A 115,343-nucleotide genomic window follows, 5' to 3' on the forward strand; every position below is an offset into this window, starting at 1 on the left:
TTGTAAACTTATATACTTCACAACAGTGCGTCGTTGTGTGCGGTGCATTATAGGGATTTTCAAAACCCTTGCAAGTACTTTTTGTAAAAAAAGTATTTAAATGAACAAATTTTATTCGTCATCTAATTTTCTATAACCTTTTAAACCATTCTTTCTCAAAACTTCGTTTAACTTCTTCAATAAACGCTCTTTTTCCGATTGACTTAAAAATTGACTATTTTTATTTTGCAAAGCACATACTAACTTCCAATAAAAATCTAAAGTTGCTCCACTTCCGCTTTTCTTTAATTCCACCAATGCATTTTCTGCACCAATTTCTCTTAGCATAGCAACATCAGCAATGCCAGCTTTTATTAGAGCTCTTTCGTGCTTGATTGTTAAATTGGGTAAATCCTTTAATCTATTTAGCTTTCTTAAAGTACGATCTAACTTCTGATCGCGAATTTGCTGAATAGAAAGAATAATCAACTTTCTACACAACATATTATTACGCATCACCTGCTCTGAAAGTGCGTAATATTGAGAAAGTACAAATCTCTTATTCAACTCATTTGTTGTAAATGGTTCACAACCTAATTTACTTAATTGAATAGCAAGTTCATCCTCACCACGTAGATAAAGTTTTTTATTCTGCCAAATGGCAAACATTGTCTCTTCCTTGTGAAACAAACCGTAACCTGTAAAAAGATTTTTAAAGGTTACATTTCCTACTAACTGATCTAATATAGAGCAAACATTATCTATATGCTCGTCTTTTATATTCATATAAATCTCCTATGAATAACAATTTTAAAGATGGTCAGTAGAAGTACTTCTGATTTGGTTTATATCATGAAGTTTTTAATCTGACTAAGAATAAATTTCAGATTTGTGAAGCTGATGTAAATTTGAAATTTATTTTTATGTAAACAATTGGTTTATATATAAATATACTATATTTAAAAATTTTCTTACCATTATGATGTTTTGTATATAATTCAACCTAACAATTCAATTAACAAGCTTTTATCCCCCTCTCATTTTAAGGTTTAGATCTGCTTTTTTTGGAATACAGATCCCATATTTTTCCAAATATGAATTTTTTTCTTGACCTGTACATCAATACAGATATAATCACAAAAAACTTGAACATTCAAACAGGAATTCACTTATGGCGACTAAAGAAGAAAAACAAAAAGCACTAGCTGCAGCATTAGGACAAATCGAAAAACAATTTGGTAAAGGCTCAATTATGAAGTTAGGTGATACCAAAACGTTGGATGTAGAATCTATTTCTACCGGATCACTTGGCTTAGATGTTGCACTAGGAATTGGTGGTTTACCTATGGGACGAATTGTAGAAATTTTCGGGCCTGAATCATCTGGTAAAACAACATTGACTCTTTCCGTCATTGCTCAAGCACAAAAAGCGGGAAAAACCTGTGCATTTATTGATGCAGAACACGCCCTTGATCCTATTTATGCAGCAAAACTTGGGGTGGATGTAAAAGAACTTTTTGTTTCTCAACCTGATAATGGTGAACAAGCGCTTGAAATCTGTGATGCATTAGTTCGATCTGGCGCAATTGATGTAATCATTGTAGACTCCGTTGCCGCACTGACACCAAAAGCTGAAATTGAAGGGGATATGGGTGATTCCCATATGGGGCTACAGGCTCGTTTAATGTCACAAGCTTTGCGTAAACTTACTGGCCAAATTAAAAATGCAAACTGTTTAGTTGTATTTATTAACCAAATCCGAATGAAAATAGGTGTGATGTTTGGTAACCCTGAAACCACCACTGGCGGTAATGCATTAAAATTCTATTCTTCTGTTCGCTTAGATATCCGTCGCACTGGTTCTGTAAAAGATGGCGAAAATATTATTGGAAATGAAACCCGCGTAAAAGTAGTAAAAAACAAACTAGCGGCACCATTCCGTCAAGTAGATTTCCAAATTCTTTATGGCGAAGGTATCTCAAAAGCAGGGGAATTATTAGAACTTGGTGTAAAACACAAGCTTGTAGAGAAATCAGGTGCATGGTATGCCTATAATGGAGAAAAAATTGGCCAAGGTAAAACTAACTCAATGAAATGGCTCAATGAAAATCCAGAAAAAGCTGATGAATTAGAAGCACGTTTACGCGCAGAATTAGTGGCTAATCCAGAACAAGCTTTAATGGCTGACATTGAACAATCTGAAAATAGTTCAGAATCAGAAAGTGATTTTGAATAAATCAAATCATCAACGCCAAAAGTGCGGTCATTTTTAACCGCACTTTATATCAATTCAATAAAAAATAAAGGAATCATTCCTTGTCATCCCTTGCTTTTAATTACATAGTTAATCTTCTTTCTCGCAGAGAATATAGTGAATTCGAGCTCCGCAATAAAATGCAGGAAAAGAACTTTTCGGAAGAAGAAATTGATGATGCATTATCTTTATGCCAGGCAAAAAATTGGCAAAGTGATCGTCGTTTTTCAGAAAATTATCTAAATTCACGCGTACAAAAAGGTTATGGTGTAGGAAGAATTCGACAAGAATTACTCCAATTAAAAGGTGTGTCTTCTGATATTATTGATGAAGTTTTAATGGAGTCAGAAATTGATTGGTATGAAATGGCTGAGAACTTGTTACGTAAAAAATTCCCAAATTACAACGAACAGCAAATGCCTAAAATGAAACAAAAAATTTGGCAATATATGCTATCACACGGATTTCGTAGCGATGAATTTGCTGATTTAATTGGGAAAAACCAAAGTGAATGGGATTAATTTAAAAGTTGAGAACAAATTTTATATATCCAAATGCCTAATGTTGTCATAGCTAAACATCCGAATAAATGCATAGCCAGTACACTAAATCCATTTAACCATTTATCATAAAAAAATAATTCCACAACTTCGGAAGAAAAAGAAGAAAATGTGGTTAGCGATCCTAAAAAACCGGTAATTAAAAATAACCGCCATTCAGAATTAATTTGTGGAAATTGCCAAAAAAGCCCAAGTAATACACCAATAATTAAGCAACCAAGCAAATTAGCGATTAAAGTTCCAAAAGCAAATGAGGAAAATAAAGGATTAAATAACAATCCTATAGCCCAACGCAATGACGCACCTAATATTGCACCACAACTTATGAATAATAATGCCTGCATTAATAATCTAATCCAAATTGGGTTCGCAAATAACGAGCGACTGATTCTTCTTTATTTGAGCCAATAACTTCTAACTCTAGACAAGCTTTTTTTAAACGAGCATCTGCATCTTGCATGATACATCCTTTACCAGACCAAGAAAGCATTTCTACATCATTCATTCCATCACCAAAAGCAATACAGTCTTTTAACTCATAGTCGCGTGATTCGAGTAAATGTTTTAATGCATCCCCTTTTGAAACATTCTTATTCATTACTTCCAAACAAGCTAATGCAGAATAAACAATTGTCGTTACGTCACCAAACTTATCTCGTAAATAAGTTTCTACTTCAACTAAATCCTCAGGAGTTTTACCAATAAAAAAGACTTTTTCTGTCTCACGTCCATGGTGTTTAGAGAAATCGACAACGTTATAATCAAATCCAGATTCTTTGTGGAACTGACGCATTGCAGGAATATCTTTATTAGTAAACCAACCTTCATCTTGATAGCTATTCATGCATACTTTAGAAGTATCAAATGGAGTTTTGTAAAGCTCGAGAACTAATTCTTCAGGCAAGCTGTTGCTATAAAGCAAATTACCTTGTAAATCCCGTACACGAGCACCATTTGATGTAATCATAACCGCACGTTCCGCACCAATTTTTCCAAGAATGGATGACACATCGGTATGGTTACGCCCCGTTGCTAAAATGATATCCACACCGTTTTGTTCTAATACTCTCAGCGTATCAATGGTAAGATCACCGACTAAATGTTCAGGAGTTAAAAGTGTGCCATCTAAATCAGACACCATTGCTCGAAAAGGTAAATTCATAAAAACCTCAAAAAATAATTTGCGGTTATCATATCACTAAATATACAAATTGCCCTTGTCTAAGATCAATGTATAAAAAACCGTAATAAAAATAACCGCACTTTATTAAGAATTAAGGCATTAAATCAACTGATATATTTCCTTTCATTTGACAGCAGCACGCTAAAACATAACCTTGTTTAATTTCATCTTCTGTCAGCGGTCCGTTTGAACTCACTTCATAATCCCCACTCACCACTAAAGTTTTACAAGAACCACAAATACCTTCTCTACAAGCTGCAATAATCGGTGCTTTATGTTCTTCCAAAGCAGCTAATAAGGTTTTTCCAACAGGTACAGAAAAAGTTTGAGGTACTGGATTAGTAATAGAAAGCGTCACTTGTTTACTATTATCTAACATACAATTTTCTGCTGAAGAATGAAATTGCTCTAAAAAGAAACGCTCAGATGGAATACCAAGGGATTCTGTCATCGCACGTAAATCATTCATATAACTCTCTGGGCCACAAGTCAGCACCGTATAATCAGCTATATTGGATACAAGGTCAGATAACATTTGACTATTTAAACGTCCAGCTATAAAGCCATCATCCGCATCAACAGAAGCATTAATAAATAATTTTAACTGTGGAAATTGTTCTTTCAGCAATGCCCATTCTCGTTTAAAAATAACATCTTTAGGCGAATGGACACTATAGAATACAACCACATCTACACTCGGTTTATTTTTTAATAACCAGCGCGTCATAGACATGATTGGCGTAACGCCACATCCACCAGCCACAAGCAAATATCGATCACTTACAATACGGGTACAGGTAAATTTACCCATTGGATCGGATAGCCAAATTTGATCACCTTCTTTAATTTCGGACGTAATCCAATTAGAACCAACTCCATTTTTAATACGGCGAACGGTTAAAGTAACAAAACGGCTCATTCCTGGCGTAGATGATAGCGTATAAGCTCGTACAATATTTGGTGTATTACGAATACTTACTAAAGCATACTGGCCGGGCTCATAGGGGTAAAAATCTTGTGCTATTAATTCAATTGTATAGACATCATCAGTTTCCTGATGAATAGCATGTACCTGCATTTCGTTATAACACAACGGATTCTGATTATTTGACATAGAATTTTCTCTCTGAAGATAGAAAAAAGTGCGGTGGATTTTTAAAATGTTTATAAAACGAATACTACAAATTAAAAAATCGACCGCACTTTTCTATGAAATGTTATTTAGCTAAAGCTTCTGCCATATCTTGTTCAGGCGTAGTCAAACCGCGCAAACCGAATTTTTCATTTAATAATGCCATCACATTATCATTTAAAAATGCTGGTGCAGTCGGCCCTGTATAGATATTTTTTACACCTAACGCCAATAAGGTAAGCAAAATAACAATAGCTTTTTGCTCAAACCAAGAAAGTACAAGTGTTAATGGCAATTCGTTAACGCCAATACCCAGTTTTTGTGAAAGATTTACAGCAAGCATTATCGCAGAATACGCATCATTACATTGCCCAACATCTAACAAACGAGGTAACCCATCAATAACGCCAAAATCCAATTTATTAAAACGATATTTACCACAACCTAAAGTTAAAATCGCACAATCTTCAGGTACTTGACGAGCAAAATCAGTGTAATAGCTACGTTCACCTTTGCTACCATCACAACCGCCCACTAAGAAAACATGACGTAATTTTCCACCAGCCACAAGATTAATGACTGCATCTGAAGCATCTAATAAAGTTTGACGACCAAACCCAACGGTAATTTTGTGTTCTAATTCATCATAAGGGAATCCTGCCATTTCTTGTGCTTTTGCGATAACTTGACTGAAATCACGATCTTCAATGTGCGTTACACCAGGCCAGCCCACAATACTACGGGTATAAATACGATCTGCGTAATTACCAACATTAGGATCAATAATACAGTTAGAAGTCATAATTACAGGACCAGGGAATTTAGCAAATTCTTTCTGCTGATTTTGCCAACCACTTCCATAGTTACCAACCAAATGGTTGTATTTTTTCAATTCAGGGTAACCATGCGCGGGCAACATTTCACCATGAGTGTAAATATTTATCCCTGTTCCTTCCGTTTGTTCTAAAAGTGCTTTTAAATCTTTTAAATCATGGCCAGAAATTAAAATACATTTTCCTGCTACAGGCTTCACATTTACCGTTGCTGGAACAGGATGACCAAATGCTTCTGTTTCACCCGCATCTAATAAACTCATTACTTGAAAATTCATATTACCGATGCCAAGCGCCTTTTCTAACAATTCATTTAGATCACTTGGATTCGTTCCTAGCCACGCCATAAACTCATGGAATTGACGATATACCTCATTATCAAATTTACCTAAAACATGGGCATGTTCCATATAAGCAGCCGCACCTTTTAAACCGTATAAACAAAGCATACGCACGCCATGTACTTCTTCCCCAATTAAAGTGCGGTCAGAATTTAGGGCAAAATTTGCAGCTTGTTTTGTTAAATAAGAAATCGTTTCACCTTCAAGCTGTAAATGAGCTAATGGATGGTTTATATCAATACTTGGATTTAGTGTACGGCAGCGTTTCATTAAATTATCGCGATAAGCTATGGCTTGTTGCGCATATTCAACAATACGTTGAGAATCAAAGTTTACATTAGTCAAGGTAGAGAAAAATGCCTGTGCCGTAAAAGCATCAATTTCATTATCGACAATAGCTAAATCTCTCGCTTGAATAGCCCAAGCTGATAAGCTTTGCAGAGTTGCAATAAGAAGATCTTGTAAATCAGAAGTTTCCGCAGTTTTACCGCACATTCCTTGAGAGTAACTACAACCATTACCCATCGGAGTACGCATGGTTTGTTCACATTGTACACAGTACATAATTAAGTCCTTTTGTTAGAATAGAAAGTTTCGTTATAAACCCGATAAAATCACTCAGATTTATAAAAAAAATGATAAAACCTTTTTTCTACTAGATACAAAAGGAAATTTTAATTAATTAGAACTTGTTTGATCTAGATTAAGCTAATACCAATAATGAATTGATTTTCTAGTTTAGAAAAACATAAATTCTAATAACACTAAAAACCTCGCAATAAAATTCGATATCTTTACATTACCAGCTGAAATACGATAACAAATTTCATTTTATCTCTCTTACAATACAATTGTTCGAACAACAAGCAGTATCATCGAATGATGTATGTTTATTCCCAATGGATAGTCAAAACACAAGGAGATTATTATGGCTTTCAATATGAAAAATAGACATTTACTTAGTCTTGTTCATCACACAGAACGAGAAATTAAATATCTCTTAGATCTCTCTAGAGATTTGAAACGAGCCAAATATGCAGGCACAGAACAACAAAAATTAAAAGGCAAAAATATCGCGCTCATCTTTGAAAAAACCTCCACCCGCACACGCTGTGCATTCGAAGTCGCCGCTCATGACCAAGGCGCACAAGTCACCTACATCGACCCTAACTCCTCCCAAATTGGCCACAAAGAAAGTATGAAAGATACCGCACGCGTATTAGGCAGAATGTATGATGGCATTGAATATCGTGGCTTTAAACAAAGTATCGTTCAAGAACTTGCTGATTATGCTGGTGTGCCAGTATTCAATGGTTTAACCGATGAATTCCACCCAACACAAATGCTTGCCGACGTACTTACCATGATTGAACATTGCGACAAACCATTAAGCGAAATTAGCTATGTATATATTGGGGATGCTCGCAATAACATGGGTAATTCACTTTTATTAATTGGTGCAAAATTAGGTATGGATGTGCGGATTTGTGGACCTAAAGCATTATTACCAGAAGCAAGCCTTGTTGAAATGTGCGAAAAATTTGCGAAAGAAAGTGGCGCTCGTATTACCGTAACTGAAGATATCGACAAAGCGGTGAAAGGTGTTGATTTTGTTCATACTGATGTATGGGTTTCAATGGGTGAACCATTAGAAACTTGGGGCGAACGCATTAAATTATTACTTCCTTATCAAGTCACACCTGAATTAATGAAACTCACAGGTAATCCAAAAGTGAAATTTATGCACTGCTTACCAGCCTTCCATAACAGTGAAACCAAAGTTGGCCGTCAAATTGCTGAAAAATATCCTGAATTAACGAATGGTATTGAAGTGACTGAAGACGTATTTGAATCTCCAATGAACATTGCATTTGAACAAGCAGAAAACCGTATGCACACAATTAAAGCAGTCATGGTAGCAAGTTTGGCATAAGGAGAGCGTATGAGAATAGTTATTGCATTAGGCGGTAATGCGTTATTACGACGCGGAGAGCCGCTGACAGCCGAAAATCAACGACAAAATGTTCGCATTGCTTGTGAGCAAATTGCTAAGGTTTGGCCAAATAATGAATTAGTAATTGCGCACGGTAATGGCCCACAAGTGGGTTTGCTCGCCCTACAAGGTGCTGCCTATACTGATGTACCAACCTATCCTTTAGATGTATTAGGTGCAGAATCAGTAGGAATGATTGGTTATATGATTCAACAAGAACTCGGTAATTTAGTTCCATTTGAAGTGCCATTTGCAACTTTATTATCTCAAGTAGAAGTTGATATCAACGACCCAGCTTTTAAAAATCCAACTAAACCAATTGGCCCTGTTTATACAAAAGAAGAAGCTGAACGTTTGGCAAAAGAAAAAAATTGGTCTATTGCACAAGATGGTGATAAATATCGTCGCGTTGTGCCAAGTCCATTGCCAAAACGTATTTTTGAAATCCGTCCAGTCAAATGGTTGCTTGAAAAAGGCAGTATCGTAATTTGTGCGGGTGGCGGCGGTATCCCGACCTATTATGATGAAAACCATAATTTACAAGGTGTTGAAGCCGTTATCGACAAAGATTTATGTTCAGCTTTACTTGCAGAAAATCTTGATGCGGATTTATTTATCATTGCAACTGACGTTTCCGCAACTTTCGTAGATTGGGGTAAACCAACTCAAAAAGCAATTTCTGTCGCATCACCAGAAGCCATTTCAGAACTTGGTTTCGCTGCAGGTTCCATGGGGCCGAAAGTACAAGCCGCAATCAACTTTGCGAAACAAACAGGAAAAGATGCAGTAATAGGCTCTTTATCTGATATTGTGGACATTGTGAAAGGAAAAGCTGGTACTCGTATTACGAAAAAAGCTGAAGGCATATCCTATTATGCTTAAATAATAAAAGAACTTTGAGAAATCATTCTCAAAGTAAAAAGTGCGGTCGGTTTAACCGATGTTTTTACCAACCGCACTTTAAACGTTAAACATAAGGAGCTCGCTATGGATGCGTCCAAAAAGAAGAAAACGTTTAATTTCCCATCAGCGTTTACCATTTTATTTGCAATATTAATTCTCGCTGTTGGATTGACCTGGGTTATTCCATCCGGTTCATATTCAAAATTAACATATAACTCTACCGATAATGTTTTTGTCGTCAAAGCTTACGGCGTTGATGATAAAACTTATCCCGCCACAACTGACACTCTTGATAATCTCAATATCAAAATTAAACTTTCCAATTTCACCGAAGGCGTGATCAAAAAACCAATCGCGATTCCTGGTACTTATCAACGTGTAGAACAACACCACAAAGGTATTGAAGACATTACCAAAAGTATGGTGGAAGGAACTATCGAAGCCGTTGATGTCATGGTCTTTATCTTCGTATTAGGGGGTATGATTGGTGTCATTAACCGTACTGGTTCTTTTAATGCTGGGTTGATGGCTCTCGCAAAGAAAACTAAAGGTAATGAGTTTTTTATTGTATTCAGCGTATCCGTCTTAATGGTGTTAGGCGGAACAACATGCGGTATTGAAGAAGAAGCAGTGGCATTCTATCCGATTCTGGTGCCAGTATTCTTGGCTCTGGGATATGATGCGATAGTCTGCGTAGGGGCAATATTCCTTGCTTCATCTATGGGAACTGCATTCTCTACAATTAACCCATTCTCCGTTGTTATCGCATCAAATGCAGCTGGTATTCAATTTACTGAAGGTATTGGTTTCCGTGCTCTAGGTTTAGCTTTAGGCGCAACTTGCGTAATCGCATATCTTTATTGGTACTGTAAAAAAATCAAAGCTGACCCAAGTTTTTCTTTCACTTACGACGATCGCGAAGAATTTCGCCAACGTTATATGAAAAACTTTGATCCAAATGCAACTATCGCATTCTCAGTTCGTCGCAAATTAATCTTAACGCTTTTCTGTATTGCATTCCCTATTATGATTTGGGGTGTAATGGTGGGCGGATGGTGGTTCCCTCAAATGGCTGCATCTTTCCTTGCCATTACTATCATCATTATGTTTATCAGTGGCTTGTCTGAAAAAGATATCGTGGAATCCTTCACTGAAGGTGCATCAGAATTAGTAGGCGTGTCCTTAATCATTGGTCTTGCTCGTGGCGTAAACTTAGTGCTCGAACAAGGTATGATTTCTGATACTATCCTCGATTATATGTCTAATGTGGTTAGCGGTATGCCGGGTAGCATATTTATCTTAGGTCAATTAGTCGTATTTATTTTCCTAGGTTTAATAGTGCCGTCTTCTTCAGGCTTAGCCGTACTTTCAATGCCAATTATGGCACCACTTGCTGACTCAGTGGGTATTCCACGTGATATCGTGGTTTCCGCTTATAACTGGGGACAATATGCAATGCTATTCTTAGCTCCAACAGGATTAGTATTGGTGACACTCCAAATGTTGCATATTCCATTTGATAGATGGGTTAAATTCGTGATGCCGATGATTGGATGCTTATTACTAATCGGATCTATTTTACTGGTAGTACAAGTATCCTTATATAGCGTTTAATTAGTCAAATTGCCGCCTAGATCACAGTTTTTCTAGGCGGTTTCTTTTATACTAAGTTATCTTTTTTGTTAGCATAAAAAGGATTTACTATGCTTAAAAAACGCTTTGATAATATTGATACCCGTATTCTTAAAGCATTGCAACGCAATGGTCGATTACAAAATAATGAACTTGCCAACGAAATAGGGCTTTCAAATTCAGCTTGCTTACGCCGAGTAAATCAACTGGAAGAAAGCGGCGTAATTGATAGTTATGTTGCCTTATTGAATCCCAAGAAAGTAAATTGTAATCTTATCGTTTATGCATTAGGTTCTTTCTTTGAAGAAGATCCAGAATTAAAAGAGCGGTTTATTTTTGAAGTAAAATTAATCCCACAGATCATCGAATGTCATTTTATGGCAGGAACTTTCGATTTTCTTCTGAAACTTTGTGTATCAGATTTAGAAGAATTTAACCACATTAAAACCACCTATCTTAATTCTAGGCTTGGTATTAAAACCTTAAAATCAGAAGTAACACTAAAAACGGTTAAATCAACAACTGAATTACCTTTATAAAAATCCAGCTTTTATGCTGGATTTTGTTTTTAGCTTCGACATAATAGCAATAACTTTTCATCCCTAAAAAGGATTATAAATATGAAAAACATGTTACTGCTCAGTAGCTCAAAATACAAGAACACAGGTTATCTTGAACACACCATACCTTGGTTACAAAATTTCTTGGCTGATTATCGTGGTAAAACTATTGCTTTTGTGCCTTATGCTGGGGTACGCCGCACTTTTGATGAATATGAAAAAACTGTGCAAAATGCACTTTCTGATTTAGGGATGAATATTGTTTCCGTTCATCATGGTAAACAGCATCGAGATATTATTGAACAAGCAGATGTCATCGCTATTGGCGGCGGGAATACATTTTGTTTGTTAAAACAGCTTTATGAACACAATTTGATTGATATCATTCGTGAAAAAGTAAATAACGGTACGCCTTATTTTGGTTGGAGTGCTGGGGCCAATTTACAGGCTCTGGCGATGCTGCAGCGATTGCCTTTAATAGTGCTGTCACACCACATGCTGTAGAACTCGGTTACACTCACGTGAATCTTGGTATGGCAGCAGCCATTGCAGGTGCAATCGGTCGTACAGCTTCACCAATTGCAGGCGTAACCATTGTTTGTTCAGGCCTTGCGATGGTAAGCCCAGTAGAAATGGTAAAACGTACCGCACCAGGCATGATACTTGCTGTTTTATTCTTAGCATTATTTATGTTGTAAAAATAGTAAAAAATTGACCGCACTTTATTTAAGTGCGGTCTGTTTTTATAGACTTTTAGAGGAAGAAAAAATGAACTTAGATTTAAATCAACTTGTTAAATGGCGTCGTGAATTTCATCGTTTTCCAGAAATTGGTTGGAGTGAATTTTGGACAACTTCTCGCATTGCGGATTACTTGGAAGACTTAGGTTGTTTTGAAATTTTTCTTGGCAAACAAATTATAAATCCGGACTTTGTTCGTGGACGAAAACAAGCTGTAGTAGATAAAGGTTTAGCTAATGCAAAAGCCTATGGAGCGAATGAAAAATGGCTCAAAAAAATGGAAGGGTACACTGGTTGTGTGGCATTATTTGATTCAGGCAAACCAGGAAAAACTATTGCATTACGTTTTGACATAGACTGTGTGAATGTAACGGAAACTCGCTCACTAGAGCATATTCCAAATAAAGAAGGTTTTGCCTCAATTAACGATGGATTTATGCATGCTTGTGGACATGATTCACATATTACAATAGGTTTAGGCGTTGCATTATGGATCGCTCAGAACAAAGATAAACTCACTGGAAAAATAAAAATTGTATTCCAACCAGCAGAAGAAGGTGTTCGTGGTGCAGCAGCCATTGCACAAAGTGGCATAATTGATGATGCAGATTATTTTGCTTCTTCACACATTAGTTTTTGCGCGAATACAGGCACAGTTATTGCTAATCCAAGAAATTTTCTTTCCACCACAAAAATTGATATTCGCTATAAAGGTAAACCTGCACACGCAGGTGCTGCGCCCCATTTAGGTCGTAATGCCTTATTAGCTGCAGCGCATACAGTCACTCAACTTCATGGTATTGCACGCCATGGTGAAGGCATGACAAGAATTAATGTAGGTGTGCTAAAAGCGGGTGAAGGACGAAACGTCATTCCATCTTCTGCTGAATTACAATTAGAAGTTAGGGGAGAAAATAAAGCAATTAATGAATACATGACTGAACAAGTCATGCAAATAGCCAAAGGTATCTCCATAAGTTTTGATGTCGCATATGAAACTGAAATTGTAGGTGAAGCAGTGGATATGAATAATGATATTGAACTTATAAAACTCATCGAAGAAATATCTCTTGAACAACCACAAATAAATAACGTAAATTCAGATTATGCTTTCAATGCAAGTGAAGATGCGACTATTTTAGGTAGACGTGTACAAGAACACGGGGGTAAAGCCATTTACTTTATTCTTGGTGCAGACCGCACAGCAGGTCATCATGAAGCTGAATTTGATTTCGATGAAAATCAATTGCTTACTGGAGTTAATATTTATACTTCTTTAGTACAAAGATTATTAGCTTAATTAAATAAAAATATTTTTACTCCTTTCTTTTAAGAATCCGCTATTTTTCTTAGAATAAAGGCAATATCTACCCACCTTATAAGGAAAACTCAATGATTAATAGACGTCATTTTATTCAAATCGGTGCAAGCAGTATTCTTGCATTAAGTGCAAGCCGTTTTGCGACAGCAAAAGATAAACATGATGTAGATTTACGTATTGTTGCTACTACTGACGTTCATAGTTTCTTAACAGACTTTGATTATTACAAAGACGCACCAACCGAGAAATTCGGTTTTACTCGTGCAGCAAGCCTTATTCGTCAAGCACGTGCTGAAGTAAAAAATAGCGTATTGGTTGATAACGGGGATTTAATTCAAGGTAACCCTATTGCTGATTATCAAGCTGCACAAGGCTATAAAGAGGGCAAATCTAACCCTGCGGTTGATTGCTTAAATGCTATGCACTATGAAGTAGGAACTTTAGGTAACCACGAGTTTAACTATGGTTTAGATTATTTAGCTGACTGTATCAAACAAGCTAAATTCCCAATTGTAAATGCGAACGTAGTAAAAGTCGGAACTGAAGAACCTTATTTCACACCTTATGTCATTCAAGAAAAATCAGTTGTTGATAATCAAGGTAAAACACATAAATTAAAAATTGGTTACATCGGTTTTGTGCCACCGCAAATTATGGTTTGGGATAAAGCGAACCTTCAAGGTAAAGTTGAAACCCGTGATATTGTAAAAACAGCACAAAAATATGTACCTGAAATGAAGAAAAAAGGGGCTGATATTGTCGTTGCATTAGCTCACACAGGTCCATCTGATGAACCTTATCAAGAAGGTGCTGAAAACTCAGCATTCTATCTAGCTAATGTACCACACATTGACGCCGTCATTTTTGGTCACTCACACCGTTTATTCCCAAATAAAGAATTTGCGAAATCACCAAATGCAGACATCGTAAATGGTACAGTAAAAGGTGTACCGGAAAGTATGGCTGGTTACTGGGCAAATAATATCAGTGTGGTAGATTTAGGATTAACAGAACACAAAGGCAAATGGATTGTTACCTCTGGAAAAGCGGTTCTTCGTCCAATCTATGATGCAGAAAATAAAAAAGCGCTTGCAGAAAATGACCCAGAAATTACCGCACTTTTAAAACCAGTTCACGAAGCGACACGTAAATTTGTTTCTCAGCCTATTGGTAAAGCAACAGATAATATGTACAGCTATCTTGCATTAGTACAAGATGATCCAACCATCCAAATCGTGAACCAAGCACAAAAAGCGTATGTAGAAAAAGTTGCACCAAGTGTTGCAGCAATGGCTGGCTTACCTATTTTAAGTGCGGGCGCACCATTTAAAGCAGGTGGTCGTAAAAATGACCCTACAGGCTATACCGAAGTAAATAAAGGTGAATTAACTTTCCGTAATGCGGCAGACTTATATCTCTATCCAAATACATTAGTGGTGGTTAAAGTAACAGGCGAACAATTAAAAGAATGGTTAGAATGTAGTGCTGGTATGTTTAAACAAATTGACCCTACAAGTGATAAAACACAATCATTAATAGACTGGGAAGGTTTCCGCACTTATAACTTTGATGTGATTGATGGTGTTAATTATGAATACGATCTAACTAAACCTGCTCGTTATGATGGCGAATGTAAATTAATTAACCCAGAATCACATCGTGTAGTGAACCTCACCTATCAAGGCAAACCAGTTGATCCAAAAGCAGAATTTTTAATTGCAACCAATAACTATCGTGCTTACGGTAATAAATTCCCAGGCACTGGCGATCAACATATTGTTTACGCATCACCAGATGAAAACCGTCAAATTTTAGCTGATTACATTAAAGTAACTAGTGAAAAAGAAGGTTCTGTAAACCCTAGTGCGGATAAAAACTGGCGTTTTGTGCCTATCACAGGTAACGATAAATTAGATGTCCGTTTTGAAACCTCACCAAGCGAACAAGCCGCTCAATTCATCAAAGAAAAAGCACAGTATTCAATGAAACAAGTGGGTACAGATGAAGTTGGATTTGCTGTATATCAAATTGATTTATCTAAATAATAATTAGAAAAATAAAATGCCGCCTGAATATCAAAATTTAGACGGCATTTTTTCTTCTAAAGTGCGGTCAAATTTCTGAGTATTTTTAATCTACCTTCTTTCTTTTACAAATTGCATTCGCTTTTCAATCCTTCTATTGCTTTACATTCCTCTTCATTATGTTCACTTTCGGTAACAATAGATTGTAAAAAAGCTTTAATTTCTAATAATTGAAATATTTTATTTTCTACTTGAATAAGTTGATTAAGTACTAATTGATCTGCTTGATAATGATCTTTCGTACTAAATCTAATACGATTGAGTTCCCGAATATTCTCTAAAGAGAAGCCCAACATTCGACATTTTTTAATAAAGTTTAATTGCTCTATACTCTCTTCATCATAAAATCGATAACCATTAGCCAATCGCTTAGGTGGAGGTAATACTCCTTGTTTCTCATAGTAGCGAATAGTTTCAATATTAGTATGTGTAGATTTACTTAATTCATTAATTTTCATTATTTCCTCAAGCAATTTTTTACTTTAATGAGAATGATCATTCGGCAATGAATTGTCATCGCTACTATATAAGGATTTAATAGCTTGAAAAACTGTAGAAATACCGCTTTGTAATACAAAAATACTTAAGATACCACTAGCAACTACATCAACCCACTGCCAATTTAACCACCAAGCACTTATTCCTGCAATAATAGCAACAACCGAACCAAATAAATCTACTAAAACATGCAAATATGCTGCACGAATATTCAAATTATGGCGATTACTTTTTAGCATTATAAAAGCTACTAACAAATTAATCCCAAACCCTAGTAAAGCTACACCTAACATTGGCAAAGCGGCTATTTCTATCGGAGCCTGCCAACGTGTTACAGCCTCAATAAAAATCCAAATAGCGACCCAAACTAATGAAATTCCATTGATTAAAGCTAACCATTTTTGCCATTTTAGACTTAAAAATAACCCAATCCATGCTAAAAAAATAGATAAACTATCATTTGCCATATGCCCAGCATCAGCCATCAAAGTAAGGCTGTTAAACCAATATCCCCCTAGAAATTCAACAACCATATAAAAGGTAATAATTGCAAAACTGATGCCTAATACCATTTTATTTTTAGAAATTTGACTATGAGGGCAAGATGCATGCTGCTGATATTCTTTAGGAGTATAATTTTTTACTAGAGAAACTTCTTTCATTTTATTTCCTTAACTATTTGATTTGAAAGAAGCATAAAACCTGTAGTAACTACAAAGTCAAATCATAAAACTTACATTTAATAAAATTAATTATTTAAAAAAAGCTAAATTATAGAGATTTCAATAAAAATTCATTTTTATCTGTGGATAACTCATAAATAATCTGTCATAAAACTGTTTTTACTCACTTGGTAACTTTGAGAAAAAATAAAGTTGTTAATAACTTTCCATTTTACACACAAGATTTTTAAAGAAAATGATCGCATTTTCACAAGATCTTTAGATTCTATAACACCTGTTTCCATAAGGATCGAATAAGGTTACTCACAACCGCAAAGGATCTTAATAGTAACAATAATAAGATCTTTATATATAAAAAGAGATCTTATTTACTAATACAAACGTGATCTTTCAAAGGATCAATAGATCCATTCTTTTTTTGTCAGGTGTTTTAAATTTCTGTAAAATAACGCCAATTTTTTGATCCGAATAATATAGAGATAGATATGTTTTACACTGAAACTTATGATGTGATTGTGATCGGTGGTGGTCATGCGGGTACAGAAGCCGCGCTTGCACCAGCTCGAATGGGATTAAAAACCCTTTTATTAACACATAATGTAGATACTTTAGGGCAAATGTCTTGTAACCCTGCAATTGGTGGGATCGGTAAAGGTCATTTAGTAAAAGAAGTAGATGCAATGGGCGGTTTAATGGCGCATGCTGCAGATAAAGCAGGGATTCAATTTCGTACTTTAAATAGCAGTAAAGGTCCAGCAGTGCGTGCTACTCGAGCTCAAGCTGACAGAGTTTTATATCGTCAAGCTGTTCGTACTACATTAGAAAATCAACCCAATTTAGATATTTTCCAACAAGAAGCAACAGATATTCTGATTGAGCAAGATCGAGTTACAGGCGTTAGCACAAAAATGGGATTAACTTTTCGTGCTAAATCAGCGGTATTAACTGCAGGTACTTTCTTAGCTGGTAAAATTCATATTGGTTTGGAAAATTATGAAGGTGGTCGAGCAGGGGATCCTGCTTCTGTAAATCTTTCACATCGATTAAGAGATCTTGGATTACGTGTAGATCGCCTTAAAACAGGTACACCACCACGTATTGATGCACGTACGATCAATTTTGATGTATTAGCTAAACAACATGGTGATGCTGTTTTACCCGTGTTTTCTTTTATGGGATCAGTTGAAGATCACCCTCAACAAATTCCTTGTTATATAACCCATACTAATGAACAAACTCATGAAGTAATCCGTAATAATTTGGATCGCAGTCCAATGTATACCGGTGTGATTGAAGGGATCGGGCCACGTTATTGCCCATCTATTGAAGATAAAGTAATGCGTTTTTCGGATCGTAATTCACATCAAATTTATTTGGAACCAGAAGGCTTAACCAGTAACGAAGTGTATCCAAACGGGATCTCTACCAGTTTGCCGTTTGACGTGCAAATGGGCATTGTGAATTCTATGAAAGGTTTGGAAAAAGCTCGCATCATTAAACCAGGTTATGCCATTGAATATGATTATTTTGATCCACGCGATTTAAAACCAACATTAGAAACTAAAGCTATTTCTGGTTTATTTTTTGCGGGTCAAATTAACGGTACAACAGGTTATGAAGAGGCGGCGGCACAAGGCTTATTGGCGGGGATTAACGCAGGTCTTTACGTACAAGAAAAAGAGGCATGGTATCCACGTCGTGATCAATCTTATACAGGCGTATTGGTGGATGACCTTTGTACACTTGGTACCAAAGAACCATATCGCGTATTTACTTCTCGTGCAGAATACCGTTTGTTATTACGTGAAGATAATGCGGATATTCGTTTAACGCCAATAGCCCATGAATTAGGTTTGATTGATGAGGCTCGTTGGGCACGCTTTAATCAAAAAATGGAAAATATTGAACAAGAACGCCAACGTTTACGTAGCATTTGGTTGCATCCGCGTTCTGAATATTTAGAAGAAGCGAATAAAGTGCTTGGTAGCCCACTTGTGCGTGAAGCCAGCGGTGAAGATTTATTGCGCCGTCCAGAAATGACCTACGATATTTTGACTTCTTTAACGCCATACAAACCAGCAATGGAAGATAGAGAAGCCGTAGAACAAGTGGAAATTGCTATTAAGTATCAAGGCTATATTGAGCATCAACAAGAAGAAATTGAAAAACAAAAACGTCACGAAAATACAGCTATCCCGGCTAACTTTGATTACAGCAAAGTGTCTGGTTTATCTAATGAAGTACGTGCGAAATTGGAACAGCATCGTCCAGTTTCCATTGGCCAAGCGAGCCGAATTTCAGGTGTTACCCCTGCAGCGATTTCAATTATCCTAGTGAATTTGAAAAAACAAGGCATGCTAAAACGTGGAGAATAATGTTTAGAAATGAAAAGTGCGGTTAATTTTGACCGCACTTTTTTATAGATTAATTTAAAAAATATAATTAATGGGCAAGAGCCTGTTTTACCGCCACATCCAATCCAGCTGTTGTGCGACCTAGTAATTTCTCAAGGGTTTTGTCTTCTGAGAATAATGCACCGTTTGACGCATCTACATCCCATTGAGCAATTAATCCTGCAAAGCCTTCATCTAATCCTGCTTGTACAAGTGCTGCGGCATAATCTGCTGCAGGAATATCCACGTAAGGGATATCTTTACCTGTTTGTTTGCTGATTTCTGCTGCAAGGTCAGCTAATGTCCAGCTGGTTGACCCGGCAAGCTCGTAAGTTTGATTTTCATGCCCTTTACTTAATGCAACGTTTACTGCTGCTTCAGCAAGTTCTGCACGGAGTACAGACGAAATTTTGCCGTTTTTTGCTGAACCATAGAAATCATTGTTTGCTAATGCAGCTGAGACTGATTCAGTGTAGTTTTCGGTGTACCAACTATTGCGTAAAATGGTGTAAGTAATGCCCGAAGCTTTTAATGCGGCTTCAGTTTCAACGTGCTCACCGGCAAGAGATTTCACTGTGTTGTCGTTGGTGGCACCGAGTAAGCTGGTGTAGATAATATGTTTCACGCCTGCTTTTTTCGCTGATTCAATCACGTTGTTGTGTTGTACTGCTCGCTGACCGACTTCATTACTTGAAACAAGAATTAAAGTATCTACGCCTTGTAATGCTTCTACTTGACCTTCTGTTTTTGAATAATCAAATTTGCGGGTTTCTACACCTGAAATTTTTGCAGGATTACGTACAAGCGCGATGACGTTTGCGTGTTTTGCTTTTAATAAGTCTAATGCGATTGCGCCAAATTGACCTGTTGCACCAGTAATTGCGATAGTTTTAGTTGTCATGATGTTTTCCTTCTTGTTAAGTTGAAATGATATTTGAACATTTGATTGTTCGCTTGATGTGGCGTATTATATTTCAATACTTACTTTTGAGAAGTACTTACATAAACGTAAGTTTTGGAATTTTTTTAAAAATAATTTTTAACCTGTTGATTTTTAATGAATTAAAAATGGAAAAAAATTTAAATCGTGGGAATGTTCTGGCTTCAGCTTGCCCTTCTCGCCAAATTTTGCAACATTTAACCAGTCGTTGGGGAGCATTGGTGTTGGTGAGTTTACATTCTGGTACCAAGCGTTTTAGTGAGCTTCGCCGTGCGATTGATGGTGTTAGCGAACGTATGTTGACAAAAACGCTACAAGAGTTAGAAGCAGATGGCATGTTAATTCGTAAATCCTATAATACTGTGCCACCACAAGTAGATTACACGTTAACAGAATTTGGGACAGAAGCATCTAATAAGATGTTTGAGTTGGTGGATTGGTTGGAAACAAATTTGACAGGAATTTTGGCTGCAACAAAAAAACATTAAGGAAATCTACCGCACTTTTAAGTAAAATAGCGCAATTTTCCAAAGAGATAATAAATATGAAAGCCAAATTAGTCAGTTTACTTGCGCAAGCAAATATAAAAATAAGTGATCAACAAATTCAGCAGTTGATTGATCTGGTCAATTTACTCAATAAATGGAATAAAGCTTATAATTTGACGTCAGTTCGTGATCCACAAGAAATGTTAGTTAAACATATTTTAGATAGTCTTGTTGTAAGTCCTTATTTACAGGGTGATCGTTTTATTGATGTCGGTACAGGCCCTGGCTTGCCTGGTTTACCTTTGGCAATTATTAATCCTTCCAAACAATTTGTCCTCCTTGATAGTTTAGGCAAGCGTATTAGTTTTATTCGAAATGCTATACGTGAGCTTAGACTAACTAATGCAACCCCTATTTTAAGTCGAGTAGAAGAATATCAACCTGAACAAAAATTCGACGGTGTATTAAGTCGTGCTTTTGCTTCGTTAAAAGATATGACAGATTGGTGTCATCATTTACCAAAAGAAAATGGATATTTTTATGCATTAAAAGGGATTTATCAGGAAGATGATATTAATGAATTGAATAAAAAACATACTATTCAAAAAGTGATTGAATTACATGTTCCAGAACTTGTAGGTGAACGACATTTAATCGTTTTGCGTTAAATAGTTACAATTTTGTAAAAATTTTTCTAAAAGTGTGATTTAGTTAACGTTTTTCAGTGCTTTTTAAGTTGAATCTAATTTGATCAAATGTATAATTAGAACGTTTTAAGGTTTTAAAAATGTCGAGAATTGTACAACAAGCGAAAGTTCAGTATCAAAAAGCTATTTTTATTGAAATAGTCATTATGCTGCTATTGGCTTGTTTTTTTGCTTTATGGCAAATGAAAAGTGCGCTTGATTTTTTATTCGGATTTCTTTCGGCATTAATTCCTTTCGGTGTTTTTGTGTATGTGGTTTTTTATAGAAAACAACATTTAGCCACAAAATTGACCGCACTTTATAAAGGAGAAGCAATAAAATTTGCTCTAACCATTGTTTTTATTAGTATTTCATTTAAATACTTTTCGGTTACAAATTTTATTATTTTTTTTAGTGGTTTTTTTATTGCATTAATGTTGAATAATTTAGTTCCATTTTTGCTTCGCCGAATTTGATTTTTATACTTGTACTAAGGGTTTATTATGTCTGGACAAACAACATCAGAATACATTAGCCACCATTTATCCTTTCTCAAAACAGGGGATGGATTTTGGAATGTTCATATAGATACGTTGTTCTTTTCTATTCTTGCTGCGGTTATTTTCCTATTTGTTTTTTCTCGAGTAGGGAAAAAAGCAACAACTGGCGTTCCAGGAAAAATGCAATGCTTAGTTGAAATTGTTGTGGAATGGGTTAATGGAATCGTGAAAGAAAATTTTCATGGTCCACGTAACGTAGTTGCGCCACTTGCATTAACCATTTTCTGTTGGGTATTCATCATGAATGCTATCGACTTAATTCCTGTTGATTTCTTACCTCAATTTGCAGGTTTGTTCGGTATTCATTATCTTCGTGCAGTGCCGACAGCAGATATTAGCGCAACTTTGGGTATGTCCATTTGTGTTTTCTTTTTAATTCTTTTCTACACAATAAAATCTAAAGGATTCAAAGGTTTAGTTAAAGAATATACGCTTCATCCATTCAACCATTGGGCGTTTATTCCTGTTAACTTTATTCTTGAAACCGTGACTTTATTGGCTAAACCAATTTCACTCGCATTTCGTTTGTTTGGTAACATGTATGCAGGGGAATTGATCTTTATTCTTATCGCTGTGATGTATTCCGCTAATATGGCCATTGCAGCATTAGGGATTCCGTTACATCTTGCTTGGGCTATTTTCCATATTTTGGTTATTACCTTGCAGGCTTTCATCTTTATGATGTTGACGGTTGTTTATTTAAGTATTGCTTATAACAAAGCAGATCATTAATCATTTTTTATTAACCGGCTCTAGGGCTAAAACTTAACTTCTATTGGAGAAAATTATGGAAACTGTAATTACAGCTACAATCATCGGTGCATCAATTCTTCTTGCATTTGCTGCATTAGGTACTGCAATTGGCTTTGCTATTCTAGGTGGTAAATTCTTAGAATCATCAGCTCGCCAACCAGAATTAGCATCTAGCTTACAAACTAAAATGTTTATCGTGGCTGGTCTTTTAGATGCGATTGCAATGATTGCTGTTGGTATTTCATTACTTTTCATTTTCGCAAACCCATTCATCGGTTTATTACACTAATCACCTTATTTGCTTATCAACGTAAAACAAGCATAGTAAGGAGGACGTTGTGAATTTAAATGCAACATTGATTGGTCAACTTATCGCATTCGCACTTTTCGTGTGGTTTTGCATGAAGTTTGTTTGGCCACCAATTATTAATGCGATTGAAACACGTCAAAGCCAAATTGCGAACGCTTTAGCGTCAGCTGAAGCAGCTAAAAAAGAGCAAGCAGATACGAAAAATCTTGTTGAACAAGAACTTTCAGCTGCAAAATTACAAGCTCAAGACATTTTAGATGCTGCGAATAAACGTCGCAATGAAGTATTAGACGAAGTGAAGGCAGAAGCCGAAGAACTAAAAGCAAAAATTATTGCTCAAGGTTATGCAGAAGTAGAAGCAGAACGTAAACGTGTTCAAGAAGAATTACGTCTTAAAGTGGCTTCATTGGCAGTGGCTGGTGCTGAGAAAATTGTGGGTCGTTCTATTGATGAAGCGGCAAACAATGACATTATTGATAAATTAGTTGCAGAGTTATAAGAGGCTTAGCTTATGTCAGAATTAACTACAATAGCTCGCCCTTATGCAAAAGCTGCATTCGACTTTGCCATTGAACAAAGTGCGGTCGAAAAATGGACTGAAATGTTAGGTTTTGCTGCAGCCGTAGCTGAAGATGAAACGGTAAAAGCTTACTTAGGTAGTTCTCTTTCTGCACAGAAATTAGCTGATACAGTAATTTCTATTTGTGGCGAACAATTGGATCAATATGGGCAAAATCTTATTCGGTTAATGGCTGAAAATAAGCGTTTGAGTGCTATTCCTGCGGTGTTTGAAGAATTTAAACATCACGTAGAGGAGCACCAAGCTATTGCAGAAGTTGAAGTAACATCTGCGCAACCATTGAATGCAACACAAATCGAAAAAATTGCAGCTGCAATGGAAAAAAGATTAGCTCGCAAAGTGAAATTAAATTGCAACGTGGATAGAGCACTTATTGCTGGTGTGATTATTCGTACTGAAGACTTTGTGATTGACGGAAGTAGCCGTGGGCAACTTACTCGTCTCGCAAACGAGTTGCAATTATAAGAGGAATACAAGATGCAACTAAATTCAACTGAAATTAGTGAATTGATTAAAAAACGCATCGCTCAATTCGACGTGGTCAGTGAAGCTCGTAATACAGGGACAATTGTTTCTGTAAGCGATGGTATTATTCGCATCCACGGTTTAAGCGATGTGATGCAAGGTGAAATGATCGCCTTACCAGGTAATCGTTATGCGATGGCACTTAACCTTGAACGCGATTCTGTTGGTGCTGTAGTTATGGGACCTTACGCAGATTTAGCAGAAGGTATGGAAGTTCAATGTACAGGTCGTATTCTTGAAGTACCAGTTGGTCGAGGTTTATTAGGTCGTGTAGTTAATACGCTTGGTCAACCAATCGATGGTAAAGGCGAAATTGAAAATGATGGTTTCTCACCAGTAGAAGTGATTGCGCCAGGTGTTATCGATCGTCGTTCTGTTGATCAACCTGTTCAAACAGGTTATAAAGCCGTTGACTCAATGGTGCCAATTGGCCGTGGTCAACGTGAGTTAATCATCGGTGACCGCCAAACGGGTAAAACTGCGTTAGCAATTGACGCTATTATTAACCAACGTAATTCTGGTATTAAATGTATCTATGTTGCGATTGGTCAAAAAGCTTCTACTATCGCAAACGTTGTGCGTAAATTAGAAGAACATGGTGCGCTTGCAAATACTATCGTGGTAGCCGCATCTGCATCTGAATCTGCAGCATTACAATATTTAGCGCCTTATGCTGGTTGTGCGATGGGTGAATATTTCCGTGATCGCGGTGAAGATGCGTTAATTGTTTATGATGATTTATCAAAACAAGCCGTAGCTTATCGTCAAATTTCATTATTATTACGCCGTCCACCAGGTCGTGAAGCCTATCCAGGTGATGTATTCTATTTACATTCTCGTTTACTAGAACGTGCTTCTCGTGTAAACGAAGATTACGTAGAAAAATTCACTAAAGGTGAAGTGAAAGGAAAAACTGGTTCTTTAACCGCACTTCCGATTATTGAAACCCAAGCTGGCGACGTATCTGCGTTTGTTCCAACCAACGTAATTTCTATTACCGATGGTCAGATCTTCTTAGAATCTAACTTGTTTAACTCAGGTATTCGTCCTGCGGTAAACCCAGGTATTTCGGTATCTCGTGTTGGTGGTTCAGCGCAAACTAAAGTTATTAAGAAATTAGCGGGTGGTATTCGTACCGCGCTAGCTCAATATCGTGAATTAGCAGCGTTTGCACAGTTTGCATCAGATCTTGATGATGCGACTCGTAAGCAACTTTCTCACGGTGAAAAAGTAACTGAATTATTAAAACAAAAACAATTTGCTCCATTATCTGTTGCAGAACAAGCGGTTGTATTGTTTGCTGTTGAATTTGGTTATTTGGATGACGTGGAATTATCAAAAATTGCAAGTTTTGAGACCGCACTTTTAGATTATTCTAACCGTAATCACGCTGAGTTTATGCAAGAGCTTACTAAAACCGGTAACTATAATGACGAAATCAAAGATACATTAAAAGGTATTTTAGATAGTTTTAAAGCGAATAGTGCTTGGTAGTAACGGAGAGATAAGATGGCAGGTGCAAAAGAGATAAAAACCAAAATTGCCAGTGTACAAAGTACACAAAAAATTACTAAGGCAATGGAAATGGTGGCAACCTCGAAAATGCGTAAAACGCAGGATCGTATGGCTGCATCTCGTCCGTATTCTGAAACTATCCGTAACGTTATTAGTCATGTGTCTAAAGCAAGTGTCGGTTATAAACATCCGTTCTTAGTTGAGCGTGAAGTGAAGAAAATCGGTATCTTGGTTATTTCAACAGATCGTGGTATGTGTGGTGGTTTAAATGTTAATTTATTCAAAACCACACTTAACCAAATCAAAAATTGGAAAGAACAAAATATTTCTACAGATTTGGGCTTAATAGGTTCAAAAGGGATTAGTTTTTTCCGTTCCTTTGGATTTAATATCAAAGGTCAACTTTCTGGTTTAGGCGATACGCCCGCTCTAGAAGAATTAATTGGTGTCGCAAATACAATGTTTGATGCTTATCGTAATGGTGAAATTGATGCAGTTTATATTGCATACAATAAATTTGTTAATACGATGTCGCAAAAACCTGTTGTACAACAATTAGTTCCTTTACCAGAATCTAAAGACGATCATTTAAATGAAAGACAACAGACTTGGGATTATCTTTATGAACCAGAACCAAAAGTACTATTAGATAGTCTTTTAGTTCGTTATTTAGAATCTCAAATTTATCAAGCGGTTGTAGATAATTTAGCTTCAGAACAAGCGGCTCGAATGGTAGCAATGAAAGCAGCAACTGATAATGCAGGTAATTTAATTAATGATCTGCGGTTGGTGTATAACAAAGCTCGTCAAGCAAGTATCACAAATGAATTGAATGAAATCGTAGCCGGTGCGGCAGCGATTTAAGAAAAGAGGAACGGTAATGTCAGCAGGAAAAATTGTACAAATCATCGGTGCGGTGATTGACGTTGAATTTCCACAAGATGCAGTGCCAAAAGTTTACGATGCATTAAAAGTTGAATCAGGTTTAACACTTGAGGTGCAACAACAATTAGGTGGCGGTGTGGTACGTTGTATCGCATTAGGTGCTTCTGACGGTTTAAAACGTGGTTTAAAAGTAGAAAATACGAATGATCCGATTCAAGTACCGGTAGGCACAAAAACCCTTGGTCGTATTATGAATGTATTGGGTGAACCAATTGACGAACAAGGTCCAATCGGTGAAGAAGAGCGTTGGGCTATCCACCGTTCTGCACCAAGCTATGAAGAACAATCAAACAGTACGGAATTATTAGAAACTGGTATCAAAGTTATTGACTTAATTTGTCCATTTGCTAAAGGTGGTAAAGTTGGTCTATTCGGTGGTGCGGGTGTAGGTAAAACCGTAAACATGATGGAATTAATTCGTAACATCGCGATCGAACACTCAGGTTACTCTGTATTTGCGGGTGTAGGTGAACGTACTCGTGAAGGTAACGACTTCTATCATGAAATGAAAGATTCTAACGTATTAGATAAAGTATCTTTGGTTTATGGTCAGATGAATGAGCCACCAGGTAACCGTTTACGTGTTGCGTTAACTGGTTTAACCATGGCAGAAAAATTCCGTGATGAAGGTCGTGATGTATTATTCTTCGTGGATAATATCTATCGTTATACCCTTGCTGGTACTGAAGTATCTGCGTTATTAGGTCGTATGCCATCAGCGGTAGGTTATCAACCAACCTTAGCTGAAGAAATGGGTGTGTTACAAGAACGTATTACATCAACCAAAACAGGTTCTATTACCTCTGTACAAGCGGTATATGTACCTGCGGATGACTTAACTGACCCATCTCCAGCAACAACTTTCGCACACTTAGACTCAACCGTTGTATTAAGTCGTCAAATTGCATCTTTAGGTATCTACCCTGCGGTTGACCCATTAGATTCAACTTCACGTCAGTTAGACCCACTTGTTGTTGGTCAAGAACATTATGATATTGCTCGTGGTGTACAAGGTATTTTACAACGTTATAAAGAATTGAAAGATATTATCGCAATTCTTGGTATGGACGAATTATCTGAAGAAGATAAATTAGTGGTAGCACGTGCGCGTAAAATTGAACGTTTCTTATCACAACCGTTTTTCGTTGCTGAAGTATTTAACGGTACTCCGGGTAAATATGTTCCATTAAAAGAAACCATTCGCGGCTTTAAAGGTATTTTAAGCGGTGATTACGACCATATCCCAGAACAAGCGTTCTATATGGTAGGTTCAATCGACGAAGCGCTAGAAAAAGCCAAAAATATGTAATCACTTCAAGTCATTTGAAGGAGAACAAAAATGGCGACATTTAATTTAACAATAGTAAGCGCAGAGCGAAAAATCTTTGAAGGTGAAGTAAAACAAATCCAAGCAACAGGTGTTGAGGGGGAATTAGGTATTCTCCCTGGACACACTCCATTGCTAACGGCAATTAAGCCAGGGATTGTTAAATTTACTCTTCAAGATGGAAATGAAGAAGTTATCTATGTTTCCGGTGGTTTTTTAGAGGTTCAACCAAATATTGTTACGGTGCTAGCAGATGTTGCTATCCGTGGTAGTGAATTAGATGCAGATCGTATTCGCGAAGCAAAACGTAAAGCTGAAGAGAACATTGTATCTCATGCATCAGATGTAGATCATGATTTACTGGTTGCGAAACTTTCTAAAGAGTTAGCAAAACTTCGAGCTTATGAGTTGACTGAAAAACTCTTGAAAACAAGACGATAATAAAAAAAGTATGATGAAAAATGATCTGCACCCCAAAAGTTGGATTGAACAAACTAACAATTGAGGTGCAGATTTTTTTATGGGTAAATACTACACAATCGAATTTAAATGATAGGTTCTCCAATCTATTCTGATTAAATAAAGCCTATGAAGTCATTTTACATTCAGGCCAAAGCTTGGCTGTATCAAATAGTGGCTTATTGTCAAATATTGGTTGAAAATAGCATTATTCAAAGTATGTAGAGAAAAGGGAATTGCTCGGGCAATGTTGTGATGGAAAGTTTCTTTAGGCTATTAAAAACAGAATATTTTTATGATTGGGAATTTAATAGTAGAGAGATGATAGTTGATGCAGTTAGGGATTGTTGAGATTAGTATAATTACCGACAGATTCAACTAAAATTAAAAGGACTGAGTTCGATAAAATATCGTCATCCGTCCTTGAGTAAATAGTGTAGGCTTTTAATTTTTACCGTATTTTTATTTTTTACGTTTTGCTCTTGGATGAGCTTGATCGTACACTTCCGCCAGATGTTGAAAATTTAAGTGAGTATAAATTTGAGTGGTGGAAAGATTGCTATGCCCAAGCAATTCTTGAACGGCGCGTAAATCAGAACTGGCTTCCAACATATGCGTCGCAAAAGAATGACGTAATTTGTGCGGATTAAGATGGCTATTTAAGCCTTGACGAATGCCCCAAGTTTCCAAACGTTTTTGAATCGCTCGATGAGAAATACGATTTCCAAGCTGGCTAACAAATAATGCCTCATCTTTTGGGTTAAATAATGCCCGCACTTTTAACCATTCTTGAATTGCATGCGAAGCGTAACGCCCAAACGGCACCACACGCTCTTTGTTGCCTTTCCCAATAACACGCACTTCCCGCACTCGGGTATTAATGCTGTTTAAATCTAAGCCTTGTAATTCAGATAAACGTAAACCTGAACTGTACATTAATTCCAAAATAGCACGATCACGAATATCAATTGGCTCTTTGCTATCGTTGGCAAGCAACTGTTGAACTTGCTCTCCATCCATATTTTTCGGTAAATGCTTGCCTTGTTTCGGTGCGGAAATGCCTGTGGCGGGATTCACTTTCAATTCGCCTTGTTGCACCAAAAAACTGAGAAATCTGCGCAATGCGGATAAACGCAAAGCCAAGCTTTTTTCTTTTAAGCCTTGTTTTTTGCTTTCTGCCAAAATAAAGCGCACCACGCTGGGTGTTACTTGTGCCCAAGCATGAATGTCTTGTTGCGCTAAAATTTTGATGATGGCATCAAGTTGATGTTGATAATTAGTGAGCGTGTGAGGGCTCATTTGGCGTTCAATCCGCAAATAATCCCAATAACGATTTAACGCGGTTAGCATTACAAACTCAATTCAAATAAACGTTCTTTCGGGTTCAATTTAAACCCTTCCGATTCCAACATTGAATATTGATTTTGCGCTAATTCTGCCACTAAACGATTGGATTGCGTGAAATGCACAAAGTCTTTTGCTTTAGAAATCAGCGCCGCATAAATTTCCGTTTGTTGAGCATGTTCCAACACAAAAATATCGGTGATTTGCCAATAGCGTTGTAATTGTAAAGAAGAAAGGCGAGGGAAAAGCTGCACAAAGCCAATAGCCTTTTCATTTTCATCCACCGCAATAAAAAACAGACTTTCATTAAAACGCATACGATTAGTTAAAAAAGCCAAGGTGCGTTCTGGATTCTCTGCTTGTCCATAGGCTTGGCGATAGGCTTCAAAAAGAGGAAGAAGCACGTCAATATTCCATTGTTCGGCTTTGAAAAGTTTCATAATTGGTTATTTTTTATTGGTTCCATACAGGTAATTGTAGCTTTTTAGCACAAGATAATCATCTTTCTATGAGAATTTTTTTAATTTTATGATCTTCTGCAAAGAATCGTGGTGAAATTTTGGTATAGTAAGCAAGTTAATTTTATCAACTATGGAGAAACAAAAATGGCACGTCGTCCTTTAGTGATGGGTAACTGGAAATTAAACGGTTCCAAAGCGTTCACCAAAGAATTAATCGAAGGATTAAAAGCAGAATTACATGATGTAACAGGTTGTGATGTGGCAATTGCCCCACCAGTGATGTATTTAGGTACGGCTGAAGCAGCACTTTCTGGTTGTGGTTGCAGCTGCGGCGGTAAAAGTGTGATTCAGTTAGGTGCACAAAACGTAGATATCAATGTGAAAGGTGCATTTACTGGTGATATTTCTAGTGAAATGTTAAAAGATTTTGGCGCAAAATACATCATTATCGGCCACTCTGAGCGTCGTACTTACCACAAAGAAAGCGACGAATTTGTAGCGAAGAAATTTGGTGCATTAAAAGAAGCTGGTTTAGTACCAGTATTATGTATTGGTGAAACTGAAGCTGAAAACGAAGCAGGTAAAACAGAAGAAGTATGTGCACGTCAAATTGATGCCGTCATCAACGCATTAGGCGTAGAAGCATTTAATGGTGCAGTGATCGCATACGAACCAATTTGGGCAATCGGCACTGGTAAATCAGCGACTCCAGCACAGGCACAAGCTGTTCATGCATTTATCCGTGGCCACATCGCAGCAAAATCACAAGCTGTAGCAGATCAAATGATCATTCAATACGGTGGTTCGGTAAATGATGCTAATGCAGCAGAATTATTCACTCAACCAGATATCGATGGTGCATTAGTGGGCGGTGCTTCACTTAAAGCGCCTGCGTTTGCAGTCATCGTGAAAGCAGCGGCAGCAGCGAAAAACTAATTTTTATTTAATTAGAATAATATGTATTTAAGTCGCTTTACATGTGACTTAGGTCGTCATTAGTTTTTGTAATTATCTAAGTATCATATTATATTTACCCCTAACTACAAACCGCACGTTTTACGTGCGGTTTGTTATTTTTAGAAGCAATTAGCAAGCTTGTTTGCCATAAGCATCTTGGCGAAGAATGTGACGAACACCTTCATCAAATTCTGCTAATACGCGATCTGCATCTTTCGGATCTTTACCGCGCGCATCCAAGTAGAATTTAATTTTTGGTTCAGTACCTGAAGGACGAGCAATTAAGCGTCCGCCATTTTCCAAGTTAAATACAAGGATATCGCTTTGACGATCTGTTTTAGTATGATCGATAAATTGCGCTACTTTCACGCCTGCGATTTCTGCTGGTGGATTGTTACGAAGTGCGGTCATTAATTTTCCGATTTCTGAAAGATCGCTGACTCGAATAGAGATTTGTCCACTCACATAAGCACCAAATTCTTTGGTAAATTCATCAGCATAATCTGCTAAAGTTTTGCCTTGTTTTTTCAAGTTACGCACAAGATCTAAGAACACGATTGCCGCAGAAATACCGTCTTTATCGCGTACTTTGTCGGGGTCAACTAAATAGCCCAATGCTTCTTCAAAACCAAACAATAAGCCAGATACTTTACCGATGTATTTGAAACCAGTTAAGGTTTCTTCTGATTGGAAACCGTATTTTTTTGCAATTTCAGCGAGTGCGGGAGAAGAAACAAGCGAGCAAGCCAATGTGCCTTGTTTGCCTTGATATTGTTTTGCCAAGTACCAACCTAAGAAACAGCCTACTACGTTGCCGTGTAGTGATTTCCAGTTACCTTGTGCATCAGGCACTGCAACAGCTAAACGGTCTGCATCTGGGTCATTAGCAATGATAAATTCAGCATTCTTTTCTTTTGCTACTTTAATTGCTAAATCTAACGCGCCTTTTTCTTCTGGATTTGGGAAATTCACAGTTGGGAATGTGCCATCTGGCCAAACTTGATCTGCGACTACGTGAGGTTGTGGTAAGCCTGCTTTTGCTAGCGTTTTACTTAACACTTCATAGCCAACACCGTGCATAGCGGTATAAACATAGTTAATGTCGCAAGCTGGCTCTTTAGCTAATGATGCAGTTTTTGCAATGTATGCATCTACCACTTCATCATTTAACACTACATAATTATCGCTACGTGGTAAATCTTGGATATTGCCAGCCGCAACTTTATCAATTAATGCTGCGATGTCTTTATCTGCCGGTGAAACGATTTGACCGCCACCATTTGCTTTGCCCAAATATACTTTATAGCCGTTATCTTCCGGTGGATTATGGCTTGCTGTCACCATTACACCCGCAGTGGTATCAAAATATTGGATAGCATAAGCTAAAACTGGAGTCGGTAATTTGCGTGGTAATAAATAAGCTTTTACGCCTGCACCAGCCATAATTTCAGCTGTGTCACGGGCAAATACATCAGAGTTTTTACGGCCATCGTAACCAATTACGATTGATGGTTCTTTATCGTAACCTTTTAAATATTCCGCTAAACCGCCAGCAGCTTGAGAAACTAAAACTCGGTTCATCCCCATTGAGCCAGCTTGTAAACGGCCACGTAAACCTGCCGTACCAAATTGTAAACGACCATCAAAACGCGCATGTAATTCTGCTTCTGCCGCTTTATCTCCGCCTTTTGCCGCATCTAAAAGTGCGGTTAATTCTGCACGAGTTTCTGCGTCAGGATCTTGGTTTAACCAATTTTGCGCTACATGAAAAAGAGTTGTCATAGGATCATCCTTATTCTCTTGAAATAAATAAATCGCTGCTAGACTAGCCGAAATCACCCAAAATGGGAACGGATAATTATCAAAATTTTGATCTAATTAACATTTTTTATTCACGCAATCGGTTATCTGAGCTAATTAGGAAAGCCGTTTGTTGCATAGGCATTTATTTGAAAAATTCGCTATAATACCGCCTCAATATTTACGGCAAAATTTAACCGCACTTTAAGGATTTTCAATGTCATCCCAGCCTCGTTTCGTCCATCTTCGCACGCACACAGATTTTTCGATGATTGACAGTATTGTCAAAGTGAAGCCTCTTGTGAAAGCTTGTGCTGCCAATGAAATGGTCGCAATGGGATTAACGGATTTTGCTAATTTTTGTGGTGTGGTGCGTTTTTATGGCGAAATGCTTTCTTCGGGTATGAAGCCTATTATTGGCGCTGATGTTAAAGTGAAAAATGCACTATGCGGTAATGAAATGTTTGATTTGACGCTTTTGGCAAAGAACAACGAAGGCTATAAAAACATTACATTATTGCTCTCAAAAGCCTATCAGCGCGGTTATGATGACTATCCTTATATCGATCAAAATTGGTTAATTGAACACCGAGAAGGGCTGATTATTTTATCTGGTGGCACGCAAGGCGATGTGGGTAAAAAATTGTTGAAAGAAAACGCTGCAGAAATTGAAAGTGCGGTTGCTTTTTACCAAGAATTTTTTGCTGATCATTTTTATCTTGCACTTACGCGCACTGGCAGACCTGATGAAGAACGTTATATCCAAGCAGCATTAAAATTAGCTAAAAGTCATGGATTGCCTTTGGTGGCGACGAACGATGTAATGTTTTTGAAATCTGATGATTTTGAAGCTCATGAAATTCGTGTTGCGATTCGTGATGGCTATACATTAGATGATCCTAAACGTCCAAAACGTTATACCCCACAACAATATTTCCGCAGCGAAGAGGAAATGTGCAAGTTATTCGCTGACATTCCTTCCGCTCTCGAAAATACCTTATTAATTGCGCAGCGTTGTAGTGTGACTTTGCGCCTTGGTCAATATTTCTTGCCTCAATTCCCGACTGGCGATTTAAGTACAGAAGATTTCTTGGTGCAAAAAGCTAAAGAAGGTTTGGAAGAGCGTCTAGCTTTTTTATTCCCTGATGAAAAAGTGCGGTTAGAAAAAAGATCAAAATATGATGAGCGCTTGCAAGTTGAGTTGGATGTGATTAACCAAATGGGATTCCCTGGTTATTTCTTGATCGTAATGGAATTTATTCAGTGGTCGAAAGATAACGATATTCCTGTTGGGCCGGGTCGTGGTTCTGGTGCGGGTTCATTAGTGGCTTACGCATTAAAAATCACTGATTTAGATCCGCTAGAGTTTGATTTGCTTTTTGAACGTTTTTTAAATCCAGAACGCGTGTCTATGCCCGATTTCGACGTGGATTTCTGTATGGATGGTCGAGACCGAGTAATTGAGCATGTTGCTGAAACCTATGGCCGCGGCGCGGTATCTCAAATTATCACCTTTGGTACGATGGCAGCGAAAGCTGTTATTCGTGATGTGGGGCGCGTATTAGGGCATCCGTATGGTTTCGTTGATCGTATTTCGAAATTAATTCCGCCAGATCCTGGTATGACGCTTGCGAAAGCATTTGAAGCCGAGCCACAATTACAGGTAGCCTACGACAGCGATGAAGAAGTGCAAGCGTTGATTGATATGGCGCGTAAGCTGGAAGGTGTGACGCGTAATGCAGGTAAACATGCTGGTGGCGTGGTCATTTCACCAACCTTAATTACTGATTTTGCACCACTCTATTGTGATAATGAAGGCTTACATCCTGTTACTCACTTTGATAAAAATGATGTGGAATATGCGGGGCTTGTGAAATTCGACTTTCTGGGCTTGCGTACTCTCACCATCATTAAATGGGCATTGGATATGATTAATGCTCGTATGGTGCGTGAGGGCAAGCCTCGAGTAGATATTGCATCTATTCCACTTGATGATCCTGAATCTTTTGAATTACTTAAACGTTCCGAAACTACAGCCGTGTTCCAGTTGGAATCGCGAGGAATGAAGGATTTGATTAAGCGCCTGCAACCTGACTGTTTTGAAGATATCATCGCGTTGGTGGCATTGTTCCGTCCTGGTCCGTTGCAATCAGGCATGGTGGATAACTTTATCGACCGTAAACATGGACGAGAAGAAGTATCTTATCCTGATGCGGAATATCAACATGAAAGCTTGAAACCTATTCTTGAGCCGACCTACGGTATTATTTTGTACCAAGAACAAGTGATGCAAATTGCGCAGGTGTTGGCTGGCTATACGCTGGGTGGGGCTGACTTATTGCGTCGAGCAATGGGTAAAAAGAAACCAGAAGAAATGGCAAAACAGCGCTCAGTGTTTAAAGAAGGGGCGGAGAAAAACGGTGTTGATGGCGAGCTATCTATGAAGATTTTCGACTTGGTAGAAAAATTTGCTGGCTATGGTTTTAATAAATCTCACTCCGCTGCTTATGCCTTGGTATCTTACCAAACCCTTTGGTTAAAAACTCATTTCCCTGCGGAATTTATGGCAGCGGTAATGACATCTGAAATGGATAATACGGATAAAATCGTAGGTTTATACGATGAATGTCTGCGTATGGGCTTAAAAGTAACGCCACCAGATATTAATATCGGCAAACACCATTTTAGCGTTAATGAACAAGGTGAAATTGTATATGGGATTGGCGCGATTAAAGGTGTGGGGGAAGGCCCGATTGACGCACTTGTGACGGCAAGAAATGAAGGGGGAATTTTCAAAGATTTATTCGATTTATGCGCTCGTGTAGATTTGAAAAAAATTAACCGCCGCACCTTTGAAAGCCTAATTATGTCAGGTGCCTTTGATAAATTAGGCCCACATCGCGCCGCACTTTCTAAGAATTTGGAAGACGCGCTTAGAGCTTCCGATCAGCATGCGAAAGATGAAGCAATGGGGCAAACGGATATGTTCGGCGTGCTGACAGAAACCCATGAAGAAGTGGAAAATGCTTACGCTAATACACCACCTTATACCGAAAAACAAATCCTTGATGGTGAACGAGAAACCTTGGGGCTTTATTTAAGTAGCCATCCTGTTAGCCGTTATTTGAAAGAACTTTCTCATTACACTTCAACTCGCTTAAAAGATCTTGCACCAAATCGTCGTGGACAAATTAGCACTGTGGCGGGGCTAGTTGTGGCATCGAGAATTGCGATGACGAAAAAAGGCAATCGGCTAGGTATTGCTACATTGGATGACCGTTCAGGTCGCTTAGATTTAACATTATTTGGTGAAAGCCTAGAACAATTTGGTGAGAAATTACAAAAAGATACAGTGATTGTTGCTTCTGGACAGGTTAGCTTTGATGATTTCTCTGGTGGCTTAAAAATGACGGTGCGCGAGTTAATGACCTTAGATGAAGCTCGTTCCCGTTATGTCAAATCCTTAGCTATTAGTCTTTCTGAGCATCAAATTACACCAAGTTTTATTAAACTACTTAAAGCATTACTTGAGCCGGTGAGTGGTGGAACGTTGCCGATTAATGTGTATTATCAAAGTCCGAAAGGTCGTGCGTTGTTACGTTTGGGCGTGCAATGGTCGATCATTCCAACAGATGAAATTCTGACGGAATTGGTGAATTTACTTGGCGAAAGTGCGGTGGAATTAGAGTTTGAATAATACAAAGGCGCGAAAAATATCACGCCATTTTTATAAGATTAACGTAAGAAATAACGATAAGATTTGCTTTCTGTTACATCTTCAAAAACATAATTGAGTTGGGCAAGTGCCAGTTCAAATTCTGCTTGTTCGCGTTCTTCAATTTGGAAACCAGCAAGGATATTTCCATAGTCCGCGCCGTGGGCACGATAGTGGAATAATGAAATATTCCAACGATTTTGCAAGGTTTCTAGAAATTTCAATAACGCACCTTTTTGCTCTGGGAATTCGAACGTATATAAGCGTTCGTTATCATTTGATGCGCGACCACCCATTAAATAGCGAACATGCGTTTTCGCAATATCATCATCAGACATATCCTCAACATCAAAACCATTTTTAGTGAGGTCTGCAATAATATCTGCTTTTTCTTGCTCATTTATCGTTCTTACCCCAACAAACACGCAAGCACGTTTATCATCTGCATAACGGTAACTGAATTCGGTTACAGCTCTGTTACCTAATACATAAGCAAATTTTAAGAAACTACCGGGTTGTTCATGCATGGTTACTGCTAATAAAGCTTCTCGGTTTTCACCAATTTCACAACGTTCAGATACATAACGTAATGTGTGGAAATTTAAGTTCGCGCCAGACAAAATTGCCGCCATATTTTTGCCTTCAATATGGTTTTGTTTGGCATATTTTTTCAAACCAGCTAAACCTAATGCACCTGATGGTTCTGCAACAGCACGAACGTTTTCAAACAAATCTTTCATTGCTGCGCATACTTCGTCACTATCGACCAATACCATATCATCAAGATATTGTTGGCATAGGCGGAATGTTTCGTCACCAATGCGTTTTACGGCAACACCATCCGCAAATAATCCAACATGGATTAAATCTGTTGGTTCACCTTTATCGAGAGCGGCTTTTAAGCATGCAGAATCCTTTGATTCTACACCGATGATTTTAATTTCCGGCATAAATTGCTTAAGCAACATTGCCACACCCGCAGCTAAGCCACCACCACCGACTTGTACAAACACATAATCCAAATCTGCCACTTGTTGTAGCATTTCCATCGCTAACGTGCCTTGTCCTGCGATCACTAATGGATGATCGAATGGAGGAATAAATGTCATATTTTTTTCTTTTGAAAGCTCAATAGCTTTTGCTTTGGCTTCATCGAAATTAGCACCATGCAACAACACCTCGCCACCAAAACCACGCACAGCATCCACTTTAATGCTTGGCGTGTTTTGTGGCATGACGATCAATGCTTTTAAGCCTAATTGTTTCGCTGATAATGCCACGCCTTGTGCATGGTTACCCGCAGAGGCCGCTATTACGCCTGCTGCTTTTTGTTCTGCTGAAAGGCTAGAAATCATTGCGTAAGCGCCGCGTAGTTTAAAGCTATTTACTGGTTGGCGATCTTCGCGCTTGATCCAGATATTATTGTGCAGTCGTTCAGAAAGTTTTCCCATTTTTTGTAAAGGGGTCACTTGAGCAGCTTCATATACGCGCGAACCAAGTTTAACAATGGCATTGATATAATCTGATTGAGAAGGTTGAGGATTGGTGAGTAGGTTTTTCATAGTGTTTGTTTTGATGATGAAGTGCGGTTGGTTTTTCCTTTGTTTTATCCCCCTCTTATGAAGGAGGGGGAACCGTTAAATTATTTTAATAATGTTTTATCGCGTACCGCACCTTTGTCCGCTGAGGTGGCAAAGTGACCGAATACTTTCAATGCGAAAGATACTTCACGTTCACGGTGAGCGGGCAGCCAACCTTTTTGATCTTGTTCGGCTCTGCGTGCTGCGAGTTCTTCATTACTGATTTCTAAGTTAATTGCACGATTTGGAATATCAATGTTGATAATATCGCCATCGCGTACTAAGCCGATTGCACCGCCAGAAGCAGCTTCTGGTGATGCGTGTCCAATAGATAAGCCTGATGTACCACCAGAGAAACGACCATCCGTTAATAAGGCACATTTTTTACCTAAGCCCATCGATTTTAAGTAACTGGTTGGATATAACATTTCTTGCATACCAGGTCCGCCTTTAGGCCCTTCGTAACGGATAACAACGACATGACCTTCTTTGACTTTGCCACCTAAAATGCCTGCAACTGCATCTTCTTGGCTTTCAAATACGATTGCACGGCCGGTGAATTTCCAAATAGATTCATCTACGCCAGCGGTTTTAACGATACATCCGTCTTCAGCGAGATTACCGAATAATACGGCTAAGCCACCTTCTTGTGAAATCGCATTTTCTTTATTGCGAATACAACCGTTTACACGATCATTATCGACGGTATCCCAACGGCAATCTTGTGAGAATGCTTGAGTTGTACGGATGCCTGCAGGGCCTGCACGGAAGAATTTATGTAATTCTTCATCTTGATTGCGAATAATATCGTATTGGTCTAGTTGTTCTCCCATGCTCATTCCAAGCACGGTGTGTGTATTTTTATGAATTAATCCAGCGCGATCTAATTCACCTAACAATCCCATAATACCGCCTGCACGGTGTACGTCTTCCATGTGGTATTTATTGGTGTTTGGCGCAATTTTGCTTAAACAAGGTACTTTGCGCGATAAACGGTCAATATCTTCCATTTTAAAATCTACGCCTGCTTCTTGTGCTGCCGCTAATAAGTGTAAAACAGTATTACTTGAACCACCCATTGCGATATCGAGGCTCATTGCATTTTCAAAGGCATCAAAAGTACCGATTGAACGAGGCAATACACTTTCATCATTTTGTTCATAATAGCGTTTGCAAAGCTCAACAATTTGACGACCTGCTTTTAAGAATAATTCTTTGCGGTCTGCGTGAGTCGCCAACATAGAACCATTACCAGGTAAAGATAAACCTAAGGCTTCAGTTAAGCAATTCATGGAGTTAGCGGTGAACATGCCTGAGCAAGAACCACAAGTTGGACACGCACTGCGTTCAATGGCATCAATGCGTTCATCTGACACATTTGGATCGGCTGCCTCAATCATCGCATCAACCAAATCTAAGCGGATTAATTGATCAGAAAGTTTAGTTTTACCCGCTTCCATTGGGCCGCCTGAGACAAAAATTGTCGGAATGTTTAAGCGCATTGCCGCCATTAACATTCCCGGGGTGATTTTGTCACAGTTGGAAATACATACCATCGCATCAGCACAGTGCGCATTGACCATATATTCCACGCTATCAGCGATTAAATCACGGCTTGGTAAAGAATAAAGCATTCCACCGTGACCCATTGCGATACCATCATCCACCGCAATGGTATTAAATTCTTTTGCTACACCGCCCGCTTTTTCAATTTCAGCGGCAACAAGCTGTCCCATATCTTTTAAATGCACATGCCCTGGCACAAATTGGGTGAAAGAGTTCACCACCGCAATAATCGGTTTACCAAAGTCATTTTCTTTCATTCCTGTTGCACGCCATAAGGCACGTGCGCCTGCCATATTACGACCTTGTGTACTGGTCGCTGAACGTAGTTTTGGCATAAATAATCTCTCCGAGTAAATTTTTGTTAGGGTAGCGTGCAATATTTTGCACTTAATTTTTATTTTATTTCGTTTACATCTGGCAATTTCGCCAACTGATTCACTAACAGATCTAAAGTGCGGTCAGATCTTACGGTGATTTTTAACCGCACTTGGGTTTCATTCAGTGTCATTTCCATCGTTGTAACGGTAAACCCGCGGTGACGTGCCACGCGTAAAATGCGTTCCAATACTTCTGGACGATGGCGAGCGACGAGTTCAAGTTTATATTCATTCATTAGTTCATCTCCTCTACCATATCCGCGTTACATGCACCCGGTGGCACAAGTGGCCATACACATTCATCAGGTGGAATACATACTTGTAATAAATAGGCTGTTTTGCTATTTAATAATCGGTTGAGTGCTGCATCCACATCATCGGCTGACTCAATACGTTCTGCAGGAATACCGAACGCATTAGCAAGCATCACAAAATCTGGATTGTCATCTAAAATGGTTTCACTGCGACGTTTATTCCAGAATAAATCCTGCCATTGACGAACCATACCTAAGCGTTGGTTATCCAGTAGCAAAATTTTTACTGGTAAATTACCGCGTTTGATTGAACCCAATTCTTGTATGTTCATCATGAGTGAGCCATCACCCGTAACCAAAATGACTTCATCTTGCGGGCGTGCTTTTTTTGCCCCTACTGCAGCAGGTAAGCCAAAGCCCATTGTGCCGAAACCTGCGGATGTAATGTAGTTCTCTGGCGCAAAATGCTTCATGTGTTGAGCTGACCACATTTGATGCTGACCTACATCGGTACAAATTACTGCATTATTTGGTTTTCGATTAGATAGAGTGTTGAGTAATGCCCAAGGATCAATCGGACGATTGTATTGATTTTCAATATAAGTGAAATCTAATTTTGCTTTTAAATCTTTGATTTGTTCACGCCAAGGTTCAATATCAAGCTCTTGTTTGAGAGCATTAAGTGCTTGGATTAAATCTCCTTGTAGGGCAACATCTGCACGGCGTAATTTATGGATTTCCGCTGCATCAATATCACAATGAATCACTTTAGCATGAGGCGCAAAAGTATCGAGTTTACCTGTTACACGATCGTCAAAACGAGCGCCACATACAAGTAATAAATCGCTTTCTTGCACGGCAAAATTAGCAGCTTTTGTACCATGCATACCAATCATTCCCATATACACATCATCATTTGGATCAATTGCACCTAAACCTTTTAAAGTGGAGACTGATGGCATTTGGGTCTGGGCTAAAAATTCGCGTAAGGCAGGTACAGCCTTCGCCATACCAACGCCACCACCCACATAAAGCACCGGTTTTTTAGCATTTTTTAATAATTCTTTTGCTTCAGCGAGTTTATCTGTCGAAAGTGCGGTCGGTTTTTCTAGTGTTTTAACGTAGGCTTCTACATTCGCAGGTACTTCACCGATTTGGATATCACGAGGCACATCAATAAGAACTGGTCCAGGACGTCCGCTTTGGGCAATTTCAAAGGCTTCCGCAAAAACATCGGCTAATTCATCCGCACTTTGCACGATAAAACTGTGTTTGGTACAAGCAAGGGAAAGCCCAAGAACATCCGCTTCTTGGAACGCATCTGTGCCGATTAATGGAGAGGAAACTTGACCAGTAATGGCTACAACTGGAATGGAGTCCATCATGGCATCGCCTAATCCAGTAACTAAATTGGTGGCACCAGGGCCTGATGTTGCAATACAGACGCCCACTTTTCCTGTGGAACGAGCATAACCAATCGCTGCGATGGCTGCACCTTGTTCATTACGACAAAGTAAGTGATCTAAGCCTGCGTCATAAAGGGCATCGTAGGTTGGCATGATTGCGCCACCAGGATAGCCGAAAAGAGTCGTGACATGGTGTGCTTTCAGGCACTCCATGATGAGTTGTGCGCCTGTCATTGTGTTTGTTTCCTGTTGTTTTTATTTTGGGATAAGTTCAGCATTGTAGCGAAATTTCGAGTCATTGGTAGGGTTTGGGGCGAAAAAAACGAAAAAAGTGCGGTGAAAATTGGCTTTTTTTGAATATTTATGTTCTTTTTATTAAAAAATCCGTGAATTTTTACCGCTCTTTTGGCTTATTTATTGACTGATGATTAGATTTCATTATATTGAAACTCTTTTTATTTTTTTACATAGGATAATTTATGGCGCACTCAGCCCAAAAAGCGCAGAAGCGTGAGACTTTTTCTGGTCGTCGAGCATTTATTATGGCCGCGATTGGTTCGGCCGTCGGTCTTGGTAATATTTGGCGTTTCCCTTATACCACTTATGAAAATGGTGGTGGAGCATTTATGATCCCTTACCTTATCGCATTATTAACTGCAGGGATTCCTCTTTTATTCTTAGATTATGCAATTGGTCACCGCAATCGTGGTGGCGCACCACTTTCTTATCGCCGTGTTAGCCCGCACTTTGAAGTATTTGGTTGGTGGCAAATGATGGTGAATGTCATCATCGGATTATATTACGCTGTGGTATTAGGCTGGGCGGCAAGCTACACCTATTTTTCTTTCACTGGCGCATGGGGCGATAAACCAATCGATTTCTTCATCGGTGAATTCTTAAAAATGGGCGACATTAAAAACGGTGTTAGTTTTGAATTTGTCGGTATGGTGACTGGCCCATTAATTGCGATGTGGATTGTTGCCTTAGGCGTGCTTTCTATGGGCGTTCAAAAAGGGATTGCTAAAGCATCTTCTGTATTAATGCCAGTGCTCGTTGTAATGTTTATGGCGCTTGTGATTTATTCCTTATTCTTACCCGGTGCGGCAAAAGGTTTAGATGCGTTATTCACGCCAGATTGGTCGAAACTTTCTAATCCAAGTGTGTGGATTGCGGCCTATGGGCAAATCTTCTTCTCTCTTTCTATCGGCTTTGGGATTATGGTGACTTACGCCTCTTATCTTAAAAAAGAATCCGATTTGACTGGTAGTGGCTTGGTTGTAGGTTTTGCTAACAGTAGCTTTGAAGTGTTAGCAGGTATCGGCGTATTTGCAGCATTAGGTTTTATTGCTACTGCGCAAGGTCAAGAAGTGAGCGAAGTGGCAAAAGGCGGAATTGGTTTAGCATTTTTTGCGTTCCCAACCATCATCAATAAAGCTCCATTTGGTGAAGCGCTAGGTGTATTGTTCTTTGGATCATTAACCTTTGCGGCATTAACTTCATTCATTTCTGTAATTGAAGTAATTATTTCTGCAATCCAAGATAAAATTCGTATTAGCCGTGTGAAAGTAACGTTCATCGTTGGTGTACCGATGATGCTAGTTTCTGTCATCTTATTCGGTACGACAACTGGCTTACCAATGTTAGATGTATTCGATAAATTCGTAAACTATTTCGGTATTGTTGCTGTAGCATTCGCTTCTTTAATTGCGATTGTGGCAAATGAAAAACTCGGTTTATTGGGTAATCACTTAAACGAAACGTCATCTTTCAAAGTGGGTTTCTTCTGGCGTTTATGCATTGTATTAACGAGTGGTGTTTTAGCATTCATGCTTTTCAGCGAAGGGGCAAAAGTCTTCTCTGAAGGTTACGAAGGTTATCCAAACTGGTTCGTAAACACCTTTGGTTGGGGAATGTCTATTAGCTTACTTGTCGTGGCATTTTTCCTTTCTCGCTTAAAATGGAAAAGCGAAACCAAATTAACGATTGATGAAACTAAAGGAGAATAAAATGAGTACTGGTGCAATTATTATGATGATCGTGTCTCTCGCTTTGGTATGGGGTGGATTGGTTTACGCCCTGATTCGATTACCAAAAGAAGAATAATCATAAATTTGACCGCACTTTGATCTGTCCCCCAAATTTGGACTAAATAACCAATTGATTAAGGTGTAGATTATTAACAAGCATTATTCGATATTATTTAAGGGGCTGAAGCAGATTAACATAATTGCTAATCTACTTCGGCCTCTAATATTTTTAATATTTATGTAATGTTAATTTTATGTGAAAAACTTTGTAAGCTTATATAAGATATGGTAGATAAGAATAAAAAAGCGACCTACTTTCACATAAGTCGCTTTGGGCGATAACCTAACTAAGTATGTTTAGGTCTGAAGAAAATCATCGTAAAGATTTGCCAGAAGAAGGCGAGTGCACCGAAGATGAATACTACGTCACCACCTAAACGAACCCAACGTAAGGTATCGAATAATGGTTGTTGCATAAATTCTTCACTACGTGCATACCATAAGCCTTCAGAGATACTTGCATATCCTTGAATAACACCGATAGGTAGTAAGCTTGATACGATCATGAGTACTAAACCGCCGTTTAATAACCAGAAGCCCCATTTCATTAACTTATCGTTAAATGGTGTATCTGGACGTAAATAACGAGAGATTAAGAATACGAAGCCTAATGCTAAGAAGCCATACACACCGAATAATGCAGCGTGCGCGTGAACGGCAGTCGTGTTTAAGCCTTGAACATAGTAGAGTGAAATTGGTGGATTGATTAAGAAACCAAATACACCTGCACCTAACATATTCCAGAATGCAACGGCAACGAAGCAGTAAAGAGGCCATTTTAAACGGTCCATCCAAGGTGTTTTTTGTTGCATTGCCCAGTGTTCCCAAGCTTCATGACCTAATAACACTAATGGAACCACTTCAAGTGCAGAGAATGATGCACCTACCGCGATAATTGGGGTGGTTGCACCTGCGAAGTATAGGTGGTGGAACGTACCAGGAATACCGCCGATTAAGAACAATGCCGCTTCAGTAATGGTTGCCACAGTCGCAGTACGACGTGAAACTAACCCTAAACTTACGAAGATGAATGAAAGCGCCGCTACAGAGAATACTTCGAAGAAGCCTTCTACCCATAGGTGAACTACCCACCAACGCCAGTATTCCATCACTGAAATGTGAGTGTGCTCGCCGTAGAATAGTGCTGGGCCATAGAATAAGCCAATTGCAATGACAGAAGCGAAGAATAACGCTAATAAGTTTTTGTCTCCTGGTTGTTTGAATGCGTTCACTGTACCGCGGAGCATTAAGACTAACCAGAATAAGATACCTGCGAATTTCACCGCTTGCCAGAAACGACCTAAGTCAATGAACTCATAGCCTTGGTGACCGAACATGAAGCTCCATTCTTCTGGAAGAATATGTGCAATCGCTAAATAGCTACCAGTGAATGAACCGACGACTAATACCACTAATGCCCAGAATAAAACATCCACACCCAATTTTTGGAATTTAGGATCTTTACCGCCATTGATGATTGGTGCAAGGAATAAACCGCCAGCTAAGAATGCCATTGCAATCCAGAATAATGCCGCTTGAATATGCCATGTACGCACTAATGAATAAGGGAAGTATTGAGAAATATCAATACCATAGAATTCTTGACCTTCAACGGTATAGTGAGCAACAATCGCCCCTAAGTTTACTTGTAGTAAGAATAATGCAAGCACAGTAAAGAGATATTTGCCTAATGCGCGTTGAGAGGGGGTTAGTTGTAATTTTGTAAGTGGATCGAACTCAGGTGTTGGTGGTTCTTTTTCATCTTCACGTTTTTTGAATGACCAAATCCATACTACAAAACCAATACCTGCAATGAGGAATACCACGCTCGCAATAGACCAAACCACATTTTCTGGTGTTGGCACGTTATTGATTAATGGCTCATGTGGCCAGTTGTTGGTATAACTTGCATTTGTATTTGGACGTTCTGCAGAGGCAGTCCATGCAGTCCAGAAGAAGAATTTTGTTAAGTCTTTACGCGCTTGTAAGTCTGGAAGGGTATTATCCTTCATAGCAAAGTGTTCACGAGTGACTTTAGTAGCAGGATCATCGCCGTATAAAGAAATGTAGTATTGTGCAGTTTTTTCCATTGCCGCTAAACGGGTGTTTGAAAGCACAACAGTACCGTTTTCAACTTTGCTACCACGATATTCTTTGGTTAAACGCGCTTTTAATAAAGTTTGTTGCTCATCATTTAAATCAGAGAAGTTTTTACCAAATTCTTGATTCGCTGTAATATCCAACCAGTTAGTTAATTCACGGTGAAGCCAATCTGCCGTCCAGTCAGGCGCTTGGTATGCACCGTGCCCCCAAACAGAACCCACTTGCATACCACCAGTGGTTTGCCAAGCGGTTTGACCATGTAAAATTTCATCGTGAGTAATCACTTTTTCACCTGATTCCGAAACATATTGTTGCGGAATTGGTGGTGCTTCACGATAAACTTCGAACCCATAGTAACCGAGAATGGAGAATGCTCCAATTAATACGGCGACTAATAGGTACCAGAACTTTTTATACTGTCCCATTTTATCACTCCTAGGTTATTGAAAAATTAACTTCCTATTTAAAATCATAGGTAAATATTTTACATAAAGTAAAATACCTGACTAATTATATCGGGTATTGTGGTGCTAAAATAATACCTATAATAAAGTAATTGACTAAAATAGTAGGTTATTGTGATTGAGATCATCAAAAAAGCGCAGTTAAAAAATGTTTTAACAGTTTTTCAATTCCCAAAAGTATTGCTTTTCTACTATTAAGTTTAAGTATGTAAGAAAAGGTTTAAAAATTTGAGTTTAGTGTAAGATATCAATGTTTAAGTTATTTATGCACAGTCTAAATTTATAATGATGGATTTACTTTGACTAAGTGCAGTTATTTTTTATGCCCGTGGAGTTAGAATGAAAAAATATTTCTTGTCATTATTTGCCTTACCTATTTTTTGTTTCGCTCAAGAAGAACCCATAAATCCCGCATTACTTGGATTAGGTCAGGTTTTCTTTTTTGATAAATCACTTTCACACAATAAAACACAGAGTTGTTCTACTTGCCATATGCCTGCAGCGGCTTTTGCGGATTTACGTGAAAATGATATCGATAAAATGGTTTCGCAAGGTGATGATCCGACAAAGTTTGGTAATCGCAACACACCAACGGCCATTTATGCAAAATATTCCCCAGATTTTCATTTCGATGAAAAAATTAAGGATTATGTTGGCGGCCAATTCTGGGATGGGCGAGCAAAACATTTAGCTGAGCAGGCGGGGGGGCCTCCTCTCAATCCTGTCGAAATGGGCATGAAAGACAAAGCTAGCGTGGTAAAACGTATTGCCGAAAATCAGGCAGTGAAAGACTACGTTACCAAGCATTGGGGCGAGGAAATTTGGCAAGATGATGAGAAAATTTATGTCATTATGGAACAAGCACTTGCTGCATTTCAGCAATTAGATTTGTTTGCTCAATTCAGTTCTAAATATGACCGCACTTTGGCAGGGCAAGATAAATTTACTGAGCAAGAAGCATTAGGCAAGGCGTTATTTTTTGATAAAGAAAAAACAACTTGCAGTAATTGTCATCAGCTGAATGATAAAGATCACCGTGAAGAAACTTTTACAAATTATCGTTATTTCAATCTCGGCGTGCCGAAAAATGAGGCATTGATTGCTCACAATAAATTAGGCGAGGACTGGGTGGATAATGGATTATTAGATAATCCAATGGTGAAAGGTGATATTGCTCAAAAAGGCAAATTTAAAGTGCCGACATTGCGCAATGTCGCCGTGACTGCGCCTTATATGCATAACGGTGTATTTAAAGAGCTGCGTACCGTATTATTATTTTTGGATAGCCATAACAATCCTGAGCGTAAGATAAATCCCGAAACGGGTAAACCTTGGGCGGTAGCAGAATATGCTCCAACGATAAGCCATAGCGATCTTAAAGGTAAACCGCTTACTGATGCGGAAATTGATGCGTTGGAAGCATTTTTGAAAACGTTGACTGATGCAGCCTATGATAAGGGCGGTGAGTAAGATAATTTCACTGCACTTAAAGCTAAAATTTAACTCACATTTCTATGTTACAATTTACGGCATCATGTTAAGGGGGATATATGTCAGAGAATTTGTGGCTTTTTAGCTTGTTAGCCGTCGTTATTTTGTTAATTTTATTGCTTATTCTACGCCAGCAAAAATATACACATCTTCATCAAGAATTATCGAAAACGACTCAAGATTATAATGAACTTGCTAGTAAATTTGATGAACTTACCATCATCAAAAATCAGCTAGAGCAGCAAACCATCAAAGCTCAAACAGAAAGCCAAGGTTTGTTAGTTCGACTCAATGAGCGTGATGAAAAAATCCACTATCTTACCCAAGAATTAGATGAGGAGCAGGCTCGCCATTCAGCCATCGCGGAGCAAATTACTGCATTAAAAGAACGCTTCGGGATCGCTTCTGCGCAAGCAGAAAGTTTGAATGCACAGCTTCAACATAGCCAAAGCCAGTTATCTCGTAAAGAACAGGAACAACAACATTTAACCGAAAAATTGACCGCACTTTCTCAAGAATTAACAGGATTAAAAACAACGTTAGCTGAGAAAGAAAAACATTTTTCAGAGCAACAACAGAACTTTGAACAATCTAAGCAACAGTTGGGCGTGGAATTTCAAAATCTAGCCAATCGGATTTTGGATGAAAAAAGTCGCTCATTTAGTCAATCAAATCAAACTGCTTTGGAAACGTTGCTCAAGCCTTTCCGTGAGCAAATTGAAGGTTTTCAAAAACGTGTCAATGAAATTCACTCCGAATCCGTGAAAGGTAATGCAGGATTGGAAGCTGAAATCAAAAAAGTGCTGGAAATTGGTCTGAATATGTCGCAAGAGGCGAGTAATTTAACTTCTGCCTTGAAAGGCGAAAAGAAAACGTTAGGCAACTGGGGCGAAGTGCAATTAGAACGAGCGTTGCAACTGGCTGGACTTGAAGAAAATGTGCATTATCGTGCTCAAGCACATTTTAAAGATGAACAAGGCGGACGTAATTACCCTGATTTTGTGTTGAATCTACCTGATGAAAAACACTTAATTATCGATAGCAAAATGTCGTTGGTGGCTTACGAAAGTGCGGTGAATTCTGACGATGATTTTGAACGTGAGCGTTTACTAAAAGAACATATATCCGCATTGAAAAGTCATATTAATGATCTGCATAAAAAAGATTACAGTAACCTTATTGGCATACGTAGCCCGAATTTTGTTCTCATGTTTATTGCAGTGGAACCGGCGTATATTGAGGCTTTAAAATCTGATCCTGCTTTATTTAATTACGGTTATGAACGTAATGTCATTATGGTTTCTCACACTACGTTAATGCCGATTTTACGTACCGTAGCAAACCTCTGGCGCATCGAACGAGGTAATGCTGAGGCAAAAGAAATCGCTGAAAAAGCGGGTGAAATTTATAACCAAATTTGCTTGGTCGCAGAACGTTTAAGTAAGCTCGGTAATACGCTTTCTACCGTCAGCAACCAATACAACCACACAGTCACCGCACTTGTTGGCCAACAAGGTTTAGTTGGCAAAGTAGAACGATTTAAAACCCTTTCCGCAAAAGCGAATAAAACTATGCCAGAAGTGGAGTTATTGAATAATCAGATTGATTTGGCTAGGTTGGATACGTTGAACTAAGATAATTTCAAATAATTTATTCTCCGATTGAATGTGAATTTGGTCGGAGAATTTTTTATTTTATCTAAACAAAAAATTTTGTGATTAATATCTCAAATTTGAAATTTCTCAGTTGTTTTTCTGTTTTTGTTCTTTATATTTATCTTATCGAAACGTTTCGATAAGGGTGGAAAGAGGAAATATATGAAAAAAACGATGTTATTAAATGCACAACTTTCTCGTTGTATCGCTTCCCTTGGTCACACAGAAAGTTTGACGATTTGTGATGCGGGGCTTCCTATTCCATTAAGCGTGGAACGTATAGATCTGGCCTTAACTGCGGGAGTGCCAAGTTTTTTACAAACTTTAGATACCGTGATCACTGAGATGTATGTCGAGCGAGTAGTGATTGCTGAAGAAATTAAAGAAAAAAATCCTGAAATTTTTACCGCACTTTTATCTAAACTTAGTCAAATTGAGACTAATCAAGGTAATAAGCTTCAGATAGAGTTTGTATCACATGAAACTTTTAAAAAATATACACACCAAAGCAAAGCGGTTGTTCGAAGTGGTGAGTGTTCTCCTTATGCCAATATAATTTTATATTCTGGTGTGCCATTTTGATTTAGGTGAAATTATGGAAACCTTACTTAAAATTTCTGGTATTGATAAATCTTTCCCTGGCGTGAAGGCTTTAAGTAATGCCTGTTTATCAGTTTATTCTGGTCGAGTTATGGCATTGATGGGGGAAAATGGTGCAGGTAAATCGACTTTGATGAAGGTGCTTACTGGTATTTATTCTAAAGATGCTGGCACCATTGAGTATCTCAGTAAGGAAGTGACCTTTAAAGGCCCAAAAGAATCACAAGAGGCGGGTATTAGTATTATTCACCAAGAGCTGAATTTGGTCGGCAATCTCACTATTGCTGAAAACATTTTCCTTGGTCGTGAATTTAAAACCTCGTGGGGGGCAATTAATTGGCAAAAAATGTATACAGAGGCAGATAAACTGTTAGCTCGTTTAGGTGTAAGCCATAGTAGTAAAAAATTATGCTCAGAACTTTCTATTGGTGAACAGCAGATGGTTGAGATTGCAAAAGCACTAAGTTTTGAATCTCAAGTAATCATTATGGATGAACCAACGGATGCATTAACCGATACTGAAACAGAGTCTTTATTTAATGTTATTCGTGAACTTAAAGCTGAAAATCGTGGCATTGTTTATATTTCCCATCGTTTAAAAGAAATTTTTCAGATTTGCGATGATGTAACGGTTCTGAGAGATGGGCAATTCATTGGTGAGCGTGCAGTAGCTGATATTGTCGAAGATGATTTAATTGAAATGATGGTAGGGCGTCGCTTAGATGAACAATATCCACACTTGGAGCGAAAAAAAGGTGAATGTGTGTTGAGTGTAGAGCATCTGAGTGGTAGTGGTATTTATGATGTTTCATTTACGCTTAATGCTGGCGAGATTGTGGGCGTTTCCGGTTTAATGGGCGCAGGAAGAACTGAGCTTGGAAAGTTACTTTACGGTGCATTACCAAAAACAAGCGGTAAAGTGCGGTTAAAAAATCAGGATATTGAGAATCGCAGTCCGCAAGATGGTTTAGATAATGGCATTGTGTATATATCCGAAGATCGTAAAGGTGATGGCTTGGTTTTAGGCATGTCGGTGAAAGAAAATATGTCGCTCACATCACTCGATCATTTTTCACAAAAGGGCAGTATTCGCCATCAAGCGGAAAAAATGGCAGTCGATGATTTTATTTTGATGTTTAATATTAAGACCCCTAGTCGTGATCAACAGGTAGGTTTACTGTCTGGTGGAAATCAACAAAAAGTGGCAATTGCTCGTGGATTAATGACTCGCCCAAATGTGTTGATTTTAGATGAACCTACTCGTGGTGTAGATGTTGGTGCTAAGAAGGAAATTTACCAACTTATTAACGAGTTTAAGAAGGATGGTTTGAGTATTTTGATGATTTCATCGGATATGCCAGAGGTGCTTGGTATGAGTGATCGAGTGTTGGTAATGCGTGAAGGTAAAATTAGTGCAGAATTTTCTCGTGAAGAGGCAACACAAGAAAAGTTATTAGCAGCAGCTATTGGTAAATAAGAGTAGGTAAGTATGATGAAAAATGAAACATCTAATTTTCAAATAGGAAGATTTTTGATTGAACAGCGTTCTTTTATTGCGTTGATTATTCTTATCGCAATTGTATCAGTGATTAATCCTGATTTTTTTAGCGTAGATAATATTTTGAATATTTTACGTCAAACTTCAGTTAATGCGATTATTGCAGTTGGGATGACCTTTGTTATCTTAATTGCGGGAATAGATCTTTCTGTTGGATCTGTATTGGCATTGACTGGTGCTATTGCAGCCTCAATGGTAAGTATTGAATTGCCTATTTTTTTAGTCATTCCTGTTGTTTTATTGATTGGAACACTTCTTGGTGGTGTAAGTGGTGTAATTGTTGCAAAAGGAAAAGTTCAGGCTTTTATTGCTACCTTGGTTACCATGACCTTACTGCGTGGTGTAACAATGGTTTATACAGATGGTCGTCCTATTACGACAGGTTTCTCTGATAATGCGGATATGTTTGCTGGTATTGGTACAGGCTATGTTTTAGGTATCCCAGTACCAATTTGGATTATGAGTATCGTGTTTGCGGTTGCTTGGTATATTTTAAAACACACACCAATCGGTCGCTATATTTATGCTTTAGGTGGAAATGAGGCAGCGACCCAACTTTCTGGTATTAACGTCAATAAAATCAAAGTATTTGTTTTTGCTGTCAGTGGTTTCCTTTCTGCATTAGCAGGTTTAATTGTTACTTCACGTTTATCCTCTGCACAACCGACTGCTGGAGTATCTTATGAATTGGATGCTATTGCTGCTGTTGTTGTAGGGGGAACCAGTTTGATGGGGGGAAAAGGTCGTGTAATGGGAACTCTCATCGGTGCATTAATCATTGGATTTTTAAACAATGCATTAAATTTATTAGATATTTCATCTTACTATCAAATGATAGCAAAAGCGTTGGTTATTTTGGTTGCTGTTTTAGCCGATAACTATCTTGGTACAAAAAAACTGTAACTCACTTTAAGGAGAAACTATGAAAAAACTAACCGCACTTACTTCTGCTGTATTATTAGGTTTGGCTGTTTCTGGCTCTGCTTCTGCGCAAGACACAATCGCTTTGGCAGTATCTACATTAGATAACCCGTTTTTTGTAACGTTAAAAGATGGTGCACAGAAAAAAGCGGACGAATTAGGTTATAAATTAGTCGTGCTTGATTCACAAAATGACCCAGCTAAAGAACTTGCTAATGTTGAAGATTTAACAGTGCGTGGTGCAAAAGTACTATTGATCAATCCAACTGATTCTGAAGCTGTTGGAAATGCAGTGGCGATTGCAAACCGTAATCATATTCCAGTTATTACATTAGACCGTGGTGCGGCTAAAGGAAAAGTAGTAAGCCATATCGCATCTGACAATATAGCAGGCGGAAAAATGGCTGGGGATTTCATTGCACAAAAATTAGGTGATGGAGCTAAGGTTATCCAACTTGAAGGTATTGCTGGTACATCTGCAGCGCGTGAACGAGGTGAAGGTTTTAAACAAGCCATCACTGCACATAAGTTTAATGTATTAGCTAGTCAGCCTGCGGACTTTGATCGTACAAAAGGTTTGAATGTAACGGAAAATTTACTTGCCTCAAAAGGAGATGTACAGGCTATTTTTGCTCAAAATGATGAGATGGCATTAGGTGCATTACGGGCAATTAAAGCATCTAACAAAAAAGTCCTTGTTGTGGGATTTGATGGTACAGATGATGGTGTTAAAGCGGTGAAAGGTGGAAAAATGGCTGCAACTATTGCACAACAACCTGATCTTATTGGTTCATTGGGTGTTGTTACAGCTGATAAAATCTTAAAAGGCGAAAAAGTGGAATCAAAAATTCCAGTAGATTTAAAAGTAATTAGTGAATAGTTATTGCATCACTTTGTATCTCCCCTTTGCTTATATGCAACAGATTGCATTAATGGTAGGGGGAGTCCCAGTTTCTTCAGAACCATGTCTCTTTCGATTTATAAAGACAAATTTTAATTGTTCAAGGAGTTTAACATGAACAAAAAACTCACCGTTCTTGGCAGTATTAATGCTGATCATGTGATTTCTGTTCCTTATTTTTCTAAGCCTGGCGAAACATTAACTGGTGATAATTACCAGCTTGTCTATGGTGGAAAAGGTGCAAATCAGGCGGTAGCTGCTGCTCGGTTAGGGGCAAATGTAGAGTTTATTGGCTGTGTTGGCTCCGATGTTATAGGCGAAACAATGAAAAATGCATTTTCACAAGAGGGGATTGATACGACAAATATTCATTCTATTTCTCAAGAAATGACCGGAATGGCATTTATTCAAGTAGCTCAATCAGGTGAAAATAGCATTGTATTAGCCCGTGGAGCAAACGCACATTTAGATGAAAAATTGGTGCAGCATAGTAAAGCAAAAATTGCTCAATCTAATTATTTGTTAATGCAGTTAGAAACGCCTATTTCAGGTGTGGAGCTTGCTGCAAAAATTGCTCAAGAAAATGGTGTGAAAGTCGTACTAAATCCTGCTCCTGCGAGAGATTTATCGGATACCTTATTAAGTATGATTGATATCATTACACCAAATGAAACAGAAGCTGAAATCCTTACCGGTGTACGAGTGAGTGATGAACAAAGTGCGGTGGAAGCTGCTCAAGTTTTCCATAAAAAAGGAATTGATTGTGTCATGATTACATTAGGTGAGAAAGGTGTGTTTGTTAGCCAAAATGGTGAAGCTCGTATAATTAAGGGTTTCCGTGTAAAAGCGGTAGATACAACGGCTGCTGGTGACACATTTAATGGTGGATTTGTTACAGCCTTGCTAGAAGGTCAATCCTTTGAAAATGCCGTTAGATTTGGTCAGGCTGCCGCTGCGATTAGTGTAACACGTAAAGGCGCTCAACCATCTATTCCTACTCGTCAAGAAACATTAGAATTTCTGGCTCATGTTTAAAGTGCGGTCAATTTTTTAGGTGTTTTATGGCAACAATGAAAGATATTGCTCGATTGGCGCAAGTGTCTACCTCTACTGTTTCTCATGTGATTAATGGATCTCGTTTTGTCAGTGACGAAATTCGAGAGAAAGTAATGCGTATAGTTGTTGAACTTAATTATACGCCTTCTTATATAGCTCGTAGCTTAAAGGTAAAAACGACAAAAACGATAGGGTTGCTTGTTACAGCGACTAATAATCCTTTTTTCTCTGAAGTTATGGCTGGGGTGGAGCAATATTGTCAGAAAAATCAATATAATCTTATTATTGCTACAACGGGTGGGGATGCCAAGCGTTTACACCAAAATCTACAAACCTTAATACATAAACAAGTAGATGGTGTATTACTGATGTGCGGAGATAGTCGTTTTCAAGCGGATATGGAGCTTACAGTATCTTTGCCCTTAGTTGTGATGGATTGGTGGTTTACCGAGTTAAATGCAGACAAAATTCTAGAGAACTCAGAACGTGGCGGTTATCTTGCAACAAAATCTATGGTTGATGCGGGACACCAGAAAATTGGCATTATTACGGGTAATCTCAGAAAGTCAGTTGCTAAAAATCGTTTGCAGGGATATAAGAAAGCTTTGTCTGAAGCTAATATAGTTTTAAATCCTGATTGGATTGTAGAAAGTCATTTTGATTTTGAAGGAGGGATAGTTGGGGCGCAAAAACTGCTTGCGTTATCAGATAGACCGACGGCTATTTTCTGTTGTAGCGATACTATTGCTATTGGCGCCTATCAGGCAATTCAGAATCAAGGTTTACGTATTCCGCAAGATATTTCTATCATGGGATACGATGATATTGAATTAGCTCGTTATCTTTTCCCTTCTTTATCTACAATCAGTCAACCTAAAGCTGAATTAGGTAAGCTTGCTGTTGAGACTTTATTACAACGTATACAAGAACCCAATGAAAATTACCGCACTTTAGTGTTAGAGCCGACCTGTATTTTGAGAGAATCAATTTCTTCCCCTTCAAATGTATAAATAAAATAAGAATAACTCGATTTCTTTATTGCTATTTTCAAAAAAACTGCTATTTTCTTGCGGTTTTTTTGTTTATTTAACTAACTATTTAATTTAGGAATAAAATCAAATGGAAGAAAACAAACCTGTTGATCCTTATGCGAAATATAACGAACAATCGAATATTATCGCGAAAATAATTTTTGCTAGTCGCTGGTTGCAAGTGCCGATTTATTTGGGTTTGATTGTAACGCTAGCGATCTACTCTTATAAGTTTATTAAAGGCTTGTGGGCATTGGTGATTAATGTCAATGAGATGGATTCCAACACGATTATGTTGGGTGTGTTGAATTTGATTGATGTCGTGATGATCGCAAACTTGCTTGTGATGGTGACTATCGGCGGCTATGAAATTTTTGTATCCAAATTGCGTACACGTAATCACCCCGATCAGCCTGAGTGGATGAGCCATGTAAATGCAACTGTGTTGAAAGTTAAACTTTCTATGTCTATTATCGGCATTTCATCTATCCATATGCTGCAAACCTTTGTGAACACGAGCAATACGCCAGAAAAAACGATGATGTGGCAGTTATTATTGCATTTAGGCTTTTTAGTGTCGGCAATTGCTTTGGCTTATACAGATAAAATTTTGTATAGCACAAGCCATAAAACGCATTAAAAATTCACCGCACTTTATCTAAATATAAAAACGTCGTTCATGATTGAACGACGTTTTGTTTTATGGAGATTGGGAAGTGTGGTAGGTTTTTCCTTGTTTTTTAACCCACGACAAATGGCAAGTAACCCGCACGAATCGCAAATGGAATGGATGTAATGATTACGCCTAATACCAATACGATAATTAAAGTCATATTTCCTCCCCATACTTTGTATGGCAAATTGGTGTGAGTTCGACGAGCTTTCCAAACAAGGCTAACTGGCAATACTACGGCATAGAATGCAAACATTTGACCTGCGTAGCCTAGCGCTAAAATAAAACCTTCAGGATAGAAAAGCGCAAAGACGAGTGGTGGAATGAACGTCATTAAGCCAAGTGAGATGCGCCCTGCAGAAATATTAAAAGATCGTTTTAATAAATCTTCGATACATTCCAACAATCCAAGCCCTACGCCCAAGAAAGAAGTAACCAGCGCCAAAGTTGAGAATAATTTTACCGCACCTGCGATCATGTTACTGCCAGTGATAGCAAGCGTTGCTTTTACTAAGCCATTTAAGGTGGCATCTTCTTTTAAAATTTGTAAGAACTCATTTTGTGTGAGCAAGCCGTGCGTCGACATTTGCCATAAAATATAAGCGAAAAGGGTAATTGCTGAACCCGCCAGAATAGAAATGCGTAATGCTTTTACGTTACCGCCTAAGTATTTATTTAAACTTGGAATAGAACCGTGGAAACCAAATGCCGTGAAAAAGACAGGGCTTGCAGAGATAATTAAAGCGTTATCAATTGGCGTCGCCATTAAGTTATCAAATTTGATTTCTGGCAACATTAAGCTTAACACCACGGCAAAGGCCGCAAGCATCACAAAAAATAACACACGATTAATTTTATCTACGCTATGTGTACCGATGACGATAAATGAACCGAAAATTACGGTAAATAATAAGATGCTAACTTTATCACCAAAACTTTCTGGTAATAAATCTTTTAGTAGTGAACCGCCACCGCTGATATAAGCGGCAATTAATGCGTATAAGAAAATAATTAGTACTGCCGTGGCAATAATGCGTCCTGCTTTACCAAAATATTGCTCAGCGAGTGTGCCGATGCCCGCATCACTTTCCGCAGTTTGATAGAGTTCAACGAATAAAAGAGCGCTAAAAGTTAATAATGCCCAAAGCCCTAATAATAAGACTAAAGTAAAGCCGAATCCGATACCAGCGGAAGTGAGTGGCATTGCCAACATTCCCGCGCCAATCATCGTACCGGCAACGAGAAGTGTGCTGCCTACAGTTTTGTTCATGTTTGCTTCCTTATTGTGTAATAATAAATTTACGGTGATTGTATTTTAAAATTTACAGTGTGTAAACAACAGAATACAAAATATCTTTATTATTTACCGCACTTTTCTTTTCCCTTTCTGTGTTCATCTCGTTACAATACTTAGCGAATCAACTAAGACAAAATAGGAGAGCTTATGATTTACAGTATGACCGCTTTTGCACGCCTTGAAGTGAAAAAAGATTGGGGCGATGCAGTATGGGAAATTCGTTCCGTTAACCAACGTTATTTAGAAAACTTTTTCCGTTTGCCAGAGCAATTTCGAGGATTAGAAAACACGTTACGTGAGAAACTTCGTCAAAGTCTTACTCGCGGTAAAATTGAATGTTCTTTGCGCATTGAAACAAAAAAACAAACAAATGCTGAATTGAATTTAAATAAAGAGCTTGCGAATCAAGTGATTAAGTCTTTGCAATGGATTAAAACTCAAGCTGGAGAAGGTGAAATTAATTTGACAGACGTGTTGCGTTATCCCGGTGTGGTGGAAGCGCAAGAGCAAGACTTAGATGCGATTAGTCAAGATTTATTGACGGCCTTTGATAATTTACTGACAGATTTTATTGCAATGCGTGGTCGTGAAGGCGAAAAACTTAACGATATTATTCAACAACGCTTGGATGCCATTGCTGTGGAAGCGGATAAAGTACGGTCACAAATGCCGGCAGTTTTACAATGGCAACGTGAACGTTTATTGCAACGTTTTGAAGATGCTCAAATTAATCTTGATCCGCAACGTGTGGAACAAGAAATGATTTTACTCGCTCAACGCGTTGATGTGGCGGAAGAGCTCGATCGTTTACAAATGCACGTGAAAGAAACCACTAATATTTTGAAAAAAGGTGGTGCAGTTGGCCGTAAATTAGATTTTATGATGCAAGAGTTGAATCGTGAATCGAATACGCTTGCATCTAAATCCATTAATGCGGATATCACGGCTTCTGCAGTTGAGCTGAAAGTGCTTATTGAACAAATGCGTGAGCAAATCCAGAATTTAGAATAGGAAAGTAGAATGTCTCAATTTATTTCTCTTACTCAATATCAACTGATTGAGGCACATGGTGCGGATGCAGAAAAATATTTGCAAGGGCAGTTAACGACGGATGTTGTGCGATTAGCAAGTGGAGCAACAACACTTACTGCTCACTGCGATCCAAAAGGTAAAATGAATGCAATTTACCGTTTGTTTAAAGTAAGTAGCGAACAATTCTTTTTGCTCATTAAGAAAGATCTTTTGCCAAGTGGGCTGGATGCTTTGAAAAAATATGCGGTATTTTCAAAAGTCAGTTTTGATTTACGTGATTGGCAAATCATTGGCGTGATAGGTGAAAAATGTGGAAAAATCACACCGCATTTTTCATGGGAAATTGATGGACAGCGTTCAATTTTATTGAATGAAACCGAATTGCCCGTGAATTTTAATGGCGATGAAAAAATTTGGGATGTAGCCGATATTCAAGCGGGATTGCCAAATTTAAGCCCACAAACGCAAAATGAATTTATTCCACAGGCGCTAAATTTACAGGCTATTGAGCAAGCCATTTCTTTTACTAAAGGTTGCTATATTGGACAAGAAACGGTAGCTCGTGCGAAATATCGTGGTGCGAATAAACGCGCAACGTTTGTCTTTAAAGTACAAACCCAGCAGGAAGTGGAAATTGGTAGTGAAATTGAAATGCAGATTGAATCAAATTGGCGAAAAACAGGCGCGATTACAAGTGCGGTCAATTTAGACGGTGTTTTATGGTTGCAAGTTGTGATGAATAACGACATTGATTCGGAACAACAATTTAGATTGCCGAATAGTGAAATATTGTTAGAGCGAGTGCAATTACCTTATTCGATTACTGAATAATAAAGTAAAAAAGATCAGGTATTAACCTGATCTTTTTTCTATCTAATAAAGTACTCGCGCACGAATTGTGCCATCGATTTCCTTCAATTTCGCCAGTAATGGCGATGCATCATTCGTTTCTACATCTACGACAACATAACCAATTTTCGGGTCAGTTTGTAAATATTGCGCGGCAATATTGAGGTTGGCTTCGACGAAAATTTGGTTCAGTTTATTCAATATACCAGGACGATTTTCGTGAATATGCAATAAGCGTTTTGTTCCTTCATGCTCTGGTAAAGATACTTCAGGGAAGTTGACGGAAGAAAGCGTTGAACCATTGTCTGAATATTTAACAAATTTGCCTGCTACTTCAAAACCGATATTTTCCTGTGCTTCTGCTGTTGAACCGCCGATATGTGGAGTTAAAATCACATTATCAAATTCGCGTAGCGGTGAGACAAATTCTTCATTAATTGACGCAGGTTCAATTGGGAATACATCAATGGCGGCACCGTGAATTTTCCCGTCTTTTAAGGCTTGAGCGAGCGCATCAATATCTACCACTGTGCCCCGCGCGGCATTGATCAAAATTGCACCTTGTTTTAATTGTGCGATACGCTCAGCGTTCATTAAGTTTTTGGTAGATGGTAACTCTGGAACATGTAATGAAACTACATCGCAAGAACTGAGTAATTCCTCAAGGCTACGAACCTGTTTGGCATTACCGAGCGGAAGTTTATTTTCGATATCGTAGAAATGTACATCCATACCTAATGATTCCGCAATAATACTTAATTGTGAACCAATGTGGCCGTAACCAATAATGCCCAATTTTTTACCCCGCACTTCATGAGATCCCGTCGCTGATTTATTCCAGACGCCACGATGTACTTCGGCATTAGCCTGTGGCACATTGCGCATAAGTAATAAAATCTCACCTAATACAAGTTCTGCAACGGAGCGAGTGTTTGAGAATGGGGCATTAAATACAGGGATTCCACGCGCTTTTGCTGCGTTTAAATCCACTTGGTTTGTACCAATACAGAAACATCCCACTGCGATTAATTTGGGTGCGGCCTCAATCATTTCTGCCGTTAAATGGGTGCGAGAACGCAAGCCGATAAAGTGTGCATCTTTAATGGCCTCTTTTAATTCATCACCATCTAGCGCTTTTTTATAGTAATCAATATTGGTATAGCCTGCTGCATGGAGCGTATCAAGTGCGCTTTGATGCACACCTTCAAACAATACAAATTTGATTTTTGATTTGTCTAGAGAGACTTTGTTTGTCATGTTTGCTTCCTTATGATTTTTATTATGAATTAGTCAATAATTTTTGCGCCTTCAGGCGTCCCGACGATCACAACGTCTGCGCCACGTAACGCGAATATCCCGTTAGTGACGACACCTGCAACGTTGTTTAATTCTTTTTCCATTTCGACTGGATTTAAAATAGTGAAGTTGTGCACATCTAAAATCACATTGCCGTTGTCAGTCACCACGCCTTCACGATATTCAGGCGCACCACCAAGTGCGGCTAATTTTCTGCCTACTTGTGAACGAGCCATTGGAATAACTTCAACTGGTAATGGGAAGGTTGAACCCAATACATCCACTTGTTTACTCGAATCCACAATACAAATAAATTTTTTTGCTAATGCAGCGACGATTTTTTCACAAGTGAGCGCTGCACCGCCACCTTTAATCATCATTTTTTGTGGATTGATTTCATCTGCACCATCCACATAAATATCTAAGCTCGAGACATCATTTGCATTAAATACTTCGATACCTTGTTTACGTAATAATTCTTCTGATGCTTTTGAAGCTGCAACGGCGCCTTGAATTTTATCTTTGATTGTACCCAAAGCCTCAATAAAGCAGTTCACCGTGGAGCCGCTTCCCACCCCAACAATCGTATCTGCTTTTACATATTGTAATGCGGCTTGTGCAGCGAGTCTTTTCATTTCTAATTGATTCATTTCTTTTCCTTATTTTAATAAGTAAACGATTGCATTACTTTATTACGAGAGTATTGAATAAACAAGTGTAATTTTTCAGCAATGAGAGGTTTAACGGATGAACTATGATTCCGTTAAAAATAATGCCAATAGTTCATTGAGAAATAACTTGCCATGCTCAGTGATTTGCCAAGAATCAGCGTTTTCCACAATATAGTTTTGTTGAATGGCAAAATCAATTTGATTTTTTACCGCACTTTTCGATAAACCTGTGTAATCTTCAAATTCTTGTTTGGGTACCGCTTCTAACAAACGAAAGCGATTCATAAAAAACTCAAAAGGGCGGTCAATTTCTGGCACGTTTTTTTCTTCGTAAAGATATTCGCCACGCAAATAACCTTTCGGGTGCTTGGTTTTAGAAAAGCGGGTAATTTCGCCATTAGGGAAGGTCAGTTTCCCATGTGCGCCACAGCCAATGGCTAAATAATCCCCAAACCGCCAATAATTCAAATTATGTTTACATTGAAAACCCACTTTTGAGTAAGCTGACGTTTCATATTGCTGATAGCCTGCTGCGGTTAAAAGTTGGTGACCTTGCTCAAAAATATCCCAAAGTTCATCGTCATCTGGCAATTTAGGTGGGCGGTAAGCAAACATCGTATTTGGCTCAATAGTGAGCTGGTACCAAGAAAGGTGAGGAGGAGATAGCTCAATAGCTTGGCGAAGATCATCTAAGGCTTCTTCTAATGTTTGGTTTGGCAAACCGTGCATTAAATCTAAATTGAAACTTTTTAGCCCAGAAACTTTTGCTAAATTGACCGCACTTTTTGCCTCTGCTGCATTATGAATCCGCCCAAGACGCTGTAATTTATCATCATTGAAACTTTGAATTCCCATAGAAATTCGCGTAATGCCTGCTGATACATAACCTTTAAAACGTTCAGCTTCTACCGTGCCAGGATTCGCTTCTAATGTGATTTCAATATTATCTTCAAAATCAATCTGCTTTTTTATTTCTTTTAAGAGATACGCAATGCTTTCTGCTGAGAACAAACTTGGCGTACCGCCACCAATAAAAATCGAATGGAGTTTTCGTTGTTGAATTGAATCTTTAAAGCGCTGTAAATCGGCCTGTAGATCTTGCAGAAGATGATGAATATAGTCTTGTTCTGGTATATCGCCTTTTTGTGCGTGCGAATTAAAATCACAATAAGGGCATTTTTGAACGCACCATGGAATGTGTACATAAAGGGAAAGTGGAGGAAGTTTGAGCATGCTGTTATTAACGATTTTTAAATATGAGAACAGTTAGAAAAAGTACAAATTAACGTTGTGTAAATATGAAATCTTAGCTGATGCTGTGAATATTGACAAAAAGGGCCTGTTTTCACAAGCCCTAAAACATTCAATTAATTGACCGCTCTTGTTGCCTTAGTGGTCGCTTTACGGCGGGGTGATTTTGCCGCTTTAGCTTCAACTTTGACAAACTCAATGCCTTCAGGCGGATTTTCCAAGGCAAGGCCAAGTACTTCATCAATGGTTTCTACTGCATGAATCGCAAGATTTTGTTTTACGTTTTCTGGAATTTCTTCGAGATCTTTAACGTTCTCTTTTGGAATTAATACGGTTTTAATTCCACCTCGATGTGCCGCAAGAAGTTTTTCTTTTAATCCACCGATTGGTAGTACTTTACCGCGTAAACTGATTTCACCTGTCATGGCTACATCCGCACGCACAGGATTACCTGTTAAACAAGAAACTAATGCAGTACACATTGCAATACCGGCACTCGGACCATCTTTTGGTGTCGCACCATCTGGTACGTGAATGTGAATGTCGCGTTTTTCATGGAACTCAGAATTAATACCAAGTTTATCCGCACGAGCGCGCACAACGGTCATAGCTGCTTGGATGGATTCTTTCATCACATCGCCTAATGAACCTGTGAAAGTGAGTTTTCCTTTACCGACAACGGAGGCGGTTTCAATAGTGAGTAAATCGCCACCCACTTCTGTCCAAGCTAGACCTGTCACTTCACCAATGCGATTTTGTGTGTCGGCTTTGCCAAATTCAAAGCGTTTGACACCAAGATAATCGTGCAGATTATCTGAATTTACCGTGATAGATTTAAGTTTTGGATTTACTAATAAATTTTTCACTGCTTTACGGCAGATTTTTGAAATTTCACGTTCTAATCCACGAACACCCGCTTCACGAGTGTAATAGCGAATAATATCTAAAATTACACTTTCTTCGACAGTAAGCTCGCCTTTCTTTAAACCATTACGTTCAATTTGTTTCGCTAACAAATGACGCATCGCGATATTAAGTTTTTCATCTTCTGTGTAACCAGAAAGACGAATAACTTCCATACGATCCAATAATGGACCTGGAATATTCATAGAGTTTGATGTTGCGACAAACATTACATCAGAAAGATCATAATCCACTTCTAAATAGTGATCGTTAAAGGTGGTGTTTTGCTCAGGGTCGAGTACTTCAAGCAATGCTGATGCTGGATCACCTCGCATATCGGATGCCATTTTGTCAATTTCATCAAGCAAGAATAATGGATTTTTCACCCCCACTTTTGCCATCTTTTGAATTAATTTACCTGGCAATGCACCAATATAGGTTTTACGGTGACCACGGATTTCAGCCTCATCGCGAACACCGCCTAATGCCATGCGCACATATTTACGACCAGTGGCATTGGCAATAGATTGACCAAGAGAGGTTTTACCTACGCCTGGAGGGCCGACTAAGCAAAGAATGGGTCCTTTCACTTTGTTTAAACGTGCTTGTACTGCAAGATATTCAAGAATACGTTCTTTCACTCGTTCTAAGCCATAGTGATCGGCATCTAATACTTGTTGTGCTTTTGAAATGTCTTTTTTCACTTTAGAACGTTGATGCCAAGGCACTTGGATCATCCATTCAATATAGCTACGAACAACGGTCGCTTCAGAAGACATAGCTGACATCATTTTGAGTTTTTGTAACTCACTTTCCACTTTGTCACGCACATCTGCTGGCATACCTGCCGCTTCAACCTTTTGACGAAGTTGCTCAACTTCATCAATCGTGTCTTCATTTTCGCCACTATCCATTTCTTTACGAATAGCTTTAATTTGCTCGCTTAGATAATAGTTACGTTGGCTTTTCTCCATTTGTTTTTTTACGCGGCCGCGAATGCGTTTTTCAACTTGAAGAATGTCCGCTTCTGATTCCATCATGCCAAGCAGATATTCTAGGCGGTCTTGCACGTTAGCAAGTTCCAATACGCTTTGTTTATGGCGAACACTTACCGGTAAATGAGCCGCCATTGTGTCTGATAAACGATCAGCATCACCAAGGCGATGAAGTGCATTTAATACATCTGCAGGGATTTTTTTATTTAAGTTGAGATAATTTTCGAATTCAGAAAGTACCGCTTTTTTCGCAACATCTAACTCTTTCTCATCACCATAAGTGGTTTCGATAGGGGTAATTTTTGCGGAAAAGCACTTTTCGCCATCTTCAAGGCTGTTAATTTTCGCGCGATTTTGACCTTCAACTAGCACTTTTACTGTGCCATCAGGTAATTTTAGTAATTGAATAATGTTAGCAATGGTACCCACATCAAATAAATCTTCAGGGGTTGGTTCTTCCAAATCCGCCTCTCTTTGAGATACTAAAAGAAGCTGTTTATCATCGTTCATCGCTTCTTCAAGGGCATTAATTGATTTTGCACGCCCTACAAAAAGTGGCATCACCATATAAGGGAAAACGACGACATCGCGTAATGGCAATACGGGCATCGTACGTTGGGTATTCTTCGCCATAATTTATCTCTCTTAATTCTTTCCGATAATTTGGGTAAATATTGGGGTAGGGAAAAAGGAATTCAAGGAAAAGATTATAACAAAATCTGAGTTGTAAAGTGGGTTTTAAACAAAAAAGAATTTTGGCAAATGAAGTGATAATCGCTAAAATAACTGACAATTTTATTAAATTTCACAAAATATTGAGTTATGTTCCCGAAAAATAATTTTATTTTCCCCACTTACGTTCAAATGTATCCTTACTCCAAGGATCGCCCTTTTCTCAAACAAGTGCGGGAAAAATTACGTTATTATGGCTATAAATGGCTCTATCAAAAGCAATGTAGCCAATTAGTGGATTTTCTTAATACAGAAACTCAATGGCAGCCTTTATTTACACAAGATTATTATCGTATAAATACAATTCTTACTACTTTTTGCGATAAACGCTTTTCTGCTTCAGGACGTTTAACGGCGATTACGGAGAATTTACGTTTGGCAGAAGAAAAAATGGGACGTTCGCTTTGCCAACAATTATTGGAGCAGCAAAATATCGTGTTAACACAATTAACTGATGATTTGCGTTTATCTTTAAGTATCAATCATATCGATCCCTTTGAAGGGTATTTTTCTATTAATATTCGTAATCAACATAATGAGCGAGTATATGATGCTTCTTTCACTTTTTTGAGCCCGAATAAATTGCTTATCGCCTCGATTCAAGGCCCCTCAAGTGGCAATGCTCAAGAACTTGTAAAACAGGCTACGAAAGCATTGCACGGTATGCGTCCAATGTTTCTGTTAGTCAATGCATTCAAAATGCTCACTGAAAAATGGCAATGTGAGCTAGTGGGCATTCCGCACAAAGCACAGGGAAAATATCGTCTTTCTGCGCGCAGTAAGATTTTGTTTAATTACGATGAGTTCTGGCAAGAGAATCAAGGGGAATATAGCAATAATTATTGGCAATTGCCTTTAGATATTGAACGCAAACAGTTAGAAGATATCGCAAGTAAAAAACGTTCTATGTATCGTAAACGTTATGAAATGTTAGACCAAATGGCATTGGATATTCAGCAACTTTAACGAAGAAAGTGCAATGAAAAGGGGAAAAAGACCGCTTATGTTTGAGAATTTTGTAGCTTGAATAGGAAGAGCTTTATCTAAATGCGTTGAGAAGACGCAGGCTTCAAGAGGAAGCCGAGCAACGGAAATTATCCAAATGTTAAGAACGTCTTATCCATTAAAATAGCAATTAAGCTTTGTATGATTAGTTCGTAGTATTTTCTTTTCCCAATTTCAAATTAAGCTAGATAAAGCTCTTAAAGCTGCCATTAAAAAGAAATATTCTGATTAAATAAAGCCCGTTGTGTCATTTTATATTTAAACCAAGGCTGGCACAGAACAAATTGTGGCTTATCGTCAAATAAAGGTAGAGAGGAGATAGTTGATGCAGCCTGGGTTAGTATAGTCACCGATGGATTCAACTAAAATTAAAAGGATTGAGTCTGATACAATATCGAAAACAATCCTTTAAATAACAGCCTAACTTTTGGGAGGTAGATTATTTTTTTACTGCGCTTTTGAGCTATTTTCTCAATTTAACTAACTCTACCTGATGGTTTTCACCTTTTTTTAGAATTAAATTTGCTCGCTCACGGGTTGGAAGAATGTTTTGATTGAGATTTAACCCGTTAATTTCATCCCAAATTTTACTTGCCGTCGTAATGGCCTCTTCTTTTGATAAACTTGCGTAATGTTTAAAGTAAGAATTAGGATCATTAAATGCACTTTCTCGGAATTTTAAAAAACGTTTGATGTACCATTCTTTCAGCAATTTTTCTTCTGCATCGACATAAATAGAGAAATCAACAAAATCTGACACAAAGGTTTGATTGGTTTTGTTATTGCCTGTTTGAAGAACATTTAATCCTTCTAAAATGAGAATGTCGGGTTTATCTACCACATCAAATTCATCGGGAATAATATCGTATGTTAGATGAGAGTAGATCGGTACTGTAACATTACTTTTACCTGATTTTACATCTGCTAAAAAAGCGAATGAGTTTAGGCGTGTCATAAGAAACGGGAAAACCTTTCTTTTGTAAAAGATTCTCTTGTTTAAGTTTTTCTAATGGATAAAGAAACCCGTCTGTTGTGATGAGATCAACTTTTCTTTCAGTCGGCCAATGAGAAAGTAGAGATTGTAGAATACGTGCAGAAGTACTTTTTCCCACGGCAACACTGCCAGCAATACTAATTATGTAAGGTGTTTTGACATTATTTCTGCCTAAAAAACGATGTAGTACCGTTTGGCGATGTAAATTTTCATCAATGTAATAGTTAATAAGACGAGTTAACGGTAGGTAAATCGTACTTACTTCATCTAATGAAAGGTCTTCATTAAAACCTAAAAGTGGTTTGAGATCCTGTTCTGTCAATTTTAATGGAACGGATTTACGTAATTCCGCCCATTGTTCACGATTAAAGCTTAAAAAAGGTGTTTGCTGAGTTGAAAATTCCACAATAATTTTATTTGATAGCTAAATAAACGAAGAAAAATATACTCTATAACCAGCATGTTCGCATTTATTTTTCAGTAAATTTAATAAGATTTGGTTAAAAATTCACATTTTTGCTTGTGATTTAAACGAACACGCAAAAAAAATAATTTTTTTAGAAAAAAAACTTGTCACGAAAAGTTTTTTCCATATAATACGCCTCACTTGCTTACGACACGCCGACTTAGCTCAGTAGGTAGAGCAACTGACTTGTAATCAGTAGGTCATCAGTTCGATTCCGATAGTCGGCACCATTCTTTCGTACACAAGTATTCATTTAGCGTGGAGGGGTTCCCGAGCGGCCAAAGGGGGCAGACTGTAAATCTGTTGGCTCAGCCTTCGAAGGTTCGAATCCTTCTCCCTCCACCATCTTTTAGATGAATCCTGATGGGACAGACGAATTTAGGACTTGCGGGCATCGTATAATGGCTATTACCTTAGCCTTCCAAGCTAATGATGCGGGTTCGATTCCCGCTGCCCGCTCCAAACGCTGATATAGCTCAGTTGGTAGAGCGCACCCTTGGTAAGGGTGAGGTCGGCGGTTCAAATCCGCCTATCAGCACCATCCTTCAATTCTCTTTCCTTCATTTAAAATAAAAAATTTTATTGGTTAATGTGGTTTTATTTACCCATCGATAACCGTGTCTATTTAGAGGGACTCTTTAAATGTCTAAAGAAAAATTTGAACGTACAAAACCGCACGTAAACGTGGGTACAATCGGCCACGTTGACCACGGTAAAACAACTTTAACAGCAGCAATCACAACCGTATTATCTAAACACTACGGTGGTGCAGCTCGCGCATTTGACCAAATCGATAACGCGCCAGAAGAAAAAGCACGTGGTATCACCATCAACACTTCACACGTTGAATACGATACAGCAACTCGTCACTACGCACACGTTGACTGTCCGGGACACGCCGACTATGTTAAAAACATGATTACTGGTGCGGCACAAATGGATGGTGCTATCTTAGTAGTAGCAGCAACTGATGGTCCTATGCCACAAACTCGTGAGCACATCTTATTAGGTCGCCAAGTAGGTGTACCTTACATCATCGTATTCTTAAACAAATGCGACATGGTAGATGACGAAGAGTTATTAGAATTAGTAGAAATGGAAGTTCGTGAACTTCTTTCTCAATATGACTTCCCAGGTGACGATACTCCAATCGTACGTGGTTCTGCATTACAAGCATTAAACGGCGTAGCAGAATGGGAAGAAAAAATCCTTGAGTTAGCAAACCACTTAGATACTTACATCCCAGAGCCAGAGCGTGCGATTGACCAACCGTTCCTTCTTCCAATCGAAGATGTGTTCTCAATCTCAGGTCGTGGTACAGTAGTAACTGGTCGTGTAGAACGTGGTATCATCCGTACTGGTGATGAAGTAGAAATCGTAGGTATCAAAGATACAGCGAAAACTACTGTAACGGGTGTTGAAATGTTCCGTAAATTACTTGACGAAGGTCGTGCAGGTGAAAACATCGGTGCATTATTACGTGGTACCAAACGTGAAGAAATCGAACGTGGTCAAGTATTAGCGAAACCAGGTTCAATCACGCCACACACTGACTTCGAATCAGAAGTGTACGTATTATCAAAAGAAGAAGGTGGTCGTCATACTCCGTTCTTCAAAGGTTACCGTCCACAATTCTATTTCCGTACAACTGACGTAACTGGTACTATCGAATTACCAGAAGGCGTGGAAATGGTAATGCCTGGTGATAACATCAAGATGACAGTAAGCTTAATCCACCCAATCGCGATGGACCAAGGTTTACGTTTCGCAATCCGTGAAGGTGGCCGTACAGTAGGTGCTGGCGTTGTTGCGAAAATCATCAAATAATTGATGTATTTTTGAATGTCTTAAAGACATAAAGAAGACAAGAGAAAGTGCGGGGAAAATTCTCCGCACTTTTTGTTTATTCTATATCTGATATTTCGCTTGAGTATTTACTAAATTATTTGATTTTTATAGTGATAGCTGTGGTGAATAATTCTCAGTGATTCCAACAAGTTCTTCTATTGAAATTAATTTTATCTTGCTGCTTTGAGGTAAAAGTGCGGTGAGATTTCTTGCTAAAATATCTTGTTTCAATATCATGCAATTCCCTTTACATTTTGCAAAATAATCAGGATATTTTACCGCCAATAGCACACCGTCTTGCCATAATACTACCGCATCTTTTTCTGTAATATATGAAAAATAGTCATCTAGTTCAGTTTGGGGATAATCTGATTGAGAAAATGTATAAAGCATAATATTCCTTAGAAAGTGAACAATTTTTCAGCTTGAGTAAGTTTTTCTATCAATAAAGAGCGGTCAATTTTTTCACAAGATAGGATTAGTTGCTCATTATCTAGCTTAAATTTCTGTAAAGATTCCGTGCATATAAAGCGTTGTTCTACATCATATAAATCTAATAATTTAAAGGTTCTAATGAAGTCTTTCTGTTGAATGAGTTCAGGTTGTTGATGATTAATAAGATTTAGTACACCATCATCTATAAAAAATACGCCAATGTCATCTGGATCACAAAAAGCTGTTGCGGCAAGAATTGCATCTAAGCCTTCTCGTGAAATGGATGTGCCATGTGGAGATGTGCGAAATAAAAAGGCTATTTTCATAGGGTTATTACTCGATCTGCTTTTAAACTTGCTGCCATAAATTCACCAAGGCCTGCAATTATGAATCTCTTTGCAAGATTATTGTGACCTGTACTGGCTGTTGTTAAGTTATCGACGATACCTCGTCGTTGAGATGCCGCAACACATAAATGCAAAGGAACATTGTGGGTTACGGAAAACATTTGCCAATGTTTTTGTAAATTAACTTCATCATTGGCTGGATACACTAATGCATTTCCGTTACTCACTCCATCTTGAAAGAAAAAAATCTGTGAGATTTCGTGACCTTTTTTGATTAAGGCTTCTGCAAATTGATAAGCTAAAAATGCCCCTTGCTTTCCGTAAATAGGGCTTTTGACGGCGATAACATAGCGCATTATTCTTGCTCTTGTTTGATTTGACGGATGTACAGGTAAACCGTATGTCGGGAAATATCTAAACGTTCTGCGACTAAATTAATCGCATCTTTAATATCAAAAATACCTTTTTCGTAAAGAGAAAGGACGATTTGTCGGTTTTTAGTATTATTGGCAACAGAGCGATCTGCATTGACTTCTTCTATTGTTTTTTCAATAGTCTGTGCAACCAAGTCTTCAACTGAACTCGCAAAATTAACCGAAGATGTTTCATTCGTATGCTCCGTTGGCATAAAGCATTGCAAAAATTGAGATACGGGTACATCTAAATTAATATTGATACAAAGCAAACCAATAATACGTTGAGTTTTATTACGAATGGCAATGGTGACTGATTTCATCAGTACGCTGCCTTTTGCTCGTGTAAAATAAGGCTTTGAAACACTTTCGCTTTGCATATTTCGTAGCGAACGTAAGGCAAGATCGGTGATTGGCGAACCAACTTGTCGATTAGTGTTATGTCCGTTAGCAATACAAATAGCAGAATGTTCAATATCTTCTAGAGAATGAAGCACAATTTCGCAGTGTTCGCCAATAAGAGCGCTTACACCATCAACGACCGCTTGATAGGAATTTATGATAGTGCGATCTTCGTCGGTGAACGGATATTTGTCGTTTAAAGTCATGGTGTTAGGTTAAAAGTGCGGTAAAAATTCCGCTTGTTATTTATAATAAAAAGCACGCGTTAAAGAACGCGCGCTTTTAAACTCATTAATTATTTTGCAGCTTTTGGATTGACGTCTAATACTTCTACATCAAAAATTAATGTTGAATTTGGTGGAATAGATGCGCCAGCACCTTGTTCGCCATAGCCTAATTCAGGGGCAATAACTAATTGAATTTTTCCGCCTTTTTTCACTAATTGAAGACCTTCAGTCCAGCCTTTAATTACCTGATCAAGTTGGAATTCTACAGGTTGACCACGCTCTACGGAGCTATCAAATACTTTTCCATTTGGTAATTTACCCGTGTAATGTACTTTAACGGTATCTGTTGCTTTGATTGAATCGCCTTTACCAGCATTTTCAATTTTATACATTAAACCAGATTGTGTAGTTTTTACATCTTTACCTTTAGCAAATTCAGCACGGAATTTATCACCTTCTTCTTTTGCTTGTTTAGCAATCGATTCTGCTTTTGCTTTTGATGCAGCCATTAATTTTGCTTCAATAGATTCTAAGGTTTTTTGGATTTTTTCATCTTTACGAACATCCACTTTACCTTCTAAGGCATCTTTTAAACCATCTAAAATACGCGCATTATCATATTTGATGACTTCTTTGTGTGAATCTACAAGATCTTTCATTTGACTGCCCATGAGTGTACCCACGGCATAAGATGCCGCTTTCTCATCGAATGCGCTATCCTCTGCAAAAACTTGGCCAGAAATCACCGCACTTACCATTAATGCTGCGATAGATAATTTTTGAATTTTTAACATATGAGTTAATCCTTTATAATGAATGGAATAATACGAGGAATAGATTAAATTGCTTTCTATCTATTCTCAACTTTTTTTTAGAATTTAGAGAAAATTTATGCAAATTCAACAAATGTTAGAAAATCGCATCGAGGAACTTGAAACGAAAATTGCATTTCAGGAACAGTTATTAGATGAATTAAATCACGCTTTAGTTCAACAGCAATTTGATATTGATAAAATGCAAGTCCAACTGCGTTATATGGCAAATAAATTAAAAGATTTTCAACCCTATAACATTGCAAGCCAATCTGAAGAAACGCCACCGCCCCATTATTAATTTCTGCAATAAATTCGTACAAATGAAAAGGGCGCTTAATGCGCCCTTTAAATTACATTCCCAAATAATAATCAGCTAAATACTTGCCTGTTTATGCAAAGTATTTTTCCAAATCGTCGCTACCGCCAATGTGTTTACCACCGATAAACACTTGTGGAACAGTAGTACGACCTGAAACTGCACGTACGCTCACGATTGTTGCATCGTGACCTAATACGATTTCTTCAAAGCTTAAGCCTTTATCGTGTAAAAGTTGTTTTGCTTTTGCACAGAAAGGACAGCCAGGTTTTGTGAAGATCGAAATAGACTCTTGCACTTGGTGTTGTGGCGCAAGGTATTTCAACATAGTGTCAGCATCGGATACTTTGAACGGATCGCCTGGTTCGTTTGGTTCGATAAACATTTTTTCAACTACGCCGTTTTTTACAAGCATAGAATAACGCCATGAACGTTTACCAAAACCTAAATCTTCTTTACCAACTAACATACCCATACCTTCGGTAAATTCACCATTACCATCTGGAATGAAAGTGATGTTTTCAGATTTTTCATCTTCTTTCCATGCGTTCATTACGAAAGTATCATTTACAGATACAACAAGAATATCGTCTACACCGTATTTTTTGAATACTGGTGCTAATTCGTTGTAACGCGGTAAGTGTGATGATGAGCAAGTTGGAGTGAATGCACCTGGTAACGAGAACACGATCACTGTTTTGTTATCAAATAATTCAGAGGTAGTTACATCAACCCATTTATCACCCTGACGAGTGCGGAATGTCACTTGAGGGACTTTTTTTCCTTCCATACTAGACATTGTTTTTTTCTCCTATGTGGTTGTTAATTTAAATTTTATGCGCTGTATTATAGGGAAAATTATGATATAGTCATAATCAATTAATTCTATTCTTTTAATTGAATTTTTCTATAGGGAAAATCTCATGAATATCCGTGATCTAGAATATCTTGTTGCCTTATCTGAATATAAACATTTCCGTCGTGCTGCCGATTCTTGTAATGTGAGTCAACCAACATTAAGTGGTCAAATTCGTAAATTAGAAGATGAGCTCGGTATTATCTTGTTAGAGCGCACCAGTCGTAAGGTGTTGTTTACTCAATCTGGGATGTTGTTGGTTGATCAAGCTCGTACAGTTCTTCGAGAAGTAAAATTATTGAAAGAAATGGCGAGCAATCAAGGTAAAGAAATGACCGGGCCATTACACATCGGTTTAATCCCAACACTTGGCCCTTATTTGCTCCCTTATATTGTACCAACGTTAAAAGAGGCATTCCCTGATTTAGAAGTTTTTCTTTATGAAGCGCAAACGCATCAATTATTAGAACAATTGGAAACGGGGCGTTTAGATTGTGCTATCGTTGCCACTGTTCCAGAAACTGAGGCTTTTATTGAAGTACCTATTTTCAACGAGAAAATGTTACTTGCCGTATCTGAGCATCATCCTTGGGCTCAAGAAAGTAAACTTCCAATGAACCAGTTAAATGGTCAAGAAATGTTAATGCTTGATGATGGTCATTGTTTGCGTAATCAAGCGTTAGATTATTGCTTCACTGCTGGCGCAAAAGAAAATTCCCATTTCCAAGCAACTAGTCTTGAAACTTTGCGCAATATGGTGGCAGCAAATGCAGGTATTACTTTTATGCCTGAATTGGCTGTATTGAATGAAGGTACGCGCAAAGGTGTGAAATATATTCCTTGTTATTCGCCTGAGCCATCACGCACCATTGCGTTGGTTTATCGTCCTGGTTCACCATTACGTAACCGCTATGAGCGTGTGGCAAGTGCGGTCAGCGATGAAGTTAAATCTATTCTAGGTGGGTTGAAATAATGGCTGGTGTTCGTGCTGTTCAAAAAGAAAAGACTCGTCGCGCTTTAGTGGATGCGGCATTTAATCAACTTAGCGCAGAAAAAAGTTTTTCTAATTTGAGTTTGAGAGAAGTTGCTCGCGAGGCTGGAATTGCGCCTACATCTTTCTATCGCCATTTTAGCGATATGGATGAACTCGGCTTAGAAATGGTGGATGAAGCTGGTTTGATGTTGCGCCAACTAATGCGTCAAGCGCGTAAACGTATTGATGCTGGCGGTAGCGTTATTTCAGTTTCTGTAGATACATTTTTTGAATTTATCACTAACAGTACGAACGTTTTCCGTTTGCTATTACGCGAAAGTTCAGGCACTTCTCAAGCTTTTCGTACTGCGGCAGCACGTGAAATTAAGCATTTTGTTGATGAGTTAGCAGAATATATTTCCTACAAACATCAATATTCGCAATATGTTGCTTATGTTCAAGCGGAAGGCATCGTAACAATCGTATTCACCGCAGGGGCTAATGCTTTAGATATGAGTAAAGCTGAACGTGAGCAACTTAAAGCTCGAGTGATTTTGCAGTTGAGAATGCTTGCAAAAGGCGCTGATTTTGCAGCGAATAAGGAAAGAGGTAAGTAAGATAGTTTATATCTAGCCTATTAGTTTTCTCTTTGTGCTTAGATATTCACTATCTTTTATTTTTCCGAGTTATTTCTCATACCAAATTTTATTCACATAAAGTGTAATAAAACCTGAGGGCGTTTCTACCCGCACTTCATCGTCTAATGTTTTTCCGATTAAAGCTCGAGCAACAGGAGAATCAATGGATATCCAATTTTTCGCAGGGGCAAATTCATCGCAACCGACAATACGGTATTGCTTGGTTTCACCTTCTTCATCTTCCAATTCTACCCATGCGCCGAAGAAAATTTTTCCCTCTTGCTTTGGGTTGTAATCGACAATTTGTAGCACCTCCAATCTTTTAGTTAAAAAACGTACTCGGTGATCAATTTCACGTAAACGACGTTTTCCGTAAATATATTCGGCATTTTCGCTACGATCGCCTAAAGCAGCAGCATCTGAGACTGCTTGAGTGACTTTTGGGCGTTCTTCTTTCCACAAAAACTTGAGTTCTTGGTCAAGCTCATTCCAGCCTTGACGGGTAATATAATTTGATTTTGCCATAATAAAAATAAAAGAAAGTTTTTCGAATTATATTTGAGCCAACAGCCTAAAACCAGTATTCTATCCCCGTTTTTTCTAGAATTCTTTCATAACAAAGAAGTATGACAATGTTAAATCAACAAATTAGCCAAATTATTGCGGTAGAATTAACCGTTCAACCCCAACAAATTCTTGCCGCCATTCAATTATTAGATGATGGCAACACGATTCCATTTATTGCACGTTATCGTAAAGAAGCCACAGGTGGTTTAGATGACACCCAGCTTCGTCATTTTGAAACCCGTTTAATTTATTTGCGTGAATTAGAAGATCGTCGTCAAACCATTTTGAAATCTATTGAAGAGCAAGGGAAATTGACAGATGAATTACGTGACAAAATCCATGCAACGCAAAGCAAAACCGAATTAGAAGATTTGTATTTGCCGTACAAACCAAAACGCCGTACCAAAGGCCAAATTGCCATTGAAGCGGGTCTTGAGCCATTGGCTGATTTACTTTGGAATGAGCCAAAAAATGAGCCAGAATCAACCGCACTTTCCTTTGTTGATGCTGAAAAAGGCGTAGCTGATAGCAAAGCTGCATTAGATGGTGCTCGTTATATTTTAATGGAGCGCTTTGCAGAAGATGCGGGGTTATTAGCGAAAGTCCGCGATTATTTAGCGAAAAATGCGGTTATTGTATCCAAAGTGATCGAAGGCAAAGAAACGGAAGGCGCAAAATTCCAAGATTATTTCGATCATCAAGAATTATTAAAAAATGTGCCTTCTCACCGAGCATTAGCGATGTTCCGTGGACGTAATGAGGGTATTTTACAATTAAGCTTAAATGCTGATCCTGATGCAGAAGAGGGAAGTCGCCAAAGCTATTGTGAAGAAATTATTCGTGATTATTTAGATGTACGTTTCACGGGACAGCCTGCGGATAAATGGCGTGAGCAAGTGATTGCGTGGACATGGAAAATCAAAGTTTTGTTGCATTTAGAAACGGAATTAATGGCAAGTTTACGTGAAAAAGCGGAAGAAGAGGCCATTGATGTTTTTGCCCGAAATCTGACCGCACTTTTAATGGCAGCACCCGCTGGCGCGAAAAGTACCATGGGCTTAGACCCTGGCTTGCGTACGGGGGTTAAAGTCGCGGTGGTGGATAACACAGGTAAATTATTAGATACCACCACCATTTACCCACACACAGGTCGTGAAGCTGAAGCGCAAGTGGCAATTTTCAGCTTGATCCGCGAACATAACGTAGAATTAATTGCCATTGGTAATGGTACCGCTTCTCGTGAAACCGAACGTTTTGCGAAAGAAGTGATTAAAGAAATCAAAGAAAATAAACCACAAACTGTTGTGGTGAGTGAAGCGGGCGCGTCCGTTTATTCTGCTTCTGAATTTGCGGCAAATGAATTCCCGAATTTAGATGTATCTTTACGTGGTGCAGTCTCTATCGCCCGTCGTTTACAAGATCCATTGGCAGAATTAGTGAAAATCGAACCAAAAGCCATTGGTGTAGGGCAATATCAGCACGATGTAAACCAAACCCAACTTGCGCGTAAACTCGATGCGGTAGTGGAAGACTGTGTAAACGCAGTAGGTGTGGATTTGAATACGGCATCCGCGCCATTGCTTGCTCGCGTGGCAGGGATGACGAAAACCTTAGCGCAAAACATTGTGGAATATCGTGATGAAAATGGTCGTTTTGAAAGCCGTAGCGAATTGAAAAAAGTGCCGCGTTTAGGGCCAAAAGCCTTTGAGCAGTGTGCGGGCTTTATGCGTATTGCAGACGGGAAAAATCCACTTGATGCTTCAGGTGTCCACCCAGAAGCTTATCCTGTAGTGGAAAAAATCTTGCAAGCTACCTCGCAATCTATCCAAGATTTAATGGGTAACTCTGGTGTGGTGCATCAACTTGACGCTAAACAATTTATTGATGAGCAATTTGGTTTACCGACCGTTCAAGATATTTTCAAAGAATTGGAAAAACCAGGTCGCGATCCGCGTGGTGAGTTTAAAACTGCCGTATTCGCAGAAGGCGTGGAAGAAATCACCGATTTAAAACCAGGTATGATTTTAGAAGGTACTGTCACCAATGTGACTAACTTCGGCGCATTTGTGGATATTGGTGTTCACCAAGATGGTTTAGTGCATATTTCATCATTAAGCGATAAATTCGTAGAAGATCCACATCAAGTGGTGAAAACTGGCGATATCGTGAAAGTGAAAGTATTGGAAGTGGATGTACCGCGTAAACGTATTGCCTTAACGATGCGATTAGATGAAAGTGCGGTCAAAAATGATAGCAAATCTGACCGTGCTTTATCTGCAAGAGCTCGTGGAAATACGCAGCGAGAGGCGCGTAGTTCAAGAGGTAATAATGCGATGGGCAATGCCTTTGCTGATGCGCTAAAAAATTGGAAAAAATAACAAGTTATAGGGCGAGATTATTCGCCCTTTTTTTATATCTTTCCTTTCCCGAAAAGCATCGCCAAAACGGCGATTTTTTGCTATAATCCAGCCCAATTTTTATTTACAAAAGAATGAGATAAATTATGTCAGAAACGACCAATGATAACTATGGTGCATCGAGCATTAAAGTATTAAAAGGCCTTGATGCGGTGCGTAAACGTCCTGGTATGTATATCGGTGATACTGATGACGGTACTGGTTTGCACCATATGGTATTTGAAGTGGTGGATAATGCCATTGATGAAGCCCTCGCTGGCCATTGTTCCGATATTATCGTGACAATTCATGACGATAATTCAGTATCGGTGCAAGATGATGGGCGTGGCATTCCTGTGGATATTCACCCAGAAGAAGGTGTTTCTGCAGCAGAAGTTATCATGACAGTGCTTCACGCTGGCGGTAAATTTGACGATAACTCTTATAAAGTATCGGGCGGTTTACACGGTGTGGGCGTATCAGTGGTGAATGCGCTTTCTGATAAATTACAGTTAACCATTCGTCGTCAAGGTCACGTTCATGAGCAATTCTATCATTTAGGTGAGCCACAAGCGCCATTAACAGTGATTGGCGACACAGAGGCAACGGGGACAACAGTTCGTTTCTGGCCAAGCTCAGATATTTTTGCTATCACAACCTTTGATTACAAAATCTTAGCAAAACGCTTACGTGAGCTTTCTTTCTTGAACTCAGGCGTATCTATTCGTTTAATCGATAAACGTGATGGCTCTGAAGATCATTTCCATTACGAAGGCGGTATTCAAGCATTCGTCGAATATTTGAATAAAAATAAAAACCCAATTCATCCAAAACCATTTTATTTTACAGCTGAGAAAGATGGCATCGGTGTAGAAGTCGCCTTGCAGTGGAATGATGGTGTAAATGAAAACGTATACTGTTTCACCAATAACATTCCTCAACGTGATGGCGGTACTCACTTAGCAGGTTTCCGTGGTGCTTTAACCCGTAGTTTAAATAGCTATATGGAAAACGAAGGTATGCTGAAAAAAGAAAAAGTGGCCACTTCAGGCGATGATGCGCGTGAAGGTTTAGTTGCGATTATTTCAGTTAAAGTGCCTGATCCAAAATTCTCATCGCAAACTAAAGACAAACTCGTGTCTTCAGAAGTTAAAAGTGCGGTGGAATCTGCGATGAATGAAAAAATGCAGGAATATTTATTGGAAAATCCTGCAGATGCAAAAATCATTGTAAACCAAATTATTATGGCAGCTCGTGCGCGCGAAGCAGCACGCAAAGCTCGTGAAATGACTCGCCGTAAAGGGGCATTAGATATTGCAGGTTTACCGGGTAAACTTGCAGACTGCCAAGAAAAAGATCCTGCGCTTTCTGAACTTTACTTGGTGGAGGGTGACTCTGCGGGTGGTTCTGCAAAAGTTGGTCGTGATCGTAAAACTCAAGCAATTTTGCCATTGAAAGGTAAAATCTTAAACGTAGAAAAAGCACGTTTCGACAAAATGTTGTCTTCCCAAGAAGTAGGGACATTAATTACAGCTTTGGGCTGTGGTATTGGTCGTGATGAATATAATCCAGATAAATTACGTTATCATCATATCATTATCATGACTGATGCTGATGTGGATGGTTCTCACATTCGTACGTTGCTTTTAACGTTCTTCTATCGTCAAATGCCTGAGCTGATTGAGCGTGGTTATGTTTATATTGCTCAGCCGCCACTTTACAAAGTGAAAAAAGGAAAACAAGAACGCTACATTAAAGATGCAGATGAAATGGAGCAATATGAATTAACGCTTGCTTTAGATGGCGCGGAATTACATATTAGCGCAAATGCACCAGCAATGAATGCCCTTGTATTTGAAAAATTGGTGGCAGAATATAACAGCGTACAAAAACTTATCAGTCGTTTAAGTCGCCATTATCCAACTCCAGTGTTGCAAGGATTAATTTATCAGTCGCCAATTTCTGTTGAAATGATGAAAGACGAAAGTGCGGTGGAAAATTGGGGTAAATCTTTTGTTGAACAACTGACCGCAAAAGAAACAGAAGCTCATCAATATTCGGTGCGTACACAATTTAATGCGGAACGCAAAGTGTATGAAGCGGTGATTACCGTTCGTAAACACGGTATTGATACCGATTATTTCTTGAATTTTGATTTTGTTCACGGCAATGAATATGCGAAAATTGTTTCTCTTAATAAACAACTCAATGGTTTATTAGAAGAAGGCGCTTATGTCACACGTGGTGAAAAAGTACAGTCAGTTCGTACTTTTGAACAAGCCGTTGAATGGCTGGTGAAAGAATCTCGTAAAGGCCTTGAAGTACAACGTTATAAAGGACTTGGTGAAATGAACGCAGACCAACTTTGGGAAACCACAATGGATCCAAATTCACGTCGTATGTTGAAGGTTTCTATTAAGGACGCCGTTGCAGCGGATCAACTCTTCACGACCTTAATGGGAGATGAAGTTGAGCCACGTCGTGAGTTCATTGAGCTGAATGCGTTAAGAGCAAATTTGGACGTGTAAATTTTCGTCTATTTATATTCATGACTGAAAGGGCACCAAAGTGCCCTTTCTTTGTTTATCTTGTTATTTCATATCAGGATTACTATTGGTTTTTTGAACTTAAGTGAGTAAACTAAATGCACTCATTTTCTCAACGGAGAACCTTTATGAAACCTTATCTTATCGCCCCATCAATTCTTTCTGCCGATCTCGCTCGTCTTGGTGATGATGTACAAAACGTACTTAATGCAGGCGCGGATGTTATTCATTTTGATGTTATGGATAACCATTATGTACCTAATCTCACTTTTGGGCCTGCGGTATGTCAAGCTTTACGCGATTATGGTATTACCGCACCGATTGATGTGCATTTGATGGTAAAACCGGTCGATCGCATTATTCCCGATTTTGCTAAAGCAGGTGCGAACTACATCACTTTCCACCCAGAATCTAGCGAACATATTGACCGCTCTTTACAGCTTATTCGCGATTGTGGTTGTAAATCTGGATTAGTTTTTAATCCTGCGACGCCCTTGAGCTATTTAGATTACGTTTTGGATAAAGTGGATGTGGTTTTATTAATGTCAGTAAATCCTGGATTTGGCGGACAATCTTTTATTCCAGCAACGTTGAAGAAATTACAACAGGCTCGTAAGATCATTGATGAAAGTGGTTATGACATTCGTCTTGAAGTGGATGGTGGCGTGAAGGTTGATAACATCGCAGAAATCGCTGCGGCGGGCGCAGATATGTTTGTGGCGGGTTCTGCAATTTTTGGTAAGCCAGATTATAAACAAGTTATTGACCAAATGCGTACACAGCTCGCGAGTGTGGGCGCATAACTGTCATTTTAATGAAATGCAATAGAACAGAGAAAAACAATGAATACACAATTTAAACTTATTGGCTTTGATTTAGATGGTACGTTGGTAAATAGCCTGCCTGATTTAGCGCTATCCGTAAATTCTGCCTTGGCTGAATTCGATTTACCGCAAGCACCAGAAGAATTAGTGTTAACTTGGATCGGTAATGGCGCGCCTGTATTAATTGCACGAGCGTTAGATTGGGCGCAAAAACAAACAGGAAAAGAGTTAACTGAAGAAGAGATTAAGCAGGTAACGGAGCGTTTTAATTTTTATTATGGCGAGAATTTATGTAATGTCAGTCGCCTGTATCCGAATGTAAAAGAAACATTAGAAACCTTAAAAGAAAAAGGCTATGTCCTAGCAGTTGTTACCAATAAACCCACAAGACATGTTCAACCTGTGTTGGCAGCATTTGGCATTGATCATTTATTTAGTGAAATGTTGGGTGGCCAATCTTTACCTTCCATTAAACCACATCCAGGCCCGCTTTATTATTTATGCGGAAAATTTGGTTTTGAACCACGCCAAGTGCTTTTCGTAGGTGATTCTAAAAATGATATTATCGCAGGTCACTCTGCGGGCTGTGCAGTTGTTGGTTTAACTTACGGCTACAATTACAATATCCCTATTAGTAAATCCAATCCAGATTGGGTGTTTGATGATTTTGCCCAGCTATTAACGATTCTGTAAGTTTCCTATCTAACAAAAAAGTGCGGTGAAAATTCACCGCACTTCTTTTATCAAATGAATTGTTTTTTAAAGAATATTTGAAAATTCTTCTAACATTTCTTTTGGCCATACGCTTGATTGGACTTCACCGATATGTTTTTTACGAAGTAAAAGCATTGCTAAGCGAGATTGACCGATACCACCGCCGATAGTTAATGGTAATTTTCCGTTTAATAAATCTTGGTGCCAATCCATTTTTAAACGGTCTTCATCACCCGTTAGGCTAACTTGTAAACGCAATGCACTTTCATCTACGCGAATGCCCATTGAGGAAAGTTCAAAGGCTTTACCTAATTGGTCGTTCCATACCAAAATATCGCCGTTTAAGCCTTTGTAGCCATTTTCAGATTCGGTTGTCCAGTCATCATAGTCAGGAGCACGGCCATCATGAGGTTTGCCATCTGAAAGTTTGCCGCCAATCCCGATCAAGAATACTGCGCCGTATTCTTTACAAATTGCGTTTTCACGTTCTTTACTGCTTAAATCTGGATAGCGTTTTACTAAATCTTCGCTGTGCACAAAGGTAATGTGTTTTGGAAGAATTGAAGGAATATCAAAACGTGCTTCTACGGCTAATTCTGTTAAACGAATAGCACGATAAATAGAATTTACTGTTTCTTTTAAGTATGCAAAATTACGACGACCTTCAGGAATCACTTTTTCCCAGTCCCATTGATCCACATAAACAGAGTGAGTCGGATCAAGAGAATCTTCATCTGGGCGCAATGCTTTCATATGAACAAACAAGCCTTCGCCTTCTTTAAAGTTGAAGCGAGCAAGAGTATGGCGTTTCCATTTAGCAAGAGAATGTACAACTTCAAATACCGCATTTGGAATACATTTCACATTAACTTGTACTGCCTTTTCAATGCCAGATAAGTTATCTTGCATTCCGTTACCTACTTGGCTCAAGATAGGGCCTTGTACTTCAATAATGCCAAGTTGTTCAATAAGATTTTGGGTGAAGGTATTCTTCACAAAACTGATTTCTTGTTGTTGTAAAATAAATGTCTTTTTCATTTTGATAACCCTTTTTAACAATAGGTGATATTTTTATGTATTATTTAATAAATATTACTTTTGTTTCAAGTATTTTGTTTGCTTTCTTTTTTAAATTGAATATTATCTAAATCAGAAAAGAAAAATTAAATAAAATCTAAAGGAGGCGGTTTTATGCACAATATTGACAGTTTAGATCAGCAAATCTTACGTGTACTCACCAAAGATGCGAGAACTCCCTATGCCGAAATGGCTAAAAATTTTGGTGTCAGTCCAGGAACGATTCATGTGCGAGTAGAAAAAATGCGCCAATCGGGCATTATTGAAGGCACGAAGGTGATTATTGATGAGCGTAAATTAGGTTATGACGTATGCTGTTTTATCGGCATTATTCTAAAAAGCGCAAAAGATTATGAGAAAGTGATCAAAAAGTTAGAAAGTTTTGATGAAGTAGTGGAAGCCTATTATACAACGGGTAATTACTCGATTTTCTTAAAGGTGATGACACACACAATCGCAGAATTACATTCTGTTTTGGCGACCAAGATTCAGTTAATAGATGAAATTCAATCCACTGAAACCTTGATTTCAATGCAAAATCCAATTTTGCGAGATATTAAACCTTAAGAACATAGAAAAGTGCGGTGAAATTTTTATTCAAATTTATCCTGATGTTTAAATTTCAATAAATCTCTCCGCTCTTTTTTGTTTGGGCGACGATCAGGATGGGGCATTGAAAGTGAATTGTTTTTTCTTGCCCACGCGATTTCTTCTCTTTTTTTCACGCTATTTTCGGTTTCTTGATAGAGTAATTGTGCCTCTGGCGCACCTCGGCGTTGATCGCTTAAGGCGATAATTTTTATTTCTTTTTCTTCGTTTCCCTGACGAAGTTTTAACATTGCGCCTACTTCCACAATTTTACTTACTTTCGCACGTTGATTGTTGTAATGCACTTTGCCACTTTCAATCATCGCTTTAGCAATGCTACGTGTTTTGTAGAATCGCGCAGCCCACAACCATTTGTCTAATCTGACTTCTTTTTCTTCCATTTATGAATTTCTCTTTTGCTATTTTGTGGTACAGTTTGTCCCAATCCTATCACAAAATAAAGGAAAACTTATGTTATCCGATTCATCCAAAAAATTACCTAAAATTCTTACCGCACAAGTTGTTGCTAAATCTCGTTTATTTGAAATTCAGTCTGTTGATTTAGCGTTTTCTAATGGGGAATTACGTACTTATGAGCGTTTCAAACCCGGTAATCAGCAGGCTGTTATGATGGTTCCCATTGATGGGGATGATCTTTTATTGATTCGTGAGTATTCAGTTGGCACAGAACGTTATGAATTAGGATTTCCTAAAGGCGGCGTAGATAAAGATGAAGAACCGAAAGAGGCAGCAAATCGCGAATTAAAGGAAGAGTTGGGGCTGGGAGCCAATAAAATTGATTTCTTGCGCACGGTGATTACCAATCCAAGTTATATGCGTAGCATTATGCATATTTTTGTTGCTCAGGATTTTTATCCTTGCCAGTTAGAAGGCGATGAGCCCGAACCGTTAGAAATTGTTCGCTTTCCATTGTCGAAAATTGATGAATTACTTGCAGACCCAAGTTTCAATGAAGCTAGAAATTTAACCGCACTTTATTCTTTGAAAGATTATTTAAGCCAAAAATAATGGGCTTAATTGAATATCATTCTCTTATTTTCTCTTTTTTAAAAAGAGGAAAATCATGGCTAACCAGATGAACATCACTCTGAGTTAGCCTTTTTCGCTTATCTATAAATAAAAAATCATTCAAATATTCCCCTTTTTATTAAATATTTTCTAACAAGCTCAAATTTCCCTTTAAAAAACTTGAAAAAATACTCGATTTTTGACAATGTTTAGGTGTTTTCTTTTTTTACTCAAGGAACATTTTTATGCATAACGAAAACTTAAAAGAATTAACCGTTCGAGGAATTATCCTCGGCGCATTGATTACAGTGATTTTCACTGCATCCAATGTGTATCTCGGTCTAAAAGTAGGGATGACATTCGCGTCATCTATTCCAGCGGCCGTCATTTCTATGGCGGTACTCAAATTTTTCAAAGATTCTAGTATTCTCGAAAATAACATGGTGCAAACACAAGCATCTTCAGCGGGGACACTTTCTTCTGTGATCTTCGTCTTACCAGGCTTATTAATGATGGGTTACTGGCAAGACTTCCCATTCTGGCAAACTATGCTGATTTGTGCTGCGGGTGGTACATTGGGCGTGTTATTCACCATTCCATTACGCCGTGCGATGGTGGTTAATAGTGATTTACCTTACCCTGAAGGCGTAGCTGCAGCAGAAATCTTAAAAGCAGGTAATCATGCAGATGGCGATAGCGGTGTAAAAGATATTGCTTACGGTGGTGTTTTAGCGGGATTAGTTGCATTTTTAACTAACGGTTTACGCGTGATGGCTGATGGTGCTAGCGCTTGGGTTCAAACTGGTAAAGCAGCTTTCCAATTACCAATGGGCTTCTCACTTGCCTTGCTTGGTGCAGGTTATTTAATTGGTATCGTAGGCGGTATTGCGATGTTGATCGGTGTTATTTTGACTTGGGGTGTGGCTGTGCCATATTTCACGATGTCAGGTGATATCGCGGCAGACGCAAGCTTAATTGATGCAGCAATGGTGGTTTGGAAAACGAAAGTTCGCTTTATTGGTGTAGGTACAATTGGTATTGCAGCGATTTGGACATTACTTATTTTAATGAAACCAATGATTGAAGGGATGGTACATTCTTTCCGTATGTTGAAAGGTGGACAAGCTGAATCTGAGCACCGCGTTGATATCGACCTTTCTCCAAAAACAATGATTTATATCTTAATCGCGACTGTTGTGTTAATTGTTATTTCATTACACCACTTTATCGCGGCTGCACCGATTTCACCTGAGCTTTCCATTTTATTAGTTGTAGTTTGTACTTTCTTAGCGGTATTTATCGGCTTCTTTGTGGCTGCAGCTTCTGGTTATATGGCAGGTTTAGTGGGTTCATCTTCAAGCCCAATTTCTGGTATCGGGATTATTTCTGTTATCGTGATTTCATTGGTATTGGTGTCAATCGGTAATGCATCTGGCTTATTTGAAACCGTGGATGGTCAGAAATTTTTGACCGCACTTACACTCTTTACTGCGTCAATTGTATTAACCACTGCAACGATTTCTAACGATAACTTGCAAGATTTAAAAACGGGCTTATTAGTGGATGCGACACCTTGGCGTCAACAAGTCGCATTAATTATCGGCTGCTTTGTCGGTGCGCTTGTTATCGCGCCAGTATTAGAAATCTTATATCACGCGTATGGTTTCAGCGGTGCATTACCACGTCCAGATATGGATCCTTCACAAGCCCTATCTGCACCACAAGCAACATTAATGACCACCATTTCTCAAGGTATTTTCACAAATAAATTGGAATGGACTTATATCTTAACTGGTGTCGGCTTAGGTGCGGTGTTAATTACGATTGATGCATTCTTGAAAAAAGTCAGCAACAAAGTCTTTGGCTTGCCAGTTATTGCTGTGGGGATTGGTATTTACTTACCACCATCAATTAATATGCCTGTGATTGTCGGTGCATTCTTAGCATGGATCATGACTCGTCATATTGCAAAACTTGGTAACAAAGAAGTATCAGCTAAAGCAGAACGTTTCGGTACCCTTTTCTCTGCAGGTTTAATCGTAGGTGAAAGCTTAATGGGTGTGATTTTAGCATTCATTATTGCGGCTTCTGTTACCACCGGTGGTTCTGAAGCGCCATTATCCTTAAATCTTGAAAACTGGGATGCTATTGGCGAGTGGTTGGGTTTAATCGTATTTATCGTGGGCATTGTGATTTTTGCATCTCGCGTATTACGTGCGAAAAAATCTGATTAATTCTTAAATTTATTTTAGAATAGGCTACCTTTTGGATAGCCTATTTTTTTATTATGAAATCTTACTTAAAAACACTTATTTTTTTCCCTCTGATTTTGCAGATAATTGTCACCGCACTTTTGATTTGGTTCGATGATGATTCAAGTGGCGTTATCGTTCCTTTTTCTAGTTATGCTCTCACAGCATTTCTTCTCGCCACCATTCCCGCATTTTTAACCGCACTTTTAGCTGCAAAATTCCGTTACACACGTTATAACATTGCTTCGATTGTATTAGTTTCATCGATCATTTCATTTGTTTACTGCAATATGGCATCTTATTTTTATTTGTTATTGCTCGGCGAACAAGAAACGTCCTTTTGGGGCTGGTTGACCGAAGGGGGGGTATCTCTCGGGTTAATTAGCACATGCGGAATGGTATTTTATGCTCTATTTGTGATGCCGTGGCTGCTGCCAAAAACAAGAGAATAATTTCATGCTCACGCTAAACGAGCACTTACTTAACCAAGTATTGCTGATTGCTTATCAAGCGGGTAAGTATTTGCAACAGTTTTATCAAAAACAGGTTCATGTTGAATTGAAAGAAGACAACACGCCTGTAACGGAAGCGGATATTTTTGTGAGCCAATTTTTAACAGAAAAATTGACCGCACTTTTCCCTAATGTCCCTGTTCTTTCAGAAGAAAATTGCCATATTTCCTTTGAAGAACGTAAAAATTGGAAAGAATATTGGTTGATTGATCCTCTTGATGGCACACAACAATTTATTAATCGTACCGATCAATTTTCTGTGTTGATTACCTTAGTTCGTAAAAATAAACCTGTGTTAAGCGTTATTCATGCGCCAGTTTTATCTATAACTTATTATGCAATGGATAATTTCGGCGCGTTTAAAAAACAACTCGATCAGGTAAAAAAACTTACTAAAAACACGACAAATTTTGACCGCCCTTTACGAATTGCGGTGGGTGCAACCACTTCACAAGAAAAAGTGCGGTCGATTTTGCCGAAGGATTTTCCTTGTGAATTTGTTGTGGTAGGTTCCAGTAGCTTAAAAAGCGGTTTGGTGGCTGAAGGTGCGGTAGATTGTTATGTTCGTTTAGGACAAACTGGTGAATGGGATACCGCTGGCGCTGAAGTGCTGCTGGGTGAAACCCACGGTGCCATTTTTGACTCTCATTTTGAATCTTTAACCTATAACCAACGTGAAACCTTGATTAATCCTCATTTTGTCATGGTGGGCAATCAATCGCTCGATTGGCGTTCTATCTTTCAATTTAATTGATTGGTTCGATTGGTTTTTTTCTCTAGAATACGGCATTATTTTCCGATATTACTCGGAATCTTATAAGGAATAATTATGCAAACTGATAATAATTGTATCGTCATTTTTGGCGCGTCTGGTGACTTAACTCACCGTAAACTCATTCCAGCTCTTTATAATCTCTACAAAATCGGGCGTTTGAGTGAAAACTTTTCCGTTCTAGGTGTTGCTCGTTCTGAGTTGAACGATGAAACTTTCCGCGAAAAAATGCGTGAGGCGTTAATCCATAATGAAGAAACAACACCAGAAACTTTAGATGCTTTCTGCTCTCATCTTTATTACCAAGCAGTGAATACATCGGATGCGCAAGATTATGGCAAACTTGTTCCACGCTTAGACGAACTTCACGATAAATATCAAACCTGTGGTAACACCCTTTACTATATGTCCACTCCGCCAAGTCTTTATGGCGTGATTCCTGAGTGTTTGGCTGCACATGGTTTAAATACGGAAGAATATGGCTGGAAGCGTATTATTGTTGAAAAACCGTTTGGTTATGATGAAAAAACAGCACAAGCATTAGACATACAAATTCACCGTTTCTTTGAAGAACACCAAATTTATCGAATTGACCATTATTTAGGTAAAGAAACTGTTCAAAACTTGCTCGTATTACGTTTCTCAAATGGTTGGTTTGAACCGCTTTGGAACCGTAATTTCATTGATTATGTAGAAATTACTGGTGCAGAATCTATTGGCGTGGAAGAGCGCGGGGGCTATTACGATGGTTCTGGCGCAATGCGCGATATGTTCCAAAACCATTTATTGCAAGTATTAGCGATGGTGGCAATGGAGCCGCCTGCGATTATTAATGCGAATTCAATGCGTGATGAAGTAGCAAAAGTGATGCATAGTTTGCGTCCATTAACTGCCGAAGATATGGAGCATAATCTCGTTTTAGGTCAATATACTGCGGCTGAAATTAACGGCAAAATGGAAAAGGGCTATCTAGAAGAAAAAGGTGTGCCTGCAGATTCTCGTACTGAAACTTACATTGCATTACGTTGTGAAATTGAAAACTGGCGTTGGGCTGGTGTGCCGTTCTATGTCCGTACGGGGAAACGCTTACCGGCTCGCGTGACTGAAATTGTGATCCATTTTAAAACTACGCCACATCCTGTATTCAGCCAAAATGCACCAGAGAATAAATTGATTATTCGTATTCAACCTGATGAAGCGATTTCAATGCGTTTTGGTTTGAAAAAACCAGGTGCAGGTTTTGAAGCGAAAGAAGTATCAATGGATTTCCGTTATGCAGATTTAGCTGGCGCACAAGTATTAACCGCTTATGAACGCTTATTGTTAGATGCGATGAAAGGCGATGCAACCTTGTTTGCTCGTACTGATGCTGTGCATGCCGCATGGAAATTTGTGCAACCGATTTTAGATTACAAAGCGAATGGTGGTCGTATTCACGAATATGAAGCTGGCACTTGGGGCCCTGTGGCAGCCGATAAATTAATTGCAAAACAAGGCAAAGTGTGGCGTAAACCAAGTGGATTGATGAAGAAAAAAGTTTAATTAATCTAATGTAGGGTGGGCTTTAGCCCACCTCTCTTAATATCGAACATAATAAATTGTGGGCTCAAGCCCACCCTACGGAAAATCAATGAACTATATCAGCTTCCCAACGGCTCAACACGCGGTTGAAAAGATTGCCCAAGAATTTGTGATTTATAGCCAATTAAATCATCCCGTACATATTTCCCTTTCCGGTGGTTCAACACCTAAGTTGTTATTTAAAACCTTAGCCAAAACGCCCTATGCGGAACAAATTAACTGGAAAAATCTGCATTTTTGGTGGGGTGATGATCGTATGGTTCCACCAACCGATTCAGAAAGCAACTATGGTGAAGTGCAAAAACTTTTATTCGATCATATTCAAATTCCAACGGAAAACATCCACAGAATTCGTGGCGAAAATGAACCGCACTTTGAGCTAAAACGTTTCGAAGAAGAATTAAGTGCGGTCATTCCAAACGGTGTTTTTGATTGGATTATTTTAGGTATGGGAACTGATGGTCATACCGCTTCTCTCTTCCCACATCAAACCAATTTTGATGATGAAAACCTTGCTGTCATTGCTAAGCACCCTGAAAGCGGTCAAATCCGCATTTCTAAAACCGCTAAACTCATTGAACAAGCCAAACGCATTACCTATTTGGTTACCGGCGAAAGCAAAGCGGAAATACTCAAAGAAATTCAAACCACGCCAGCAGAAAATCTGCCTTACCCTGCTGCCAAAATTAAAGCAAAAAATGGGGTGACGGAGTGGTATTTGGATAAAGCGGCAGCTGGATTGCTATAACGGATTGCGATTAGGCATAGTGGGCTTAAAGACATGATCGAATACAAAACCAATTTTCCTATTTCAGTAGAACAATTTATTGAATTGCTCAATAAAACTACTTTAGGCGCACGTCGTCCATTAGAAGATAAAAAACGTGTGTCGGCGATGTTACACCATGCCGATTTATTGGTGACAGCTTGGGATGGCGAGCGATTGGTGGGTGCCGCCCGTTCGGTGACGGATTTTGCCTATTGTTGTTATTTGTCTGATTTGGCGGTGGACGAGCAATATCAAAAACAAGGTATCGGCTTGCAGTTAATTGAACACACCAAACAGGCGTTACATCCACAGGCTAAAATTGTGCTTTTATCTGCTCCGCAAGCGGTGGATTACTATCCGCATATTGGGTTTACGCAACACATGAGTGCGTGGATGAAGAGTTAAAAAACGTTTGGAAAAACGACCGCACTTTTTGCGTGTAGTCATGTGGTGCAACTTGTTGCACCAAAGTATTCAAATCGGTACAACAACTTGTACCCTAAAACAGGAGAAAACAATGTCAGTAAAAGGCGACATCGGTGTTATCGGCTTAGCCGTAATGGGGCAAAACCTCATTTTAAATATGAACGACCACGGGTTTAAAGTGGTGGCGTATAATCGTACCACCTCAAAAGTGGATGAATTTTTACAAGGTGCAGCAAAAGGCACGAATATTATCGGCGCATACTCTTTAGAAGATTTAGCCGCTAAATTAGAAAAACCACGTAAAGTGATGTTAATGGTGCGCGCAGGTGATGTGGTGGATCAATTCATTGAAGCATTACTACCACATTTAGAAGAGGGCGACATTATTATTGATGGTGGTAACTCAAACTACCCAGATACAAATCGTCGTGTAAAAGCGTTAGCGGAAAAAGGCATTCGCTTTATTGGTTCGGGGGTTTCTGGTGGTGAAGAAGGTGCACGTCATGGGCCATCTATCATGCCGGGTGGTAATCAAGCAGCATGGCAATATGTGAAACCAATCTTCCAAGCAATCTCCGCTAAAACCGAACAAGGCGAACCTTGCTGTGACTGGGTGGGCGGTGAAGGCGCTGGTCACTTCGTGAAAATGGTTCACAATGGTATTGAATACGGCGATATGCAATTAATCTGTGAAGCTTACCAATTCTTAAAAGAAGGTTTAGGCTTGAGCTATGACGAAATGCAAGCCATCTTCTCAGAATGGAAAAAAACTGAACTTGATAGTTATCTAATCGATATCACCACCGACATTCTTGGTTATAAAGATTCCGATGGTGAGCCATTAGTTGAAAAAATCTTAGATACCGCTGGTCAAAAAGGGACAGGTAAATGGACCGGTATCAACGCATTAGATTTTGGTATTCCATTAACCTTAATCACTGAATCCGTCTTTGCACGCTGTGTTTCTTCATTTAAAGATCAACGTGTTGCAGCAAATCAATTATTCAATAAAACTGTTACTCCAGTTGAAGGTGACAAAAAAGTATGGATTGAAGCGGTACGTAAAGCATTATTGGCTTCAAAAATCATCTCTTATGCACAAGGTTTTATGCTGATTCGTGAAGCATCAGAACAATTCGGCTGGAATATCAACTACGGTGCAACCGCGTTGTTATGGCGTGAAGGTTGTATCATTCGCAGCCGTTTCTTAGGCAACATCCGCGATGCGTACGAAGCGAATCCAGATTTAATCTTCTTGGGTTCAGATAGTTACTTCAAAGGTATTTTAGAAAACGCATTAAGCGACTGGCGTAAAGTGGTGGCAAAATCTATCGAAGTGGGTATTCCAATGCCTTGTATGGCATCAGCTATTACCTTCTTAGACGGTTACACTTCAGCACGTTTACCAGCAAACTTATTGCAAGCACAACGTGACTACTTCGGCGCACATACTTATGAGCGTACTGATAAACCACGTGGTGAATTCTTCCATACTAACTGGACAGGTCGTGGTGGGAATACCGCTTCTACCACCTATGATGTGTAGTTAAAAATATCGATAAAAATTACCGCACTTTGAGATAGTAAAGTGCGGTATTTTTTTATTTCTTTTCTGTTTATATTTGGGAAATAAAAAACGGCGCTATTTCAGCACCGTTCTTTGTTATCGAATCACATTTTAAAGAATAACCTGAGAAAGACCTAAACCGATTAATAAGCAGAAAAGCATGCTCAATAAACCAGGAAGCATAAAGCTGTGGTTTAAAATGTATTTACCGATTCTGGTTGTACCTGTGGTATCGAAGTCAAGAGACGCGATGATTGGGCCGTAGTTAGGGATAAAGAAGTAACCATTTACTGCCACAAATACACCGATTAATACTGGTGCTGGGATACCTAATGCTATACCAAGTGGGAATAATGTTGCTACTGTTGCACCTTGGCTGTTTACTAATACTGAAAGTACAAATAGCGCGAAAGCAAATGCCCATGGTGCAGTTTCAACTAAGCCTTTCACCATTTCTTTTACTTCTGTCATGTGCGCTTGCATCAATGTGTCGCCTAACCATGCAATACCGAAAATTGCGATTACTGCACGCATACCAGCGTGGAACACAGAACCTTTAGTGATTTCAGTGCCATCTGGTTTACAAGTTAAGATGATTAACGCACCAATCGCTAACATAATGATTTCGATAGTGTGTGCCATACCCATTGGTTTACCATCAAATACTGGACGTAAAGATGGAACCGCCCCCATGATTACAACAAGTAATGAACCAAATAAGAATAAAGAAACAGAAATTTTAGCTGTTTTGCTCACTTCTACTTCTTTGACTGAAGTGGTAGAAGCAAAAGTATCTGCATATTTTGGATCATTTAAACGACGTTGATATTCCGGATCATCTTTTAATTCTTTACCCATTTTGTTTACAAATAAACAAGCAATAAAAATACCTAAGATGGTTGAAGGAATAGTTACCATTAATACGTCGCCAAGATGGATGCCTTGAGGTTCAAGGTAAGCTACGACCGCTACAACAGCTGCCGCAATAGGGCTTGCTACGATAGCAAATTGTGATGCGATTACCGCCATTGACATTGGACGTTCTGGACGGATACCATTTTGACGGCTCACTTCAGCGATAACTGGTAATACAGAATATGCTACATGGCCAGTACCCGCTAAGAAAGTGAATAACCAAGTTACTGCTGGAGCGATAAACGTAATGTGTTTAGGATTACGACGTAAGATTTTGGTTGCGATTTTGATCATGTAGTCTAAACCGCCAGCTGCTTGCATTGCCGCTGCCGCTGCCACTACAGCCATAATCATAAACATAACATCAATAGGTAAACCTGCTGGTTTTAGACCAAAGCCAAAAGAAAGAATAGCAAGGCCTAAACCACCAAATACACCTAACCCGATACCACCTACACGTGCACCCACAAAGATACACAATAATACGATGGCAAATTGTAGTAAGAACATTGCAGACATACTGCCCCCTAAGTTAATTAAAAAACATCTTTGTTTTATTTGTTAAAACAGTGACTAATATAGCAACAAATAGGTATCGATTCCATAACATGGATCAATAAATTGTGGTCAAAAGTGCGGTTATTTATAACGGCACTTTTGTTTATTACAATTGATCTTAGAAGTCTTCGAAATATTGTTGAATTACTTTTGGATCTTTAGTTTGAGTTAAAGATAATTGCAACAGCACGCGGGCTTTCTGTGGATTTAAAGTACCTGATGCTACAAAGCCATATTTACTATCATCAACTTCAGCATCACGAGTTGTATAGCCAGTTGGTACACGAGAAGAACGAACTACAACGACGCCATCTTTCGCGGCTTTTTCTAAGCGATCTAAGTGTGCAGCATTAATATTTCCATTGCCAACTCCTGCAGATACAATCCCTTGATAGCCAGCATTGAGTAATGCGTTTAGTGGTTCAACTGGTGCATTTGAATAAGCATAAATAATTCCCACTTTTGGTAGGCTATCTAATTTTTCTACGTTAAACGGAGTGTTGATGGTATGTTTGCTTTCTGGGGAACGTTCATAGTCCACTTTGCTGTTATGAATATAGCCTAGAGAGCCATAATTTGGTGAATGGAAAGTTTGCACTGCGGTCGTACTGGTTTTTGTGACATCGCGAGCACCTAGTACTTCATTATTCATTGCGACTAAAACGCCACGGCCACTCGATTTTTTGTCTGCTGCGACAACGACAGCATTGTAAAGATTTAATGGACCATCAGCACTTTTTTCTGTTGCAGGACGCATTGCCCCTACGAGAACAACCGGTTTTTCACATTTTACGGTTAAATCTAAGAAATAAGCCGTCTCTTCCATGGTATCTGTACCATGGGTAATGACAAATCCATCAGTACTTTTACATTGAGCATTGATGGCTTTTGCAAGTTTTAGCCAGACTTAATCATTCATGTCTTGTGAGCCTATTTTTACAATTTGCTCACCTTTAATGTTGGCAATATTTTTCATTTCTGGTACAGCTTCAATTAAAGTATCAATACTTAATTGTCCAGATTTATACGCAGAATTTACCGAACTTTGCCCGCTTCCTGCAATGGTACCACCCGTTGCCAAGATTGTAATATTTGGTAAGTCAGCTGCATTTGCTATTGAAACACCTAGACCAAATAAAGTACATAAGGCTAATTTAGTTAATTTCATAGATTTCTCCTAATGAATAAAAATTCCTTTCTAATGATCTAACTAAATTGAGCTATTCTGAATAATGAAAAAGTAAATTTATGATCCCGATCACATAATTTTTTGTTGATTGTATAACCTTTATGCAAGTACGGAATTTAAGCATAATTTTTTTGAAAGATAATCCAAGTGCGGTTATACTTGAGCCCTATTTTGACGTACTTAATCAGTAGAGAAAACAATGCAAGAATTTATCCCAATGGCAACAGTGTTTGCTCAAAAACATACTCTTTTAGCGGTTTCTTGGTTTGCGATTTTCGTGATGGTAATTTATACCTTCTATAAAGGCGCAACGAGTAAATTTAAAGTAATTACTCACAATGAGATGATTCGTTTAATCAACGCGGATGAAGCTATTGTGGTGGATTTACGTAGTATTGAAGAATTTCAACGTGGTCATATCATTGATAGCATTAATTTACTTCCAAGCGAAATTAAAAATCAAAACATCGGTAAAATTGAACAACACAAAGAAAAAGCAATTGTGTTGGTAGATATTAACGGTGTTTCCGCACCAGCTTCAGCTACACTTTTAGCGAAACAAGGTTTTAATCGTGTGTTTGTGTTAAAAGAAGGCATTTCTGCATGGGCTGCGGCAAATTTACCTTTAGTTAAAAAACATAAATAAGGAATCGAAAATGTCAGAACAAAAACAAGACGTTGCAGCAACAGAAGAACAACAACCCGTTCTCCAAATTCAACGTATTTATGTGAAAGATGTGTCTTTTGAAGCACCAAATCTGCCACATATTTTCCAACAAGAATGGAAACCAAAACTTGGTTTTGATTTAAGCACCGAAACAACCCAAGTTGGTGATGACTTATATGAAGTGGTATTAAACATTTCTGTTGAAACTACACTTGAAGATAGTGGTGATGTCGCATTTATTTGTGAAGTAAAACAAGCGGGCGTGTTCACGATTAGCGGTTTAGAAGATGTTCAAATGGCGCATTGTTTAACCTCTCAATGCCCAAATATGCTTTTCCCTTATGCGCGTGAATTAGTGTCTAACCTAGTCAATCGCGGCACATTCCCTGCGTTGAATTTATCTCCAGTAAACTTTGATGCATTGTTTGTTGAATATATGAATCGTCAACAAGCAGAAAATGCAGAAGAAAAATCTGAAGAAGGTCAAACTAAACACTAATTAAGTGGTAAAACAAAAGGCAAGCTAGGAATCCTAACTTGCCTTTTTTGTTGTTAAAGTGCGGTCAATTAATAGCTTGAATTGATTAACACTTCTTCACCATAGCCACCTAAAGTTGGCATTGGTTGATAAGTTGAGTTTGCTGCACGCATTAAACGAATACCACGAATACCCGCTTCTTTAGCCGCTAATACATCATCATCGCTGTCGCCATAGTGAATGGTAACTTTGTGTGCAATAATGCCTGGGGTTTTGTTGTATTTAGTTGTGCGTTCACGTCCGCCCATAAATTCAACAGGGTGCATATTTTTAATATCAAACGCTTTTTGTAATACAGGAGTTACGCCATCCACGTTCCCTGCAGTACGGCCTGTAATAAAATAAATTTGGTCTCCACGTTCTTGGTGCATTTTGATCAAATCAACGCCGATCTGTTTTGGAATTGAGTATTTGTCGCAACCTGCGTTAACTTCATTCCAGAAATCTTGATTTTTCAAATAGTCTTGTTTACCTGGAGAATATTTTTGTTGACCATAATGGAAACAAGGGCTGCTGAAAAGTACGGTATCATCAATATCAAAGCTGACATTAATTGGGCCTTTGCCTTCTAATTCTTTTTTGATTTGATCTACTGAGATCCAGTGAATTGGTTGTTCTTGCAACATTTCACGTGCATTTGTACCTGATTGAGTATAAGGCTCAGTTTTTCCTGCCATAGCTGGAATTGCTGCAGCGGTTAATAAAGCTACAACAGATAGCTTGATCATCTTTTTCATAAAAAACTCCTAGTTGGATGGTCATTGAATGCATGTATCATACACATTTTATGCTTTATATCAATTTAAAGCAAACGTTTGCTATCTTGAAGTATGATCAAGCTCACATTTTTTGATTATTTTTGGCGAATAAATCGGCAAAAGAGTATTTTCCCTTGAATTTTGTTAATTTACCGCCATATAACGAACAACTTTTCACTTTATAAAGGACAGAACAATGACAACGATTGTAAGCGTACGTCGCAATGGGCAAGTCGTCGTAGGTGGTGATGGACAAGTTTCTTTGGGTAATACCGTGATGAAAGGCAATGCACGAAAAGTGCGTCGTTTATATAATGGCAAAGTGATTGCTGGTTTTGCGGGTGGTACTGCAGATGCATTTACACTTTTCGAATTATTTGAACGTAAACTTGAAATGCACCAAGGGCACTTACTAAAAAGTGCGGTGGAATTAGCAAAAGATTGGCGTACAGATCGTGCACTTCGTAAGTTAGAAGCGATGCTAATTGTGGCGGATGAAAAAGAAAGTTTAATCATCACGGGTATTGGCGACGTAGTTCAACCAGAAGAAGATCAAATTTTAGCAATCGGATCGGGTGGTAACTATGCGTTGTCTGCAGCACGTGCATTGGTGGAAAATACCGAACTTTCTGCTCGTGAAATTGTTGAAAAATCTTTGAAAATTGCTGGTGATATTTGTGTGTTCACAAATACCAATTTCACTATTGAAGAATTACCAAATTAAGGAAAAAGCCATGTCTGAAATGACTCCTCGCGAAATAGTTTCTGAATTAGATCAACATATTATTGGTCAAGCCGATGCAAAACGTGCTGTGGCGATTGCATTGCGTAACCGTTGGCGTCGTATGCAGCTTCAAGAACCTTTGCGTCATGAAGTGACCCCAAAAAATATTTTAATGATTGGTCCAACTGGTGTGGGTAAAACTGAAATTGCGCGCCGTTTGGCAAAATTAGCTAACGCGCCATTTATCAAAGTGGAAGCAACGAAATTTACCGAAGTGGGTTATGTGGGGAAAGAGGTGGATTCCATTATTCGTGATTTAACGGATAGCGCGATGAAGCTTGTTCGCCAGCAGGAAATTGCGAAGAACAGAGCAAGAGCTGAAGACGCGGCTGAAGAGCGTATCTTGGATGCTTTACTTCCTCCAGCAAAAAATCAATGGGGCGAAGTTGAAAGCCATGATAGCCACAGCAGTACTCGCCAAGCGTTCCGTAAAAAATTACGTGAAGGTCAATTAGATGATAAAGAAATCGAAATTGATGTGTCTGCAGGCGTGTCTATGGGCGTTGAAATTATGGCTCCTCCAGGCATGGAAGAAATGACAAATCAACTGCAATCATTGTTCCAAAATTTAGGTTCAGATAAAACGAAAAAACGCAAAATGAAAATTAAAGATGCGTTGAAAGCGTTGATTGATGATGAAGCAGCGAAATTAATTAACCCTGAAGAACTTAAACAAAAAGCGATTGATGCGGTAGAACAAAATGGTATCGTCTTTATCGATGAAATCGACAAAATTTGTAAGAAAGGTGAATATAGCGGTGCAGATGTATCGCGTGAAGGTGTGCAACGTGATTTACTTCCGTTAGTAGAAGGTTCGACCGTTAGCACCAAACACGGAATGGTTAAAACTGATCATATCTTATTTATTGCATCGGGTGCATTCCAAGTTGCTCGTCCTTCAGATTTAATTCCAGAGTTACAGGGGCGTTTGCCGATTCGTGTTGAACTTACCGCATTAAGTGCGGCTGATTTTGAGCGTATTTTAACGGAGCCACATGCCTCTTTAACCGAACAATACAAAGCATTGATGGCAACAGAAGGGGTGAATATTGAATTCACAACCGACGCAGTGAAGAAAATTGCTGAGGCTGCATTCCGTGTGAATGAAAAAACGGAAAACATCGGTGCACGCCGTTTGCATACGGTAATGGAACGTTTAATGGATAAAATTTCTTTCAGTGCAAGCGACATGAATGGTCAAACAGTCAATATTGATGCGGCTTATGTTGCGGATGCACTTGGTGAAGTGGTTGAAAATGAGGATTTGAGTCGTTTTATTCTTTAAATATTTTCTTCTCTGATATAAGAAGTGCGGTGAATTTTCACCGCACTTTTTTGTTTTCTAAATTGAGAAATTAATTGGTTTTTAATTTGCCCCAATATTTTTCATAAATATCAACCGCTTCACCAACATCTCCTTGCATAATCCCTTTTTCTACTTCTGATGCTGGTGGAAATAGTTTAGGATCATTGGCAACTTCAGGGCTGAGTAATGCTTTTACTCCTTCATTTGGCATAGAAAAGCCCATGCGTTCTACCACAACTTTGGCATTTTCTGGACGAAGTAAGAAGTCAATGAACTTATGTGCGCCTTCAACATTTTTTGCTGTAGTTGGAATCGCATAGTTATCCATCCAGAAAATTGCGCCTTCTTTTGGATACACAAATTGAAGAGATGGATTTTCTTTCTGTGCTAAATAAGCAGAACCATTCCAAATCATACCAATTGCTGCTTCACCTTGTACATAAGGGACTTCTGGCGAATCAGAGTTAAAGGTCGCTATATTTGGTAAAAGTTTTTCTAAACGCTCGTAAGCTGTTTTGATGTCTCCTTCATTGGTGGTATTGGGCGATTTACCATCAAGCAATAATGCTACGTGGAATACTTCACGCGCATCACTGGTCATGAGAACTTTACCTTTAAATTCAGGTTTCCATAAATCCGCCCAGCTGGTGATAGTTTTAGGATCAATCTCATCCGCATTAACTTCAATACCAGTAAGTCCGTAAACGTAAGGTAATGAATATTTATTTTCTGGGTCGAATTCTTTATTTAATAAATGTTTAGGGATTTGATGAATATTGGTCAATTTACTTTGATCAATCGGTTGAAGCATCTTTTCCTTAATCATTTTATTTACATAATAACTTGATGGAAACACCAAATCATAGCCAGAGCCAGTATTCTGAGTTAGTTTAAGTTTCGCATACATTTCTTCGTTGCTTTCAAAGGTAGAATAAATTACCTCGATGCCAGTTTCTTTAGAGAACTGTGCGACTAAATCAGAAGGCACGTAGTCTGTCCAGTTATAGACGTAAAGTTTGTTATTGGCAAAAGCGGAAGCCGCGAAAAGTGCGGTGGTGGAAAGGAAAAGATTTTTGAGTGAGTGAGCAAAGAATTTTTTCAATTTATTGACCTCCGAGGGTTATCGTTCATCATAAAACGCGCAAATTTTGCGCGCGCGCAGTATAGCATTTTTTTCGTAAAAGGTTTGACATATTTCCCTTTCGGGGTAAGATTTTGCCAGTTTTTTCCTAAGAGATTTTTTATGCTTAATTTTGCCTATCAAGAACACGTTCGCTCTTATTATTTCGACTCTCGTAACCAAGATTTTCAATTCCCACCGCTCACTCAAATTGAACATGCTGATGTATGTGTGATCGGGGCTGGATTTTTTGGTTTATCTGCGGCATTAGAACTGGCGGAGAAAGGAAAAAAAGTCATTGTATTAGAGGGCGCTCGAGTAGGATTTGGTGCTTCTGGTCGTAGTGGTGGGCAGGCAATTAATGGCTTTGAAGAAGGCATTGATGAATACGTTAAACAAGTTGGCGAAGATAAAGCGCATAAACTTTGGAATATGTCATTAGAGGCCATTGATATTATTGATGAGCGTATTGAAAAATATGGCATTCAGTGCGACTGGAAAAAAGGCTATGCCACATTGGCATTAAATGAACGCCGAATGGATGACTTAATTGAAATTGAAAAAGAAAGTCATGAGAATTTTGGCTATCAGAATATGCAACTTTGGGATAAAGCTAAATTAAAACAACACTTAGGCAGTGATATTTATGTGGGCGGCTTATTTGATAGTAACTCAGGACATTTACATCCACTTAATTATTGCTTAGGTTTAGCGAAAGCTTGTGTCGATCTGGGTGTTCAGATTTTTGAACAATCTCCCGTAGTGGATATGGTTGAAAAGAAAGGTTGCGTTGAGGTTAAAACAGCTAAAAGTGCGGTTATTTCTCAAGACGTTATTTTAGCCACCAATGCTTATATTGATGCTCTCCCGAAAGCTATTCATCACGGAATTAATCGTAAAATATTACCTGTAGAAAGTTTTATTATCGCCACAGAGCCGCTAAGCCAAGCGGTTGCTGATTCTGTCATTAATAATGGCATGTCGGTGTGCGATAACAACTTATTATTGGACTATTATCGTTTAAGTGCCGACAATCGCTTGCTCTTCGGTAGTGATTCTAGCTCAGAAAAAGATATGGTCGCGATTATGCGGAAAAATATGTTGCGCGTATTCCCGCAACTTGAAAATGTAAAAATCGATTATGGATGGGCAGGTCCGATTGATATGACCTTAAACTCAACGCCACATTTTGGTCGTATTTCTCCGCACATTTATTTTGCTCATGGTTATTCTGGTCACGGTGTTGCTTTGACGGGGCTTGCGGGCCGAATTGTAGCGGAGGCGATTTTGGGTGACGATGAACGTTTATCTATTTTTGAAGGTCTGAAAGTCCCTTCTGTTTATGGTGGTCGAATTATCAAAGATCTTGCGACAAAGATTGGTGTGCAGTATTACAAGTTTTTAGATAAATATCGTTAAGATATAAAAAATGACCTAAGTTTAAAAACTAGGTCATTTTTTTATGAGTGGGCTTATTTATTACCACATGCTTTAATTGTTTCTGCTCAAGAACCAAAGAATGAATGTTCGCTAAAAAATAAGTTTGTTCTGCTTCAGGAATGGAAAACGGCATCAACTTGAGTAAATCTTGATGAATGGCTAAAACTTGTGGAAAAATAACCGCACTTTGAATTTCTTTAAGCATTTCTGGATAAAGTGGTGAAACGCAACCCCCTCGTTCTATTCGACCTAAGCTACAAGCAATGTGCAGCAACATAAAATCCACTTGAGGCGTATTCACATCAGCTTGCCAGTAATAAGCTAATCGATCTCGTAAACGAAATACCACATCAATAATAGATTGATTTATTTGCCTGCGAATTTTCCAACGTTCTAGTTGCTTAAATAACCGCATTTGTTTTATTAGTTCAAAATTTGTTCACTAATTTACCGCACTTTACTGAAATAAAACAGTGCACAGATCACAGTTTTGTAGCAAAATGGTAAAAAATTTGTAAGGATGTAAAAATGTTAGATTATGAGATGTTCAATCCATATGAAGGATTGATTTTTGATATGGATGGAACTTTAATCGATACCATGCCCGTGCATGCGCAGGCTTGGACGATGGTGGGAGAGCGATTTGGCTATGAATTTGATTGTCAAATTATGTATAACTTTGGTGGAGCGACGGTTCGAACCATCGCGGAGGAAATGATGAAAGCGGCGAATATGCCACTAGATCGAATTGAGGATGTGCTGGCTGCAAAACGTGAGTTGTCTTATCAACTTATTCCGACTCAATCAAAGTTATTGCCAACCTTTGAGATTGTTAAATCCTTCCATCAGAAAAAGCCGATTGCTCTAGGTTCTGGCTCACATCGTAAAATTATTGATATGTTGATGGATAAACTGGCTATCGCACCTTACTTTAATGCCATTGTCAGCGCAGATGATGTAAAAGAACATAAACCACATCCAGAAACTTTTTTACGTTGTGCGGAATTAATTCAAGCGAATCCAAGTCGTTGTATCGTATTTGAAGATGCGGATTTAGGTGTGCAAGCGGGATTAAATGCGGGAATGGACGTGTTTGATGTGCGTACACGAGAAATCATTTCGCCAAGATAATGGATATTTTTTCATTTTTTAGCGCTGATTTTTGGCAAACTCATGCGTTATGCCTTATGTTTTTTAGTGCATTCTTGAGTGCAACGGTATTACCAGGTAATTCAGAAGTTATATTTGTTGCGCTTGCTGTACCTAAATTAATGTTAGGTTCTTTATTTAACGCAGATATATTAGCTCTAATATTGATTGCAACCGCTGGAAATAGCTTAGGAAGTTTAACCACTTACGGGATTGGGCGATGGATGCCAAAATTTGATCCAAAAAATCACCGCACTTTATGGGTCACGAATCAGATAAAGCGTTATGGGGCGATTACTTTACTTTTAAGCTGGCTACCTGTCGTTGGTGATTTATTTTGTGCCATAGCAGGTTGGTTAAGATTAAATTTTGTGGTAAGTAGCGTCTTTATCTTTCTTGGAAAACTGGTTCGTTATGTTGCGTTATTGTTTTTTAGTGCACCATTCTTATTATAAAATGCGCAAGAAAAAGCCCCACAATGAATGCAGGGCAAATAACCTAAGGAACCAATTTTATTAAAACAACTGCAAGTTGCTTGTTCTATGAGACTAGCACTTTATAAGAAAGTTCAAATTTTTCTGAAAATTTTTTAAATAAAAATTCGGGATAAAAAAAGCCCCACAATGAATATGGGGCAAATAACCTAAGGAACCAATTTTATTAAAACAACTGCAAATTGCTTGTTAAATAAGACAATGAACCTTGCCATAAAGTTCATTAGAATTTGCAAAAAAATGAACATTTATTCAAATTTATTTTTAATTTACTGATTTATAAGGAAAACTTTATGCCATTACTTGATAGTTTTAAAGTGGATCATACCAAAATGAATGCACCAGCAGTACGTGTTGCAAAAACGATGCGCACGCCAAAAGGTGATGACATTACTATTTTTGATTTACGTTTCTGTATTCCAAATAAAGAAATTCTTCCTCCAAAAGGTATTCATACGCTTGAACATTTGTTTGCGGGTTTTATGCGTGATCATTTAAATAGCGATAGCGTTGAAATTATTGATATTTCTCCGATGGGATGTCGCACGGGATTCTATATGTCCTTGATTGGTACGCCAAATGAACAGCAAGTAGCACAAGCTTGGCTAGCTTCAATGAAGGATATTTTAGGTGTGCAAGATCAAAAAACTATCCCTGAATTAAATATCTATCAATGCGGTACTTATACGGAACATTCTTTGGAAGAAGCACACGAAATTGCAAAAAATGTTATCGCACGCGGTGTAGGCGTGAATAAAAATGAAGATTTGGCACTCGATGATTCGTTATTAAAATAGGAGAAATCATGACAACACTTGGCACAGCATTAACCCCTAATGCAACCAAAGTAATGATGTTGGGTTCTGGTGAACTAGGTAAAGAAGTAGTGATTGAATTGCAACGTTTAGGCGTTGAAGTTATTGCAGTTGATCGCTATGAAAATGCCCCAGCACAACAAGTGGCACATCGTGCATATACCATTTCTATGTTAGATGGTGAAGCATTGAAAGTGCTTGTGGAGAAAGAAAAGCCTGACTACATTGTTCCCGAAGTTGAAGCTATTTCGACTGCCACTTTGGTTGAATTAGAACAAGCCGGCTTTAATGTTGTGCCGACTGCAAAAGCAACTCAACTTACGATGAATCGTGAAGGGATTCGTCGTCTAGCTTCAGAAGAGTTGGGGCTACCAACTTCGCCTTACCAATTTGTAGATAATTTTTCAGACTTTCAAAGTGCGGTCGAAAAAATTGGTATTCCTTGTGTGGTGAAACCGATTATGTCTTCTTCTGGACATGGGCAAAGCATTTTAAAGTCTAAAGATGATATTCAAAAAGCTTGGGATTACGCGCAAGAAGGCGGGCGTGCAGGTGCAGGTCGAGTAATTATTGAAGGTTTTGTCAAATTTGATTATGAAATCACGTTACTGACAGTACGCCATATCAATGGTACAAGTTTCCTCGCGCCAATAGGTCATCGTCAAGAAGATGGTGATTATCGGGAATCTTGGCAGCCTCAAGCTATGTCGGATATTGCACTATCAAAAGCGCAATCGATTGCTGAGAAGATTACTGGTGCATTGGGTGGATTCGGTATTTTCGGTGTAGAGATGTTTGTGTGTGGCGATGAGGTAATTTTCAATGAAGTATCACCGCGTCCTCATGATACAGGAATGGTAACGCTGATATCTCAAGAGCTTTCTGAATTCGCTTTACATGCTCGTGCGATCTTAGGTTTACCAATCCCTGAAATTACGTTGATTAGCACATCGGCGTCTAAAGCTATTGTTGTGGAAGGCAAATCACAAAATGTGCAATTTGGTGGAATCGAAAAAGCACTGGCACAACCTCATACTAATATTCGATTATTTGGTAAGGGTGAGGTGAATGGTCATCGACGCTTAGGCGTTTTACTTGCGCGTGATGTATCCGTTGAAAAAGCGTTGGAAAAAGTAAAACAAGCTTATGAACAGCTAGAAATTAGTTTATAAAAATCGAAAGTGCGGTAAAAATTTATCGCATTTTATTAAATGACTAACAATCGATTTTTTAGAGATATTAGTCTCATAAAAAACGCACTTTCTACAAAGTGCGTTTTATTTCTAAGAATCCATCGACATACAGAGTAAGGTTAATGGGTGAATACAGGTCACGTTAGATGACATATCAATTTGCCATTTACAGGTTTGACATTCAGATATGACGTAATCAAATCCACCTTCGTTAATGTTATCGAATAGGTTTTTACCAATAGATTGTGAAACCTCATAGTTTTCTGATTTAAAGCCATAAGTCCCAGCAATGCCACAGCATTGGCTAGGTAACATGATGATTTCTAAACCAGGAATTTTTTTCAACACTTCCAAAGTATAAGGTGCCCAACCTGCTTTATCTACGTGACAAGCGGTGTGATAAGCCACTCGAAGTTTAAGTGGTTTCAACGGTAATGTTTTACCTTCTTTGAAAAGTTGGTATAAGAATGGCGTCACCATATGAATATGCGGACGCACTTTAGCATTGTCGATGCCTAAAATATGATGATATTCGTCACGTAGATTAAGTGAACAACTTGACGCTTCACTGATCACGTCTAGTCCATTTTCATCTACCATTTTTCCAATGTAATCGGTATTGAACTGTGCGATATTACGTGCACGTTCAGGGAAACCGTTCACCATTAATGGTAAACCACAGCATTTTTCTTTTTCTAGTAACATCACCCCAATGTTCATCGCATTGAACACTTTAAGGAATTCTTTACCAAGCTGCGGATTATTATAGTTCACATAACAACCATGATAATACGCGACTTTACGCTCAAATTTTTGTTGGTCTTGTAACGCATTTTTCATATACCAGCTACGGAACGTACCAAACGCATATTTAGGTAAAGTACGTTCTTTACTGATTTTAAGCGTTTTTTCCAACATAAATTTGGTCGCTTTTAGGCTTGTGATGGTGTTTACTATCGGTGCCAATGGTGTATTGATTTTCCCCATTACATCAGTGTTACTTAAAATCGCATCACGCAATTTATTCATTAACGGTTTTTTAGACTGCGCTAAATGGTTATTACGCGCACGCACAATTAAATCACCAATTTTCACATCAGATGGGCAAGCCACTTCACAACGTTTACAGTTGGTACAATATTTAAGTGCTTCATCGTAAAGTTCAGCTGATTTTAAGCGTAAACGCTCACCATCTGGACCAGATTGTTTTGGGCCAGGGTAAAGCGGATTATTGCGTGAAACCGGACAAACAGCGGTACAAGCCGTACATTTAATACAGCTTTCAAAACTTTCGTCGATATATTTATGGCTTTCAGGTGAATTAAGGGATTGTTTTGCACTATCAATGAGTCGTTGAATATTATTATCCATATTATTCCCCCTTATTTCGCCAAGATTTCATCAGCAACCGCCAAGGCAGTTACAACTGCGACACCCGAACCACAACCAAGCTCAAGCGCATTAAACCCACCAATTACATTACCGACGGCATATAAATTCGTTAAATATTGACCGCTCTTTTGCACTTGGCATTGAGCATTAATTGCTACACCAGCAGATTGGTAAGGTTGTGGATGAGCAAAACGATGAGCAGTCCAAGTGAAACGATCTTTATCGTTAAACCCTTCAACACCGATAATATCGGATTCAAAAACTGGCTCATAAATTTTATCGAATTCGGAAATGAGTCCTTTACTGAAGAAACTTCCTGAAGCTAGTACGAAATTATCTGCAGTAATTTCTTCATCTTCGAGCAAGCGAGTGTTGATACAACGGACTTGATTTCCTTCAAATGTTGCGTTCAATGCACTATCACCATTAATCATTAAACCACCAAGGGATTCAAATTTACGGCGTAATTGAATACGTTGACGCATACCGAGTAATGATGGTGGCAACGTTGGCAATTCAAATAATGCGAGCTTAGTTGCATCACGAAGTGCGGTCATAAATTCTTGGTTTTCTAAACCAAAACAAGCCGGTAAAAATACCGCTTCTGCACCTTGCGCTGATTCAATAATTTCTTTAACGAGATCATTGAACGCAAGTTTGTGCTCTAGAAGTTGAGAGATATTTACACTACGGAACTCACGAGCATTTTTGCGAAGCTCGTCTAATTGTGGAATATTTAAGAAACCACTGGTCACCTCACAATGTTCAAATTGTGTGTTTAACACTAAATTTGCCGCTAAAAGTTGCGGTTGAAAATCGTGATAACCTTCGATACCAAGCACTGCAATACGTTTATGTGGAAAATGTTCATTACCTTGCACAGTTGGCACACTGTTTGGTGAAAGCCATGCACCACGTAAACTGCCTAAACCTGTTACACGCCAGTGATTTTTTTCCGTAGAACCAATTAAATCAAGATTTAATTCATTGGCTAAACGTTCAAAATCTTGTGCTTTAGCAAGCACTTTCTCTGCGCCCAATAAACTATAAGGGTGAGCAGGTAATTCATTACGAAGTGCGGTGATATTTTCTTTTAAATTTTCTACCGCGCGACCTTCTCCATTTGAAGTTGATGGCATACGGCTTAATAAATCTAAAGAGCCAGATGCAAAATCAATGGCTGCTTGACCGTTGTTGATAATCACGCAACGTTTGCCGCGTTGTTGAAGGGCGATGCCACAGGTTAAACCCGCCAAACCACCGCCAATAATAGCTACATCAAAATTCATTGCTATCCGTCCCTTGTTGTGCTTGTTCATCAAGCGGTTTCACATCATTCAAACCTAATACACTACCATACATCCAAGATGTAAATTCGGCTTCGCGAATAGCTTCACCCCAAGCAATCGGCTCAATACCACGCCAGCGTTCTTCCATAAAAGCAGAAAGTTGAGTGGTTGATTGAGTTGGTGTTGCCACTTCAAAACGGTTCATTAAGCCTGCTGCACGACATGCACAAAGCTCAGCTTGACAAGTCCCCATGCCAACACGTGTACGGCGGCGTAAATCCACAATGTTATTTACACCGAGTTCATCAATTGCATAGCGAACTTCGCCCGCCGTCACTGCTTCACATTCACAAACCATTGAACGATCTAAACGTTCTTTTTCAAGCAAACGAGTAGCGCGTGAACCATGACGATACACAGCAGAATAACGAATAGTACTTGGTAATGAAATGACTTTTTGGTTGGTCTCTTGACGGCTTTCAGTAGAGCCAGGTAGAGGTTGCTCCGCTGTTACACAACGAGCCGTTTTATTGAGTTTTTTACAAACAAGGTCAGTCGCCCATTCAGCCATTAAACGATAAGTCATTAACTTACCACCAGTGATTGTAATAAAGCCATCTAAGCCATCACGTTCTGCATGGTCAAGTAACACAATACCACGGCTCACATTACGACCTGATGGATCATCATCACTTGCAACTAATGGACGTACCCCAGCATAAGCACGTAATACGCGAGTATGACGCAAGCTCGGTGCAAGTTTTTCACCTTCACGGAAAAGAATATCTACTTCTTCTGGCGTCACTTGCATGTTATCGATTTGATCATAAGGAACACGACTTGACGTTGTACCAATAACACAAATTGTATCGCCTGGAACTAGAATATCCGCATCAGCTGGTTTACGGCAGCGGTTAATTACAAGTTTATTAATGCGATGACCCATTACAAGCAATGCACCTTTCGCAGGGAACATTTTGATTTTGAGATCGGCATATTCCGCAATTCCTTGTCCCCAAATACCACCAGCATTCACAACAAGCGGTGCAAAAAATTGGCGTTCTCTACGATTTTTGTGATCGTACACATTCACACCAATCACTTTTCCACCTTCACGAATCAAATTTTTTACTTCGCAATAAGTGAACATTTTTGCGCCGTTTTCTGTCGCATCCATCATATTAGAGGCGGTTAAACGGAATGGGTCAATAGAACCATCTGGCACAACGACAGCGCCCACTAAATCTGGGTTTACAGAAGGCTCCATAATTTTAGCTAAGTCAGGATCAATAGCTTGCGCATCAATTCCAGATTTTGCACAGCTCTCAAGGAAGGTTTTTTGATAGTCGAGAGAATCTTCAGGCAACGTGATAAATAAGCCTTCCGTTTCATCTACGCAATGACGCGCAATTTTGCGCAAAATACGGTTTTCTTTAATACATTCTTCAGCAGATTCTTGGTCGTTCACGGCATAACGCGCACCACTGTGTAATAATCCGTGGTTGCGTCCTGTCGCACCCGTCGCGATATCGCGGCGTTCCAATAAAATACAATCAATGCCACGAAGTGCACAGTCACGTGCAATACCTGCACCCGTTGCGCCACCACCGATAATAATGACATCGGTACTGAGTGGCGAAAAATCTCCAACATCTTTGTACATGCTAGGCGATAATCCCATGTTTACCCCCAATTCCCAAAATTTAACAAAAAAGTAATATAAAAATCACAGGCATTGTAGAGAAGTGCGGCCAAATTAACAACATTTTGAGCGCAAAAGAAAACAATTTTGTGATACCGATCACAATAATTTTCGCATTCGCTCAAATGGTGTAAAAATTTTGTGAAACACTTCACATTTTTTACTTTTTTTACTTCCTTATTTTTTATTTTCTTTTATTATGCGCCTATCCCTTACTGTCTAATAAAGGGTGAATAAAACTTACACATAATTAAAAGTTGGAGAAAAAAATTATGTTTGGACCATTCAAACCCGCTCCGCATATTGCGGAACTTCCAGCGGAAAAAATTGATTCCACGTATAAACGCTTACGTTGGCAAGTATTCGCAGGGATCTTCTTTGGTTATGCCGCATACTATTTCGTGCGTGCAAACTTTGACTTAGCACAACCTGGTTTAATTCAAGCTGGTCTTTATACAAAAGCTGAGCTTGGTGTAATCGGTTCTGCAGCTGGCCTTGCTTACGGTTTATCAAAATTCGTAATGGCTGGTATGTCTGACCGTTCTAACCCTCGTGTATTCCTACCATTTGGTTTATTACTATCTGGTTTATGTATGACCTTAATGGGTCTATTCCCATGGGCAACCTCAGGCATCGCTATCATGTGGGCGATGATCTTCTTAAATGGTTGGTTCCAAGGTATGGGTTGGCCTCCATGTGGTCGTACAATGGTACACTGGTGGTCTAAATCAGAACGCGGTACTATCGTATCTATCTGGAATACCGCGCACAACATCGGTGGTATGATGCCAGGTGCAATGGTGCTATTAGCAAGTGCTGTCTTCTTCAGCACTCACGGTGTTGAAGCACAAGCAAAAGACATTTGGCAACAATCTCTCTACTATCCAGGTATTGCTGCAATGATCTGTGCAATTCCTGTTTACTTCGTCATGCGTGATACTCCACAATCTTGTGGTTTACCGTCAATCGAAAAATGGCGTAATGACTACCCAGATGACTATAACGAAAAAACTTACGAAAACGATTTAAGCACAAAAGAAATCTTCGTAACTTATGTATTGAAAAACAAATTGTTATGGTACATTGCGATTGCTAACGTATTCGTATATTTAATCCGCTACGGCGTATTAAAATGGTCTCCGGTTTACTTGAGTGAAGTAAAACACTTCAACATCAAAGGTACCGCATGGGCATACACAATCTATGAATTAGCAGCGGTTCCAGGTACATTATTATGTGGTTGGGTATCAGATAAAGTATTCAAAGGTAAACGTGGTTTAACAGGTTTCATCTTCATGATCTTAACCACTGCAGCGGTTGTTGCATACTGGATGAACCCAGCTACACCAGAAGCTGAATTAGCAAACTATAGCGCATGGTATCAAAACCCATACCAATTAACTGACTTCATTTTAATGACTTTAATCGGTTTCTTAATCTACGGTCCTGTAATGTTAATCGGTTTACATGCTCTTGAGTTAGCACCGAAAAAAGCAGCAGGTACTGCAGCAGGTTTCACTGGTTTATTCGGTTACTTAGGCGGTACTGTTTCTGCATCAGCAGTTATCGGTTGGGCTGCTCAACATTACGGATGGGACGGTGGTTTCTACGTCATGATCGGTGGTGGTGTCTTAGCGGTGTTATTACTCTTCATCGTAATGGTTGAAGAAGGTAAACACAAAGCGAAATTAGGCGATACTTACGGTACTAAATAATTAGCTTAAAAAAGGCGGCGGGCAAATGCTTAGTCGCCTTTTTTGTAACTAAAATCTAAAAACTCTATAAAATTTACCGCACTCTTAAGGAGAAAATACTTATGAAACTTAAAACTTTAGCCCTTTCTTTATTAGCAGCTGGCGTACTTGCTGGTTGCAGCAGCCATTCATCAAGCATGGCAAACACCCAAATGAAATCAGACAAAATCATTATTGCTCACCGTGGTGCTAGCGGTTATTTACCAGAGCATACTTTAGAATCTAAAGCGCTTGCGTTTGCACAACATGCTGATTATTTAGAGCAAGATTTAGCAATGACTAAAGATGGTCGTTTAGTGGTTATTCACGATCACTTTTTAGATGGATTGACTGATGTAGCAAAAAAATTCCCACATCGTCACCGTAAAGATGGTCGTTACTATGTCATCGACTTTACCTTAAAAGAAATTCAAAGTTTAGAAATGACAGAAAACTTTGAAACCAAAGATGGCAAACAAGCACAAGTTTATCCTGGTCGTTTCCCACTTTGGAAATCACACTTCAGAATTCACACCTTTGAAGATGAAATTGAATTTATCCAAGGCTTAGAAAAATCGACTGGTAAAAAAGTAGGGATTTATCCAGAAATCAAAGCACCTTGGTTCCACCATCAAAATGGCAAAGATATTGCAGCTGAAACGCTCAAAGTGTTGAAAAAATATGGCTATGATAAGAAAACCGATATGGTTTACTTACAAACTTTCGACTTTAATGAGTTAAAACGTATCAAAACAGAATTACTTCCAAAAATGGGCATGGATTTGAAATTAGTTCAATTAGTGGCTTATACAGATTGGAAAGAAACGCAAGAAAAAGATGCAAAAGGTAAATGGGTAAACTACGATTACGATTGGATGTTTAAACCAGGTGCAATGGCAGAAGTAGTGAAATACGCTGATGGTGTTGGCCCTGGTTGGTATATGTTAGTAGATAAAGAACAATCTAAACCAGGCAACATTGTATACACACCATTAGTAAAAGAGCTTGCTCAATACAAAGTTGAACTTCATCCATATACAGTGCGTAAAGACGCATTGCCAGAGTTCTTCACAGATGTAAATCAAATGTACGATGCATTATTGAATAAATCAGGTGCAACAGGCGTATTTACTGATTTCCCAGATACTGGCGTGGAATTCTTAAAAGGGAAAAAATAATATCCCTCACAACCGTGGGTAAACATACCCACGGTTAACTAGGTTTCTATATCGAAGAAGCCAAAAGTCTACTCTAACTGAGTGACATCATAATCAATCTAGGTGTTCTAACCTAGAATTCAAATAAGGAGGCTATTTCAAAATACTCCGTATTCTTTTCTAATAAATTCTTCTTCCCTTTTATTTAGGGAAAACACCCTTCATTTCAACCGCACTTCTAAGGAGTGATCTATGGATAAATCATTAAAAGCGAACTGTATTGGCGAGTTTTTAGGTACAGCCTTATTGATTTTCTTTGGTGTGGGCTGCGTTGCAGCACTAAAAGTAGCAGGCGCTAGTTTTGGCTTGTGGGAAATCAGCATTATGTGGGGGATGGGCGTTGCACTTGCAGTATATGCAACAGCTGGTTTATCTGGCGCACATTTAAACCCAGCAGTAACCATTGCCCTTTGGAAATTTGCTTGCTTTGATTGCAAAAAAGTAATTCCTTACATCATTTCACAAATGCTCGGCGCATTCTTTGCTGCAGCATTAGTTTATGCCTTATACCACAATGTTTTTATCGATTATGAAACTTCTCATAACATTGTTCGTGGTACACAAGAAAGTTTAAGCCTTGCGGGTACATTCTCCACTTATCCTCATCCAAGTTTAAGCATTGGTGGAGCCTTTGCTGTGGAATTTGTGATTACTGCAATTCTTATGGCATTAATTATGGCATTAACTGACGATGGAAATGGTGTACCTCGTGGTCCACTTGCTCCATTACTAATTGGTGTATTAATTGCAGTTCTTGGTGGTGCTATGGGCCCTTTAACAGGTTTTGCCATGAATCCAGCACGTGACTTCGGACCAAAATTCTTTGCTTACCTAGCAGGCTGGGGCGAACTCGCTTTAACTGGCGGACGCGAAATCCCTTATTTTATCGTTCCAATGATTGCACCTGTTTTAGGCGCATTAGCTGGTGCATGGTTATACAAAAAAGCAATTGGCGGCAATTTACCTTGTAATTGCGGCTGCGAATAATTATTTGAAGGAGTAATACTATGACAGACAAAAAATACATCATTGCATTAGACCAAGGCACAACAAGCTCTCGCGCAGTATTATTAGATCATAATGCGAATGTGGTTGAAATTGCACAACGTGAATTTACTCAAATTTACCCTCAAGCAGGCTGGGTAGAACATAACCCAATGGAAATTTGGGCAACTCAAAGCTCAACTTTAAACGAAGTCGTTGCAAAAGCAGGCATTACATCTGATGAAATCGCCGCTATAGGTATCACCAACCAACGTGAAACCACCATTGTATGGGAAAAAGCAACGGGTATACCTGTTTACAACGCTATCGTTTGGCAATGTCGCCGTACAGCAGACATTACCGATAAATTAAAAGCCGATGGTCATGAAGAATATATTCGTAATACCACTGGCTTAGTGGTTGATCCTTACTTCTCTGGTACAAAAGTGAAATGGATTTTGGATAACGTTGAAGGAGCTCGAGAAAAAGCGGAACGAGGAGAATTATTATTTGGTACCGTTGATACTTGGCTTGTATGGAAACTGACTCAAGGCCGAGTGCACGTAACCGATTACACCAATGCATCTCGTACCATGTTATTCAACATTCATACCAAACAATGGGACGACAAGATGCTTGAAATCTTGAATATTCCTCGTTCAATGTTACCTGAAGTCCGTAATTCTTCTGAAATTTACGGCCAAACCAATATCGGTGGTAAAGGCGGTGTTCGTATTCCTGTTGCAGGGATTGCTGGTGACCAACAAGCTGCTCTTTACGGACATCTTTGCGTACATTCAGGCCAAGCCAAAAACACTTATGGCACAGGCTGCTTTATGTTACTCCACACAGGTAACAAAGCCATTACATCCCAAAATGGACTACTCACAACTATTGCTTGTAATGCAAAAGGCGAACCAGAATATGCCTTAGAAGGTTCTGTATTTATTGCAGGTGCATCAATCCAATGGCTCCGAGATGAACTCAAAATTGTTCACGATAGTTTTGACTCTGAATACTTCGCCCAAAAAGTGACTGATAGTAATGGCGTATATGTTGTTCCAGCTTTCACTGGGTTAGGTGCACCATATTGGGATCCGTATGCGCGCGGTGCAATTTTTGGTCTTTCTCGCGGAGCAAACCGTAATCATATTGTTCGTGCAACCTTAGAATCTATTGCTTACCAAACCCGCGATGTCTTAGAGGCTATGCAATCAGATTCAGGTGAACGCTTACAATATCTCCGTGTAGATGGCGGCGCAACCAACAATAACTTCTTAATGCAATTCCAAGCTGACATTTTAGATGTAAATGTTGAGCGACCAGTTGTAAAAGAAGTGACTGCTCTAGGTGCTGCTTATCTTGCTGGTTTAGCAACAGGCTTCTGGAAAGATTTAGACGAGCTTCGCGATAAAGCCCGAGTAGAACGCACCTTCAGTCCCGACAGCGACAATGAAAAACGCGAACGTCGCTACAAAGGCTGGAAAAAAGCAGTTAAACGCTCATTAGAATGGGCAAAAGAAGATGAAGAATAATTTATAA

Annotated in this window: 105 protein-coding genes, 4 tRNA genes and 3 pseudogenes; 72 read left to right on the top strand and 40 right to left on the bottom strand. The window is 38.7% G+C overall.

Annotated features, from left to right (window positions below; genetic code table 11):
- Positions 1-111 precede the first annotated feature (111 nt).
- Positions 112-765 carry a DNA transformation protein TfoX gene (tfoX, locus tag AAX18_RS06740; protein ID WP_080948131.1) on the bottom strand — a complete coding sequence of 218 codons (654 nt, stop codon included), beginning with the start codon at positions 763-765 and terminating at the stop codon, positions 112-114.
- Between the two features lie 385 nt (positions 766-1,150).
- On the opposite strand from tfoX, the gene recA reads away from it, so the two are divergent.
- A complete protein-coding gene (recA, locus tag AAX18_RS06745) occupies positions 1,151-2,215 on the top strand; it encodes a recombinase RecA (RefSeq protein ID WP_005636084.1) in 1,065 nt (354 codons plus the stop codon).
- An 80-nt stretch (positions 2,216-2,295) separates the two neighbouring features.
- A complete protein-coding gene (gene recX, locus AAX18_RS06750) occupies positions 2,296-2,754 on the top strand; it encodes a recombination regulator RecX (protein WP_046953369.1) in 459 nt (152 codons plus the stop codon).
- Here recX and crcB read toward each other — a convergent pair.
- The 4 genes from crcB to hcp all read right to left on the bottom strand — a co-directional run bounded on the left by crcB (position 2,751) and on the right by hcp (position 6,846).
- Positions 2,751-3,137, bottom strand: a complete 387-nt coding sequence (gene crcB, locus AAX18_RS06755; RefSeq protein WP_046953370.1) for a fluoride efflux transporter CrcB — start codon at positions 3,135-3,137, stop codon at positions 2,751-2,753. The genes recX and crcB overlap by 4 nt on opposite strands.
- Entirely contained in the window at positions 3,137-3,955 is an 819-nt protein-coding gene (locus AAX18_RS06760; RefSeq protein ID WP_046953371.1) for a Cof-type HAD-IIB family hydrolase, read from the bottom strand. Before AAX18_RS06760 ends, crcB begins: the two co-directional genes overlap by 1 nt.
- A gap of 112 nt (positions 3,956-4,067) precedes the next feature.
- The gene (hcr, locus tag AAX18_RS06765) at positions 4,068-5,090 is read right to left on the bottom strand and encodes an NADH oxidoreductase (protein WP_046953372.1); all 1,023 of its coding nucleotides are present in this window, start codon (positions 5,088-5,090) and stop codon (positions 4,068-4,070) included.
- Positions 5,091-5,193: 103 nt separating this feature from the next.
- Positions 5,194-6,846, bottom strand: a complete 1,653-nt coding sequence (hcp, locus tag AAX18_RS06770) for a hydroxylamine reductase (protein ID WP_046953373.1) — start codon at positions 6,844-6,846, stop codon at positions 5,194-5,196.
- A gap of 364 nt (positions 6,847-7,210) precedes the next feature.
- On the opposite strand from hcp, the gene AAX18_RS06775 reads away from it, so the two are divergent.
- From AAX18_RS06775 to cpdB, 8 genes and pseudogenes are all read left to right on the top strand, one after another.
- The gene (locus tag AAX18_RS06775; RefSeq protein ID WP_046953374.1) at positions 7,211-8,215 is read left to right on the top strand and encodes an ornithine carbamoyltransferase; all 1,005 of its coding nucleotides are present in this window, start codon (positions 7,211-7,213) and stop codon (positions 8,213-8,215) included.
- Between the two features lie 9 nt (positions 8,216-8,224).
- Positions 8,225-9,157, top strand: a complete 933-nt coding sequence (gene arcC, locus AAX18_RS06780) for a carbamate kinase (protein ID WP_046953375.1) — start codon at positions 8,225-8,227, stop codon at positions 9,155-9,157.
- Between the two features lie 105 nt (positions 9,158-9,262).
- Positions 9,263-10,792 (top strand): YfcC family protein, encoded by a 1,530-nt coding sequence (locus AAX18_RS06785; RefSeq protein ID WP_046953376.1) that lies wholly within the window; start codon positions 9,263-9,265, stop codon positions 10,790-10,792.
- Between the two features lie 89 nt (positions 10,793-10,881).
- Positions 10,882-11,349 (top strand): Lrp/AsnC family transcriptional regulator, encoded by a 468-nt coding sequence (locus AAX18_RS06790; protein ID WP_046949263.1) that lies wholly within the window; start codon positions 10,882-10,884, stop codon positions 11,347-11,349.
- An 81-nt stretch (positions 11,350-11,430) separates the two neighbouring features.
- Positions 11,431-11,832, top strand: a pseudogene (gene pepE, locus AAX18_RS06795) (dipeptidase PepE); the annotation flags it as partial.
- Positions 11,805-12,068: pseudogene (gene dcuC, locus AAX18_RS08770) on the top strand (C4-dicarboxylate transporter DcuC); the annotation flags it as partial. The pseudogenes pepE and dcuC, both read left to right, overlap by 28 nt.
- A gap of 70 nt (positions 12,069-12,138) precedes the next feature.
- Positions 12,139-13,410, top strand: a complete 1,272-nt coding sequence (locus tag AAX18_RS06800; protein WP_046953377.1) for a M20 family metallo-hydrolase — start codon at positions 12,139-12,141, stop codon at positions 13,408-13,410.
- Between the two features lie 92 nt (positions 13,411-13,502).
- Positions 13,503-15,476, top strand: a complete 1,974-nt coding sequence (gene cpdB / locus AAX18_RS06805) for a 2',3'-cyclic-nucleotide 2'-phosphodiesterase (RefSeq protein ID WP_046953378.1) — start codon at positions 13,503-13,505, stop codon at positions 15,474-15,476.
- Positions 15,477-15,580: 104 nt separating this feature from the next.
- Here the strand turns inward: cpdB and AAX18_RS06810 are convergent, their stop codons facing one another.
- On the bottom strand, positions 15,581-15,973 hold the full coding sequence (locus AAX18_RS06810; RefSeq protein WP_046953379.1) for a MerR family transcriptional regulator: 393 nt from the start codon (positions 15,971-15,973) through the stop codon (positions 15,581-15,583).
- A 24-nt stretch (positions 15,974-15,997) separates the two neighbouring features.
- Positions 15,998-16,675 (bottom strand): cation diffusion facilitator family transporter, encoded by a 678-nt coding sequence (locus AAX18_RS06815; RefSeq protein ID WP_005657907.1) that lies wholly within the window; start codon positions 16,673-16,675, stop codon positions 15,998-16,000.
- Positions 16,676-17,181: 506 nt separating this feature from the next.
- Between AAX18_RS06815 and mnmG the strand changes: the two genes are divergently transcribed.
- Complete coding sequence (gene mnmG / locus AAX18_RS06820; RefSeq protein WP_046953380.1) at positions 17,182-19,071, top strand: tRNA uridine-5-carboxymethylaminomethyl(34) synthesis enzyme MnmG; 1,890 nt, start codon at positions 17,182-17,184, stop codon at positions 19,069-19,071.
- Between the two features lie 67 nt (positions 19,072-19,138).
- Here mnmG and AAX18_RS06825 read toward each other — a convergent pair whose 3' ends face one another.
- Entirely contained in the window at positions 19,139-19,990 is an 852-nt protein-coding gene (locus AAX18_RS06825) for an SDR family oxidoreductase (protein ID WP_046953381.1), read from the bottom strand.
- A gap of 167 nt (positions 19,991-20,157) precedes the next feature.
- On the opposite strand from AAX18_RS06825, the gene AAX18_RS06830 reads away from it, so the two are divergent.
- From AAX18_RS06830 to AAX18_RS06880, 11 genes are all read left to right on the top strand, one after another.
- The gene (locus AAX18_RS06830; protein ID WP_032825546.1) at positions 20,158-20,517 is read left to right on the top strand and encodes a winged helix-turn-helix transcriptional regulator; all 360 of its coding nucleotides are present in this window, start codon (positions 20,158-20,160) and stop codon (positions 20,515-20,517) included.
- 56 nt (positions 20,518-20,573) lie between these two features.
- Complete coding sequence (gene rsmG / locus AAX18_RS06835) at positions 20,574-21,185, top strand: 16S rRNA (guanine(527)-N(7))-methyltransferase RsmG (protein ID WP_046953382.1); 612 nt, start codon at positions 20,574-20,576, stop codon at positions 21,183-21,185.
- A gap of 119 nt (positions 21,186-21,304) precedes the next feature.
- Entirely contained in the window at positions 21,305-21,679 is a 375-nt protein-coding gene (locus tag AAX18_RS06840; RefSeq protein ID WP_046953383.1) for an ATP synthase subunit I, read from the top strand.
- A 27-nt stretch (positions 21,680-21,706) separates the two neighbouring features.
- Entirely contained in the window at positions 21,707-22,495 is a 789-nt protein-coding gene (atpB, locus tag AAX18_RS06845) for a F0F1 ATP synthase subunit A (protein ID WP_005629251.1), read from the top strand.
- 55 nt (positions 22,496-22,550) lie between these two features.
- Positions 22,551-22,805, top strand: a complete 255-nt coding sequence (gene atpE / locus AAX18_RS06850) for a F0F1 ATP synthase subunit C (protein WP_005629249.1) — start codon at positions 22,551-22,553, stop codon at positions 22,803-22,805.
- A 49-nt stretch (positions 22,806-22,854) separates the two neighbouring features.
- Positions 22,855-23,325 (top strand): F0F1 ATP synthase subunit B, encoded by a 471-nt coding sequence (gene atpF / locus AAX18_RS06855; RefSeq protein WP_005629246.1) that lies wholly within the window; start codon positions 22,855-22,857, stop codon positions 23,323-23,325.
- A 12-nt stretch (positions 23,326-23,337) separates the two neighbouring features.
- Positions 23,338-23,871, top strand: coding sequence for a F0F1 ATP synthase subunit delta (gene atpH / locus AAX18_RS06860; protein WP_005629243.1), 534 nt, complete (start codon positions 23,338-23,340; stop codon positions 23,869-23,871).
- Between the two features lie 12 nt (positions 23,872-23,883).
- Positions 23,884-25,425, top strand: a complete 1,542-nt coding sequence (gene atpA, locus AAX18_RS06865; RefSeq protein ID WP_005629241.1) for a F0F1 ATP synthase subunit alpha — start codon at positions 23,884-23,886, stop codon at positions 25,423-25,425.
- Between the two features lie 15 nt (positions 25,426-25,440).
- Positions 25,441-26,310 (top strand): F0F1 ATP synthase subunit gamma, encoded by an 870-nt coding sequence (gene atpG, locus AAX18_RS06870; protein WP_005632226.1) that lies wholly within the window; start codon positions 25,441-25,443, stop codon positions 26,308-26,310.
- A gap of 16 nt (positions 26,311-26,326) precedes the next feature.
- On the top strand, positions 26,327-27,700 hold the full coding sequence (atpD, locus tag AAX18_RS06875; RefSeq protein ID WP_005629235.1) for a F0F1 ATP synthase subunit beta: 1,374 nt from the start codon (positions 26,327-26,329) through the stop codon (positions 27,698-27,700).
- Between the two features lie 30 nt (positions 27,701-27,730).
- Complete coding sequence (locus AAX18_RS06880) at positions 27,731-28,159, top strand: F0F1 ATP synthase subunit epsilon (RefSeq protein ID WP_005629232.1); 429 nt, start codon at positions 27,731-27,733, stop codon at positions 28,157-28,159.
- A 480-nt stretch (positions 28,160-28,639) separates the two neighbouring features.
- Here the strand turns inward: AAX18_RS06880 and xerC are convergent, their stop codons facing one another.
- Together xerC and AAX18_RS06890 are read right to left on the bottom strand one after the other, a co-directional pair.
- A complete protein-coding gene (xerC, locus tag AAX18_RS06885) occupies positions 28,640-29,527 on the bottom strand; it encodes a tyrosine recombinase XerC (RefSeq protein WP_005644230.1) in 888 nt (295 codons plus the stop codon).
- Positions 29,527-29,961 (bottom strand): GNAT family N-acetyltransferase, encoded by a 435-nt coding sequence (locus tag AAX18_RS06890; protein ID WP_005629228.1) that lies wholly within the window; start codon positions 29,959-29,961, stop codon positions 29,527-29,529. Before AAX18_RS06890 ends, xerC begins: the two co-directional genes overlap by 1 nt.
- A gap of 165 nt (positions 29,962-30,126) precedes the next feature.
- Here AAX18_RS06890 and tpiA point away from each other — a divergent pair, with 165 nt between their 5' ends.
- Positions 30,127-30,918, top strand: a complete 792-nt coding sequence (gene tpiA / locus AAX18_RS06895) for a triose-phosphate isomerase (RefSeq protein ID WP_005629227.1) — start codon at positions 30,127-30,129, stop codon at positions 30,916-30,918.
- Between the two features lie 150 nt (positions 30,919-31,068).
- On the opposite strand, the gene AAX18_RS06900 is transcribed toward tpiA, so the two are convergent.
- Positions 31,069-32,721, bottom strand: a complete 1,653-nt coding sequence (locus AAX18_RS06900; protein ID WP_046953384.1) for a phospho-sugar mutase — start codon at positions 32,719-32,721, stop codon at positions 31,069-31,071.
- 235 nt (positions 32,722-32,956) lie between these two features.
- On the opposite strand from AAX18_RS06900, the gene dnaE reads away from it, so the two are divergent.
- Complete coding sequence (gene dnaE, locus AAX18_RS06905; RefSeq protein WP_005629224.1) at positions 32,957-36,436, top strand: DNA polymerase III subunit alpha; 3,480 nt, start codon at positions 32,957-32,959, stop codon at positions 36,434-36,436.
- Between the two features lie 38 nt (positions 36,437-36,474).
- On the opposite strand, the gene ilvA is transcribed toward dnaE, so the two are convergent.
- The 4 genes from ilvA to ilvG form a co-directional block, all read right to left on the bottom strand.
- Positions 36,475-38,016, bottom strand: a complete 1,542-nt coding sequence (gene ilvA / locus AAX18_RS06910; protein ID WP_046953385.1) for a threonine ammonia-lyase, biosynthetic — start codon at positions 38,014-38,016, stop codon at positions 36,475-36,477.
- A gap of 80 nt (positions 38,017-38,096) precedes the next feature.
- A complete protein-coding gene (gene ilvD, locus AAX18_RS06915; protein ID WP_005629222.1) occupies positions 38,097-39,935 on the bottom strand; it encodes a dihydroxy-acid dehydratase in 1,839 nt (612 codons plus the stop codon).
- A 59-nt stretch (positions 39,936-39,994) separates the two neighbouring features.
- The gene (ilvM, locus tag AAX18_RS06920) at positions 39,995-40,213 is read right to left on the bottom strand and encodes an acetolactate synthase 2 small subunit (protein WP_005629221.1); all 219 of its coding nucleotides are present in this window, start codon (positions 40,211-40,213) and stop codon (positions 39,995-39,997) included.
- Complete coding sequence (ilvG, locus tag AAX18_RS06925; RefSeq protein ID WP_005629218.1) at positions 40,213-41,871, bottom strand: acetolactate synthase 2 catalytic subunit; 1,659 nt, start codon at positions 41,869-41,871, stop codon at positions 40,213-40,215. Before ilvG ends, ilvM begins: the two co-directional genes overlap by 1 nt.
- Before the next feature lie 245 nt (positions 41,872-42,116).
- Here ilvG and AAX18_RS06930 point away from each other — a divergent pair, with 245 nt between their 5' ends.
- Positions 42,117-43,643, top strand: coding sequence for a sodium-dependent transporter (locus AAX18_RS06930; RefSeq protein WP_046953386.1), 1,527 nt, complete (start codon positions 42,117-42,119; stop codon positions 43,641-43,643).
- Between the two features lies 1 nt (position 43,644).
- Positions 43,645-43,740 carry a methionine/alanine import family NSS transporter small subunit gene (locus AAX18_RS08780; RefSeq protein WP_005629210.1) on the top strand — a complete coding sequence of 32 codons (96 nt, stop codon included), beginning with the start codon at positions 43,645-43,647 and terminating at the stop codon, positions 43,738-43,740.
- 271 nt (positions 43,741-44,011) lie between these two features.
- On the opposite strand, the gene AAX18_RS06940 is transcribed toward AAX18_RS08780, so the two are convergent.
- Positions 44,012-46,252: a nitric-oxide reductase large subunit gene (locus AAX18_RS06940; protein ID WP_005629208.1), complete on the bottom strand. Its 2,241-nt coding sequence runs from the start codon at positions 46,250-46,252 to the stop codon at positions 44,012-44,014.
- 378 nt (positions 46,253-46,630) lie between these two features.
- Here AAX18_RS06940 and AAX18_RS06945 point away from each other — a divergent pair, with 378 nt between their 5' ends.
- The 9 genes from AAX18_RS06945 (at position 46,631) to AAX18_RS06985 (ending at position 56,144) form a co-directional block, all read left to right on the top strand.
- The gene (locus AAX18_RS06945; RefSeq protein ID WP_005629206.1) at positions 46,631-47,761 is read left to right on the top strand and encodes a cytochrome-c peroxidase; all 1,131 of its coding nucleotides are present in this window, start codon (positions 46,631-46,633) and stop codon (positions 47,759-47,761) included.
- A gap of 80 nt (positions 47,762-47,841) precedes the next feature.
- A complete protein-coding gene (locus AAX18_RS06950; RefSeq protein ID WP_005629203.1) occupies positions 47,842-49,416 on the top strand; it encodes a DNA recombination protein RmuC in 1,575 nt (524 codons plus the stop codon).
- A 183-nt stretch (positions 49,417-49,599) separates the two neighbouring features.
- On the top strand, positions 49,600-50,019 hold the full coding sequence (gene rbsD / locus AAX18_RS06955; RefSeq protein ID WP_005629201.1) for a D-ribose pyranase: 420 nt from the start codon (positions 49,600-49,602) through the stop codon (positions 50,017-50,019).
- Positions 50,020-50,032: 13 nt separating this feature from the next.
- On the top strand, positions 50,033-51,514 hold the full coding sequence (rbsA, locus tag AAX18_RS06960) for a ribose ABC transporter ATP-binding protein RbsA (protein WP_046953387.1): 1,482 nt from the start codon (positions 50,033-50,035) through the stop codon (positions 51,512-51,514).
- Between the two features lie 15 nt (positions 51,515-51,529).
- Positions 51,530-52,498, top strand: coding sequence for a ribose ABC transporter permease (gene rbsC, locus AAX18_RS06965; RefSeq protein ID WP_046953388.1), 969 nt, complete (start codon positions 51,530-51,532; stop codon positions 52,496-52,498).
- A gap of 19 nt (positions 52,499-52,517) precedes the next feature.
- Complete coding sequence (gene rbsB / locus AAX18_RS06970) at positions 52,518-53,396, top strand: ribose ABC transporter substrate-binding protein RbsB (RefSeq protein ID WP_046953389.1); 879 nt, start codon at positions 52,518-52,520, stop codon at positions 53,394-53,396.
- Between the two features lie 135 nt (positions 53,397-53,531).
- Positions 53,532-54,452 (top strand): ribokinase, encoded by a 921-nt coding sequence (gene rbsK / locus AAX18_RS06975; RefSeq protein ID WP_046953390.1) that lies wholly within the window; start codon positions 53,532-53,534, stop codon positions 54,450-54,452.
- 26 nt (positions 54,453-54,478) lie between these two features.
- Positions 54,479-55,483: a substrate-binding domain-containing protein gene (locus tag AAX18_RS06980; protein WP_046953391.1), complete on the top strand. Its 1,005-nt coding sequence runs from the start codon at positions 54,479-54,481 to the stop codon at positions 55,481-55,483.
- Positions 55,484-55,592: 109 nt separating this feature from the next.
- Entirely contained in the window at positions 55,593-56,144 is a 552-nt protein-coding gene (locus tag AAX18_RS06985) for a TIGR00645 family protein (protein WP_046953392.1), read from the top strand.
- Positions 56,145-56,244: 100 nt separating this feature from the next.
- On the opposite strand, the gene AAX18_RS06990 is transcribed toward AAX18_RS06985, so the two are convergent.
- Positions 56,245-57,447 (bottom strand): aromatic amino acid transporter, encoded by a 1,203-nt coding sequence (locus AAX18_RS06990; protein ID WP_046953393.1) that lies wholly within the window; start codon positions 57,445-57,447, stop codon positions 56,245-56,247.
- Positions 57,448-57,621: 174 nt separating this feature from the next.
- Between AAX18_RS06990 and AAX18_RS06995 the strand changes: the two genes are divergently transcribed.
- On the top strand, positions 57,622-58,485 hold the full coding sequence (locus tag AAX18_RS06995) for a YicC/YloC family endoribonuclease (protein WP_046953394.1): 864 nt from the start codon (positions 57,622-57,624) through the stop codon (positions 58,483-58,485).
- A 9-nt stretch (positions 58,486-58,494) separates the two neighbouring features.
- On the top strand, positions 58,495-59,337 hold the full coding sequence (gene ygfZ / locus AAX18_RS07000) for a CAF17-like 4Fe-4S cluster assembly/insertion protein YgfZ (protein WP_005627094.1): 843 nt from the start codon (positions 58,495-58,497) through the stop codon (positions 59,335-59,337).
- A gap of 42 nt (positions 59,338-59,379) precedes the next feature.
- Here the strand turns inward: ygfZ and serA are convergent, their stop codons facing one another.
- From serA to lon, 4 genes are all read right to left on the bottom strand, one after another.
- Positions 59,380-60,612 carry a phosphoglycerate dehydrogenase gene (serA, locus tag AAX18_RS07005; protein WP_005627097.1) on the bottom strand — a complete coding sequence of 411 codons (1,233 nt, stop codon included), beginning with the start codon at positions 60,610-60,612 and terminating at the stop codon, positions 59,380-59,382.
- Positions 60,613-60,641: 29 nt separating this feature from the next.
- Complete coding sequence (rpiA, locus tag AAX18_RS07010; protein ID WP_046953395.1) at positions 60,642-61,301, bottom strand: ribose-5-phosphate isomerase RpiA; 660 nt, start codon at positions 61,299-61,301, stop codon at positions 60,642-60,644.
- A 102-nt stretch (positions 61,302-61,403) separates the two neighbouring features.
- Complete coding sequence (hemW, locus tag AAX18_RS07015; protein WP_046953396.1) at positions 61,404-62,555, bottom strand: radical SAM family heme chaperone HemW; 1,152 nt, start codon at positions 62,553-62,555, stop codon at positions 61,404-61,406.
- Between the two features lie 134 nt (positions 62,556-62,689).
- Complete coding sequence (lon, locus tag AAX18_RS07020) at positions 62,690-65,104, bottom strand: endopeptidase La (protein WP_046953397.1); 2,415 nt, start codon at positions 65,102-65,104, stop codon at positions 62,690-62,692.
- A 189-nt stretch (positions 65,105-65,293) separates the two neighbouring features.
- Here lon and AAX18_RS07025 point away from each other — a divergent pair, with 189 nt between their 5' ends.
- The gene (locus tag AAX18_RS07025; protein WP_046953398.1) at positions 65,294-66,169 is read left to right on the top strand and encodes a VirK/YbjX family protein; all 876 of its coding nucleotides are present in this window, start codon (positions 65,294-65,296) and stop codon (positions 66,167-66,169) included.
- Positions 66,170-66,671: 502 nt separating this feature from the next.
- Here AAX18_RS07025 and coaA read toward each other — a convergent pair.
- Both coaA and AAX18_RS09020 read right to left on the bottom strand, forming a co-directional pair.
- A complete protein-coding gene (gene coaA, locus AAX18_RS09015; RefSeq protein ID WP_230599560.1) occupies positions 66,672-67,163 on the bottom strand; it encodes a type I pantothenate kinase in 492 nt (163 codons plus the stop codon).
- Entirely contained in the window at positions 67,114-67,608 is a 495-nt protein-coding gene (locus tag AAX18_RS09020; protein ID WP_230599563.1) for a nucleoside/nucleotide kinase family protein, read from the bottom strand. The genes coaA and AAX18_RS09020 overlap by 50 nt, the downstream gene beginning before the upstream one ends.
- Positions 67,609-67,822: 214 nt before the next feature.
- On the opposite strand from AAX18_RS09020, the gene AAX18_RS07035 reads away from it, so the two are divergent.
- From AAX18_RS07035 to tuf, 5 genes are all read left to right on the top strand, one after another.
- A tRNA-Thr gene (locus AAX18_RS07035) sits at positions 67,823-67,898 on the top strand.
- 30 nt (positions 67,899-67,928) lie between these two features.
- Positions 67,929-68,013 (top strand) — tRNA-Tyr (locus AAX18_RS07040).
- A 42-nt stretch (positions 68,014-68,055) separates the two neighbouring features.
- Positions 68,056-68,130: transfer RNA gene (locus AAX18_RS07045), tRNA-Gly, on the top strand.
- A 3-nt stretch (positions 68,131-68,133) separates the two neighbouring features.
- Positions 68,134-68,209 (top strand) — tRNA-Thr (locus AAX18_RS07050).
- 101 nt (positions 68,210-68,310) lie between these two features.
- On the top strand, positions 68,311-69,495 hold the full coding sequence (tuf, locus tag AAX18_RS07055) for an elongation factor Tu (protein WP_005646706.1): 1,185 nt from the start codon (positions 68,311-68,313) through the stop codon (positions 69,493-69,495).
- Positions 69,496-69,621: 126 nt separating this feature from the next.
- Here the strand turns inward: tuf and AAX18_RS07060 are convergent, their stop codons facing one another.
- The 5 genes from AAX18_RS07060 to fkpA all read right to left on the bottom strand — a co-directional run bounded on the left by AAX18_RS07060 (position 69,622) and on the right by fkpA (position 72,134).
- Positions 69,622-69,909: a DsrH/TusB family sulfur relay protein gene (locus AAX18_RS07060; RefSeq protein ID WP_046953399.1), complete on the bottom strand. Its 288-nt coding sequence runs from the start codon at positions 69,907-69,909 to the stop codon at positions 69,622-69,624.
- Positions 69,910-69,917: 8 nt separating this feature from the next.
- The gene (tusC, locus tag AAX18_RS07065) at positions 69,918-70,277 is read right to left on the bottom strand and encodes a sulfurtransferase complex subunit TusC (RefSeq protein ID WP_046953400.1); all 360 of its coding nucleotides are present in this window, start codon (positions 70,275-70,277) and stop codon (positions 69,918-69,920) included.
- Entirely contained in the window at positions 70,274-70,654 is a 381-nt protein-coding gene (tusD, locus tag AAX18_RS07070; RefSeq protein WP_046953401.1) for a sulfurtransferase complex subunit TusD, read from the bottom strand. The genes tusC and tusD overlap by 4 nt, the downstream gene beginning before the upstream one ends.
- Positions 70,654-71,319, bottom strand: coding sequence for a helix-turn-helix transcriptional regulator (locus tag AAX18_RS07075; protein WP_005630528.1), 666 nt, complete (start codon positions 71,317-71,319; stop codon positions 70,654-70,656). Before AAX18_RS07075 ends, tusD begins: the two co-directional genes overlap by 1 nt.
- An 89-nt stretch (positions 71,320-71,408) precedes the next feature.
- Positions 71,409-72,134 carry an FKBP-type peptidyl-prolyl cis-trans isomerase gene (fkpA, locus tag AAX18_RS07080; protein WP_046953402.1) on the bottom strand — a complete coding sequence of 242 codons (726 nt, stop codon included), beginning with the start codon at positions 72,132-72,134 and terminating at the stop codon, positions 71,409-71,411.
- A 97-nt stretch (positions 72,135-72,231) separates the two neighbouring features.
- On the opposite strand from fkpA, the gene AAX18_RS07085 reads away from it, so the two are divergent.
- The gene (locus AAX18_RS07085; RefSeq protein ID WP_005629663.1) at positions 72,232-72,453 is read left to right on the top strand and encodes a SlyX family protein; all 222 of its coding nucleotides are present in this window, start codon (positions 72,232-72,234) and stop codon (positions 72,451-72,453) included.
- A 91-nt stretch (positions 72,454-72,544) separates the two neighbouring features.
- Here the strand turns inward: AAX18_RS07085 and pgdx are convergent, their stop codons facing one another.
- Positions 72,545-73,270, bottom strand: coding sequence for a hybrid peroxiredoxin PGdx (gene pgdx, locus AAX18_RS07090; protein WP_005630531.1), 726 nt, complete (start codon positions 73,268-73,270; stop codon positions 72,545-72,547).
- 124 nt (positions 73,271-73,394) lie between these two features.
- Here pgdx and oxyR point away from each other — a divergent pair, with 124 nt between their 5' ends.
- Positions 73,395-74,300 (top strand): DNA-binding transcriptional regulator OxyR, encoded by a 906-nt coding sequence (gene oxyR, locus AAX18_RS07095; RefSeq protein WP_005629667.1) that lies wholly within the window; start codon positions 73,395-73,397, stop codon positions 74,298-74,300.
- Positions 74,300-74,917 (top strand): HTH-type transcriptional repressor FabR, encoded by a 618-nt coding sequence (fabR, locus tag AAX18_RS07100; protein ID WP_005629669.1) that lies wholly within the window; start codon positions 74,300-74,302, stop codon positions 74,915-74,917. The genes oxyR and fabR overlap by 1 nt, the downstream gene beginning before the upstream one ends.
- Positions 74,918-74,986: 69 nt before the next feature.
- On the opposite strand, the gene greB is transcribed toward fabR, so the two are convergent.
- Positions 74,987-75,463: a transcription elongation factor GreB gene (gene greB / locus AAX18_RS07105; protein WP_046953403.1), complete on the bottom strand. Its 477-nt coding sequence runs from the start codon at positions 75,461-75,463 to the stop codon at positions 74,987-74,989.
- 107 nt (positions 75,464-75,570) lie between these two features.
- Between greB and AAX18_RS07110 the strand changes: the two genes are divergently transcribed.
- From AAX18_RS07110 to AAX18_RS07125, 4 genes are all read left to right on the top strand, one after another.
- Positions 75,571-77,883: a Tex family protein gene (locus tag AAX18_RS07110; RefSeq protein WP_046953404.1), complete on the top strand. Its 2,313-nt coding sequence runs from the start codon at positions 75,571-75,573 to the stop codon at positions 77,881-77,883.
- A gap of 125 nt (positions 77,884-78,008) precedes the next feature.
- Positions 78,009-80,429 (top strand): DNA topoisomerase (ATP-hydrolyzing) subunit B, encoded by a 2,421-nt coding sequence (gene gyrB, locus AAX18_RS07115; RefSeq protein ID WP_005629675.1) that lies wholly within the window; start codon positions 78,009-78,011, stop codon positions 80,427-80,429.
- Between the two features lie 146 nt (positions 80,430-80,575).
- Complete coding sequence (rpe, locus tag AAX18_RS07120; RefSeq protein WP_005629677.1) at positions 80,576-81,250, top strand: ribulose-phosphate 3-epimerase; 675 nt, start codon at positions 80,576-80,578, stop codon at positions 81,248-81,250.
- Between the two features lie 39 nt (positions 81,251-81,289).
- Complete coding sequence (locus tag AAX18_RS07125; protein WP_005629679.1) at positions 81,290-81,964, top strand: phosphoglycolate phosphatase; 675 nt, start codon at positions 81,290-81,292, stop codon at positions 81,962-81,964.
- 66 nt (positions 81,965-82,030) lie between these two features.
- Here the strand turns inward: AAX18_RS07125 and asnA are convergent, their stop codons facing one another.
- On the bottom strand, positions 82,031-83,023 hold the full coding sequence (gene asnA / locus AAX18_RS07130) for an aspartate--ammonia ligase (protein ID WP_046942916.1): 993 nt from the start codon (positions 83,021-83,023) through the stop codon (positions 82,031-82,033).
- 153 nt (positions 83,024-83,176) lie between these two features.
- On the opposite strand from asnA, the gene asnC reads away from it, so the two are divergent.
- The gene (gene asnC, locus AAX18_RS07135) at positions 83,177-83,629 is read left to right on the top strand and encodes a transcriptional regulator AsnC (RefSeq protein ID WP_005635654.1); all 453 of its coding nucleotides are present in this window, start codon (positions 83,177-83,179) and stop codon (positions 83,627-83,629) included.
- A 26-nt stretch (positions 83,630-83,655) separates the two neighbouring features.
- On the opposite strand, the gene hslR is transcribed toward asnC, so the two are convergent.
- Entirely contained in the window at positions 83,656-84,051 is a 396-nt protein-coding gene (gene hslR, locus AAX18_RS07140) for a ribosome-associated heat shock protein Hsp15 (RefSeq protein WP_005626656.1), read from the bottom strand.
- A gap of 70 nt (positions 84,052-84,121) precedes the next feature.
- On the opposite strand from hslR, the gene nudE reads away from it, so the two are divergent.
- From nudE to gnd, 8 genes are all read left to right on the top strand, one after another.
- On the top strand, positions 84,122-84,679 hold the full coding sequence (gene nudE, locus AAX18_RS07145; protein WP_005626657.1) for an ADP compounds hydrolase NudE: 558 nt from the start codon (positions 84,122-84,124) through the stop codon (positions 84,677-84,679).
- A gap of 245 nt (positions 84,680-84,924) precedes the next feature.
- Positions 84,925-86,913, top strand: coding sequence for an OPT family oligopeptide transporter (locus AAX18_RS07150; protein WP_005626659.1), 1,989 nt, complete (start codon positions 84,925-84,927; stop codon positions 86,911-86,913).
- A 53-nt stretch (positions 86,914-86,966) separates the two neighbouring features.
- Complete coding sequence (locus AAX18_RS07155; RefSeq protein WP_005626661.1) at positions 86,967-87,383, top strand: hypothetical protein; 417 nt, start codon at positions 86,967-86,969, stop codon at positions 87,381-87,383.
- 4 nt (positions 87,384-87,387) lie between these two features.
- Positions 87,388-88,197 carry a 3'(2'),5'-bisphosphate nucleotidase CysQ gene (gene cysQ, locus AAX18_RS07160; protein ID WP_005626663.1) on the top strand — a complete coding sequence of 270 codons (810 nt, stop codon included), beginning with the start codon at positions 87,388-87,390 and terminating at the stop codon, positions 88,195-88,197.
- A 75-nt stretch (positions 88,198-88,272) separates the two neighbouring features.
- Positions 88,273-89,757, top strand: coding sequence for a glucose-6-phosphate dehydrogenase (zwf, locus tag AAX18_RS07165; RefSeq protein ID WP_005626666.1), 1,485 nt, complete (start codon positions 88,273-88,275; stop codon positions 89,755-89,757).
- Positions 89,758-89,845: 88 nt separating this feature from the next.
- The gene (pgl, locus tag AAX18_RS07170) at positions 89,846-90,544 is read left to right on the top strand and encodes a 6-phosphogluconolactonase (protein WP_005626668.1); all 699 of its coding nucleotides are present in this window, start codon (positions 89,846-89,848) and stop codon (positions 90,542-90,544) included.
- A gap of 33 nt (positions 90,545-90,577) precedes the next feature.
- Positions 90,578-90,970 (top strand): GNAT family N-acetyltransferase, encoded by a 393-nt coding sequence (locus tag AAX18_RS07175; protein WP_005626670.1) that lies wholly within the window; start codon positions 90,578-90,580, stop codon positions 90,968-90,970.
- 112 nt (positions 90,971-91,082) lie between these two features.
- The gene (gnd, locus tag AAX18_RS07180) at positions 91,083-92,537 is read left to right on the top strand and encodes a decarboxylating NADP(+)-dependent phosphogluconate dehydrogenase (protein ID WP_046953405.1); all 1,455 of its coding nucleotides are present in this window, start codon (positions 91,083-91,085) and stop codon (positions 92,535-92,537) included.
- 132 nt (positions 92,538-92,669) lie between these two features.
- On the opposite strand, the gene AAX18_RS07185 is transcribed toward gnd, so the two are convergent.
- Both AAX18_RS07185 and ansB read right to left on the bottom strand, forming a co-directional pair.
- Complete coding sequence (locus AAX18_RS07185; protein WP_046953406.1) at positions 92,670-93,992, bottom strand: anaerobic C4-dicarboxylate transporter; 1,323 nt, start codon at positions 93,990-93,992, stop codon at positions 92,670-92,672.
- Between the two features lie 157 nt (positions 93,993-94,149).
- Positions 94,150-95,199, bottom strand: a pseudogene (ansB, locus tag AAX18_RS07190) (L-asparaginase 2).
- 220 nt (positions 95,200-95,419) lie between these two features.
- Here ansB and AAX18_RS07195 point away from each other — a divergent pair.
- Positions 95,420-95,866: a rhodanese-like domain-containing protein gene (locus AAX18_RS07195; protein WP_046953407.1), complete on the top strand. Its 447-nt coding sequence runs from the start codon at positions 95,420-95,422 to the stop codon at positions 95,864-95,866.
- Positions 95,867-95,876: 10 nt separating this feature from the next.
- Positions 95,877-96,386, top strand: a complete 510-nt coding sequence (gene secB / locus AAX18_RS07200; protein ID WP_005629412.1) for a protein-export chaperone SecB — start codon at positions 95,877-95,879, stop codon at positions 96,384-96,386.
- 68 nt (positions 96,387-96,454) lie between these two features.
- Here secB and aphA read toward each other — a convergent pair whose 3' ends face one another.
- Positions 96,455-97,162 (bottom strand): acid phosphatase AphA, encoded by a 708-nt coding sequence (aphA, locus tag AAX18_RS07205; RefSeq protein WP_046953408.1) that lies wholly within the window; start codon positions 97,160-97,162, stop codon positions 96,455-96,457.
- A 217-nt stretch (positions 97,163-97,379) separates the two neighbouring features.
- On the opposite strand from aphA, the gene hslV reads away from it, so the two are divergent.
- Positions 97,380-97,907 (top strand): ATP-dependent protease subunit HslV, encoded by a 528-nt coding sequence (hslV, locus tag AAX18_RS07210; RefSeq protein WP_005629407.1) that lies wholly within the window; start codon positions 97,380-97,382, stop codon positions 97,905-97,907.
- A gap of 10 nt (positions 97,908-97,917) precedes the next feature.
- Positions 97,918-99,252, top strand: coding sequence for an HslU--HslV peptidase ATPase subunit (gene hslU, locus AAX18_RS07215; RefSeq protein WP_005644461.1), 1,335 nt, complete (start codon positions 97,918-97,920; stop codon positions 99,250-99,252).
- A 70-nt stretch (positions 99,253-99,322) separates the two neighbouring features.
- Here the strand turns inward: hslU and AAX18_RS07220 are convergent, their stop codons facing one another.
- Positions 99,323-100,375, bottom strand: a complete 1,053-nt coding sequence (locus AAX18_RS07220; protein ID WP_046953409.1) for an extracellular solute-binding protein — start codon at positions 100,373-100,375, stop codon at positions 99,323-99,325.
- 141 nt (positions 100,376-100,516) lie between these two features.
- On the opposite strand from AAX18_RS07220, the gene AAX18_RS07225 reads away from it, so the two are divergent.
- On the top strand, positions 100,517-101,812 hold the full coding sequence (locus AAX18_RS07225; RefSeq protein ID WP_046953410.1) for an NAD(P)/FAD-dependent oxidoreductase: 1,296 nt from the start codon (positions 100,517-100,519) through the stop codon (positions 101,810-101,812).
- Positions 101,813-101,840: 28 nt separating this feature from the next.
- On the opposite strand, the gene AAX18_RS07230 is transcribed toward AAX18_RS07225, so the two are convergent.
- Positions 101,841-102,248, bottom strand: a complete 408-nt coding sequence (locus tag AAX18_RS07230; RefSeq protein WP_046953411.1) for a PRD domain-containing protein — start codon at positions 102,246-102,248, stop codon at positions 101,841-101,843.
- Positions 102,249-102,361: 113 nt separating this feature from the next.
- On the opposite strand from AAX18_RS07230, the gene AAX18_RS07235 reads away from it, so the two are divergent.
- The 4 genes from AAX18_RS07235 to purT all read left to right on the top strand — a co-directional run bounded on the left by AAX18_RS07235 (position 102,362) and on the right by purT (position 105,463).
- Positions 102,362-102,964, top strand: a complete 603-nt coding sequence (locus tag AAX18_RS07235) for a beta-phosphoglucomutase family hydrolase (protein ID WP_005629401.1) — start codon at positions 102,362-102,364, stop codon at positions 102,962-102,964.
- Complete coding sequence (locus AAX18_RS07240) at positions 102,964-103,437, top strand: YqaA family protein (RefSeq protein WP_005629400.1); 474 nt, start codon at positions 102,964-102,966, stop codon at positions 103,435-103,437. The genes AAX18_RS07235 and AAX18_RS07240 overlap by 1 nt, the downstream gene beginning before the upstream one ends.
- A gap of 332 nt (positions 103,438-103,769) precedes the next feature.
- Entirely contained in the window at positions 103,770-104,273 is a 504-nt protein-coding gene (luxS, locus tag AAX18_RS07245; RefSeq protein ID WP_005629399.1) for an S-ribosylhomocysteine lyase, read from the top strand.
- 8 nt (positions 104,274-104,281) lie between these two features.
- Entirely contained in the window at positions 104,282-105,463 is a 1,182-nt protein-coding gene (gene purT / locus AAX18_RS07250) for a formate-dependent phosphoribosylglycinamide formyltransferase (RefSeq protein WP_005629398.1), read from the top strand.
- A gap of 111 nt (positions 105,464-105,574) precedes the next feature.
- Here purT and glpC read toward each other — a convergent pair whose 3' ends face one another.
- Genes glpC through glpA form a run of 3 tightly spaced genes read right to left on the bottom strand, consistent with a single transcriptional unit; the run spans position 105,575 to position 109,846 of the window.
- Positions 105,575-106,855 carry an anaerobic glycerol-3-phosphate dehydrogenase subunit GlpC gene (gene glpC / locus AAX18_RS07255; RefSeq protein WP_005629397.1) on the bottom strand — a complete coding sequence of 427 codons (1,281 nt, stop codon included), beginning with the start codon at positions 106,853-106,855 and terminating at the stop codon, positions 105,575-105,577.
- A gap of 11 nt (positions 106,856-106,866) precedes the next feature.
- A complete protein-coding gene (gene glpB, locus AAX18_RS07260; RefSeq protein ID WP_005626937.1) occupies positions 106,867-108,165 on the bottom strand; it encodes a glycerol-3-phosphate dehydrogenase subunit GlpB in 1,299 nt (432 codons plus the stop codon).
- Positions 108,155-109,846 carry an anaerobic glycerol-3-phosphate dehydrogenase subunit A gene (glpA, locus tag AAX18_RS07265; protein WP_005629395.1) on the bottom strand — a complete coding sequence of 564 codons (1,692 nt, stop codon included), beginning with the start codon at positions 109,844-109,846 and terminating at the stop codon, positions 108,155-108,157. Before glpA ends, glpB begins: the two co-directional genes overlap by 11 nt.
- A gap of 293 nt (positions 109,847-110,139) precedes the next feature.
- Here glpA and glpT point away from each other — a divergent pair, with 293 nt between their 5' ends.
- The 4 genes from glpT to glpK all read left to right on the top strand — a co-directional run bounded on the left by glpT (position 110,140) and on the right by glpK (position 115,336).
- Complete coding sequence (gene glpT, locus AAX18_RS07270; protein ID WP_005626932.1) at positions 110,140-111,582, top strand: glycerol-3-phosphate transporter; 1,443 nt, start codon at positions 110,140-110,142, stop codon at positions 111,580-111,582.
- Between the two features lie 101 nt (positions 111,583-111,683).
- The gene (glpQ, locus tag AAX18_RS07275; RefSeq protein WP_005626929.1) at positions 111,684-112,778 is read left to right on the top strand and encodes a glycerophosphodiester phosphodiesterase; all 1,095 of its coding nucleotides are present in this window, start codon (positions 111,684-111,686) and stop codon (positions 112,776-112,778) included.
- Between the two features lie 231 nt (positions 112,779-113,009).
- Positions 113,010-113,804 carry an MIP/aquaporin family protein gene (locus tag AAX18_RS07280; RefSeq protein WP_005626927.1) on the top strand — a complete coding sequence of 265 codons (795 nt, stop codon included), beginning with the start codon at positions 113,010-113,012 and terminating at the stop codon, positions 113,802-113,804.
- Between the two features lie 20 nt (positions 113,805-113,824).
- Positions 113,825-115,336, top strand: a complete 1,512-nt coding sequence (gene glpK / locus AAX18_RS07285; RefSeq protein WP_005626924.1) for a glycerol kinase GlpK — start codon at positions 113,825-113,827, stop codon at positions 115,334-115,336.
- Positions 115,337-115,343: the final 7 nt, after the last annotated feature.

The sequence above is a fragment of the Haemophilus haemolyticus genome (assembly GCF_001008205.1).
GTDB lineage: Bacteria > Pseudomonadota > Gammaproteobacteria > Enterobacterales > Pasteurellaceae > Haemophilus > Haemophilus haemolyticus_Q.

Excerpts from the sequence above, each read along its gene's own strand:
- tfoX (WP_080948131.1), bottom strand. The coding sequence starts at position 765 with ATGAATATAAAAGACGAGCATATAGATAATGTTTGCTCTATATTAGAT.
- recA (WP_005636084.1), top strand. The coding sequence starts at position 1,151 with ATGGCGACTAAAGAAGAAAAACAAAAAGCACTAGCTGCAGCATTAGGA.
- crcB (WP_046953370.1), bottom strand. The coding sequence starts at position 3,137 with ATGCAGGCATTATTATTCATAAGTTGTGGTGCAATATTAGGTGCGTCA.
- AAX18_RS06760 (WP_046953371.1), bottom strand. The coding sequence starts at position 3,955 with ATGAATTTACCTTTTCGAGCAATGGTGTCTGATTTAGATGGCACACTT.
- hcr (WP_046953372.1), bottom strand. The coding sequence starts at position 5,090 with ATGTCAAATAATCAGAATCCGTTGTGTTATAACGAAATGCAGGTACAT.
- hcp (WP_046953373.1), bottom strand. The coding sequence starts at position 6,846 with ATGTACTGTGTACAATGTGAACAAACCATGCGTACTCCGATGGGTAAT.
- AAX18_RS06775 (WP_046953374.1), top strand. The coding sequence starts at position 7,211 with ATGGCTTTCAATATGAAAAATAGACATTTACTTAGTCTTGTTCATCAC.
- arcC (WP_046953375.1), top strand. The coding sequence starts at position 8,225 with ATGAGAATAGTTATTGCATTAGGCGGTAATGCGTTATTACGACGCGGA.
- AAX18_RS06785 (WP_046953376.1), top strand. The coding sequence starts at position 9,263 with ATGGATGCGTCCAAAAAGAAGAAAACGTTTAATTTCCCATCAGCGTTT.
- AAX18_RS06790 (WP_046949263.1), top strand. The coding sequence starts at position 10,882 with ATGCTTAAAAAACGCTTTGATAATATTGATACCCGTATTCTTAAAGCA.
- AAX18_RS06800 (WP_046953377.1), top strand. The coding sequence starts at position 12,139 with ATGAACTTAGATTTAAATCAACTTGTTAAATGGCGTCGTGAATTTCAT.
- cpdB (WP_046953378.1), top strand. The coding sequence starts at position 13,503 with ATGATTAATAGACGTCATTTTATTCAAATCGGTGCAAGCAGTATTCTT.
- AAX18_RS06810 (WP_046953379.1), bottom strand. The coding sequence starts at position 15,973 with ATGAAAATTAATGAATTAAGTAAATCTACACATACTAATATTGAAACT.
- AAX18_RS06815 (WP_005657907.1), bottom strand. The coding sequence starts at position 16,675 with ATGAAAGAAGTTTCTCTAGTAAAAAATTATACTCCTAAAGAATATCAG.
- mnmG (WP_046953380.1), top strand. The coding sequence starts at position 17,182 with ATGTTTTACACTGAAACTTATGATGTGATTGTGATCGGTGGTGGTCAT.
- AAX18_RS06825 (WP_046953381.1), bottom strand. The coding sequence starts at position 19,990 with ATGACAACTAAAACTATCGCAATTACTGGTGCAACAGGTCAATTTGGC.
- AAX18_RS06830 (WP_032825546.1), top strand. The coding sequence starts at position 20,158 with ATGGAAAAAAATTTAAATCGTGGGAATGTTCTGGCTTCAGCTTGCCCT.
- rsmG (WP_046953382.1), top strand. The coding sequence starts at position 20,574 with ATGAAAGCCAAATTAGTCAGTTTACTTGCGCAAGCAAATATAAAAATA.
- AAX18_RS06840 (WP_046953383.1), top strand. The coding sequence starts at position 21,305 with ATGTCGAGAATTGTACAACAAGCGAAAGTTCAGTATCAAAAAGCTATT.
- atpB (WP_005629251.1), top strand. The coding sequence starts at position 21,707 with ATGTCTGGACAAACAACATCAGAATACATTAGCCACCATTTATCCTTT.
- atpE (WP_005629249.1), top strand. The coding sequence starts at position 22,551 with ATGGAAACTGTAATTACAGCTACAATCATCGGTGCATCAATTCTTCTT.
- atpH (WP_005629243.1), top strand. The coding sequence starts at position 23,338 with ATGTCAGAATTAACTACAATAGCTCGCCCTTATGCAAAAGCTGCATTC.
- atpA (WP_005629241.1), top strand. The coding sequence starts at position 23,884 with ATGCAACTAAATTCAACTGAAATTAGTGAATTGATTAAAAAACGCATC.
- atpG (WP_005632226.1), top strand. The coding sequence starts at position 25,441 with ATGGCAGGTGCAAAAGAGATAAAAACCAAAATTGCCAGTGTACAAAGT.
- atpD (WP_005629235.1), top strand. The coding sequence starts at position 26,327 with ATGTCAGCAGGAAAAATTGTACAAATCATCGGTGCGGTGATTGACGTT.
- AAX18_RS06880 (WP_005629232.1), top strand. The coding sequence starts at position 27,731 with ATGGCGACATTTAATTTAACAATAGTAAGCGCAGAGCGAAAAATCTTT.
- xerC (WP_005644230.1), bottom strand. The coding sequence starts at position 29,527 with ATGCTAACCGCGTTAAATCGTTATTGGGATTATTTGCGGATTGAACGC.
- AAX18_RS06890 (WP_005629228.1), bottom strand. The coding sequence starts at position 29,961 with ATGAAACTTTTCAAAGCCGAACAATGGAATATTGACGTGCTTCTTCCT.
- tpiA (WP_005629227.1), top strand. The coding sequence starts at position 30,127 with ATGGCACGTCGTCCTTTAGTGATGGGTAACTGGAAATTAAACGGTTCC.
- AAX18_RS06900 (WP_046953384.1), bottom strand. The coding sequence starts at position 32,721 with ATGACAACTCTTTTTCATGTAGCGCAAAATTGGTTAAACCAAGATCCT.
- dnaE (WP_005629224.1), top strand. The coding sequence starts at position 32,957 with ATGTCATCCCAGCCTCGTTTCGTCCATCTTCGCACGCACACAGATTTT.
- ilvA (WP_046953385.1), bottom strand. The coding sequence starts at position 38,016 with ATGAAAAACCTACTCACCAATCCTCAACCTTCTCAATCAGATTATATC.
- ilvD (WP_005629222.1), bottom strand. The coding sequence starts at position 39,935 with ATGCCAAAACTACGTTCAGCGACCAGTACACAAGGTCGTAATATGGCA.
- ilvM (WP_005629221.1), bottom strand. The coding sequence starts at position 40,213 with ATGAATGAATATAAACTTGAACTCGTCGCTCGCCATCGTCCAGAAGTA.
- ilvG (WP_005629218.1), bottom strand. The coding sequence starts at position 41,871 with ATGACAGGCGCACAACTCATCATGGAGTGCCTGAAAGCACACCATGTC.
- AAX18_RS06930 (WP_046953386.1), top strand. The coding sequence starts at position 42,117 with ATGGCGCACTCAGCCCAAAAAGCGCAGAAGCGTGAGACTTTTTCTGGT.
- AAX18_RS08780 (WP_005629210.1), top strand. The coding sequence starts at position 43,645 with ATGAGTACTGGTGCAATTATTATGATGATCGTGTCTCTCGCTTTGGTA.
- AAX18_RS06940 (WP_005629208.1), bottom strand. The coding sequence starts at position 46,252 with ATGGGACAGTATAAAAAGTTCTGGTACCTATTAGTCGCCGTATTAATT.
- AAX18_RS06945 (WP_005629206.1), top strand. The coding sequence starts at position 46,631 with ATGAAAAAATATTTCTTGTCATTATTTGCCTTACCTATTTTTTGTTTC.
- AAX18_RS06950 (WP_005629203.1), top strand. The coding sequence starts at position 47,842 with ATGTCAGAGAATTTGTGGCTTTTTAGCTTGTTAGCCGTCGTTATTTTG.
- rbsD (WP_005629201.1), top strand. The coding sequence starts at position 49,600 with ATGAAAAAAACGATGTTATTAAATGCACAACTTTCTCGTTGTATCGCT.
- rbsA (WP_046953387.1), top strand. The coding sequence starts at position 50,033 with ATGGAAACCTTACTTAAAATTTCTGGTATTGATAAATCTTTCCCTGGC.
- rbsC (WP_046953388.1), top strand. The coding sequence starts at position 51,530 with ATGAAAAATGAAACATCTAATTTTCAAATAGGAAGATTTTTGATTGAA.
- rbsB (WP_046953389.1), top strand. The coding sequence starts at position 52,518 with ATGAAAAAACTAACCGCACTTACTTCTGCTGTATTATTAGGTTTGGCT.
- rbsK (WP_046953390.1), top strand. The coding sequence starts at position 53,532 with ATGAACAAAAAACTCACCGTTCTTGGCAGTATTAATGCTGATCATGTG.
- AAX18_RS06980 (WP_046953391.1), top strand. The coding sequence starts at position 54,479 with ATGGCAACAATGAAAGATATTGCTCGATTGGCGCAAGTGTCTACCTCT.
- AAX18_RS06985 (WP_046953392.1), top strand. The coding sequence starts at position 55,593 with ATGGAAGAAAACAAACCTGTTGATCCTTATGCGAAATATAACGAACAA.
- AAX18_RS06990 (WP_046953393.1), bottom strand. The coding sequence starts at position 57,447 with ATGAACAAAACTGTAGGCAGCACACTTCTCGTTGCCGGTACGATGATT.
- AAX18_RS06995 (WP_046953394.1), top strand. The coding sequence starts at position 57,622 with ATGATTTACAGTATGACCGCTTTTGCACGCCTTGAAGTGAAAAAAGAT.
- ygfZ (WP_005627094.1), top strand. The coding sequence starts at position 58,495 with ATGTCTCAATTTATTTCTCTTACTCAATATCAACTGATTGAGGCACAT.
- serA (WP_005627097.1), bottom strand. The coding sequence starts at position 60,612 with ATGACAAACAAAGTCTCTCTAGACAAATCAAAAATCAAATTTGTATTG.
- rpiA (WP_046953395.1), bottom strand. The coding sequence starts at position 61,301 with ATGAATCAATTAGAAATGAAAAGACTCGCTGCACAAGCCGCATTACAA.
- hemW (WP_046953396.1), bottom strand. The coding sequence starts at position 62,555 with ATGCTCAAACTTCCTCCACTTTCCCTTTATGTACACATTCCATGGTGC.
- lon (WP_046953397.1), bottom strand. The coding sequence starts at position 65,104 with ATGGCGAAGAATACCCAACGTACGATGCCCGTATTGCCATTACGCGAT.
- AAX18_RS07025 (WP_046953398.1), top strand. The coding sequence starts at position 65,294 with ATGTTCCCGAAAAATAATTTTATTTTCCCCACTTACGTTCAAATGTAT.
- coaA (WP_230599560.1), bottom strand. The coding sequence starts at position 67,163 with ATGACACGCCTAAACTCATTCGCTTTTTTAGCAGATGTAAAATCAGGT.
- tuf (WP_005646706.1), top strand. The coding sequence starts at position 68,311 with ATGTCTAAAGAAAAATTTGAACGTACAAAACCGCACGTAAACGTGGGT.
- AAX18_RS07060 (WP_046953399.1), bottom strand. The coding sequence starts at position 69,909 with ATGCTTTATACATTTTCTCAATCAGATTATCCCCAAACTGAACTAGAT.
- tusC (WP_046953400.1), bottom strand. The coding sequence starts at position 70,277 with ATGAAAATAGCCTTTTTATTTCGCACATCTCCACATGGCACATCCATT.
- tusD (WP_046953401.1), bottom strand. The coding sequence starts at position 70,654 with ATGCGCTATGTTATCGCCGTCAAAAGCCCTATTTACGGAAAGCAAGGG.
- AAX18_RS07075 (WP_005630528.1), bottom strand. The coding sequence starts at position 71,319 with ATGACTTTAAACGACAAATATCCGTTCACCGACGAAGATCGCACTATC.
- fkpA (WP_046953402.1), bottom strand. The coding sequence starts at position 72,134 with ATGTTAAAAATTCAAAAATTATCTATCGCAGCATTAATGGTAAGTGCG.
- AAX18_RS07085 (WP_005629663.1), top strand. The coding sequence starts at position 72,232 with ATGCAAATTCAACAAATGTTAGAAAATCGCATCGAGGAACTTGAAACG.
- pgdx (WP_005630531.1), bottom strand. The coding sequence starts at position 73,270 with ATGTCTAGTATGGAAGGAAAAAAAGTCCCTCAAGTGACATTCCGCACT.
- oxyR (WP_005629667.1), top strand. The coding sequence starts at position 73,395 with ATGAATATCCGTGATCTAGAATATCTTGTTGCCTTATCTGAATATAAA.
- fabR (WP_005629669.1), top strand. The coding sequence starts at position 74,300 with ATGGCTGGTGTTCGTGCTGTTCAAAAAGAAAAGACTCGTCGCGCTTTA.
- greB (WP_046953403.1), bottom strand. The coding sequence starts at position 75,463 with ATGGCAAAATCAAATTATATTACCCGTCAAGGCTGGAATGAGCTTGAC.
- AAX18_RS07110 (WP_046953404.1), top strand. The coding sequence starts at position 75,571 with ATGTTAAATCAACAAATTAGCCAAATTATTGCGGTAGAATTAACCGTT.
- gyrB (WP_005629675.1), top strand. The coding sequence starts at position 78,009 with ATGTCAGAAACGACCAATGATAACTATGGTGCATCGAGCATTAAAGTA.
- rpe (WP_005629677.1), top strand. The coding sequence starts at position 80,576 with ATGAAACCTTATCTTATCGCCCCATCAATTCTTTCTGCCGATCTCGCT.
- AAX18_RS07125 (WP_005629679.1), top strand. The coding sequence starts at position 81,290 with ATGAATACACAATTTAAACTTATTGGCTTTGATTTAGATGGTACGTTG.
- asnA (WP_046942916.1), bottom strand. The coding sequence starts at position 83,023 with ATGAAAAAGACATTTATTTTACAACAACAAGAAATCAGTTTTGTGAAG.
- asnC (WP_005635654.1), top strand. The coding sequence starts at position 83,177 with ATGCACAATATTGACAGTTTAGATCAGCAAATCTTACGTGTACTCACC.
- hslR (WP_005626656.1), bottom strand. The coding sequence starts at position 84,051 with ATGGAAGAAAAAGAAGTCAGATTAGACAAATGGTTGTGGGCTGCGCGA.
- nudE (WP_005626657.1), top strand. The coding sequence starts at position 84,122 with ATGTTATCCGATTCATCCAAAAAATTACCTAAAATTCTTACCGCACAA.
- AAX18_RS07150 (WP_005626659.1), top strand. The coding sequence starts at position 84,925 with ATGCATAACGAAAACTTAAAAGAATTAACCGTTCGAGGAATTATCCTC.
- AAX18_RS07155 (WP_005626661.1), top strand. The coding sequence starts at position 86,967 with ATGAAATCTTACTTAAAAACACTTATTTTTTTCCCTCTGATTTTGCAG.
- cysQ (WP_005626663.1), top strand. The coding sequence starts at position 87,388 with ATGCTCACGCTAAACGAGCACTTACTTAACCAAGTATTGCTGATTGCT.
- zwf (WP_005626666.1), top strand. The coding sequence starts at position 88,273 with ATGCAAACTGATAATAATTGTATCGTCATTTTTGGCGCGTCTGGTGAC.
- pgl (WP_005626668.1), top strand. The coding sequence starts at position 89,846 with ATGAACTATATCAGCTTCCCAACGGCTCAACACGCGGTTGAAAAGATT.
- AAX18_RS07175 (WP_005626670.1), top strand. The coding sequence starts at position 90,578 with ATGATCGAATACAAAACCAATTTTCCTATTTCAGTAGAACAATTTATT.
- gnd (WP_046953405.1), top strand. The coding sequence starts at position 91,083 with ATGTCAGTAAAAGGCGACATCGGTGTTATCGGCTTAGCCGTAATGGGG.
- AAX18_RS07185 (WP_046953406.1), bottom strand. The coding sequence starts at position 93,992 with ATGTCTGCAATGTTCTTACTACAATTTGCCATCGTATTATTGTGTATC.
- AAX18_RS07195 (WP_046953407.1), top strand. The coding sequence starts at position 95,420 with ATGCAAGAATTTATCCCAATGGCAACAGTGTTTGCTCAAAAACATACT.
- secB (WP_005629412.1), top strand. The coding sequence starts at position 95,877 with ATGTCAGAACAAAAACAAGACGTTGCAGCAACAGAAGAACAACAACCC.
- aphA (WP_046953408.1), bottom strand. The coding sequence starts at position 97,162 with ATGAAAAAGATGATCAAGCTATCTGTTGTAGCTTTATTAACCGCTGCA.
- hslV (WP_005629407.1), top strand. The coding sequence starts at position 97,380 with ATGACAACGATTGTAAGCGTACGTCGCAATGGGCAAGTCGTCGTAGGT.
- hslU (WP_005644461.1), top strand. The coding sequence starts at position 97,918 with ATGTCTGAAATGACTCCTCGCGAAATAGTTTCTGAATTAGATCAACAT.
- AAX18_RS07225 (WP_046953410.1), top strand. The coding sequence starts at position 100,517 with ATGCTTAATTTTGCCTATCAAGAACACGTTCGCTCTTATTATTTCGAC.
- AAX18_RS07230 (WP_046953411.1), bottom strand. The coding sequence starts at position 102,248 with ATGCGGTTATTTAAGCAACTAGAACGTTGGAAAATTCGCAGGCAAATA.
- AAX18_RS07235 (WP_005629401.1), top strand. The coding sequence starts at position 102,362 with ATGTTAGATTATGAGATGTTCAATCCATATGAAGGATTGATTTTTGAT.
- AAX18_RS07240 (WP_005629400.1), top strand. The coding sequence starts at position 102,964 with ATGGATATTTTTTCATTTTTTAGCGCTGATTTTTGGCAAACTCATGCG.
- luxS (WP_005629399.1), top strand. The coding sequence starts at position 103,770 with ATGCCATTACTTGATAGTTTTAAAGTGGATCATACCAAAATGAATGCA.
- purT (WP_005629398.1), top strand. The coding sequence starts at position 104,282 with ATGACAACACTTGGCACAGCATTAACCCCTAATGCAACCAAAGTAATG.
- glpC (WP_005629397.1), bottom strand. The coding sequence starts at position 106,855 with ATGGATAATAATATTCAACGACTCATTGATAGTGCAAAACAATCCCTT.
- glpB (WP_005626937.1), bottom strand. The coding sequence starts at position 108,165 with ATGAATTTTGATGTAGCTATTATTGGCGGTGGTTTGGCGGGTTTAACC.
- glpA (WP_005629395.1), bottom strand. The coding sequence starts at position 109,846 with ATGGGATTATCGCCTAGCATGTACAAAGATGTTGGAGATTTTTCGCCA.
- glpT (WP_005626932.1), top strand. The coding sequence starts at position 110,140 with ATGTTTGGACCATTCAAACCCGCTCCGCATATTGCGGAACTTCCAGCG.
- glpQ (WP_005626929.1), top strand. The coding sequence starts at position 111,684 with ATGAAACTTAAAACTTTAGCCCTTTCTTTATTAGCAGCTGGCGTACTT.
- AAX18_RS07280 (WP_005626927.1), top strand. The coding sequence starts at position 113,010 with ATGGATAAATCATTAAAAGCGAACTGTATTGGCGAGTTTTTAGGTACA.
- glpK (WP_005626924.1), top strand. The coding sequence starts at position 113,825 with ATGACAGACAAAAAATACATCATTGCATTAGACCAAGGCACAACAAGC.